The sequence below is a fragment of the Halomonas sp. PAMB 3232 genome, from assembly GCF_031954225.1.
GTDB lineage: Bacteria > Pseudomonadota > Gammaproteobacteria > Pseudomonadales > Halomonadaceae > Vreelandella.
The window spans coordinates 1,371,567-1,486,909 of record NZ_CP134865.1; the positions used below are offsets into that span (position 1 = coordinate 1,371,567).

Consider the following 115,343-nt stretch of genomic DNA (forward strand, 5'->3'; position numbering starts at 1 on the left):
CGCCTGGGAAGCGCTTTGCAAAAGGCAGTGGGCGAGGTGTCGGCGCTGTCGCTGCCGCGCTGGCAGGGGCGCTACCATACGCTGAGCGGCAAGAGCGAACTGCGCCTGGCGCTGGCGCCGTTCGTCATTCAGCAAAGCGGGCGCGAGCTCGATGTGCGCGGCGCGCGCCTGCGCCTGGAGGGCGTATTCGGCGACTGGCGCCTTCGCGCGCTGTTCGACCAGCTCACGCTAAGCGATGGGCCGGCCTACCTGCGCTTTGGCCCGACGGTACTGGAAAGCCGCTACACCTATATCGAAGACGCCTACCACTTCGCCCAGCGCGACCATCTTACCGTCGAATCCACCACGCTCTTTTATCCAGGATACGAGATCACCGTTGCCCCGACGGAAGTGCAAAGCCAGATGGTCCTGGATGAAAGCGAGCTGCGTCTGAAAGGGCGGCTGGCGCTGGGGGATGTGCACGTACCCAGCGAAGCGCCGGATACGCCGCTTGTGAGCGGCGAGATCGAGGCGGAGCTTTCAAGGCTCAACGCCGACGCGGTGCGTCAGATCATTCGCCGCCTGCGCCAGGAAGCCGCCTGGGGCGACCCGGAGCGGCCGATGGCCGAAGGCGTCATGGCGCGCATCGAGCCGGAGGTGCTGCAGCTTTTAAGCGACTCTCCACGCCTTGACGTGACCCGCATCCAGCTCGAGAGCCCGCTGCTGGGTATCGATGTCGCCGCCGACGGCGCGCTTTTTTTCGACGGCCGCCGCCTCGATGCGCTCCGTCTCGAGGATCTGAACGACGCCAAAACGCGCTGGCGCTGGCGCGACCGGCTCGATGGGGACTTCGTCTGGTACGACGCGCCCACGGTCGCCGCGCTCTGGCTGGGCCTGCCGTTGGGCACCCAGGAGCTGCAGTTCGACGTCATTCGCGGCAGCTGGCGGGTCAACGGACGGCCGCTGCCCGAGCTATTGCCCCAGTAGCTCGCTGTTCGCTGACCGGTGCGGGGCACCCCTGGCGCGATACGGTTATCTGCCCAAGGGTTGAAGTTTCATCGCGCTGCCCACATTCCATTGAACATGCCAGACGGCGTGGCCGTCAGTCTCAGTCGATGGAGGGCGCATGAGCGACCAGGATCATGAACACGATAACGATTCACCCGTTTGGTTGACCGACGAAGACGTCGGCGATGACGATACCGCTCAGGACGACGAGCATCGCGCCGACGAGCATCGCTCCGATGGCGAGCGGGTTCACTCGCTCGTTTCGGCCAGCGATATGCTCCCGGAGCGCATCTACCTGCTCCCGATCCACAATCGCCCCTTCTTTCCCGCCCAGGTGCAGCCGCTGGTCATCAATAAGGATCGCTGGGAAGAGACCATGCGCCGGGTCGGCAATACCCCGCACCACACGTTGGGTGTCGCCTTCGTGGGCGAGCAGGGCATCGATTCACTTCATGAGGGCGACTTTCCCGCCATCGGCACTGCGGTCAAGGTCCATAAGCTCAAAAGCGAAGACCAGCAGATTCAGTTCATCGCCCAGGGCGTGCGCCGCTTCAAGATCCAGCGCTGGCTCTCGAAAGAGCCGCCGTATCTGGTCGAAGTGAGCTACCCCAAGGAGCCGGTCGACGCCGAGGACGAAGAGACCCGCGCGTATGCCATGGCGATCATCAACGGCATCAAGGAGCTGTTGCCGATCAACCCGCTTTACGGCGAGGAGCTCAAGCACTATCTCAACCGCTTTAGCCCCAATCAGCCCGGCCCGCTGACCGACTTCGCCGCAGCGATCACCTCGGCCAAGGGCCCGGAGCTACAGGACGCGTTGGCGACCCTGCCAGTGGCGGATCGCATGCACAAGGTGCTGCCGCTTTTGCGCAAGGAGATCGATGTCGCCAGGTTGCAAAGCGAGATCAGCGAGCAGGTCAACGCGCAGATGCAGGAGCGCCAGCGCGAGTTTTTCTTGCGTGAGCAGCTCAAGGTCATCCAGCGCGAGCTGGGGATTTCCAAGGGCGACCGGGAAAACGATGTCGACACCTTCCGCGAACGCTTGAAAGCGCTCAAGGTGCCCGAGCGCGTTCAGGGCCGCATCGATGACGAGCTCGAAAAGCTCAGCGTGCTGGAAACCGGCTCGCCGGAGTACGGCACCACCCGTAACTACCTCGACTGGCTGACGTCGCTGCCCTGGGGCATCACCAGTGAAGACAAGCTGGACTTGAACCACGCCCGCCAGGTGCTCGATCGCGACCACGACGGGCTTGGGGACGTGAAGGAGCGCATCGTCGAATTTCTCGCCGAAGGTACCTTCAAGGGCGATGTCGGTGGTTCGATCGTGCTGCTGGTCGGCCCGCCCGGGGTGGGCAAGACCTCCGTGGGCCGCTCGATCGCCGAGGCCTTGGGGCGCAAGTTCTACCGCTTCTCGGTGGGCGGCATGCGCGACGAGGCCGAGATCAAGGGCCACCGGCGCACCTACGTCGGCGCGATGCCGGGCAAGCTCGTCCAGGCCTTCAAGGAGGTCGAGGTCGAAAACCCGGTGATCATGCTCGACGAGATCGACAAGCTCGGCCAGTCCTTCCAGGGCGACCCGGCCTCGGCGCTTCTGGAAGTGCTCGACCCGGAGCAGAACGTCGATTTTCTCGATCATTACCTCGACGTGCGTATGGATCTCTCGAAAGTGCTGTTCGTCTGCACCGCCAATACGCTGGACTCGATTCCGGGGCCGCTGCTGGATCGCATGGAGCAGATTCGCCTGTCCGGCTATATCGCCGAAGAGAAGATGGACATTGCCAAGCATCACCTGTGGCCGAAGCTTCTCGAGCGCAACAAACTGCCGAAAAAGCGCATCAACCTGACCGACGCCGCGCTCAAGCAGGTCATCGAAGGTTACGCCCGCGAAGCCGGGGTGCGTCAGCTCGAAAAGCAGCTTCACCGCATCGTGCGTAAGTCGACGGTGAAGCTTCTGGAGTCGCCGGAAGAGACGGTGAAAATTTCGGTCAAAAACCTCGAGGAGTTCCTCGGCGCGCCGCTGTTCCGTAAGGAGAAGGTGCTCAAGGGCCAGGGCGTGGTGACGGGCCTTGCCTGGACCTCGATGGGCGGGGCGACGCTTCCGATCGAGGCGGGCAAGGTGCATTCGCTGGACCGCGGCTTCAAGCTGACCGGAAAGCTTGGCGATGTGATGCAAGAGTCTGCCAACATCGCTTACAGCTACACGCTGGGGCACTTGAAGGAGTACGGCGCCGACCCCGAGTTCTTCGACAAGGCGTTCGTGCACCTGCACGTACCGGAAGGTGCCACACCCAAGGATGGGCCTTCTGCCGGCGTGACCATGACCACGGCGCTGTTATCGCTGGCGATCAACAAGGCGATCGACCGGCCTTTGGCGATGACCGGCGAGCTCACGCTGACCGGTCAGGTGCTGCCGGTGGGCGGCATTCGCGAGAAGGTCATCGCCGCGCGGCGCAGTGATATCTTCGAGGTGATTTTGCCCGAGCCCAACCGGCGCGATTACGATGAGCTGCCGGATTACCTGAAAGAGGGCATGACCGTTCACTTCGCCAACCGCTACAAGGACGTGGCCAATATCGTGTTCAAGTAAATAGCGCTAAAACGTTAGACTGATAACTTTAATACGCCACTCTCATTAAAAAGAGTGGCTTTTTTTATGCCTATTCGGCGAATTAAACCTTGGGAGGATCAGGATAATGCCTCAAACCCAACTTTAATAATTGTTGACGGGAATCCAAGGTGCGAAACAATCAACCTGTGACTCAAAAAGAGTACGTGCTCGGCGACGAGACCGTTTTGATTTCCCGTTCGGATCTGGAGGGAAACGTCACCTACGCCAGTGCCGCGTTCGTCGAGGTCAGCGGCTATTCCCGTGACGAGCTGATGGGCTCGCCCCATAACATGATTCGTCACCCAGACATGCCCGAGGCGGCGTTCAAGGATTTCTGGCACACCATCAAGGCAGGCAACACCTGGCAGGGCCACGTCAAGAACCGGCGCAAGAATGGCGACCACTACTGGGTGAACGCCACGGTCGCCGCGCTTCGCGATGGCGACCGTATCGTTGGCTACACCTCGGTGCGGCGCAAGGCGCAGCCTGAGGCCATCGCGCTGGCGGAAAACGTCTATTCGGAGCTTCGCGAAAAGGGCGCCTCGAGACGCTACCGCGTGAGCGGGGGTGCCATTCAGCGCAAGGGCGTGATGGGCCTGCTTGGCCGCTTTCAGCTTGGAAGCCTTAGAGCGCGACTGACCGGCATGGTGGTCGTGGCGATGGTGCTGCTGGGGCTTGCCGGGGCGCTTGGGGTATACGGGCTGGTCAACGCCGGCGATCGTTTGGCACGGCTCGACGACGGCGGACTTCAGTCGATCGCTAATCTACAAAGCATCGAGCGGCGGGTGAGTGAAACCGTGCAGCAGGTGGAGCCTGCCGTGCGCAACCCCCGAGGAGCGGACATTGCGGCCATCACGGCGAGCGCCCAGCAGCAGCTGGTTGAAATCGACACCCGGTGGAGCGCGTACCTGGCCGCCGAGGACGCCGCGGACACGGTCATACAAGCCTTCGATGGCACGCTGAGACAGTGGAGCGCCGCGCTGAATCAGACGATGGCAGCACTTGGCGCCGGCAGCAATTTTGCCGCTTTTGAGGCGTTCAACGATACCGCCTTGCCGGCTACCGGCACGCTTCGAGAGCTTTCGGATCAGCTCGTCGAGCAGGAACGTGCCGACGCCCAGGCGCTGGTCCAGGAGGCGCACCGCGACCGTGAGCAGATGCTCGTTGCCCAGCTGGTACTGATCGTCGTGGGGCTTTTGGCCCTGGTGGGGCTCAGCATCGTGATTCTACGCTCGATCTTCAAGGGGCTGGAAGGCGCCCGCCACATGACCTTTCAGGTGGCGGCCGGCAACCTGGCCGCGCGCGCCCAAAAGCAGGGAAGCGACGAGCTTGGCAATCTGCTCTACTCGCTGGATACGATGCGCTTTAGCCTGGCGGCGGTGGTAGGCGAGGTCGAAAGCCGCGTTTCTGTAGTGACGCCGGCGGTCGAGCAGATCGCCGAAGAGAACGACGTGCTTTCCCAACGCACCGGCCAGCAGGCGAGTTCGCTGGCGGAGACTGCCTCCAGCATGGTGCAGATGACGGCGACCGTGGCGCAAAACACTGAAAACGCCCGTCAGGCAAGCGACCTTGCCGAGCAAAACGCCACCAGCACCCGCGACACGCGCAAACAGATGGAGCAGCTCGTCGAGCGCATGCAGCGTATCGCCGACAGCGCCGACAAGATGACCGAAATGATCGGCGTGATCGACGGTATTGCCTTCCAGACCAACATTCTCGCGCTCAACGCCTCCGTCGAGGCGGCGCGCGCCGGCGAACACGGTCGCGGCTTCGCGGTGGTGGCAAGCGAGGTGCGAAGTCTTGCCGGACGCTCCGCCGACGCCGCCCAGGAGATTCGCCGTATGATCGACAGCGCCACCGAGGAAGTCGACGGCGGGCGCACCGCGGTGCAGCAGGCGGAAAAATCGATCGAAAACGTCATGCGCCAGGTGAGTCAGGTCAGCGAGCTGATGGCGTCCATCACCAGCGCCTCCGATGAGCAGAGTAGCGGGATCAGCCAGATCAACGGCGCGATCGCCGAAATGGACAGCACGACCCAGCAAAACGCCCACAAGGTGCAGATGATCGCCGACTCCGCTGACAACCTCACCGTCGAAGTATTCGAGCTTGCCAACGTGGTCGATGCGTTCCGTTTGAAGGGCGCGCAGGAGGAGAACATCCAGGCCTCGCTCGAGAAGCTTGCGCGGGTCAACCAGTCGCTGAAAAGATCGAGCCCCGCGCTTCCCGCTTACTAGACGGGCGTGCCCGGTTTGAGCCGGGCAGTAAGGGTGTGTGCCCGGTTCGAGAGATCGCTAGCTGGCGCTTGCTCCTACCAGGTTCGTAACCCTGTGCTTTGGTACATTTTGAAGGCTTGCCGTCCCCTGCAGGAGCCCGCTTCAGCGGGCGAATGGCGCCAACAGGCGCCTTGGGTTAGGCAGGAAGCAAGCGCCTGGGTGCCCGATGCGAGAGGTCGCTAGCTGGCGCTTGCTCCTACCAGGTTCGTAACCCTGTGCTTTGGGACATTTGAAAGCTTGCCGTCCCCTGTAGGAGCCCGCTTCAGCGGGCGAATGGCGCCAACAGGCGCCTTGGGTTAGGCAGGAAGCAAGCGCCTGGGTGCCCGATGCGGAGGTCGCTAGCTGGCGCTTGCTCCTACCAGGTTCGTAACCCTGTGCTTTGGGACATTTTGAAGGCTTGCCGTCCCCTGTAGGAGCCCGCTTCAGCGGGCGAATGGCGCCAACAGGCGCCTTGGGTAAAGCGGGTGCCTAAGGGCGAATGCTCGGTTCGAGAGAGCGCGAACTGTGGCTGCTCCACCCATACTCACGTTCAAAACCCGCCTGCAAAAAATTGTAATGTGGGGTTTAAATCAGCTCTGTGCCATCGAAGCGCTTTTCGTCACGCAGTTTATCGCGGGCGATGTAGAGCGCGGCGATGGCGCGGGCTTCGTGGAAATCCTCGCGCAGCAAAAGCGCGGGCAGCTCTTCGAGGGCGTGCGTTTCCACAATCAGCGGCTCCGGCTCGTCGCCGGGCAGGCGCTTTTCATACAAATCGGTGGCCAGCACCACCTGGATACGGTGGCGCATGTAGTTCGGCGCTAAAGAGAGCTCGACCAGCGGCTCCAACTGGTGTGCCCCGACGCCACACTCTTCCATCAGCTCGCGGTTGGCGGCGGTGAGGATGTCCTCGCCCGGGTCGACCAGCCCCTTGGGCAGCGTCAGCACGTACTCCTCGAAACCGGCGGCGTATTCGCGAATCAGCAGCACGTGATCCGGGTCCGGCATCGCGACGATCATCACGGCAGGGCGGTCGCTGCCGCTCAGGCGCTCGAAGCGGCGCTGTTCACCGTTGGAGAAGCGTAAATCCAGCGCCTCGACGTGAAAGAGCTGGCTTTTTGCGACGCTTTCGCGGCCCAGAATGTGCGGTTTGATGGGATCTTGACGGGACATGAGGCCTCCATGGCTGGACAAAACGCCGTGCGCTACAATAGCACGCTTACCGTTTCGACTCTCTTTTCAACACCGGAGTGGCCATGATTGATTGGCGCGAGATCGACACCGTCCTGCTCGATATGGACGGCACGCTGCTGGACTTGCACTTTGACAGCCACTTCTGGCTCGAGCATCTGCCCAAGCGCTACGGCGAGCTACACAAGCTCGACCAGGCCACTCAAGACACGCTCAAGGCGCGCATCATCGGCGAGCAGGGCACGCTCAACTGGTACAGTCTCGCTTACTGGAGCCGGGAGCTCGATGTCGATGTCGTGGCGCTCAAGCGCGAGATTCAGCATCTGATCGGTTTTCGCAGCGACGCGCTGGATTTTTTGACCTGGCTCAAGAACGCGCACCCCAGGGTCGTGCTGGCCACCAATGCCGACCGGGCCAGTTTAAGCCTGAAACTGCCGCTGACGGGGTTGGAAAAGTACCTCGACGCCATCATCTCATCGGAAGACGTGGGCGCGGCCAAGGAGGAGCAGGCGTTCTGGTTCGCGCTTCAAGAGCGCGAGCCGTTCGACCCGCAGCGGACGCTGTTCATCGACGACAACCCGAGCGTGCTCGAAAGCGCCCGGGAGTTCGGTATCAAGTACCTGATGGGGATCAAACAGCCCGACAGCCAGCGCCCCGAAAAAGCGCTTCAGGAGTTCGTTGCCCTGGACCGATTCGCCCAACTGCTTCCCGATGACTTACCGGCACAGCAAGGAGAGCCTTAATGAGTGATAGCGTTCGCCTGGACAAGTGGCTGTGGGCCGCGCGGTTTTTCAAGACCCGGGCACTGGCCAAAAAAGCCATTGAAGGTGGCAAGGTGCACTATGACGGCGACCGCGTGAAGACCAGCAAGAACGTGGAAGTCGGCGCGGTGATTCGCGTACCCCAGGGGTGGGACATCTACGAGGTCGAGGTGGTGAAGCTTTCGGATCAGCGCCGGGGCGCGCCGGAGGCGCAAACGCTTTACGCCGAAACCGAGCAGAGCCAGGTCAGGCGCGCCAAGGAAACCGAAGCGCGCCGCCTCAATAACGAGGTCATGCAGCACCCCTTGAAGCGTCCGGACAAAAAGCAGCGCCGCGAGATCCAGCGTTTTCAGCGCAACCAGGGCGAGTAGGCTGAGTTCGCGCTTTTCCTCCCGCTCCACCTCCTTATTCTTTAACCCCATTCCCACTCGTTCGATGGCCTTATATGTCTGATCAGATCCAGCGTTTCATGTTCGACCAAACCAACGTGCGCGGCGAAATCGTGACCCTTGCCGATACCTACCACGAAGTGCTGAGCCGCCACGCCTACCCGGACGCGGTCAACGCGCTGCTCGGCGAGCTTCTGGCCGCCGTGGCGCTATTGACCGATACGGTCAAACTCGACGGTACGCTCAGTATCGAAGTGCGCGGCCAGGGCGATCTGTCGCTTTTGATGGCAGAATCCAACCCCGGCGGCGAGCTGCGCGCCATTGCGCGCTTGAACGAAGAGGGCGCGCTGCCCGATGACTCGGCCGGCTTTCGCGATCTGGTCGGCGAAGGCCAGATCGTCATCACGCTGGACCCGAAAGAGGGCAAGCGTTACCAGGGCATCGTGGCGCTGGAGTTCGACACGCTGGCAAAGTGCCTGGAAGCCTACTTCAGCCAGTCCGAGCAGCTGCCCACGAGGCTGTGGCTCGCCGCCGACGGCGAACGCGCGGGCGGGCTTTTGCTTCAGCGTCTGCCGGACGCTTCGCAGAATCAGGATATCGATGCCTGGGAGCGCAGCGTACATTTGGCCGACACGATCAAGCGAGAAGAGCTTCTAGGGCTCGAGCAGCGCGAGGTGCTCTACCGGCTCTATCACGAAGAGACGGTGCGTGTGTTCGACCCCAAGGCTCTGCGCTTTGGCTGCACCTGCTCACGTGAGCGCATGAGCCATGCGCTTTACTCCCTGGGTGAGGCGGAGCTCAAGGATATTCTAAAAGAGCAGGGCTCGATCGAGACCCAGTGCCACTTCTGCCACACGAAATATCACTACACTGCGGCAGAAATCGAGGCGTTGATCGACGATCCCGGAAGCTCGGCGCCGGTCATTCACTGATCGTGTAGTCACTTCATTTTAAGGGCGCCAGTGGAATGAATCGGCACCAGCCCAGTGGGCAAGCGGGGTCTACGACCAAGGACGAACGAGCGTTTGAAAAGTTACTGCAGCGCAGCACGAAAAATGCCCGAATTGTAGTAGTTTAACTACAAAAAAGGCGCGCCAGGCCCCCGTTTGACGGGGGCTTTCTTTTTGCCATAATGCGCCGGTCTTCAGCGCTCGGCCCGCTCGCTGAGCGGCGACGCGACCCCTTTTAGCGCAAGGTCCAGCCCTCGTTGGCTGTGTATCGAGCACTCGCGCCGAGCATTCATACCGAGAATCGGCCCCTGGCCCAGGAACTGACATGACCACGACTCAAGCCGCTCCCAACGCCCACATCAACCTTGGCAGCGCCGAACTGATCGAGCGCGCCGTGGCCCGGGGTGAAGGCCGCCTCTCGGCGGACGGCGCCCTGGTCGTCAACACCGGCGAACGTACCGGTCGCTCGCCCAAGGACCGCTTCATCGTCGATGAGCCGACCACCCGCGATGACATCGACTGGGGCAGCGTCAACCGTCCCTTCGATGCCGACAAGTTCGACGCGCTCTGGGCGCGGGTGGAAGAGTACCTGGGCGGTGACGAGCACTTCGTCGCCGAGCTTCACGTGGGCAGCGACACCACCCACTATCTGCCGGTACGCATCACTACCGAAACCGCCTGGCAGAACCTGTTTGGCCGCACCATGTTCGTTCGCCCCGCCGCCTACAACCCGGCGGGCAAGGAGGCCTGGACGATTCTCAACGCCGCAGGCTTCGAGTGCGACCCGAGCCGCGACGGTACCAACTCCGACGGCACCGTGATCATCAATTTCGCCCAGAAGAAGGTGCTGATCGCCGGCATGCGCTACGCCGGTGAAATGAAAAAGGCGATGTTCTCGGTGCAGAACTTCCTGCTGCCGGCCTCCGACGTGCTGCCGATGCACTGCTCGGCCAACGTGGGCGAGGATGGCGAGACGTGCCTGTTCTTCGGCCTTTCCGGTACCGGCAAGACCACGCTCTCCGCCGACCAGGGCCGCTACCTGATCGGCGACGACGAGCACGCCTGGGGCGACGACATCGTCTTCAACATGGAAGGCGGCTGCTACGCCAAGTGCATCGATCTCTCCGAGAAGAACGAGCCGGTGATCTGGAACGCCATCAAGTTCGGCACCGTGCTCGAAAACGTGGTGCTCGATGACCGCCGCACGCCTGACTATGCCGACGACAGCCTGACCCAGAACTCCCGCGCCGCCTACCCGCTGGAGCACGTCGAGAAGCGCGTACCGGAGAATCTGGCCGGTGAGCCGAGCGCCATCGTGTTTCTGACTTGCGACATGTCCGGGGTGCTGCCGCCGGTGTCGATCCTCTCCAAGGAAGCCGCGGCGTACCACTTCCTCTCCGGCTACACCGCCAAGGTCGGCTCGACCGAGATGGGCTCTTCTGAGGGCCTGGCCGCGACGTTCTCCACCTGCTTCGGCGCGCCGTTCTTCCCGCGCCCGGCACGTGAGTACGCCGATTTGCTGATCAAGCGCGTCGAGAAAAAGGACGCTCAGGTCTATCTGGTCAACACCGGCTGGACCGGCGGTGCCTATGGCGAGGGCGGTTCGCGCTTCTCGATCCCGACCACCCGCGCGATCATCAGCGCGATTCAGTCCGGCGTGCTGCGCGATATCGACACCCGCCACATCGACGGCTTGAACCTCGCCGTGCCTACCGCCGTTCCCGGCGTCGACTCGAGCCTTCTGAACCCGCGCGACACCTGGCAAGATCAGAGTGCCTTCGATCGCCACCAGCAGGAACTCGCCACCAAGTTCGTCGAAAACTTCAAGAAGTTCGAAGGCGTGGACGAGGCGATCATCCAGGCCGGCCCGCAGCTTATCTGATCGATGTGAGGTGGCGGTTTTGAGGTGGAAAAGGGGCAGCGCGCAGGCGCTGCCCCTTTTCGTTGGGCGCTTGAGAAGCCTTGCTCAGCGGCGCGACATTTCATGCCAGCGCCATGGCTTTGTGATACCGTGTCGGCATTTAAAAGCCGGCATGAGTTAGTGGCACGTATGGATGTGAATCAACGGATTATTTCGCGCCTGGCCGACGAGCTCGGCGTGAAAACGCAGCAGGTCAGCGCCACGGTGGCGCTGTTGGACGAAGGCGCGACGGTTCCCTTTATCGCCCGCTACCGCAAGGAAGTCACCGGGGCGCTGGACGACAGCCAGCTTCGAAACCTCGACGAGCGGCTTCGCTACCTGCGCGAGCTCGAGGAGCGCCGAGCCGCGGTGATCAGTGCCATCGATGAGCAGGGTAAGCTCGATGGCCCGCTGAAAGCGCGCATCGACGCCGCTGACACCAAGCAGCGCCTGGAAGACTTGTACCTGCCGTTCAAGAAAAAGCGGCGCACCAAGGCGCAGATCGCCCGCGAAGCCGGGCTCGAGCCGCTGGCAAACGCGCTGCTGGCCGACCCGACCCTCGACCCGGAAAGCGAGGCGCAGGGCTATCTGCGCGCCGCCGAGGGCGACACGCCGGCCATCGAAGACGCCAAGGCCGCACTCGACGGCGCCAAGCAGATTCTCATGGAGCGCTTCGCCGAGGACCCGGAGCTGATCGGCCGGCTGCGTGAGCGGCTCTGGGACGAGGGCGAGCTGAGCGCGCGAATGTTGGACGGCAAGGCCAACGAAGGTGCCAAGTTCTCGGATTACTTCGAACACGACGAAAAACTGGCAAAAGTGCCTTCACACCGGGCGCTGGCGATGTTTCGCGGGCGCAACGAAGGCGTGCTGAGCCTGGCCATTCGCCTGCCGGGTGAGGAGGAGGCGCCGGTGCACCCGGCCCAGGTCGCCATCGCCAGACAGGTCGGCGTTCGTGACGAAGGGCGCGCGGCGGACAAGTGGCTGATGGAAGTAGTCCGCTGGACCTGGCGGGTGAAGCTCTACACGGCGCTGGAGACCGAGCTTCTGGGCCGGCTTCGCGAGCAGGCCGAGCAGACCGCCATCGACGTGTTCGCCGCCAACCTCAAGGACTTGCTATTGGCCGCCCCGGCGGGCCAGAAGGTCACGCTGGCGCTGGATCCGGGCCTGCGCACCGGCTGCAAGGTCGCGGTGGTGGACGCCACGGGCCAGTTCGTCGACCAGGCCACCGTCTATCCTCATGCGCCGCAAAACCGCTGGGATGAGTCACTTTCCGAACTCACTAAACTGATCAAGCGCCATAGCGTCGAGCTGATCGCCGTGGGTAACGGCACCGCCAGCCGCGAAACCGACAAGCTCGCCGGCGAGCTGGTGAAAGCCCTGGCCCCGGAGCAGCGCCTGAGCAAGGTGATGGTGTCTGAAGCGGGCGCGTCGGTCTATTCGGCCTCCGAGTACGCCTCCCGCGAGCTTCCGGATCTCGACGTCACCGTGCGCGGCGCGGTCTCCATCGCCCGGCGCCTGCAGGACCCGCTCGCGGAGCTGGTGAAGATCGAGCCGAAGTCGATCGGCGTGGGCCAGTACCAGCACGACGTGTCTCAGGTTCAGCTTTCCAGAAGCCTGGAGGCCGTGATCGAGGACTGCGTGAACGCGGTCGGGGTGGATCTCAACACCGCCTCCAGCGCGCTTTTATCGCGCGTGGCGGGGCTCTCGGCGGTGATCGCCGAGAACATCGTCGCCCAGCGTAACCAGCACGGGGCGTTCAAGAGCCGCAAGGCGCTTCTGGACGTCAGCCGGCTGGGGCCGAAAACCTTCGAGCAGTGCGCCGGCTTTCTGCGTATTCACGACGCCGAGAACCCGCTGGATGCAAGCGGCGTTCACCCGGAAGCCTACCCGGTGGTCGAGCGCATCGCGCGCGAAAGCGGGCGAGAGGTGAGGGGCCTGATCGGCGATAGCCAGACGCTCAAGAGGCTGAACCCGGCGACGTTCGCCGACGAGCGCTTCGGCGTGCCGACGATCAGCGACATCTTCAAGGAGCTGGACAAGCCCGGCCGCGACCCGCGCCCGGAGTTCAAGGCCGCGGAGTTCCGTGAAGGCGTCGAGAAACTCAGCGACCTGCGCCTTGCCATGGTGCTCGAAGGCACGGTCACCAACGTCACCCACTTCGGCGCGTTCGTGGATATCGGCGTGCACCAGGATGGGCTGGTGCATATCTCGGCGCTGTCGGATAAGTACGTCGAAGACCCCAGAACCGTCGTGAAGGCCGGCGATATCGTCACGGTGAAAGTGATGAGCGTGGATATACCGCGCAAGCGCGTGGGCCTCTCCATGCGGCTAAGCGATGAAATCGAAAGCGAAGGGGGAGCGAGCGAGCCGCGCGATAAAAAAGCTTCGAGGGCGCCAAAAGGCGGGCGCAATCAACGCGATAAGCCCGCCGCTGAGAGCTCGATGGGCGCGCTGGGGGCGGCGCTTTTAAAAGCGAAGCAGGGCAAATAGTCGCGCGCCTTGAATAATTCGCGCATCGCGCCATATTCTTGGTGCTATTGAGGGCTAGCCTGATGGCAATACCCGTAGACTTTACCAGGGCCCGATCCAAGGCCCTTTCGACAAGGAGTGTTCGTTTTGGCTGAGCCACTCACTGTGCCTACCTCGCTGACCGCCCAGATCGAGCGCCTGCTGCCAAGCGCACGTTTGGGGCGGTTGGGGCGGCTGCGGCGTGGACTGGAAAAAGAAGGGCTGCGGGTCGATAAAGCGGGCCATATCGCTCAGACGCCGCACCCGGCCGGGCTTGGCTCGAAGCTGACCCACCCGCACATCACCACCGACTACTCCGAATCGCTTCTGGAGTACATCACGCCGGTTTATACAGAGCCGCGTGAGGCGCTGGCGTTTTTATCCGATCTGCATACCTTTACCTACCAGCATCTGGACGACGAATGGATCTGGCCGGGCAGCATGCCGTCCAGGCTCTCGGGTAACGACAGCGTTCCCATTGCCGATTACGGCACCTCGAACGTCGGCACGATGAAGCATGTCTATCGCAAGGGGCTGGACGTGCGCTACGGGCGTATCATGCAGGCCATTGCCGGCGTGCACTACAACGTGTCGCTGCCCGAGGACATGTGGCACGCGCTGCGCGAGCTCGAGAAAGCGACGAACATTCCGTTCAACGACTACCGCTCGACGCGCTACTTCGGCATGATCCGCCACTTCCGCCGCCATAGCTGGCTGCTCTTGTACCTGTTCGGCGCGTCACCTGCGATCGACAAGAGCTTTTTGCCGGAGGGCAAGGTGCCGGAGAAGCTGGCCCCGCTCGGTGACGATACCTATTTCGCCGAGTACGCCACGACGCTTCGAATGTCGGATCTCGGCTACCAGAACAAGGTGCAGGAGCAGCTCAAGATCTGCTTCAACTCGCTGTCGAACTACGTCAATACGCTGCGCCACGCGATCTCCTCGCCCTGGCCGGACTACGAAAAGCTCGGCGTAAACGTCGACGGCGACTGGCGCCAGCTCAATGCCAATATCCTGCAGATCGAGAACGAGTACTACAGCGATATCCGCCCCAAGCGGGTGGCCAAACACAACGAAACGCCGAGCCAGGCGCTCGAGGCGCGCGGTGTCGAGTACATCGAGGTGCGCTGTCTGGATTTGAACCCCTTCGATGCTCTCGGCGTGACCGAAGACCAGATGCGCTTCGTTGACGTGTTCCTGCTGTGGTGTCTGCTCAGCGACAGCCCCTGGATTTCTGACGAGGAGTGCGATCGCCTTGACGATAACCGTCGGCTGGTGGTCGAGCGCGGCCGTGATCCGGCGCTAACCCTTACGCGCGACGGTGAAGCGATTTCGCTACCCGCTTGGGGCGAGCAGATTTTCGCCGAGATGGGCGAGGTCGCCCGCCTGCTCGACGCGGTGGAGGAGAACGCCCCGCATCAGGCTGCGCTGGATGCGCTGGCACCCCGGCTGCAAAACCCCGAGCTCACGCCGTCGGGCCAGCTTTTGGCGCGCTTGAAGGAGGGCAGCGGCTCTCTCAGTGACACACTGCTGGCACTCGCCAAGGAGCAGAAACAGGCGCTGAATTCGAGCCGCATGCTGCGCTCGCGCGAAGCGCTGCTGGATCAGCTGATCGAAACCTCGCACCAGCAGCAGCGCGATATCGAAGCTGCCGACACCGAGCCGTTTAGCGACTTCATCGATCACTACTTCACCAAAGCCCGTGAAATGCGAAGCTTTTCGTCCATCACCTCCGAGGAACTGGAATGACCCCCACCTTCATTCGGCCTACAGCCTGGGCCGGTGTGGCTTTTTGCGTACTCATGATGACCGTGGCGCTGATGCTGGAGCACGTGGCGGGGCTCGAGCCCTGCCCACTGTGCATTTTTCAGCGGGTGGCGGTGATCGCCGCGGGGCTAGTGCTGCTGCTGGCGGCGCTACACAACCCGAAAGGCGCGGTAGGCAAAAGCGTGTACGGCGTGCTGGGGCTTGCCGCAGTGGGTACCGGGGCGTTCATCGCCGGGCGCCACGTTTGGCTTCAAACGCTTCCGCCCAGTGAAGTGCCTTCCTGCGGGCCGGGGCTCGACTACATGATGGACATTCTGCCAATGCGGGAGGTCGTCTCCATGGTGCTCACCGGCTCCGGCGAGTGTGCCAATATCGACTTCACCTTTTTGGGGCTATCGCTACCTGCCTGGACGCTCATCGGCTTTCTGATCCTCGCCATCGCGCCGCTGCGCATGCTGTGGCTGGCCTATAAGCGTTAAAATGGCTTTTGAGCACCATTTTATTGATGGGTGCTGGGGGATGAAATTACTACGCAGCGTGATTGACTTGCCTTGTAGGAAAGGTGAGTCTCTAGATCTGACTCAATGGCTACGGGCAAGGAGAACGCCATGCTGGAGAATTGCAAGAATGCCCAGGAGCGATGGGGCGGAGTGCACAGCCTGATCGATCGTTGGCTGGAGCAGCGCAGAACCTTTTTGATCAGTTTCATCGAGCTAAAGGAAGCGTGCGACTCGGAACTCGAGGCGGTCAGCAAGCCGCGCATCGACACGTTCAGCGAGCTATTGATGGATTACATCAGTGCCGGTCATTTTGAGATTTACCCGGAGCTTGCCCGCGAAGCCAAGGCTTTCGAGGACGATAGCGCCCTGGAAATTGCCAGCAAGCTGCTGGAGCGTCTGGAAATGTCGACTGCCATGGTGCTGGAATTCGATGAAGACTTCACCACCGTCGAGCACTGCCAGACGAATCTCAACCGGTTACCCGCCTGGCTCGACCGCCTGGCCAAGGGGCTTACAGAGCGTTTTGCACTGGAAGATCAGCTCATTGCGCGCATGCACGCCGCCCACAGCCCGCAAAATGCCTGAGGGCCGTTAACGGCCCGACCCTTCTGTTTACAGGCGCTGCCCCGTAGTGCCTGCTCTCTCTAGTCTTTGTCCAAGCGCATCACACTGACCGCTTACGCCCTTTGATCCCGCTTGCGCAGCCGGCCGCCGATGACCAGCATGCAGGGGGTCAAGAGCAGGGTGAGCAGGGTGGCGAAGGTGAGCCCGCCGGCGATCGCGCTCGACATCTGTGTCCACCACTGAGCCGAGGGCGCGTTGAACCCAAGCGCCGGGGCGAAAAGGTTGACGTTGATGCCCAGCACCATCGGTAAAAGCCCGAGTACCGTGGTGATGGCCGTGAGCAGTACCGGGCGCAGGCGCAAGCAGCCCGCCTCCAGCGCCGCCTCACCGGGGGCCATGCCCTGGCCGCGCAGCTCATTGTAGGTATCGATCAACACGATATTGTTGTTCACCACGATGCCGGCGAGGGCGATCACGCCCATGCCGACCATGACGATGCCGAAGGCCTGGCCGGTGATCAGAAGCCCCATCAGTACGCCCGCGGTGGAGAAGACGATCGCGGAGAGCACCAGCGCGGCCTGGTAGTAGCTGTTGAACTGGGTGACCATGATCAGCGCCATCAGGCCGATGGCCACGAGAAACGCGCTCACGAGAAACTGCATCGACTCCTGCTGGTCTTCCTGCTCCCCGGCCACATTGACCATCAAGCCTTCCGGCAGCTCATTCTGGGCCTCGTTCATCAGCGCGCCCAGGCGCTCGTCGGCGAGGTAGCCCGGCGCCAGATCCGCCTCCAGCGTGATGGCGCGGCGGCCGTCGATCCGGTTGAGCGTGCCTACCTTCGGCGCCGGAGAAATCGTCACGAAATTCGAGATGGGCACCTGACCGCGCTGGGTGTTGATACTCAGGCGACCGAGCTGGTCCAGCGTGCGGTAGCGCTCCGGCATGCGCAGGCGAATGTCCACCTCGTCGCTGACCGTCGGTGGGCGGTAGCTTGCGACCTGAAGGCCGGTCGTCAGCAGCTGTACGGCGCTGCCGATGGTGGTGATGTCGGTGCCCATACGCGCGGCGGCTTCGCGGTCCACGTCGATCTGCCACTCCACGCCTGGCAGGCTGCGGTTATCCTGAATATCGGTGAAGCCGCCCAGGCGCTGCATCAGCTCACGTAGCTGGTCCACCCCCGCATCGGCGATATCCGGGTCGGCGGCGCTGATCTCGAGCACGATAGGCTTGCCGCCGCCGGGGCCCTGTTCCTGCTCCTGGAACTCCAGCGTAATGCCGGGGAGGTCGCGGGTGCGCTCGGCCATTTCGTTCAAAATGGTGCGCGCCGGGCGGCGCGCGTACCAGTCGATGAACTGGAACTGCAGCACGCCGACCACGTCGTCGCCCATCTGATCATCGGCCACGAACGAGCGCGCGTAGAGCGCTTCGACTTCGCTCATGGTGCCAAGGCGCGCTTCCACGCGCTGAAGAATCGCATCCGCTTCATGCACCGAGAAGTCGCCCCGCGCGTGCACCAGTACCTGAGCGCTGTCCGGCTCGACGTTGGGGAAGAAGTCGACGCCATGATTGAAGCGAGCATAGCCGGTGTATAAAAGCGCGATGACGAGTAGCGCCAGCGCCAGCACCCAGCCCGGGCGCGCGAGAAGCCTCGACAGCACGCGCCGGTAGCCGCGGCCAAGCGCGGTCGTTTGCCCAAGCGCGGCGGTTTGGCTGGCCGGGTCGCTCACCTGCCGGGTAAAAAGGTGGCCAAGCGTGGGGAGAAAGATGAGCGCCATGGCAAGCGATGCCAGCAGGCAAAGGATCACCGTGGCGGGCAAGTATTTCATGAACTGGCCCACTACGCCTGGCCAGAACAGCAGCGGCAGAAAGACCGCAAGCGTGGTGGCCGTCGAGGCGATGACCGGCCAGCTCATTCTGGAGGCGGCATCGAGCCAGGCATCGAACGGCGCCTTGCCCTCGCGCAGGTAACGATCCGCCAACTCGCTGACCACGATGGCACCATCCACCAGCATGCCCGCCACCAGAATCAGCGCAAACAGCACCACGATGTTGAGCGTGAACCCGAACGCCCACACCAGCATGATGCCGGTCAAAAACGCCCCGGGAATGGTTAGCCCCACCAGCAGCGCCATGCGCAGCCCCATGACGGCGACCACCACGATCAGCACCAGCACCACGGCGGTCAGGACGTTGTTCAAAAGCTCCGAGAGCATGTCGGCGACGGTGGCCGACTCGTCCAGAATGGTGGTCACGTGGAGCTGCTCGGGTAAGAACTCACTCGCCTGGTCGAAGCGTTCGCGCACCGCATCGATGGTTTCGATGATGTTGGCGCCGGCGCGCTTGGAAATTTCCAGCACCACCGCGGGCTCGCCGTCGATGCGTGCAAAGCCCGTCGGGTCCTTGAACGTGGGGTGAATCCAGGACACGTCGCCAAAGGTCACGACCCGGTCGCCGTCGATCTTGACGGGCATGTTCATGACGTCTTCGAGCGAGGTGATCACGCCGGGCACCTTGAGCGCCAGCCGTCCGGCGCCGGTATCGAGGCTGCCCGCCGCCACCAGCCGGTTATTGCGCGAGACCTGGTTGAACAGCGCGTCGAAATCGATGCCGTAGCTCTCCAGCACCAGCGGGTCGACCACGATCTCCAGTAGATCCTCCTGCTCGCCGGCGATCTCGACTTCGAGCACGTTGGCCACACCTTCGATCTCTTCTTTCAAACGCCTTGCAATGGCAATACGCTCACGGGTGTCGAGCTGACCGGAAAGCCCGATGCTGAGCACCGGAAACTCGGAAACGTTGACCTCCATGACGCGCGGCTCGTCAGCTTCCTCCGGTATTTCCGCCCGGGCGATATCGACCCGCTCGCGCACGTCCGAAAGCGCCGTATTCGGGTCGAAGCCCGGGTCGAACTCCAGCGTCACCGAGGCGTGGCCTTCGCTGGACTGCGCGGTGAACTTGCGCAGCCCTTCGATGCCTCGAAGTTCCTGCTCCATGGGGCGTACCAGCAGCCGCTCGCCGTCCTCGGGGCTGACGCCTTCCAGCGTCAGCGAGACGTAGATCAGCGGAATGGTAACGTCCGGGTTCGCTTCCTTGGGAATCACCTGCCAGGCCGTGACGCCCGCAAGGAGCAGCCCCATCAGCAGTAGCAGCGTGGTGCGGGTATGGGTGAGCGCGGCATGAATCAGCGTGCGCATTCAGGAACCCGCCGCGATGGTGCCGGTGGCCGGCGCGCGCTGGTCGGTATCCTCCACGCGCACTGGCGTGACCGTTTCGCCCGGCTCGACCAGTCCTGCGCCCAGCGTGATCAGCTCCAGCGTCTCGGGTAGCCCCGCCACAAAAGCGCTTTGTAGCGTGGCACTGAGCAGCGTCACCGGCGTCTGTACGACGGTGTCGTTTTCCCCCAGATGCTTGACCGAGAGTTCGCCGTTGTCGTCCAGGCTCAAAAGCGCCGGCGACAGTGCGTGGGCTTGGCGCGGCGGCAGGGTCAGGGTGAACTCGGCGCTGCTGCCGGCCAGCCGCTTGCGCTCGGGGTTGTCCAGCGTCACTTCCATGTAGAACGAACGGGTCTGCTCTTCGGCGCGGCTGCTGATAAAGGCAACCTCGCCCTCGAGCGACTCACCGCTCAATAGCCGCGCAGTGACCGGCAGCCCCACGCTTAGCCGATTGATCTGCTGCTGGGAGACCCAGGCCGTTCCGGTCAGCGTGCGGTCGTCGATCAGCCGGCCCCACTCTTCGCCCGGCTGGAGCAAATCGCCTAGTTCGACCTGTACGCGATCGAGTACGCCTGCAAAAGGTGCGGTGGGGCGGGTGTCGGCCAGTTCACGTTCGAGCTGGGCCACCTGCGCGGTACTGGCGCTGACCCCGCTTTGCAGGCGCAGAAGGTCTGGCTGGGAGATGAAGTTGCGCTGGCGCAGATCCTGGGCGCCGGCGTACTCGGCCTCGGCCACGGCGAGCTCGGCGCGGGCCTGGCGCAAGCGCTCCGGCAGGGCCTGGTTGTCCAACACTAAAAGCGTCTCACCCGATCTGACCGCGTCGCCCTGAGCGACGGGTTTCTCCACCACGTAGCCCGCGACGTTGGCGCGCAAAAGCGTTTCCTGGCGCGCTTCGAGCTGGCCCTGGAAGACTTCCTGCGGAACGTAAGGCGTGCTTTGCTGGCGGGTGACTTCCACCCGCGGCGCCTGTACGTCTTGCTCGGCGGCGGCGTCCGGCGGGGCACTTTGAAAGCGCTGAAAATCGCCAAACGCCAGCCAAACGGTCAGCGCCAGCACGAATAAAAGCGCCAGCGCGTAGGAGAAGGGAATTCGTCGCATGGGTAGGGTCGGTCTCGATATCAAACAGGCGTTGGAATTGGCTCTTACCATAGCGTACTCGCGGCGCGGCAGCGAGTGCTGGCAGGCGGAGAGGCGGGCGAGCGGCGCATGTCTAATTGAGTTTTTGTCTCGCTGGGCATACCATCTTGGCGTCTTGAGTTCTGTCGACCCACCCCAAGGCGAATCAACCAAGGAGCAGTGATGAAAGATCCCGTACGTATTGCGATTACCGGCGGTGCCGGCCAGATCAGCTACTCACTCATTTTCCGTATCGCCGCCGGCGACATGCTGGGACCGGATCAACCCGTCATTCTCCAGCTACTGGAAATTCCCCAGGCCATGGACGCGCTCAACGGCGTGGTGATGGAAGTCAACGACTGCGCTTTCCCGCTGGTGCAGGACATCGTCGCCTCTGACGATCCGAACGTGGCGTTCAAGGACGCGGACTTCGCCCTGCTCGTCGGCGCCCGCCCGCGCGGCCCGGGCATGGAGCGTAAGGACCTGCTCGAAGCCAACGCCGCGATCTTCTCGGTTCAGGGCAAGGCGCTGAATGACCACGCCAGCCGTAACGTGAAAGTGCTGGTCGTCGGCAACCCGGCCAACACCAACGCGCTGATCGCCTCCTGCAACGCGCCGGATCTCGACAAGGGTCAGTTCACTGCCATGACCCGTTTGGATCACAACCGCGCGCTGACGCAGCTGGCCCAGAAAACCGGTAAACACGTGACCGATATCGAAAACATGGTCATCTGGGGCAACCACAGCGCGACCCAGTACCCGGATATCGCCCAGTGCACCGTCGACGGCAAGGCCGCCAGTGATCTGGTCGAGCGCGACTGGTACGAAAACGACTTCATCCCGACCGTTCAACAGCGCGGCGCGGCGATCATCAAGGCGCGTGGTGCCTCTTCTGCGGCGTCTGCGGCGTCTTCCGCCATCGACCACATGCGCGACTGGGCGCTGGGTACTGACGGCATCGTCAGCATGGCGATTCCGTCTGACGGCAGCTACGGCATCGACGAAGGCATCATCTTCTCCTACCCGGTTCGCTGCAAGGGCGGCAACTACGAAATCGTTCAGGGCTTTGAACTCGACGAGTTCAGCAAGGAGAAAATCCAGGCGACCGAAAAAGAGCTGCGCGAAGAGCGCGCCGCCGTCGAGCACCTGCTCGGCTAATCGGACCGCCCGGCTTTAAGCAAAACCCCGCACATGGTTGCGGGGTTTTTTTTAGATTTCTCCGTAGGAGCCCACTCCAGTAGCGTTCTGATATTTCATTGAAGAGGGGTATGAGCCTTTCCGAGAGTGTGGTGCCAACGTTAAGAGATCGCTGGCTAGCGCCTGCTCCTACGGGATTGGTGGATACGTTTCGTAGGAGCCCAATTCATTGGGCGAAAGGAGGGCGTCAGCCCTTCCAAATTTCAGCAATACATTAAAAGTTACTAGCTGAAGCCTGCTTTTGCGGTGAGTGCCCTGCATTTGCTGCCGGCGTTAGTCTCGCAGGCTCATGATGCGCCACTGGCGCTCTCTAGCGACCCGGCGAAGCGTTGCGTCCGGGTCGACGGCGACCGGGTTGTCGACGCGTTCGAGCAGCGGCAGGTCGTTGTGGGAGTCGCTGTAGAACCAGCTGCCTTCCATGGTGTGATCCTGCGTCTCTAACCACTCTTCCAGGCGGGTGATCTTGCCTTCGCGGTAGCTTGGGGTGCCGGTCACCTTGCCGGTGTAGCGCCCGTCGATCTTCTCGGGCTCGACGGCGATCAGCGCATCCACGCCCAAACGCTCGGCGATTGGGCCGGTGATGAAGCGGTTGGTGGCGGTGATGATCAACAGCGTATCGCCCTGGGTGCGGTGGCGGGCCAGCAGCTCCTCGCCCTTGGCCAGAATGTGTGGTTCGATCTTGCTGGCCATGAACTGCTGGTGCCAGGTCGCTAGCTGCTCCGGGGAGTGTTCGGCTAAGGGCTTGAGCGCCACTTCCAGAAATGCCGCCATATCGAGTGTGCCCGCTTCGTAGTCGGCCATGAAGCGGTCGTTGGCCTCGCGGTACGCGACCGGGTCCACGGCGCCCTGTTCCAGCAGGAACTCGCCCCAGGCATGATCGCTGTCAATCGACAGTAATGTGTTGTCCAAATCGAAAATGGCCAGGCTCACCGCGTTCCCCTTGTGATTTATGTGGTGCTAATAGTGTTGGCTGGGTAAAGCGCGGCGAATTATGTCAGAGACCCTCTCCCTTGCCCACCGTCCCGGGCGGGATTGCAGGCGTTATTGGCAGCGAGCGTTATATTGTATTGATACGCTTGTCTGCCTTGTGGAAAAATGGGGACAACTGAAAATTCAAGAAGGTGAAGTCCGTGATCGACGCTGACGGCTTTCGCCCCAACGTTGGCATCATCATTGTCAACGGCCAGGGGCAGCTGCTTTGGGCGCGTCGGGTAGGACAAAATGCGTGGCAGTTCCCTCAGGGAGGCATTAAAGCAAGCGAAACTCCACAACAAGCGCTCTATCGTGAACTGTTTGAGGAGATCGGCCTGACCGCCGACGATGTTGACATTGTCGCCTGCACCCGGGGGTGGCTGCGCTACCGCCTGCCACGACGCATGATTCGTACCCACTCGCGACCGGTCTGTATCGGTCAAAAGCAGAAGTGGTTTTTGCTCAGGATTCGGTGTCAGGAGAACCGGATCTGTATGACGGCAACGCCAAAACCCGAATTCGACGGCTGGCGCTGGGTCAGCTACTGGTACCCCTTGGGGCAGGTAGTGCCGTTCAAGCGCGAAGTCTACCGGCGAGCGCTGCGCGAGCTTTCCCCACGCGTTCAGCGCCTGGCCCTGGGCGACGATTAGCGAGAGGTGGGGCGCCATTGATCGCGCCCCGCTTTAAAATCTGAGCCGCCGTGTTGCCCACTTCTCAGCGAGGATAACAACAGTGAACTCTAAAGCATCCATGCTGGAGGTATTGAGGCGCGTCATTCAGGAGGTGAATGGCGCGCGAACGCTGGATGCGGCCCTGTCTACCATGGTGCGCCGTATTCGCAAGGCGATGCAGACCGATGTCTGCTCGTTCTATCTTTTCGATCGTGATCTTGAGTCTCTCGTGTTGATGGAAACCATCGGCCTGCGCACCCAGGCAGTGGGGCGGGTCGTGCTGCCGCTGGGCGAGGGGCTGGTGGGGCTGGTGGCTAAACGCAGCGAGCCGCTGAACCTGGAAGACGCTCGCGCCCACGCCCAGTTTCGCTATTTCGAGGCCACCGGCGAGGAGCGCTACTCGAGCTTTTTGGGGGTGCCCATCATCCATCAGCGCTTGATGCTGGGCGTGCTGGTGGTGCAGCAGGCGGAAAAGCGCCGTTACGACGACGAAGACGAAGCCTTTTTGGTCACCATGGCCGCGCAGTTGGCGGGGGTGCTGGCGCACGCGTTGGCCACCGGCAACCTGACGCGCCCGGCGCTGCCCGGCGGGCAGGCGATGTTCAAGGGCGTGGCGGCATCGCCCGGCATTTCCATGGGCGAGGCAGTGGTCATTAGTCCGCCGGCGGACTTGAACAGCGTGCCGGATCTGATCCCCAGCGACCAGGATTTCGAGGTGGCCCGGTTAAAGGAGGCGATCGCCCAAACCCGCCGTGAGATTCGCGCCGCCGCCGAGCGTTTGGCGAGCCGCATTTCCGCCCAGGAGCTGGCGCTCTTTGACGTTTATCAGCAAATGCTGGGCGAAACGGCACTTTCCGAAGAGGTCGAGAAGCGCATACGCGAAGGCCAGTGGGCCCCCGGGGCACTGGCGGATGTCGTGCGCCGCCACGTGCAGTATCTCGAGCGCGTCGACGATGATTATCTGCGCGAGCGGGCTGCTGACATTCGCGATTTGGGGCGCCGGGTGCTTTCTCACCTGCAGCAGGATACGCCTTCGACCCCGGAAACCTACCCGGACAACGCCATTCTGGTCGGTGACGAAATCAGCGTGGCGATGCTCGGCGAGGTGCCCCGGGGCAAGCTCAAGGGGCTGGTATCGGTGCGCGGTTCGAGCACGTCGCACGTGGCGATCGTGGCCCGTGCCATGGGAATTCCCACGGTGCTGGGCATGGTCGATTTACCGCTGCCACGGCTCAACGGCGCGCCGGTGGTGCTGGACGGTCATCGTGGGCGGATGTTCGTGCGCCCATCTGCGGAGCTCAAGACGCGCTACGCGAATTTGATCGCCGAAGAGCAAGCGCTAAGTGAGCTGCTCGAGCACGAGCAGGATTTGCCCAGCGAAACACCGGACGGTCATCACGTGCCGCTGATGGTAAATACGGGGCTGGCGGTGGACGCAAGCGGGCTGCTCAAAAGCCGGATCGGCGGGGTCGGGCTTTACCGCACCGAGGTGCCGTTCATGATCGCCGAGCGCTTTCCCGGCGAGAAAGAGCAGATGCGCATGTACCGCGAGCAGCTCGAAGGCTTCGCGCCGCTGCCGGTGGTCATGCGTACCCTCGATATCGGTGGCGACAAGGATCTTCCCTATTTCCCTATCGACGAAGCCAACCCATTTCTGGGCTGGCGCGGCATGCGGGTGACGCTGGACCACCCGGAAGTGCTGATGGTGCAGCTTCGCGCCATGCTCAAGGCTTCACAGGGCATCGATAACCTGTACGTGCTGTTCCCGATGATCACCAATGTCGACGAAGTCGATGAGGCGCTGAAGATTCTTGACCGCGCCATCCTCGAGCTCGGTGAAGAGGATATCGCGGTGACTCGGCCCAAGGTGGGCGTAATGATCGAAGTACCCGCGACCATCTATCAGATGGATGCGCTGGCCAAGCGGGTTGATTTCTTTTCGGTAGGCAGTAACGACCTGACCCAGTACCTGTTGGCGGTGGATCGCAACAATCCGCGGGTATCGAGCCTTTACGATGCGCTGCACCCGGCGCTATTGGGGGCGCTTCAGGAGATCTCCCAGGACGCGAAGCGCTTGAACAAGCCGATTTCGCTGTGTGGAGAGCTTGCAGGCGACCCGGCCGGCGCGCTTTTGCTCATGGCCATGGGGTTTTCGAGTCTATCCATGAACGCCCCGAGCCTGCCGAAAGTGCGCGCGGCGATCCGCCGGGTGCCGTTTAGCGATGCGCAAACGCTGCTCGGCGAAATCATGGCGCTGGACACGCCCTCTCAGGTGCATCAGCACCTGAACCTGCGTATGGACGAGTGGCAGTTGAGTCATCTGCTGCCGCCCCGGGATTGAGCGAAACGTCAGGCTAGCGCGCGAGGCTGAGCGAGCGTGGTTTCGCCTTCAAAGCGACCCATCGGGCCAAAGCGCTGCTCGGTGATCTGAACGCGCCCGGAAGCCTCCAGGCTTAGCCAGCTCGTGGCGCGCGTGCCGTACTCTTGGCCGACGATGAACGCCGCCGAAAGCCGGCGCTCCAGTTCAAGCGCAATGCCGGTATCCGGCAGGGCGCTGTCCGGGGCAAGCGTTGGGTCGTGCAGCGCCCGTTTCGTAGCGCCCTGCCAATCGTCATTTGCCTCTTTTAGCGCCTTGCGCGCCGCACAAAGCTTGGGCCAGGGGGTATCGAGGCTTGCGTTGGAGAGACCGTGTACGCCCGGGGCCACGCGCTCGAGGTAAACCCTTGATGCGCTTCGGTGCAGATGCCAAAGCGAGTGGTTTTGGGCGACCAGCAGGTTGAAGCCGGCAAAGCGGGTGGCCTCTTTCTTGACCAGGCGTTCAAGCCAGGCCTCGATATCATCTTCACGTAACGCGCGCGCGATAAGCTCGCCGCGGCTGGGGGCTGGTGCAGGCAGGGGTGCTCCGGGTTCGCGCACGTTGGTCAGGGCGGCCACCACGCCCCGATCATTGGCCGCAAGCCACGTGCCGCCGGCTTCCAGGTCGCGCCCGCCCAGCAGACCGGGTGTATCTTCCCAGTAATGAAGCGGTGCCGTGGGGCGGGCGTGGAACTCGTCGCGGTTGCCGGCCAGTTTCAACGGCGTGGCGCTGTCCGGCGACCAGGCGAAGGTGAGTAGGCACATGGGGTCGATACCTTGTGTGAATCAGAAACGACGCGTTCGTCAACTGGCCCATCGCCTGACCGCGCCCGCGCAAAACGATCCTTGATGTTACCATTAGGCGGGCATGGGCGACGCGCCGTGACGCTTCAAGGCTGCCGCGCTAATAGACTCGTCTTTTACTCATGCATTTTTGCACGCTTATCCATCGCTGAGAACGCTTCACATGACTATCGCGACCACGCTACTGGGGTATCTTTTTCTCGGCGCCGCCGCCGGCACCATGGCCGGGCTTTTCGGCGTAGGCGGAGGCATCATCATCGTTCCCGTGCTGGTGTTTGCGTTCAACCTGCAGGGCGTCTCGCAGGAGATCGCCATGCACCTGGCCGTGGGGACATCGCTTGCCACGATCGTCGTGACCGGCGCTTCCTCGGCGCTGGGCCACTACCGCAAGGGCAGCATTCATCGGCCCTGGTTCATGGCGCTGCTGCCGGGGTTGATGCTTGGCGCTATCGGTGGCGTGTTCATTGCCGGCAATCTTTCCGGCACCGTGTTGGGCACGCTGTTCGGGGTGTTCGTGCTGATGCTGGCCGCCAAAATGACGCTTGGGCTTAAGCCCAAACCCGGATCGGTGGCGCCCGGTAAAGGCGCCATGGTCGTTGCGGGCGTCGTGGTTGGTGGAATATCGGCGCTGTTCGGGATCGGTGGTGGGGCGATGACCGTGCCCTGGCTTTCGCGCTGCGGCGCGACCATGACCCAGGCCGTGGGCACCTCGGCGGCCTGCGGGCTGCCGATTGCGCTGGTGGGAGCGCTCACGTTCATCGTGGTGGGGTGGGGCAACCCGCTGCTGCCGGCCTGGTCCACCGGCTTTGTGCTGTGGCCGGCCTTTTTCGGGATTATCGTGGCCAGCGTTCCTTTTGCCCGCGTAGGCGTTAAGCTGGCGCACGTCTTGTCAGCGCGCGTATTACGGTTATCCTTTGCGCTGCTGTTGGCCGTGGTGGGGCTTCGTTTCGTGTTGACGTAACGAACCAGACGATACCTCGGTGATTCCGGTTTGCTTACTTAGAGACGTTTGATGATCAACTATCCCACGATTGACCCGGTAGCGATTTCACTTGGGCCCTTGCAGGTTCACTGGTACGGCTTGATGTACGTGGTGGGCTTTGTCGCAGCCTGGTGGCTGGGCTGCAAACGCGCCGCGCGTATTGGTTTGACCAACGATGATATCAGCGATCTGCTGTTTTACTGCGCCGTGGGTGTGGTGGCCGGCGGGCGCTTGGGTTATGCGCTTTTCTACGGCCTCGATCAGTGGCTCGCCGATCCGCTCTGGGTGTTTCGCGTCTGGGATGGCGGGATGAGTTTCCACGGTGGGCTGATCGGCGTACTGCTGGCGGCGTGGCTGTTCGCCCGTCGCAAGCAGTTGGCTTTTTTCACCCTGACCGATTTTATCGCCCCCCTCGTGCCGATCGGGCTGGGTGCCGGGCGCATCGGTAACTTCATCAACCACGAGCTGCCCGGTCGGCTGACCTCGCTGCCCTGGGGCATGCCGTTTCCCGGCATGGGGCCCGAGCCACGCCACCCGTCGGCGCTTTACGAGGCGTTGCTGGAAGGGTTGGTGCTGTTCGTGATTCTCTGGTGGGTGTCGGCTAAGCCGCGCGCTCGCGGGTTCGTGTCGGGGCTTTTTCTGCTGGGCTACGGGGTGTTCCGCTTTCTGGTCGAGTTCGTACGCATGCCGGACGCCCACATCGGCTTCATTGCCTTTGGCTGGGTGACCATGGGCATGCTCTTGACGCTACCGATGATTGCGCTGGGCCTGGCGTTCATGGCGTGGTCGCGTACCCAGCCGGTAGATACCAAAGCAGCGTGACTTTTGCACCGCGTAAAGCCGAGAGCGGCACCTTCCCCCTGGTAGGAGCCCATTTCAGTGGGCGATGAACCAAACTCGGCGACGCTGACTACGTGCTTCTATCGATAGGTCGCTAGCTAACGCTTGCTCCTACAATTTGCATTCTGAACTCCATGCAGTATTAGGGCAGCATATTACCCCTCGTAGGAGCCCACTTCAGTGGGCGAAGGCGCCTGGCAAGGCGCCCGGATAGAGCCACCTCAGGCAAGCTCGGCAACGCTGACTACGTGCCTCTATCGTCAGATCGCCAGCTAACGCTTGCTCCTACGGTTTTGAATACCGAATGCCGTGCATAACGAGGGCAGTGTGTCGCCCCCGTAGGAGCCCACTTCAGTGGGCGATGGCGCCTGACAAGGCGCCCGGCTTAAGCCACCACAAGCGAGTTTGAATCAAAACCGGCCGGCCCCTCTTTGGCCAGTAGCGGGTTAAAACGTGTTGCAAAAGTAACGGCGTTGCCAGGTGCACGCTGCAGCCCTAGAATACAGCCTTTACTGACCTGCACTTTTAATCCGCAACTCTGGATGCGCCGTGACCGTTTCAACGCCTGCAACGACCGACCCGAAAGCCACTTCTAGCGCGCTGGAACAGCCCTATCTGGAATTGATGCGTACCGTGCTGGAGCAGGGAGTCGATCGAAGCGATCGCACCGGCGTGGGCACCCGTTCGCTGTTCGGTCATCAAATGCGCTTCGATCTGGCGCGGGGATTTCCGCTGCTTACCACCAAGAAGCTGCATTTGCGCTCCATCGTTCATGAGCTTTTATGGTTTCTCAAGGGCGATACCAACATCGGCTATTTGAAAGAGCACGGTGTACGCATCTGGGACGAGTGGGCCGACGAAAACGGCGATCTGGGGCCGGTATACGGCTACCAGTGGCGAAGCTGGCCCGACCCCAAGGGCGGGGAAAGTGTCGATCAAATCGCCAATGTGCTCGAGCAGATTCGCACTAACCCGCAGTCTCGCCGGCTGGTGGTGTCGGCCTGGAATCCGGCTCAGGTGGATGAGATGAAGCTTCCGCCATGCCACTGCCTGTTTCAGTTCTACGTGGCAAACGGACGGCTATCGTGTCAGCTTTACCAGCGCAGCGCCGATATCTTCTTGGGCGTGCCGTTCAATATCGCAAGCTACGCGCTGCTGACCTGTATGGTCGCGCAGGTAACGGGGTTGGTGCCGGGGGAGTTCATTCACACCCTGGGCGATGCCCACCTTTACAGTAATCACTTCGAGCAGGCGCAGGAGCAGTTGGCGCGCGCGCCTTACGCGCCGCCCGCACTTTGGCTGAACCCAAGCGTCACCGACCTTTTTGATTTCACCTTCGACGATATCCGTATCGACGATTACACCAGCCATCCTCACATCAAGGCGAAGGTAGCCGTATGAGCCAGTCGACCGACGTTGAACCTTTGGTACCCGTCGCCATGATCGTCGCCATGGCCAAAAACCGCGTCATTGGCGTTGAAGGCAATTTACCCTGGTACTTGCCTGAAGATCTGAAATTCTTTAAACGTAAGACCCAGGCAAAGCCATTGGTCATGGGGCGCAAGACGTTCGCCTCGATTGGAAAGCCATTGCCCAATCGGCTCAATATCGTGGTGACCCGGGACGAAAGTTTCGAGGCCGAAGGCGTACGCGTTTGTCATGATCTTGAAAGCGCGCTGGCGCTGGCCGACCAGCATGCCACGATCGAGGCGGCAGAAGAGATCATGGTGATGGGCGGCGGCGAGATCTATCGTCAGGCCATGGCTTACGCCCAAAGGCTTTATATTACCGAGGTGGATATAGAGGTGGAAGGTGACACCTGTTTTCCGGAGCTGCCGCCCAATACGTTCGAAGAGGTACAGCGTGTCGCGGGGACGCCTCACGAGGGGCAGCCCCACTACGATTTCGTCGTGTTTGATCGCACCGCCGACTGATTAGCTCCAGGGAGGGCGCCATGGCCGCCAGCGTACAAGAACTCATCGAATCACTGGAAGCGCATTTGGCGCGTACCCAACACGAACTCCAGCAGCTGCGCGAGGAGAACGATCGGCTGAGACAAACGATTAGTGAACAGCGCTTGTCACTCGAAAGCTCTCAAAGTGAGCCATTAGCGCAAAACGCTGAAGACCCGCCGGTCGAGGCTCAAGCGCCACGTCCTTCGACGGCACTGGGCGCTGATTCAAGTGAAGAAGGTGTTCAATCTTCGGTAGCTAAGGCTCAGGCACAGACCAGTCCGGCCAACCTCGGAGATCAAAAGAGCGAAGAGGTTGCCGCAGCACCTACGCCTCCCTCTCCACATGCGCTCTTGAAACAGTGGTACGAGCGCTACCCCAACGCTTTCTTCACCGGTCACACAAAACCGCTCAAGGTAGGTATTCATCACGATTTGGCCGAGCGCGAGCGCTGGTCAGGCAAGCTGATTCGCCGGGCGCTGGCCAACTACGTCAACCTACCGCGCTATGTGAAGTCCATGCGCGAAGGCGCCGAGCGGGTCGATCTGGATGGCCGGCCGGCCGGCCTGGTGGACAAGAAAGCCTCGCAACACGCAAGTGAGCGGCGCCGGGAGCCCGTCAGTGAAAAGCCCTTCAAAAGGGAAGCCCGTGAGGAACGTGATAAAGCCGTCAGTAGGCCGAATCAGACACAACGAAAGCCGGTAAAGCGCGCGGAAGAACCTCACAAAGAGACACCTTCTTCAAACAATGCGCCTCAAAAACATGAAGATATGAAACCGCTCAGCATGGAAGAGAAGATAAAAGGGTTGCTGCAGAAATTCGAAGGCCGCTGAGACCTGCTTACGCTGCATGGGTTCCATAAAAAAGCGTAAATAGTAAAAGAACACTGTTTTTTTCTATTGCGTTCCCTCGAATCCCGGTATAGAGTTTGATTTGCGAGCATTGGACTATAACAAGGCCCAAGTGAGGACATGCCGCATACCACCGAATTACACGGTGTATGAGAAAAGAGCATGACCCATCGGCCAACCTGCAGGCTTATAAAAGCCCGGCAGATACGATCGAAACAGTAAGCTAGTAAAGGAACCTACCTCATGAAAAAGACACTTTTAGCGACTGCTGTCATCGGTGCTCTGAGCGCCTCTGCTGCCGCTCAAGCCGCTACCGTGTACGACGAAGACGGCACCAAAGTTGATCTGTACGGCCGTATCGCGCTTGGCGTTGCAGGCGGCGGCCCTGAGTACAACGGTGCTGGTCTGAAAATCGACAACGATCCTGAATTCGTTGACGTATTCTCACGTCTTGGTTTCCGTCTGAGCCAGGAAATTACTCGTGACTTGACTGCTTTCGGTCGCCTCGAGTGGCGTTTCCGTGCCGACGAGTCCGGTACACGTAACGGCAACGACTTCGACGCGTTCTCTGAAACCCGTCAAGCTTACCTGGGTGTGACCAGCAACCAGTACGGTACGTTCCAAGCTGGTAACTTCGACAGCTTCTATAACCAGTTCGTTTCACTGCCGTTCGATGTTTATATCGACCGCGGTTTCCGCTTCGCTGGTCACCCGAAGCAGTCGCGTGGCGACTCCATTGGTTACTACACGCCTGATCTCGAAGGCTTCACTGCTTTCTTGCAAGCCAAGCATTACAGCGAGCGCGGCCTGATCGACGAAGATTACTTCTTTGACCCGATCACCGGCGCACCGGCTGGCCGTGAAACCAGCAGTGATAGCAGTGAATTCGCCACTCAAGGTGGTGTTCGCTACGCTCAGGGCCCGGTCACTATCGGTCTTGGTTTTGTTGATGACGTCGTAGAAGGCGACGGCGGCAACGACGAAATGCTTTACGGTCTGGTAGGTTCCTACGACTTTACCGACAACTTCTCTGCACGTCTTGGTTATGAAGGCCGTGAAAACGGTGACGAAGATGTCAACGCGGCAATTGGCCGTGGCGGCTACGATAGCGTTGGTATCGGCGGTACTTTCACTACCGGTCCTTGGGCATTCAACGTCGATTACTACAACATCGATCGTGACGATGCTGAAACCAGCCGTTCCTGGGCGACTGGCGCTTACTACAACGTTTCCAGCAACTTCGACGTATTCCTTGAAGTGGCTAACGAAGACGCGCCGCGCGTTAACCGCAACAACTTCGTTGACGATCTGGGCGACCTGACCGACGACGTATACTGGCTGACAGGCGCACGTTACTTCTTCTAAGCTCGGGTTTAGATTCGATTTAGAACGTAATACTGCAGCAAATAGAACCGGCTCCTTTTGGAGCCGGTTTTTTTATGGGTTGTACTAATTTGTTTAGCAGAATTTATTAGTAATGGTTATCATTATCTTATTTACTTTTTTATTGTTATGTTGTAACATAACTTTTGGTAGCTATTTCATTATTTGAGCTTTATTAATTAAAAGAGCAAGGGCGGGCAATGAAGGTGAAAGCAGTATTTAGGGCGGCGCTTATGGGCGCAGGCGTTATGCTGGCAGGGGCGGCTAAGGCGACAACGACTATTTATGACGAAGAGGGCACTCAGCTAAGTGTTTATGGACGTATCTCTATCGGGGTAGCAGGCGGAGGGCCGGACCAGGACAGCCAAGGCCGTTTCATCGACAACGATCCCGAATTCGTGGATATTTATTCCCGCCTTGGTTTTCGCATGCGCCAACAGATTAATCCCGATCTGGCCGCATTTGGCCATCTGGAATGGCGCTTCGCCGGTGACGAGCGCATACGTGGGCAGGCTTTTAGAGAAACACGTCAAAGCTATATCGGACTGGAAAGCGAGCGTTTTGGCACGGTGCTGGCCGGTAATTTTAATAGCCTCTATTACCAGTTCGTTTCAGTGCCGTTCGATGTTTATCTCGACCGAGGTCTGTTGTTCAACTCATCGGGGCTTCAATCCCGCGGCGATTCAATTGGCTACTTCACGCCCGAAATCAACGGCTTTACCAGCTTCGTTCAGGTGAAACACTATGGTGACCGGGGTTTGACAGTTGCCGAGCAGAATCCTTCAGGTAGCGAAACTGCCTTTCAGGGAGGTATACGCTTTCGCCAAGGCCCGCTCTCTATTGGATTAGGCGCTGTTGAAAATGAAGTGCGTGGGGGGGGCAACGGTGAAACGCTTTACGGATTGATCGGCTCTTACGACGTGCGCGATAACTTCACCGCGCGTGCGGGCGTCGAAACGCAAAGCGATAGCAGTGAGTATGGAGGTGGCTTCGACTCCTATGGCCTTGGTGGTACTTTCACTACCGGTGCCTGGGCTTTCAACGCTGATGTCTACCGTGTCGAGCGCGATAATCAGGACGATAGTAACGCCTGGACTCTGGCAAGCTACTACACGTTATCGAGTAATTTCGATGTCTTCCTCGAGGTCTCTGAGGCGGACTCGCCGGCCATTCGAAGCTCGAGCGACAACGTGTACTGGATCACCGGTGCGCGCTACCTCTTTTAGATGACGGTTTAAACGCTTTTCGTCAGCTACGATTCAAGGCCGAATTGTGTTCGATTAAAGACGGCATGTGCCGTAGCTTTGAATGCTAACTTTCCGGACTTCCGTATCACTTGTCTTGAACGCTACCTCAATGAATTTTGTGTAGCGTTTGAAGAGCTACGCCTGTTTCTATAGTAATATCTTGAGCCATTTTATTTTCAGGGATGGACAAGTAAATGAACGGGAAGGCGCAGATAAACGTCATCGTCGAGGCATTTTATAACCACACTCCTGACGCGAAAGTGGCCGCCGAGCGCGTAGCGTTTGGCACCTCCGGCCATCGTGGTCGCGCTTTGGATCGCACCTTCAACGCTGCGCATATCTGGGCGATCACCCAGGCAGTGGTGGATTATCGGCGTGATGCCGGCTACCAGGGACCGCTTTTTTTGGGTCTCGACACTCACGCGCTATCGCGTCCGGCTTGGGAGTGTGTGCTACAGGTGTTGGCAGCCAATCAGGTCACTGTTTATATAGAAAAAGAGAAGGGCTACACGGCTACACCCTTGGTTAGCCATGCCATTTTGCACCATAACGCCGATACCAATGCGCCCCGGGCGGATGGATTGATCATCACGCCGTCGCACAACCCGCCGGAAGATGGCGGTATCAAGTACAACCCCTACCACGGTGGCCCAGCGGACACCGACGCGACCGGCTGGATCGAGGCGCGTGCCAACGACTATCTGACACGCCTTGACGATGTACCCCGTGTTTCGCTCGAAGAAGCGCTCGATCATGCTACGGAGTACGATTTCACAAAGCTTTACGTCGACAACCTGCCCCTGGTGATCGACATCGACGCGATCGAGCAGGCGGGGCTCAAGCTGGGTGCCGATCCCATGGGCGGCGCGGCCTTGCCGGTGTGGCAGGTCATTGCCGAGCGCTTCGCTATCGATCTCGAGATAGTGAATACCACCGTGGATGAAAGCTTTTCCTTCATGCCGCCGGACCATGATGGAAAGATCCGCATGGACTGTTCGAGCACGGCGGCCATGGCGAAGCTTTTGGAGATCAAGGACCGCTTCGATATCGCGTTTGGTAACGACCCGGACGCCGACCGTCACGGTATCGTCGATGCCAACGGGCTGATGAACCCCAACCACTTTTTGGCCGTCTGTGTGGACTATCTGCTGAGCTATCGTCCGCAGTGGCCGAGTCATGGGGAGGGCGCGCTCAAAATTGGCAAAACCCTGGTGTCGTCTTCGATGATTGACCGGGTCGTGGCGTCTCACGGGCGAGAGCTTTTTGAGGTGCCGGTGGGATTCAAATGGTTCGTCGATGGCCTACACAAGGGCTATCTGGGGTTTGGTGGCGAAGAGAGCGCGGGTGCGAGCCTGTTGACCCGAGAGGGGCGGCCCTGGTCGACGGACAAGGATGGCATCGCGCTTTGCCTGCTGGCTGCGGAAATCCTGGCGGTGACGGGTAAAACGCCGAGCGCTTATTATGCGGAACTTACCGAGCGTTTGGGCACCCCGCACTATAAGCGCCTCGATACCGCCTGTAGTGCGGAAGAGAAGGCCGCGTTCAAGCAGCTGACCAAGGGCAGCGTGACCGCCGACACCCTTGCCGGCGATGCGATTACGGCGGTGCTGTTCGAGGCGCCGGGTAATGGCGCTACCATCGGTGGTATCAAGGTGACCACGCAAAGCGGCTGGTTCGCCGCACGACCCAGCGGCACCGAGTCGCTTTACAAGATTTACGCTGAAAGCTTCAAAAGCGCAGCGCATCTGGATGAGTTGATTCAAAGCGCTCAGGCATTACTCTCAAGTGTACTGAAGGGTTGAGCCAGCAGGTCCATTGATGCCAATTGGTATTAAAAGCGCGTCCATGGTACAGGTTGGCAACTCAAAGAAGGTTTAACGTTTCGAAAACCGTATTCAAAAGGACGATTAGATGACTCAGGTGCGTAAGGCCATCATTCCAGTAGCAGGATTCGGGACGCGTCTATTGCCTATCAGTAAGGCGATTCCCAAGGAGATGGTACCGGTCGTCGACCGCCCGTTGATTCAGCATGTGGTCGAGGAGGCACTGGCGGCGGGCATCAATGAAATTATTCTGGTGACACGCACGGGAAAATCGGCCATCGAAGATCACTTCGATGCCCACTTCGAGCTCGAGTACTCGCTTTCCAGTAAAGGCAAGGACGCGATACTCGAAACGCTTTCGGCCATCGCGCCGCCCAAACTCAGAATTACCAGCGTACGCCAAGCCAATGCCAAGGGGCTGGGCCATGCCATTCACTGCGCTGCCCACTTGCTGGATGAAGGCGAGCCCTTCTCGGTGATTTTGCCCGACGTTCTAGTGAAGCCTCAGGTGGGCAGCCAGGAGTGCGATTTGGGTAGCATGATCGAGCGTTGGAACGCTCAGAGCGCCTCGCAAATCATGGTTGAAGCCGTGGCTCAGGAAGAGGTCTATCGCTACGGTATCGTCGATTGCGACGAGCCCAATGCGGGGGAGAGCGCCAACATGCGCGGTGTAGTCGAAAAGCCCAAGCCGGAGGAAGCGCCGTCACGGCTATCGGTCATTGGCCGCTACGTTCTGCCGTACCGTATCATGGAGCTTTTGGCCGACCAACCCCCAGGTGCCGGCAACGAGATTCAGCTCACCGACGCTATCGACCGGCTCATGCAGGAGGGCCAAACCGTTCAGGCATTTCGTATGCACGGACGTACGTTCGACTGCGGCCATATCGAAGGCTGGCTGCAAGCCAACACGACACTTGCTCGCGAAGCCGGCTTCGATATCTAAAGCGCTCAAAAACAGGCGTGCCGAGCGTTTTACAGGTATGGTCAGTTTTGAAAGCCGTCAATTTTCGCGAAGATGAAGGTCATCACATCTTCATGAATGATCTGCGTCGAGTATCTGAAAGGGCCGAGTGAGCGACTCGGCCCGGAAACTCACTCTTATTGACTGAGTATTGGGCGCGACCTCGCTGATTTTGTATCAGAAATAGCGACCGACTATCAGGAGAACGTGGCTCACTTTTTCATCTTTCAGGTTTGCGCGTCATCTCTATAGTTGTGCCATGAAATGGTACCAGCCGAATATGAAAAGCACCGGTAACGGTGTAATGTTGCGCAGTTTGGCTCTTTGAATGTCTGAAAATACATGAAAATGAGAGGACAATCCCTTGAGCGGTTGCTCGGATAGTGACCTTTCCTATGTAAGTGATTAAGGTAGACGTCAGGAAGGACTAGAGTCAGCCGTGCTGACGAATGTCGGTCGTGAGTGCCAATACGCCGTTTCATATGGGCAAAGCAACTCTCTCGGCGGCGTTCAAAAAATACATCAATGAGCAGGAATTCCCGGTGCTGCCAGCCCCGTTACGAACAAGAATGATCCGCTTTCGCTCACTAAAAAGCCGCCTGCTGCTGGGGCTTTCCATCTTACTGTTGGTACTGGCTGCCGTTATGCTGGGGCTTACCTGGCAGGTGGGCAAGAACATGCTTCAGGCGTCCAACGTGACTCACTTGCGCTACGAGGCCAACATTCTGGCCGATGAGCTGACCCAGCAGGTCGAAAACCGCATCGATGCGCTTCAGCGGTTCAGCAGTGCCATTGGTGCCGCTGATGATGCTGCTTGGGTTCAGTATGAATTGGCCAAAAATGACTCGCTGCTCTCCTGGTTCGATGGCGTCGTGGTCAGCAATGAAGCCGGCACGATCATCGCCGATTGGCCGAGCGTGATTGGCCGGGTGGGGCTCGAAACCGGCGACAGCGAAAACTTTAAAATGCTGCGGGGTACACGCACCCCTTACGTCAGCGAACCTTTTCTAGGGCGGGTCAGCAATGAACCGCTGGTGGTGATCGGTGTGCCGCGCCTGAACGGCGACGGTGAATTTCGCGGAACGGTCGGCGGTATCGTACGGCTGAATTCCGGCGGGCTGTTTAACCGGCTTGCCAAGATTCGATTGGGTGATGATGGCTATTCAGCCATTTTCACCGCTTCGGGGCGCATTCTTTTTCATCCGGATAAAACCCTTGTGAACACCGCCGTGAGTTCTCTGGACGATCACCCGTGGCTCGATTCGGCACTGGATGGCTGGGAGGGCGACGGTCTCGGTAATCTTCTCAATGGCCAGAGCGCTTATCAGTCCTATTCTCAGGTATGGCCCGCGAACTGGGTCGTAGGGCTCTATTTGCCGGTCGAGCAGGCGCAGGCGCCGCTTTCCGATTTCATCTATCGGCTGTGGTGGATCTGGTTGGCGCTGGCGCTTTTGTTGATGCCGCTGCTCTGGTGGCTGTTGGCGCGTATTTTATCGCCGTTGAATCGGCTGGAAGCGCAGATCGATGAAGTCGGGCGCGCCAAGCGCTCCCACGTGAATCTCGCCACGAGCATGCACGAGCTGCAGGAAGTGGCGAACACCTTTAATCGCGTCGAGGACGAACGCCAGCAGCTGTTGAACAACCTCCATGAGCGCGAGGCGTTTTTGGACTCGGTGCTCAACTCGAGCCCGGAAGGCATGTTCGTGGCCAATTTCGATGGCGTGATCACGTACATGAACCCCGCGCTCTTGATGATGCTCGACATTCCCAAAGAGACGCTCATGGAGGCGTGGCTCAAACAGATTCACCCGGACGATTATCAGGGCGCCGTCGATCTTTGGCAGCATAGCCTCAAAAGCGGCAAGGATTACATCCGCCAGCTACGGTTCATCAGAAGCGACCGCGAAATCCTTTGGCTCGATATTCATGCCCGGGTGGTCATGCTCTCGCAAAGCGGCCACTCGCTGGGGCTGGTTGGCGTGGTCAAGGACATCACCGAACGTCGCCAGCAGGAGGCGCTGCAGCGTTGGGAAGCAGAGCACGACCCGCTGACGGGCTTGCTCAACCGGCGCGGATTTTTACGCCGCCTGGATGAAGCCTATGCCGACTTCCAGAAAACCAGCACGCCCTCGGCGCTGCTGCTGTTCGACCTCGACCACTTCAAGCCGATCAACGATGAAGGCGGCCACGCGCTGGGCGATGAAATGCTTCGGCGAATCGCCCAAGTCATTGCCTGGGAGGTTCGCCGAAGCGACCACGTGGCGCGCCAGGGCGGAGACGAGTTCGGCGTCCTCTTGCCCAGCTGTACGCTGACGCAGGCTCAGCGCATTGCCGAGTCGCTACGTCAGGCAGTGAGCGAGGTCTCGGTCACCCACGCTGATAAGGTCTACACTGTGACGCTCAGCATGGGCGTGACACGCTTCAACGACGATGACGACTCCATCGAGGATGCGCTGAACCGTGCCGATGCCGCCAGTTATGAGGCCAAAAGCCGTGGGCGCAACGACGTGGTTGTCAGTAACCCAAGCGAATTCGACCCCATGACGCTTTTTTGATCGCCTTGGCGTGCTGGCCCGGCAGGCACCAAGGAAAATCGGGCCGCTACGCCATTGGATTAGAGTAAATCCGTGAACCTGATAGAGCTATTCGCACGTACGCTGGATATAACCCTGCCGGTTTTCGCCATGGTGTTTTTAGGCATCGTGCTGAAACGCCTCCGGTTGATCGACCGCGCCTTCGTGTCGACTGCGTCCACACTCGTGTTTCGCGCCACGCTCCCCACGCTGATTTTTTTAAGCCTCATAAAAGCGGATATGGGCGTGGCGCTGGATATACCGCTGCTGCTGTTCTTTGCTCTGGCCACGCTCGCCCAATTTTTCGCCAGCTGGCTGTGGGCATACTACCGCGTGCCCTATGAAGAGCGAGGCATCTACGTGCAGGGGGCGTTTAGAGGCAATGGCGGCGTAGTGGGGCTGGCATTGGCCGCCGGCATGTACGGTAACTACGGTCTCTCGGCGGGCAGCCTTTTACTGGGGCTGGTCATCGTGCTCTATAACGTACTGTCGGTGTGGGTACTCTCGGCCTATCAGTCCGGCCAAACCACACGTTGGTCCAGCCTGCTCAAAAAAATTGCCACCAATCCCTTGATCATCTCTGTGCTGCTGGCAATTCCATTTACAGCGCTGTCTGTCGAGCTTCCCCGCTGGGTCATGACCTCGGGCAACTACTTCGCCTCGTTGACACTGCCGCTGGCGCTGATCTGTATCGGTGCCACGCTGTCGGCGGCCAGCCTGCGCGACGGTCGGGCCGTTGCGCTGAGTTCGAGCGTAATGAAAATGATCGTACTGCCCGCGGTATCGACGTTCGCGGCCTGGCTGTGCGGGTTTACAGACGAGCAGCTGGGCCTTCTATTCCTGTTCTTTGCAAGCCCCACCGCCGCCGCCAGCTTCGTCATGGCCAAGGCCATGGGCGGCAATGTGACTTTGGCCGCGAACATCATCGCGCTCACCACCATCATGGCGAGCCTCACCATCACACTCGGCATCTTCGCCCTGCGTCTATTGGGCTGGATTTAAGCGGGCTGGTTGGCCTCACTTCACCGGCGCGCTATACTACGCGCCGCTTTACCCGCCCACGTCCCTGTAGCTCAGTAGGATAGAGCAGCCGCCTCCTAAGCGGCAGGTCGCAGGTTCGACTCCTGCCAGGGACGCCATATCCCGTAGACCTAGCTTTCTAAACAGCACTCGAAGCCACCGTCCTCTAAAACGCGCGGGCATTGTTTCCTCGCTGATGGCTATCAATCACTTTCCGTACACCGATGATAGCGTAACAACCCCGTCGATAATTCATCCATCCCTCTTACACCCAGCAGTGCCATATTCCGCTCTAGTTCACTTCCCAGTAGCGTAATAGCTTTCTCTACTCCGGCTTCACCAGCGATGCTGGCGGCGTAATTAAAAGGGCGGCCGAGGAATACGAAATGGGCACCTAATGACAGTGCCTTGAGTACCTGGCTGCCCCGCCGGAAACTACCGTCGATCATGACAGGCACGGCACCCTGAACTGCGTTCAGTACCTCGGGTAACATGGTGAGCGGTGCGACCGTACCATCGAGCTGGCGGCCGCCGTGGTTGGAAACAATCAAGCCATCGGCGCCGGCACTGACCGCCCGCCGTGCGTCTTCGGGGTGCAAAATCCCTTTGACCACAAGTGCTCCCTTCCAGCGCGAGCGAACCTGATCCAGAGTCGACCAATCCAGGTGTCGACGGCCCGAGAAATCCCGGTTAGCGTTTTTAGCCAGTACCGGCACGCCGCGCACGGCGGCGTTGTTTTCGAAGTGTGGTACGCCGTGATGCCACAAGGTTTTCAGAAACGTTCCGAATAGCCAGCGGGGGCGCATCAGCCCGTCCCAGGCAAGCCTGGGACCAGGACGTAATGGCGATGAAAAGCCAGCACGGCGGTGGTTCTCGGGATTGGGCGGCACGGCATAATCGACAGTGATCACCAGTTTGCTGAACCCGGCGTGCTCAACACGCGCAAGCAGCGCATCGATTTCCTCCAGCGTGCCGGGAAGATAGGCTTGAAACCAATCCGAGCCGTTCGGCCCCGCCAAATCTTCCATGGGTATCAGCGAGGTGCCGCTGACAACCATGGGAATGCTCGCTTTGGATGCCGCTCGGGCCAATACCTGATCGCCCCTATAAGCGGTGAGGGCGCTAATGCCCATGGGGGCTATACCGAACGGGTAGGCATAGCGATGGCCAAAAAGCTCTGTGTGCGTCGAAACGCCCGAGACGTTGACCAGCGACCGAGGTAGAAACGCGTAGGCATCGAAGGCTTCACGGCTCGCGCGGGCCGTATGACCGTCTTCGGCCACGCTTGCCACATAGCCAAAAAGGGGACGCGGTAAATGGCGCCGTGCTTCACGCTCGAAATCATCGAGGCTCAGGATGCGTTCCAGATGTCGGGGCATCATGTCTCCTTGGCAGCATTGGCAACGCGTTGGCAGGTATCTTCATTAACACCATTGCGTGAGCCGTGGCCGGTGAGCACGCTCAACAGGTTATCGACGGCCAATTGCGCCATAGCGGTACGCGTTTCATGGGTGGCAGAACCGATGTGGGGCGTTGCCACCACATTGTGCATGGTACTCAAGGGGGAGTCGGCGGATAGCGGCTCCTGGGCGAAAACATCGAGCCCCGCTGCACGAATTTTGCTGTAGCGAAGGGCATCGATCAGCGCCGATTCATCGACCACCTTGCCTCTCGCCACGTTGACGAGAGCGGCCGTTGGTTTCATGCGCGCCAAGGCGTCGGCGTCGATCAAATGATGTGTATCAGTGTTATAGGGCACGCAGAGGCAGACGATATCTGCCTCTGCCAGCAGTTCATCGAGGGTGCGCCGCTGTGCGCCCAGGCGCTGCTCGAGCTCAGGTTTGGATGATGCGGAGGTATAGAGAATGGGCATACCAAAACCCAGCGCCCCGCGCTTGGCAATCGCTGCACCAATGCGGCCTGCCCCCACAATGCCTAAGGTTTTACCATGCACATCAATGCCGAAATGCTCGATACCGATATGGGCACGCCAGCCACCCTCGCGAACCAGGTTCGCCAGTTCCACCAGCCGCCGCTGAACCGCCATAATGAGTGCAAACGCCGTGTCGGCGGTGGTTTCGGTCAATACATCGGGCGTATTGCATACTAAAATGCCGCGCTGGTTCAGTGCCTGGAGAGGCAGGTGGTCATAACCTACCGAAATGGTAGCAACTACTTGTAGCTGCGGCGCTTGCTCGAGCATGGCTTCATCGAGTTCGAGCTTGCCGCCAATCAAAGCGTGAGCCTTTGAAAGCGCCAATAAAAAATCGGCCTGGTTTGAGCTGTTCAAGTCTTCGAAATAGGCCACCTCGGCGACCTGGGAAAGCGCTGCAAGCTGGGCATCGCTAAGTCGCCGTAGGGCGACGACACGCCATTTTTGGGGTTTCTCAGCCATGTTTCGCCTCATCCAGCCCTTCCATTTTAAACCCTGCTTCATGAAGCAACGTGATGAGCTCAGAGGCTTTTTGATCATCGAGCTCCACTAAAGGGGGGCGCACGCGCTGCCAATCGGTAATGCCCGAGAAGTGCGCAGTCGCGGCTTTCATCGCTGGAATCAACGGATACTTTTCGAATAAATCGCGGATCACGTTTAGACGCCGCTGACGCTCGTCGGGATCGTCTTGTTGCCAGTGCTGGGCTACGTCGATGATGGCTGACGGGTTAACATTTGCCGTCGCGCTGATACAGCCAGCGCCACCTGCCCGTAGCGTATCCAACAGAAAACGTTCGCTGCCCGCATACACGGCAAAATCGTCGCTAGCAAAGCGCTCGACTAATGCCTGGGTATGGGCCCAATCGCCACCGCTATCCTTGATGCCGGCAATGATACCTGGGAACGCCTCACGCAAGCGCTCGATCAGGTCAAAAGAGAGCGGTACCTGGGTGACCGGGGGAATATGGTAAAGGTAGATACGAAGGCGTGAATCATCGATGCGATTGATGACCTGGCTAAAGTAGCGAAACAAGCCTTCGTCGCTGACGCCTTTATAGTAGAAGGGCGGTAACATCAGTACACCCGCACAGCCCAGGGTAACAGCATCCTGGGTGAGCGCCACACAGTCATCGATCGAACAGGCCCCCGTGCCCGGCATGACTCGGGCAGGGTCGACGCCGCCATCCACCAATGCTTTTAACAGCGCCTGTTTTTCAACGACGGACATGGAGTTGGCTTCGGAGTTGGTGCCGAAAATGGCCAGCCCAACACCATTCGAGTGAAGCCACTGGCAATGCGAGACAAAGCGCTTGGTGTGCGGTGCCAGGTCGGCGTTGAAAGGGGTGATGACCGGTGACCAAACGTCGCCATTTGCTTGGGGCATGATGTTTTCCTTGTTATTGGTAGAACGCTCGTTTTAATAGAACGCGATCTTTAATAAAAAACTTAGCGCCAGGGCTCAATGGCGTAGCGTTCAAGCGCCGATTGATCGAAGTCGAAGCCAAGACCTGGCGCCGTGGGTAGCAGTAACTGGCCGTCGGCGAATTCCAGCTGCGTATCCACTAAACGCCTGAAGTTAAGAACCTGGTCATCAGCAAAGAACTCGACCATTTTGACGTTAGGCGCTGAGGCAACCAAATGGACATGCAGGTCGTGGAACCAGTGGGGATAGACATCGACGCCGAAACTGGCGGCGGTGGCGGCAATGCGTCGAAACTCGGTAATGCCCCCACATACGGCTGCATCGGTTTGTAAAATCATGGCGGCTTCTTTTTCCAGCAACTCCTTGAAGCGCCAACGTCCCGCTTCGATTTCACCTGTGGCTACTGGTACGGGGGTACGCTCTGCCAAGCGGCGATGGTTGTCGGTGTCGTCCGGGCTGAACGGCTCCTCGATCCAGAAAGGGGTATAGGGTTCGGCCATGCGCATGAAGTTCAATGCTGAAGGTAGGTCCTGCCAGGCATTGTTGGCATCCATCATCACCTGTACATCCGGGCCTACTGCCTCGCGTACGGCCGCCAGTCTCGCTTCTTCTCCAGCCAAATCTTCTCGGCCTACTTTCATCTTCACGGCTTTAAAACCTTGTGCCACGTAACCGGCCATTTCCTGGCCGAGCATGTCGGGTGTCTTGCCCTCCAGGTAGTAGCCACCGCTGGCGTAGGCCGGCACGCCGACCGAGTCGCTTGCGCCCAAGTACTTATAGAGCGGAAGGTTCGCGGCGCGAGCGTTACGATCCCAAAGGGCGGTATCCAGAATACTAATGGCGCGCATGACCGAACCGCTGCGACCATGCAGCAGCGATTCCTGGTACATGGCTTGCCACAGGGCTTCGGTCGCATGGGCGTCCTTACCCAGGAGTACTGGCGCGAGCAGCTCTCTAACGGCATTGGCGACGAGAGAGCCCGCATTGTTACCGCCGTAGCAAAAGCCAATACCCTTATAGCCATCATCGCCCACCACTTCGACCAACACGTAGTCGCGCTTGAGGACCTGTCGATTGGAAAAACTGGTGGGGTTATCCAGCGGTATACTGACTGTTCGAGTACGCACGTCCGTTATCGTTGTCATAATGAAGCCTCGAATTTAAATTAGTTTTTTAAGCCTGAGCACGCTTGCGAAACGGTGCCCGTATCCAGCGAAAGAAAGGGGTGGCTTGGAGTATCGACAGCAGGGCAATACAGAGCAGCACCACGGCGATAGGGCTTGTCAAGAATATGCTAATGTTGCCTTGTCCTATCAGCATCGATTGCTGGTAGCTGGTTTCCATGACCGGGCCAAGAATTAGGCCGATGACCATGGGTGCGGGCGATACGCCGGCCTTATTCATCCAGTAACCAAATAGCCCGAAGCCCAGCATCAACCCCACTTCAAACAAGCTGTTATTGATGGCAAAGGCACCAATCACGCAAAGCGTAATGATGGAGCAGGCGACAAAACTATCGGGTACGCGCGTTACGCTGACGCAAAGCCGAGTGAACAACAGCCCCACCAGCAGCAGGCCGATATTGGCGAAAATCACTGCCCAAATTAGGGTGTAGGTAACATCCCCGTAATCGGTTAGCAGGTTCGGCCCGGGCAGAATGCCCTGTACCATTAGCGCGCCCAAAAGAATCGCGGTCGAGGAACTGCCGGGTATGCCCAGCGCAATGGTGGGTATCAAGGCGCCACCGACCACCGCATTGTTTGCGGCTTCAGGGGCCGCGACCCCTGCGATATCCCCTTTGCCGAAGCGGCTCTTGTCTTTAGCGAAGCGCTTGGCCTCGTTGTAGGCAAACCAGCTGGCGGTATCGCCCCCGGTGCCTGGAATGAGGCCCGTAACGATACCGATGCCGCTGGAGCGGAAGATATTGGGAAGTAAGCGACGAATTTCGGCGAGCGGCGGAATCAACCGGTCGGTGATCTTGCTGGCCGTCTTCTGGGTACCATGAGCATTCTCGATCAATATCAAGGCTTGGGGAATCGAGAAAAGTCCGATCAGCGCAACGGTGAACTCGATACCCGAGAACAGGTTGATCACATCGAACGTCATTCTTGGCGTACCGGTGATCAAGTCCATGCCGACCGTGCTCAACAAAAGCCCCAGCGCACCTGAAAGCAGGCCACTGATCACCGAACCTTGGGAGAGCGACCCAATAATGGTGATACCCAATACGGCGATGGCAAACAGCTCGATAGGGCCGAATTTGAGCACCAATACGCCGAGCAGCGGCGCTGCGGTGAGCAGGGCGATGCCGCTTAGCAGTCCTCCGATAAACGATGCAAATAACGAAACGCCCAACGCTTTACCGGCCTGGCCCTGTTGGGAAAGCGGAAAACCATCGAGTACCGTCGCGGCGGCAGAGGGGGTGCCGGGGGTCTTCAACAAAATGGCGGCGATAGAGCCACCATAGGAAGCACCCACATAGAGTGAGGCCAGCATGCTAAGACCTGATGCTGGATTCATACCAAAAGTTAGCGGTAACAGCAGCGCCAACGCCATGGTGGCTGAAAGCCCAGGCATGGCCCCGACGAATAACCCTAAAAGGGTACCGCCCAGTATGAGGCCAATATTGGCGAACGAGAGGACATTACTCAGGCCCACCAGAACGAGATTATCCATATGACTAGACTCCAAAAGCCTGCGTCAGACACTTGCCCCCGGCTCGCTGCAATGGGTTACCAGGCAGTAAGAGCGGGGATCAAAGTGATTTAATTGTCATGATGAGAAGCGTTGTAGTTATAAGGAGCTTCGTCGTTATGAGGAGAATGGGGGCGGCAGTAGCGATACGGGCAGGCCCAAAAAGCCGATGAACACCGCACACACCACCGCGACCAGCAGCACGATACCTATTGCTGCGAAACGCCAGGAGACATGGCCTATCATCGTTAATGCCAGGACCATGAAGCTCACTGTCGCGATCAGGTACCCCATAATCGAAATGCTGTAGAGGTAAACCGCGGCCAGCAGGAAAACCAACATCGCCTTCCATGGCTTGCGGTGTGTGACCTCGTCGCTGACTGCGTCCTCCGCAAAGGCATCGCTTCCGGGCGTTGCTGCCCCGTCAATGGGTGCCTGACGGCGGCGCAGAATACCCAGCACCTCCTGGCCTACCATCGCCGCGCCCAACAGGGCCACGACAACCGAATAAATAAGGGGCATGTTCGCCGCTTTAGCCGGATAGCCCAGCGCAGTGATGAAAAAGGCCGCGGCTACTCCAATGGCAAATACGCCCAAGACCAAACGACTTATGTTCATTTCACACCCCATTAACGATCGTCGAATACCCGTGCCCCTTTAACAGCTTACTGATTGACCTCATCCTTGACCTCTGCCCAGATCTCTTCAAACTCGGCTTCCATGTTCTGGATCATTTGGCCGTAGTCATCCCCGGTGCGGATATCGAGAACCATGGCACGTTCTTCAGCAGTTGCCTGGAACTCTTCATTATCGCGGAGGGCTTCGAAGGCAGCGATCAGCTCATCACGCGCCTCATCAGGAATGTCCGCCGGGGCACTATAGCCACGTGAAGAGCCCGCCACGACATCGATGTCTTTTTCCATCAACGTGGGCACATCCGGCAGGATATCCAAACGCTCCTCGGTGAATATGGCCAGCGGGCGTAAGCTACCCGACTGAATGTGGCCAAAAACGTTGCCCAGGTTGTTGAAGCTGGCGTCGACCTTGCTGCCCAGCGCCGCTGTGGCCGAGGGACCGTCACCCTGGAAAGGGACTTTCTGGAAAGAAAGCCCGGTCGCTTTTTCGATCATGATGGTGGAGAAAAAGTCATCGCCCCCCACCCCTGAGTTCGCCACGGTGATCTGCCCCGGGCGTTCTTCGGCCGCGGCGAATAAATCCTCGACTGTTTGATAAGGGCTATTTGCCGGCACCACAATAATGCCTGGGTCTGTGACGACGTTGGCGATGGGCGTCAACTGCTCGATCGAGTAGTTGATGGCGTCATTCATGATGTAGTTCGTCATTAGCATGGGCGTGTTGGTGATGCTGATAACGCTACCATCGTTGGGTGATTGGTGGGTCAGCCGGGTCCAGGCTATCGCACCCGTGGCGCCTGGCATGTACTCGTTAATGAACTCCACCCCCAGCGTTTCGCGTAAAAATGGCTGCGTCAGCTGAGCCAGGGTGTCGCTACCGCCACCTGCCTTAAACCCTTGCAGTACCTTGATTTCGTCGGCTGCTGAGTATTGTGCCTGTGCAGCGCCAGAAAGCATCAGCGCTGACAGAAGGGGAGCGGCGTACAGGTTACATATCTTCATTGCTAATTCCTCAAGTGCTGTTTGTCGTTGTGTTGCACAGGGTCATTAAATACCACACACGTTCAAACGTAGTTTCTGACCTCCATTATTGTCAATAATATTATCAATAATCTTGCCAAGCAGATTTATTCCACCTAGCCTGCGTTTAAGAACCCGGCGTTTCTGAGCTTTGTAGTGCTCAAATCGCCAAGACAGGCCTTGTGACAACGCTCGAATATCGGGTCGCGAATAACGAGCCATGAATAAATAAGTCGTCAATGAATAGAGGACATCTCGATGAGCCAAAACTTCAAAAACAACGGTAAAGCAAGCGAGCAAGAATCCGGCACGTCAGGCTCGCCTCGGGGAATGTCTAACCGTTTGACCAACTACGGCGATGCTGATTTTTCACTTTTTTTGCGCAAGGCGTTCATCAAGGGCATGGGTTACACCGATGATGCGCTTTCGCGTCCGGTGGTGGGTATTGCCAATACCTATAGCGGGTACAATGCCTGTCACGGCAATGTGCCGGGGCTAGTAGAGAGCGTAAAACGCGGAGTTATGCTGGCGGGGGGGCTGCCGGTGGATTTTCCCACCATTACCCTGCATGAATCCTTCGCCAACCCCACCAGCATGTACTTACGCAACCTCATGGCGCTGGATACCGAAGAGATGATTCGCGCTCAGCCGATGGATGCCGTGGTACTCATTGGCGGTTGTGACAAGACTGTTCCCGCCCAGCTAATGGCGGCCGCAAGCGCGGGTGTCCCCACGGTGCAAGTCGTTACCGGCCCGATGCTTGCGGGCTCGCACCGTGGTACCCGTGTTGGCGCCTGCACCGACTGTCGACGCTATTGGGCCGCATATCGCGGAAACGATATCGATGAAGCGGAGATTAACGAAGTCAATGACAAGCTCGTTCCCACCGTGGGGACCTGCTCGGTAATGGGCACCGCAAGCACCATGGCGTGTTTGGCTGAGACGCTTGGCATCATGCTGCCCAATAGCGCCACCGCGCCAGCCGTTTATGCTGACCGGCAGCGCATTGCTGAACAGTCCGGCGCTCAGGCCGTGGCACTTGCCCGCGCCGGCGTTACGCCAGAGCAAATTCTTACGCCTGACGCCTTCGAGAATGCGCTGCGCGTACTGCTCTCCTTGGGAGGCTCTACCAATGCCTTGATTCATTTGACCGCCATTGCAGGACGGCTTGGCATCGACATCGATCTCGAGCAGTTCGATCGCATGAGCCAGGAAACCCCAGTGCTGATGGATCTCAAGCCCTCCGGGGAAGGCTACATGGAAGATCTACACCGGGCGGGTGGCCTGCCCACGTTGCTGCGTGAACTAAAACCACTATTGCATCTCGATGCCATGACGATCAACGGCCACACCCTGGGCGAGAATATCGATGCCGCCGTCCATATCATTGATCAAAAGGTCGTTCGGCCCAAGGACAGCCCGGTTTATGCCCAAGGGGGGATAGCCGTGTTGCGCGGCAACCTGGCGCCCTCCGGCGCTATTATCAAGCAGTCCGCCGCCTCGGCGGACTTGATGACCCATCGCGGCCGCGCCGTCGTTTTTACCGGGTTAGAGGATTTGGCTAACCGCATTGATGACCCGGATCTGGATGTACAAGCAGATGACGTGCTCGTGCTGCAAAATATCGGACCCAAGGGCGCGCCGGGCATGCCTGAAGCGGGGTACATTCCAATTCCCAAAAAGCTTGCCGCTCAAGGCGTCAAAGATATGGTGCGTATATCCGATGGGCGTATGAGCGGCACCGCCGCAGGTACCATCGTGCTTCACGTCTCTCCGGAATCCGCCGAGGGTGGCCCATTGGGTCTGGTACGCGATGGCGATACGATCTCGCTGGATGTGGCTAATAATCAGTTGAGCCTGGAAGTAGATGCGGCTGAGCTCGATGCCCGTAAGCAGGCCTTCAACGCAAAAGAGAGCGAAACGCCGTTATTGGGCTATCGTCGCCTGTTCATGGAGCAGATTCTTCAAGCTGAAGAAGGCTGCGATTTCCGCGCTTGTCGACCCGAACCTACGTGTCGAATTCCAGGACGCCATGAAGGCTAAAGTCGATTTTGATATACTCGCTTCCCTGTGCACCTAAATGAATGCTGAGAAAGCGACCATGACGCGAACCGTTCAGCCCCTCACGTTTTGTGACGCCGATACATTGACCTCTACTCCCACAAACGCTGTCGATATCATCGTGGCCGCTATAGAAGAGGATATCGTGCTCGGTCGTTTGCACCCGCGCGAGAGGCTGGTCGAAGAAACCATGATGGAGCGTTTTGACTGCAAGCGGCACGTTGTTCGTCAGGCGCTTTTTCGGCTCGACAGCATCGGGTTAACCGAGCGCATCAAGAATAGAGGCGCCTTTGTCCGAAGCTTCCCTCCTCAGGAGGTCGAGGAGATTTACGCCATGCGTGAAATTCTCGAACTGGCTGCCGTAAACGCTCTGCCTCTACCTGGCTCATCTGAATGGCTTGCCGCATTAGAGGACGTTCATAAGCGTCATAGCGAAGCCGTTCAAGCTCACGATCTTCGCCAGGTTTTTCATCTGAATATCGCTTTTCACCGCACGCTATTTGGTGTCTGCGGAAATGCCTATCTTTACGCGACAATCAACGAGTTTGCTCAGAAGGCGCATGGTATTCGCTTTATTGCCATCACCGATCGCGATGCGCTAGCCCAAGCTCGCCAAGAGCATCAATTGATCATCGATGCCATTCGCGATGAAGATCGCGAACGTCTCGCTAATCTATGTCGTCAACATTTACTGCCTTCCAAAAAACGGTATCTGGAACTTTATGCCTGATCGTTGAGTAATATCGTACGCACGCATGAGACGATTTTGCTTATCCAGATTAACCGTCAGCCGTGAAACCCTAGGAGGTAGTCATGATTCGCTACAGCTTATTGCTCGCTTCCCTGATCGTGCTGTCTGGCTGCACTTCGCCAGGCTTGGAAGGAGACGATCAGTCACAGCAAATCGCCGTTGATTTCTGCGAACGCGAGGGCGGGGAAGTGGAAACCCGCCAGGAAAGCGACACCATGCGCCAGTACTGCCACTTGATGGAAGGGCGGGTGATCGAGGTGAACCGGCTTTACCGCGCCGAAGGGCTGACCATCGATTAATCGAATTACGTGTATAAACGACAACGCCAGCATTCGCTGGCGTTGTCGTTTTGAAGAAAGGTCGTAAAAAACAGGTATCAGCGCGAAGTGAATGTCCGCTTATTAGCCGAACTTCTCATTCTCGCCCATATCCGGCGTTTCATTCTTTTTGATGTTTGCCTTGGCGATTTCGTAAAGCTGATACACCTTACTTTCGTTGGCCTTCCAGTGCTCGCCCATGTGAATCTTGATTTCGAGTAACGCTACATCCGGGTCGTCCTTGCCTTCCGGGAACCAGGCGGCGATGAAGGGGCTCCAGTACTTGGCCATCAGGTCGCGGTCATCGGACAGAGTGGCCGTACCGGACAGGGATACGTAGGTGCCGTGCTCCTGGTCGGAAAAGCTCAAGCAGACGTCGTGATCCTTTTCCGCCTCGAAAACCTTTTCAGCACTGCGCCGCGTGAAGAACCACAGGGTGCCATCGTACTCTTCCTGTACCAGGTGCATGGGCCGTGCGCGTGGCATATCGTGGTCGATAGTGACCAGCATACCCACTTTGATATCCTTGATCATTGACCAGATTTTTTGCTTGTGCTCGGGGCTCGACATCGCTTCATACTCCTTATGAATGGCTCTCGATCCAGCGAAGGTCATATCACGCTTCGCTTCCAATGAGTGTAGAAGAGTCGTGCACGGTCGTCCTCTTAAAAGAGGTTAACCGGGTTACATTCATACACATAAAGCCATCGTTCGAAATATTCAGAAAGCTTATTAAACATAATTTTGTTTCTATCAGCTCTTAAATTGACGCTATAAATTGCCTCTAATAGTGTGATGAAAATAAGGTCAAAAACATTACGCTAGTCATAATAAATAGGCAGCTACTCATTTAAATCGCGTTTCTCTAATAAGTAGAGCAGTAAAGCAACGTGCTCGAGCGCGTTTGATTATCGGGCTTTGTATACAAGGCAGGTTTGTTGGATGCATTCAGGCCGGTGGTTAATCACTACAAGGATTCGTGCCGATTTACTACAAGCCGTTTGGCTTAAAATAAAAGGTGGGTTCCATGCCCTTTTTAGCAAAAGTTTCTCCATTGGATGGCAATGTACAGGCTTCGCAAGCGTTCGAGTTTGCCAACGATATGGCGTTGTCTGAGCCCAGCCGCGTACTTTTGCAGGTATCGCCGGATGAAGTTGCTTCCATGGTGCGAAGCGGCAACGATCTTGTCATCGAGTTGACCAACGGAGAAACTCTGCGCATTGCCGATTTCTATTCGAGCCTGGCCGAAGATGTGTCAAGCAAGCTCTATCTTACCGGCGAAGAAGATCAGTTCCTGCCGATCGACAAAACGGTGCTGTCCAATGGCGAGGTATCCTTCGCTCCGCAGTATCCGGCGGGGGAGTACTCGGGCTTCGAAACGGCGCGTGAAGGTTTTGCATTCTTTACAGGTAATAGCGCCGTTACTACCGCGGCCGGCGGCATTGGTTTGGGCGCGACCGGTTTAGCCGCCAGTTCAGCGCTGTCATCGTCCTCGGATTCTGGAGCAGGCAGCGATATCGACGAGCCTGCGATCCCCGGTGCCCCCGAAGAGCCGACCCTACCGGGTAATGACGAGGATCCTCAACCGGAGCCAGAGCCACAACCGACGCCCGAGCCCGGTCCGACGCCAGGGCCCACCCCTGCGCCTGAGCCAGATCCTGCGCCCGTACCCGAGCCACAACCGACGCCAGAACCTGTTCCAGAGCCAGAGCCAGAGCCAGAGCCAGAGCCAGAGCCGAGCCCTGCGCCCGAACCGGCGCCCCAGCCAGAGCCACCCATCAATCCCGGCGTGCCGGCGGTACCGCTGGCGCTGCGGTTGTTTCTCGTTAATGACACCAGCGAAGGGGCCATGACGACCAGCGACGGCAGCCTTCGGATCAGTAACGTGCAAGCGGGCGCTCGCTGGTCCTACTCTCTGGATGGCGGCACGACATGGCTCACCGGCCAGGGCACGCGTTTGGTCCTGCCCGAAGGCGAATACGCCGCCGGTCAGGTACTGGCACGCCAAACCAGCCCCGAGGGGATAACCGGCCCCGCGGGCCAAATGGCGGCTGTTGTGGTCGATATGACGCCACCGTCGGCGCCTGGTGCGATACTCGCCAATAACACCGGCGTCGTCGCTGGTGTCACGAGCGACGGCAACATTACCGTGGGCGATATCGAAACAGGCGCGACCTGGTGGTACAGCATCAACGGCGGTGCTACCTGGCAGCAGGGAGGCGATAGCGCCTCTTTCTCGCTGGATGAGGGTATTTATGCCACGCGTCAGGTGCTGGTTCGCCAAATCGATCTAGCGCGAAACGTCAGTGCCGAGGGCAACCTGGGCGCGGTCATCGTGGATCAGACTCCGCCGGAAAAACCCACCCTATCGATTGCCGGAAATATCGTCACCGGGGAGACGACCGATGGCACCATCACGGTGGGAAACCTCGAGGAGAACGCGTCCTGGCAATTCAGTCTGGATAGCGGGCGTACATGGCAGTCGGGGATAGGCCGCTTTTTTATCCTCGCAGAAGGCTCCTATTCGGCGGATCAAGTGCAGGTCCGTCAGATTGACCGGGCCGGTAATGTCGGCGAGTTAGAAGCCCTGAACGCGCTGAGCGTGGTGGGTAGCGAGCCCGAGTCGCCGGGCAATCCCGACCTGGCGCCACTTCTCACGCTTGTCAACGACACGGCAGAACTCGACGGCATTACGTTCGATGGGACGATCCAGGTCGACGGTCTCCTTGCGGGGGCGAGCTGGGAGTTCAGCTTGAATGGCGGGGTGACGTGGCAACAAGGAATCGGCGAGCGCTTCGTTCTGCCTGAAAATGATTACGCTGCCGGGCAAGTGCAGGTGCGTCAAACGACCGCCGATGGCGAGCTGGGCGCGGTGGGCACGATGGGCCGGGTGATCGTCGACGTCACCGCCCCGGATCAACCGACACTATCTTTGGCCAACGATACCGGAAGCCGTGATGGGATAACGGCCGACGGTACGGTGCTGATCGGCAATATAGCCGCCGATGCCGTCTGGCAGGTGAGCTTCGATGGCGGTCAACGCTGGCAGACGGGCAGCGGTGATCGGCTGATTCTGGCCGAGGGTGATTACACCTCGACTCTTTTTCAGGTGCGCTCGATCGATCAGGCCGGTAACACGAGCGAATCGGCAACGCTATCGATCGTGGTCGACCTGAGCGCCCCCACGATACCGACGCTGTCGCTGGCTCGTTCGAACGCCATCATCAATAACCCCACGGTCACGGTGGGGGGGCTCGAGGCCGGCGCGTTTTGGGAGTACAGCCTGGACAGCGGCGTGAATTGGACGACGGGTAGCGGAGCGCAGTTCGTGCTGCCCGACGGATATTTTGAGCTCGGCCAGGTACTGATTCGCCAAACCGACGGCGCCGGCAATCAAAGCGGTGAAGCGCCGCTTCGTGCGGTAACCATCGACACGACCCCGCCCCTGGCGCCAACGCTGACGCTGTCCGGTGGCGCCATTACCAACGTGGCTTTCGTGGAGGTCGCCGGCATCGAAGAGGGTGCCACCTGGGCGTACACCCTCAACGGCGGCGCCTCCTGGACGCTGGGCGTGGGCACACGTTTTACTCTGAACGAAGGCGAGTACGCCTTTGATCAGATACGGGTACGCCAAACCGACGCCGCCGGTAACCTGGGCGCCGAGGCAAGCCCGGGTGCGATAATCGTGGATACCACGCCGCCTTTGGCGCCGCTTTTGACACTGGCCAACGACACCGGCGAGCTCGATGGCGTGACGCTCGACGGTACCGTGCTGCTCGGCGGTCTCGAACCCCAGGCGCGGTGGCAGTACAGCCTTGATGGCGGCCAAAGTTGGCGTGATGGTAGCGGCGACCGCTTCGTGGTACCGGCGGGTAGCTATGCTCAAGAGCAAATCCTGGCGCGTCAGATCGATCGCGCTGGCAATACTAGCGACTCGACACCATTAGGACCGTTGACCGTCGAGCTATCTCAGCCGCCCTTACCGGGGGCGCCAGAGGCGCCAACGCTGACGCTGGTCAACGATACCGGTGCGGTCGATGGCATTACCCGTGATGGCACGCTGCGTATCGATAACCTGGCGGCGAACGCGACTTGGGAAATCACTCTGAATGGTGGCGCAAGTTGGCAGCCCGGCGGTGAGCAAACCTTCATTCTGGCAGAAGGGGTTTACGCGGCGGGAATGGTTGCGGTGCGCCAAACGAATCAGGAAGGGATCATCAGCCCCGTTTTTTCATTAGGCGCCGTGACCATCGATACGATCGCGCCGGTTCCACCCCGGGCGCTGCTCGACAACGATACCGGCGAGATCGACGGCATCACCTCAGACGGTACGGTACGCGTTCTGGATATCGAAGAGACGGCCACATGGGAATACTCGGTCGACGGCGGCGCTAGCTGGCAAAACGGCGCGGGGGACCGATTCATTCTGCCCGAAGGGGAATATGGCTTGGGGGCCGTACGCGTACGTCAAACCGACCCCGCCGGGAATGTCAGTGAAAGCGTCGAACTGGGCGCCGTTACGATTGTCACGGCGCTACTGGAAGCTCCCACCGTTAGCGTGGGCGGGGCGCTGACCAACAACCCAGTTGCAACGGTCGGTGGACTGGCCCCGAACGCTACGTGGGAATACTCGCTGAACGGTGGGGTTACCTGGCAAAGCGGTGAAAACGGTCGCTTCGAGATCCCCGAGGGTCGTTACGTCGCGGAGCAGATTCAGGTACGCCAGATCGATGGCGCGGGTAATATCGGTTCGCCGGCAAAACTCGATGCCCTCGAGATCGATCTGACGCCCCCCTCGACGCCAACGCTGACGCTCTCGGGTGATTCCTCGATTACCAGCGACGGCGAGGTCACGGTCACTGATCTCGAGCCCGGAGCGCGCTGGGAGGTTAGCTTCGATGGCGGGACACGTTGGGAGGAGGGTGAAGGCGGCGCTTTCACGCTCGAGCCGGGCGAATATAGCGCCGAGCAGGTGCAGGTGCGCCAGATCGATGCGGCAGGCAACGTAGGCGACCCGGCAGCGCTGGGTGCGCTGATCGTGGATACAGCGATTCCTCCCACCCCCACGCTCACGCTTGTCGAAACGCCGAACGCCGAAGGCGTTGTCGTGGACGGCACCGTCTTGGTGGGTAATCTCTCGCCCAACGCGCGTTGGGAAGTCAGCTTCGATGGCGGTGTCAACTGGCAACCCGGCGGCGGAGAGTCCTTCGTGCTGGGCAAGGGGGTTTACACCGAAGGCCAGGTTCAGGTACGTCAGCTAAGCGTCACCGGTACTCCAAGCCAGGCCGCAAGTCTTGCGCCGGTCACGGTGGATTTAACGCTTGAACCTTCCCCTGACCCGGACGCGCCTGCGGTGCCGACGCTGACGCTAATCGCCGATACCGGCGAGGTGGACGGTATTACCAGCAACGGCCAGGTACAGGTGCTTGGTCTGGTCGACGGCGGCACGTGGCAGTACAGCCTGAACGGCGGGGCGAGCTGGTTCCCGGGCAGTGGCGATACCTTTACGCTGCCTGAAGGCTTCTACCCCGCCGGGCAGGTGCTGGGGCGCCAAAGTAACGCCAGCGGTCAGACCAGCGCGGCCTCGACGCTTGGCACCGTCACCGTAGACACCACCGCCCCGGCCGCGCCGGGAGCGGCACTGCTCAACGATACCGGCGTCCTCGACGACATCACGGCCGATGGAACGCTGCAGATTACTGGCCTGGAAACCGGAGCCCGCTGGGAGATCAGTCTCGATGGCGGAATGAGCTGGATTCAGGGCGAGGGAGACCGCTTCATTCTGCCCGAGGGGCATTTCAACGCCGGTACTATTCACCTGCGCCAGATGGACGCCGCAGGCAATGTTAGCCAGCACGGCGTGTTAGGGGCGATCACGGTCGACTCATCGATCCCGCCGACACCCCAGGTCATGCTGGTGGGCGCCCCCCTGTCCGACAGTGGCGTGGTACGCGTTGGCGGCCTCGAGGCGTTTGCTCGGTGGGAGTACAGTCTCGACGGCGGCGTTAACTGGACGCCAGGCAAGGACGACAGCTTCATACTCGGTGAAGGGCGCTATCTTGAAGGCGAGGTTCAGGTGCGCCAGATCAACCGGGTAGGAACTACCAGCGCACCGGGCGTGCTCGGCGAGGTGGAGGTCGACCTGACGCTGCCTGCCGCGCCGATCGCGACGCTGGTCGATGATCGCCTCGTTACCAGCGATGGCACCGTCGAGGTGAGTGGTTTGGAAGAGGGCGCTACCTGGTCGTACAGCCTCGATGGTGGCGCGAGTTGGCTAGTGGGTAGCGGCGATGGCTTCGTGCTGGGCGAAGGTGCCTACAAACCCAACGACGTGCTGGTGCGCCAGACTGATGCGGCGGGCAATACCGGCCCGGTTGCGCGAATCGGTGCTGTCACCGTCGATACCACGCCGCCTGAAACCCCCACGCTTGCGCTTGATAACGGGGCCAGTGCGGGTTCGGTGACCGACGACGGCACGGTAAGGGTAGACGAGCTGGAATCGGGCGGGCGCTGGGAGTATAGCCTCGATGCTGGTAACAGCTGGCAGCCCGGTAGCGGTGCCACCTTCGTACTTCCAGAAGCTAAGTACGCCCAGGGCCAGGTGCTGGTACGCCAGTTCGATGCGGCGGGTAACGAAAGCGCTATTGGCGGCGGTGAGTTCGGCCCGGTCACGGTCGATCTAACGATCGAGCTGCCCAGTGATCCGGATGCGCCGCCAGCGCTCGTGCTGACACTTTTCGAGGACACCGGCAGGGTTCCTGGTATCACGCAAAACGGCACGGTCAACGTCGACAACATCGTCGAGGGTGCGGTTTGGGAGTACAGCGTGGACGCCGGCGCCAACTGGCAAACGGGCTCGGGAACGAGCTTCACGCTGTCTGAAGGCGTTTACACTGCAGGCCGGGTGCTGGCACGCCAAACGAGCGCTGACAATGTGCTCGGTGCCACGCGAGCCCTTGGCCCGGTAACCGTGGACACCATGGCACCCGTTGAGCCCAGCGTCGCGCTCGAAACCGACACCGGAAGCCAGCCGGGTGTGACCGCCAACGGCACGCTTTTGATCGCGGACCTCGAACCCGGCGCTTTTTGGGAAATTTCGCTTAACGGCGGAGCGGATTGGCAAACGGGTAGCGGAGACCGCTTCGTGCTACCGCCGGGAAGCTACGCGCAGGGCATCATTGAAGTGCGCCAGACCGATGGCGCCGGCAACGTCAGTCCTTCGGGCACTGTGAGCAACGTCGGCGCTGGCGATGGCACCCTTACCGTCGTTACCACGCGGCCCGAAGCGCCCAGCGTTACGCTGGAGGGCGCTCCAGTGACCAACGATGCTACGGCCACCGTCGGCAATCTTCAGCCAGGTGCGACGTGGGAATACAGTTTGGATGACGGCCAAACCTGGCAGCCGGGCACGGGCGATACATTCACGCTGCCAGAAGGCAGCTACGGCGCTGAGGTAGTGCAGGTGCGCCAAACCGACGGCGCGGGTAATGTCAGCCCCAACGCGTTGGTCGGCCCGGTAACGATCGACACCACGCCGCCAAAGGCGCCGACTCTCGAAGCGTTCGACCCCCGATCGATCACCAGCGATGCCACGATCAATGTGCGTGGGCTGGAAGCGGGCGCGACCTGGGAGTACAGCATCGATGGCGGTGAGAACTGGTTGCCGGGAGCGGGCGAAAGCTTCGAGCTGGAGGATGGCGTTTACGCACAAGACGACGTACGAGTACGCCAGTTTGATGCGGCGGGCAACCCAAGCCCGGAAGGAGCGCTTGCACCCATTACCATCGATACCCAGGCACCGGCCGCGCCCGCGCTCTCGCTCGTCCTTGACGGCGATGTGGTCAACGAGGGAGCGGTCAGCGTCGAGGGTCTGGAAGAAGGCGCCAAGTGGCAGTACAGCATCAACGGCGGAAGTACATGGCTCAACGGTACAGGCGCGAGCTTTGTGCTGCCGGACGGCGTCTACGTGGACGGCCAGGTGCTGGCCCGCCAGTTCGATGCGGCGGGTAACGAAAGTGCGGTAGGCGGTCTTGGTCCGGTCACCATCGATACGACGAGCCCCGGTGGCGAAAGCGGGCTCGAAGCGCCGTTCGTGGAGCTTCCGGCGCTGACCAATGGTTTTATCAATAAGGCCACCATCGAGGCGGGCAACGATGCTATCGATGTCGTTATCGTGCTCACCGAGGATACCCAGGTTGGCGATACTCTGACCGTGTCGCTGCGTGACGCTAACGGTACTCTATCGTTTGACTACCCCATTACCGCAGAGGATATACAGACCGGTTCGGTACTGATCGAGCTGCCCGTCACAGAAACACGAGGAGACGGCAGCTACGTCTTGACCGCCGCCATCAGCGATGAGGCCGGCAACACGTCGGCGCCTTCAAACGCCATCGGCTTCGTACTGGATACCACCGCTCCGAACGAAGACACGACCCAGTTTCGTATCGACCCGATCAACGGCAGCGGCATTGTCAATCAGGCGTCGGCCCAGGGCCTGGTCACGCTAAGTGGTAACGTGGTAGGCGAATTCACCCCGGGCGACGCTCTGGAGCTCTCGGTCAATGGCGGCGAGTATCGTACGTTCGTCGACGCCAACGGCGTGTTCAGCGTGGAAGTGCTGGGTAGTTTGCTGGCCAGCGCCGAGCCGCCGAGCGTCACGCTGCGCCTTTTCGCCACCGACCCCGCCGGAAATACGGGCACGGTGAGCAATAGTTACGATTTCACGGTCGACCTGGCCGCTCCGGTCGTGAGGATCGATGCCAGCGGCGTGCTCAATGGGCAAACCGTGGGGGATGGGCTGATCGTGACCGGCACGGCCGAGGGCGTACCCAACGGAACAACAGTGGCGTTGAGCCTGGCGGGTGCCACGTTTGATGGCCGAGTAGAAGAGGGCGCCTGGCGCGTGGTCGTGCCCGGCGGTTTCCTGCAGGAGATCGCCACTAATGATGCCGGCGGCACCTCTTTCGAGATGATCGCACGCACGGTAAGCGCCTCTGGCAATCCCGGCGCCTCAGAGCCGGCCACGGTGTCGATCGATATCGCCCCGCCGACGGCCAGCATCGCGATTTCTCAACCCCTGCTGGGCGTCGGCGACAGCGCGCAGGTGACGATCACCTTCAGCGAAGCAGTGGAGAATTTTGATCTCGGCGATCTTCAGGTGACCGGCGCCACGCTTGGCAATCTGCAAAGCGCCGATGGCGTCGTTTGGACCGCTGACCTCACGCCCGGCGCTACGTCCGGGGGCGCGAGCATCGTGCTGGCCCAGGGCGCGTACACCGACGCGGCGGGCAACCCTGGCGCCGCGGCGCGTCTTGATAACGTCATGGTCGATATCGATTCACCAACGCTTGAGTCGATCCAATTCGCCGCTGGCGAGGCGATCACCTCGGCGCAAACCACCGAGGTCATTTTCACCTTTAGCGAGGCGATTACCGGGCTTTCCATCGAGGACTTCAGTGTCATCGGCGGGCGGCTTTTGAATCTCTCTGCCAATGCCAACAGCGTCACCTGGACGGCGACCTTCCGTCCGGATGGCAGTGCCAGCCAGGCATCCATCGAGCTCTCTGACAGCACCTATACCGATCTGGCCGGCAACGCCGGAACGGGCGGCAAAAGTCCGGCGCTATCCATCGAGATCCTCCAGCCGGTGCTGACCATCGACGCGTCGGCGGACGGCTGGATCAACGAAGTCGAGTCCGGGCTCGAGACCCAGGGCGCCGAGGTCGAGGTCGGCTTTGGCGGACTGCCCGTGGCGGAAAACGACCTGGTCACGCTGACGCTAATCGCCCGTGAGGGCGGTGAGCTCACCGCGGGCGCGGCTATCGTTACCCAGAGCTATCGGCTAACGGCACAAGATGTGGCCAGAGGCTACGCGCTGTTTCCGCTCGCCGTTGGCCAGGCCTATGAGTTTCAGCCGGCGAGCGCCCGAGTGCAGATCGGTGGCAGCGCTATATCGCAAGACGTGGATTTTGTCATCGACACCGTACCGCCGGGCCGCGCGGTCGAAGAGGGTGTCGAGGTCGCGGGCAACGGTATTGTGCTTGATACGCTTTTGAATCAGGGCGAAGGGCTTTTACTGCGTATCGGCAACGGCCAGGAGACGCTGCGCGTGCTGGACGGGCGCGCCACGCCCGGACTTTTGGTGCAAAACGCCAGCGGCCAGTACGAAATCGATCTGTCCGTGCTGGCGCTCGATCTGCAGGAGCTGATTCGAAACGACCCTGGCGCGCTGCTCGATCTTCGCAGCCTGAACCTGGAGCTTGTCACGTATGACCCGGCCGGCAACGAAGGCGATGTCGTCACGCTAAGTGACTTCAACGTGTTGGGTCCGCTGGTCGCCATCGAATCGTTTGCCGGCGCGCTGGTGGGGACCACCGACCCCGGCGCCTCGATTGCGCTGAGCGTGCGTCTGGGCGGCGTCACCCAAACCGTAACGGTAAGCGCCGACGAGCGTGGCGCTTTCTCGCTGGATCTGCTCGCCGACCCGCGCTTCGACTTCAATCTGAGCGAGCTTTTTAACGCCTCGATCACGGCGGTGGCCACCGACGCCCGCGGTAACCAGAGCCTTGCACCGGCCACGGTAAGCCTGGCCGAGCTTCTACCCACGCCGATTTCGATTCTGGATCTCGCCCCGGTGACCGATCTCGTCACCGGAAGCCCCGGCGTGGTCAGCTCGCTGACCAACATCGTATTGCCCGAAGGCGGCAGGCTGACCGCGAAGCTCGACGCCGGTCGACTCGGCGATATAACGGTGGGGGTATCCACCAATAGCAGCGGCGCATTAACGCTCGATCTGGCAACGGCGCTTAATGATCTCGTAAGAAATTCCGGGCTTTTAAGCGGTGTCGGCAATCTTGCGGCGGGGGTAACGGCGCTTTTGAATGAAAGCGGCGTCACCCTGGCGCTGACCTACACCTCCGCCGATGGCGTGACCGGTGTGCTCGAGCGCGAGATCGGCACGGTCGACGTGGCGCTTAACGGCAGTACGCTGGTGGGACTCACCTTCGGCCCCGTGCAAAACAGCATTATCAAGGGCACCGATGAGGCAGACGTGCTGATCGTGGGGGCCAATCAGTCGGTTGAAGCCGGCGGCGGGGATGATCTGATCGTCCTGCGCTCGAACGCGTTCACCCGCATCGACGGTGGCGCGGGTACCAATACGCTGCTGCTGGATAGCCGTTTGACCCTGACGCCGGACGACTTTGCCCGAATGAGCAACGTCTCACGAGTCAACCTGGGGGATACCGGCAGTGCTATTACCCTGGATGCGCAAGCGGCGAGCGCGCTGGCCGGCGACGCTCAAACGCTTCAGATCGTGGGCGAGGGCGCAAGCCGCGTGACGATCAGCGGCGCGGTGGCGCGCGGTGATGTCGAGGTCATCGACGGGGTGAGCTATCAGGCGTTGACGCTTGGCGACACCACGCTTTTGATCAATCAGGGCGTGACGCTGGATTTCGTGCCCACCATCCATCAAAGCGCCGGCTACATCATCAGCGGCGGCGGCGAAGCCGGGGCGACGGTGGTCGTCACAGCGGGGGCGGCTACCTATAACACCCAGGTCAACGAGCAGGGCGAGTGGCGCGTGGTGCTCAATCAGCCTGCGCAAGCAGGCAGCCTGCTACGAGCGGTGGTGGGCGGTGATGCCACCGAGACGGTCGCTGTGCCCAATGCCGTTCTCGCGCCAACAGGGCTGCAGATTCGCACACCGCCGCTGGTCGGACTGTTGAAGTCTTATCTCGAGGGGAGCGCCCCGGGAGCCCAATCGGTGCGGCTGGATGTCTATCAGAATGATCTTTTCACCTCGCTTCGCAGCACGACCATCAACGTTAATACCAGCGGTGCATTCTCTGTCGGCACAACGGTTCTTAGCACTCTACTCAACGATGCTACTAGTCTGTTGGTAGGCAACCAGTGGGTTAACGTTGGGTTCACCTCTATAAGAGCCAACGGCACTCACAGCACGACGGAAATAGTCAATTTTGGTGCGGCGGAATCGGTTTTCGCAGATCCCATAGGCGCTATCACGAATACATTGGGGGGTGTGTTGGGAGGCACTTTTGGAAGTACCAACTCCTTGCCGGTGACCAACTCCATTTATGAAGGCGGTGAAGGTGCAGACATCGTTGAAGGCAGCAATCGTGATCAGACCTTTACCATGGGGGATGGCAACGATGTCGTTGTCACCGGCACCAGCGGTCGTGACACGATCGACCTCGGTTCCGGTGACGATGTCGTCATACTGCGCACTCCGCAGTTCGAAAGCATCAAAGGCGGTGAAGGCTTCGACATGATTTTGCTGGGAGACGGCATCAATCTGAATCTGACCGACCCCAACCAGGGAACGATCAGCAACATCGAGCGCATTTCGCTGGGCCGCAGTAACGGGGCCAACCGACTCACGCTGGATCGTGACGCGCTCTTCGAGCTGACCGACGATACGAACGTGCTGCAAATCACCGGTGACAGCCAGGATCAGGTGACACTGGCCGGCGGAGGCTGGAACCGTGTCGGTCCCGCTCAAACCCTCGATGGCGTGGTGTTCAACGAATACGTCACCCAGGACGCCGTTTTATACATCGAGCAGTTCATCAACGTGGTGGAGGTGACTTGATTCCCAACGTAGCGGCAAGTATCGGGTATGTTCGAGCGGGGGGCGTTGATCAGACGCTTTCGCATCCTTTCAATCACCGGCGCCGGTCCATGGGCGTCAGAGTCTTGAGCACCAACAGGCGGCGCGCGGGGTACGCCGTGAGCTGGCTTCTGTGCCTGGCGCCGCTACCGGCGGCGGGCATGACCCTGGAGCAGGCCGTGCGCCGCGGGCTCGAGATCAACCCGCAGGTGGCCCAGGTCGAGCAAGAGATTGGTGAGGCCGCCACGAACGTCGATATCGCCCGCGACGGTTACTGGCCCCAGGTCGGGCTCTCCGCCGGGCCGGAAGGCTTTTCCACGAGCAATTTCGGCTACGACCTGACCGCCAGCCAAACGCTTTATGATTGGGGCCGTGTGCACTACCAGATAGAGGGGGCCTCGGCCGGACTGCGTCAGGTCGAACAGGAGCGCGCGCTGGTGACCGAAGAGGCGGCGCTGGATATCGTTGAGGTATATCTGGACGTCATTGGCGCGCGCGAACGCCAGGCGGCGGTGGCCCGACATATCGAGGCGCTCGAGCGAGTAGCAGCGCTTGCCCGTTCGCGAAGCGAGGTGGGCTATACCGACCGCAGCGAATCCGAGCGTGCCGCGCTCGAACTGGCGCGGGCGCGCGAACAGGCCGCGCTGGAGGCGGGCGCCTTGAACGATGCCGTGCGCCAGTTTCGCCAACTGGTCGGCGAAAGCCCCGACCAGGTCACGCTGCCCGAGCCGCTGGCGCTAACTGAGCTTTTAAGCGAATCCCCGGCCATGCTGGACAGCGCCGTTGTCAGCGCGCCGCAGTTTCGCCAAAACGAGGAGCGCGTGGCCGAGGCACGCGCCGGCAGCGAAGAGGCCCGCGCCGCGCTCATGCCGCGCGTCAATCTGGAAGGGTCAGCGCTACGCCGTGAAATCGGCGGCACCATGGAGGACGACATCGTGGTGGCGCTGCGCCTGCGCATGGAGCCGTTTCAGGGGCTCTCCAATGTGCGTCGCACCACCTCCGCCGACCAGCGTCTGGAAGCGGCGCGCTGGGGTGTGGAAGTCGCCCGGCGCGATGTCGAGCGCACGGTCACATCGCTGATCGAGCACCACGAGGCGCTGACCTGGCGCCGCCAGGCGCTCGAAGCCCAGCTCGACAGCGCCCAGCGCGTCGCCGAGGCCTACGACGAGCAGTTTTCTGTGGGCTATCGTGACGTGTTCGAGCTTTTGAACCTGCAGCGCGACGCTTTCGAGGCCGAGCGGCAGCTGGTGGAGCTTGCCACCGAGCAGCGCCGGTTGCAGTACCGCGCCGCGGCACAGCTCGGCCTTTTGTCTCCCATGATGACTCACACCGAACGCGAGATGGCGCATCTCATAAGGACCCGTCATGCAGCGCCCTAGCGCCGATTCGAGAGCCAACGACGAGCGCCTCCAACGAAAGGCGCCGGATCGGGAAAACCTCGATCACGAGCAGCCCGATCACACGCAGCTTCATCAAACAGTGTCTCAACAGGCATCGTCTTACCAAGCGCATTCTCAACAAGTACCGCCTCGCCAAACACCGTCTCGTCAAACACAGTTCAACGAAGGGCTGGCGCTGTTATGCCGGCAGCTCGGCCGGCCAACCGTCGCCATCGAGCTGACCGACGGTTTTGCGCTCGCCGACGAGCGTTTGCCGCTGGCGCTGGTGCCTCGCGCCTTGAACCGGATCGGCGTGACCGGCCGGGTGGTGGAGCTTACGCTATCGCATCTGTGCGATGGCCTGCTGCCGGCGCTGATACTGCTCGATAACGACGCAGTGTGTGTGCTGGTCGAGTGTCAGGGGGACGAGGCCGTGATTCTCGTGCCGGAAAGCGGCGGCGGCCAGGAGCGGCTGGCGCTATCGACCCTGGCCAAGCGCTACGCCGGCGTGGCAGTGGTGGCGCGCCAAACGTACCGGGCGGACGACCGCGCCGGGCGCTTTGCGCGTAAGCGCCCCGAGCACTGGCTGAAAGGTCCGGTGCGCCGGCAGTGGAAAACCTACGTCGAAGTAGGCGTGGCCGCGCTGATGGCCAACCTGCTGGCGATCGCCACCGCCATTTTCGCCATGCAGGTGTACGACCGCGTGGTGCCCAATAACGCCCTCGATACACTCTGGATTCTGTCAAGCGGGGTGGCGCTGGCCGCCGCCTTCGAGTTTTTGCTGCGGGTGTTGCGCGCCCGACTCATCGACGCCACCGGCAAGCGGCTTGATCTGGGACTCTCTTCCCGGCTGTTCGAGCAGGTGATGCAGCTTCGTCTCTCGGCCAAGCCCGGCACCACCGGCGCCTTCAGCAGCCAGCTGCGCGAGTTCGAATCGGTGCGCGAGTTCTTTACCTCCTCGACGATCGGCGCCATTAGCGATCTGCCGTTCGTGGCGCTGTTCATCGGCGTGATCGCTTATATCGGTGGGCCGGTTGCCTGGGTGGTGCTGGCCGCGGTGGTGCTGATGCTGTTGCCGGGGCTGATCGCCCAGCCACGGCTCGCCTCGCTTGCGCGTCAGAACCTTAGGGAGGGCGCGGTGCGCCAGTGCGTGCTGTTGGAAACTCTCGAAAACCTGGAAACGGTCAAGACCACCCGCGCCGAAGGGCGCCACCTGCGCATGTGGGACTCATTATCGGCCAGTTTGGCCGATGCAGGCGTGCGCATGCGCTCGCTCGGCGCCACGCTCGGTTTTGCCGCAGCTTTCGTACAGCAGCTTTGCTATATCGGCGTGGTGATCGTGGGGGTCTATCAGATCAGCGCCGGGGCGCTGACCGTCGGGGCGCTGATCGCCTGTACCCTTCTGGCCTCGCGCACCGTGGCGCCCATGAGCCAGGTCGCCGGGCTGTTGACCCGCTGGCAGCACGTCAAGGTGGCGCTCGAAGGGCTCGACGACGTGATGAAAGCGCCGGTGGAGCGCCCGGAAGGGCGCAGCTTCATTCACAAATCAGCGCTTGCCGGTCACTTCGAGCTCGAAGGCGTCAAGCTGGCCTATCAGCCGGAGGGGCCGCCGGCACTGAACATCGAACGTCTGGAGATCGCCGCCGGTGAGCGGGTCGCGTTGCTGGGCGGCAACGGCTCGGGGAAATCGACCCTACTGCGCCTGTTGGCCGGGCTTGGCGATGCCAGCGACGGGCAGATGTTGCTCGACGGCGTGGCGATCAGCCAGCTGGAGCCGGCGGACAAGCGCCGCGCGATCGGCTATCTGCCCCAGGACATTGCGCTGTTTTACGGCACGCTGCGCGAAAATTTGCTGCTGGACGGCCAGGCCCACACCGACGAGACGCTGATGGAAGCACTTGCATCGGTAGGGCTTGGAAGCTTCGTGGGTCGTCACCCGCATGGGCTTGATATGCCGCTGCAGGGCAGTCGCGCACTTTCCGGCGGGCAGCGCCAGGCCGTGGGGCTGGCGCGGCTGCTGCTTCAGGACCCGCGTATCGTGCTGCTCGACGAACCTACGGCGGCGTTTGACCAGTCAAGCGAGCGCCACGTCATCCAAACGCTGAACGCCTGGCTTGAAAAGCGTACGCTGATTCTCGCCACCCACAAATCGGCGCTTCTCACCTTGACCGAGCGCGCGCTGGTGCTGCGTGAAGGGCGCCTTGTCATAGATGGGCCGGTCGAGAGCGTGGTCAGCGGCAACCAGGTCAACACTGCTCAAAAGCCTCAGGGAGTGCGCCGCCATGACGCCTAGTGAAGCCACGCGGCGCGAGCTCGACGACCCACGTCTGTCGCTGGCCCCGCGCCGCGCTCATGCCATCCTGTGGCTGAGCGTACTGATCATAGCCGCTTTTATCGGCTGGGCCAGCTGGGCGACGATCGACGAAGTCACCCGCGGTGAAGGCAAGGTCGTGCCCTTTACTCGCCTGCAGACCATTCAAAGCCTGGAAGGCGGTATCGTCTCCGAGCTGTTGGTCGGCCGCGGGGATCGGGTGGAGCTCGGCCAACCTCTGGTGCGCCTCGACGATACCCGCTTTCGCAGCGCGTTCATGGAGACCCGCAGCCAGATCGAAGTGCTGCAAGCGGCGATCGCCAGGCTCGAAGCCGAGGTGCTGGAACAGGAGCGTATCGAGTTTCCCGAGGCCCTCGACGAAGACGGGGAGCTGGCACGCGCGGAGCGGGCGCTGTTTTTGGCGCGGCGCGAGCGTCTCGAGGAAGCGCAGCGCTCGCTCAACGAAGAGGTCGCTCTGGCCCGGCGCCAGCTCGCCCTGATCGAGCCGCTGGTCCAGCGCCGCTCGGTGAGCGAAATGGAGGCACTCAAGCTCAATCAAAGCATCGCCGGGCTGGTGGGGCGGCTGGCGGAGCTTCGTAACACCTATGTGCAGGAAGCTTATACCGAGCTTGCCGCCAAAAAGGCCGAACTCGCCACGCTCGAGCAGGTCGTCACCCAGCGAAGCGACCAGCTTCAGCGCACCGAGATCCGCTCGCCGGTGCGCGGGCGCGTCAACGACCTTTTGGTGACGACGCTGGGCGGGGTAATTCAGCCCGGCGAGCCGATCATGGAGATCACGCCGATCGAGGATCGGCTGTTGATCGAGGCACGCATCAGCCCGCGCGATGTCGCCTTCATTGCCCCGGGCATGCCGGCCAGCGTCAAGATCACCGCCTACGACTACACGATTTATGGCGATCTAAAAGGCGAGGTGGAGCAGATCAGCGAGGACACCATCGAGGAGCAGACTCCGCGCGGCAACGAAGCCTTCTACAACGTACTGATCGTCACCGATGAAACGCACTTGACCCGCCACGGCGAGCAGCTGCCGATCCGCACCGGCATGCGCGCCGACGTCGACATTCAAACCGGCAAGCGCTCGGTGTTGAGCTATCTTTTGAAACCGCTGATCAAGGCGCGGCTTTATTAATACCGGCGTGTCCAGGCGCCGGCCGCCCGGACATCGAACCGGGGAGTCAAGACGCTACAAAGCGTCACGAATCGCTGACAGGCTGCGGCGGTAGCTCGCCTGCTCGGCGGCACTAATGAATCCCTGTTCGAAAGCGAGCGCCTGAGCGCTTCGTTCGACAGCGTAGATTTCCTCGAGATAGGCGCGGCGCGTATCCGGTGCAAGCGCCGTGTGCTGCTCGATACGTGCACGTAGATCAGCTGTTTGTTTCAGCACCCAACGCTGCTGGCGTTTTGAAACCTCGAGCCCCTCGTCGGTGGTGTAGCCCTCCCAGCCCGTTCCCTGCAAAAGCGCCCAGAGCGCTTCTTCAGGGCGGTAGGCACCGTTCACCGACGAAGCGCGCAGCCGAGCAAGCTCGCGCTTGCCTTCGATGGTACACCCCGTTTGCACGGCCAGCTGCTCGAGCGCTTCGTCGAGCGGCTGGGCGGGTAGATCGATTGCCTGCGGCTCGCGCGGGCACGCCGCATGAGCGGGCAGGTTCACGAGAGCACAAAGAACGAAAAGCGTTGATAGGCGACGCATCATGGCAGCGAGCATTCTCTGGATAGTGGACATCGCCATTGTTATACGCTGTCAGGCGCATAACAATGGGGTGGACCATCGATTGTCTTCAAAGACTTCTTGCCACCCTGCGCCACTCATTAAAGGCTTGTCTCTCATGATTACACCCCGCCCCCTATTGCACGCGCTTGCCATCGCTGTCTCGCTGTCGCCGCTGGCGCTTTGGGCCCAGGATGCCCATATCGGTAGCGTACGCACCGAGTTTCGAATGCTCGGGCCGAATAACACCATCGAGGTGGAGCGCTTCGATGACCCGGACGTGCAGGGCGTTGCCTGCTATCTCTCCTACTCAAAAATTGGCGGGCTCTCCGGCGCGGTGGGCCTGGCCGAAGAGGCGAGTGAGGCGAGCGTGGCGTGTCGTCAGATCGGCGAGATCGTCTTCGACCCGGCCGAGGTCGATGAGCAGGAAGTCGTCTTTTCCCAGCGCCGCTCGGCACTGTTCAAGAACATGCGCGTGGTGCGCATGCATGACGCCGAGGCGCAAACCTTCGTTTATCTCACCTACAGCACCAAACTCGTCGACGGTTCGCCGAAAAACGCCATTAGCGCCCTACACTACGGCGCGCTCACGCCGACCGAGTGATCCTTCACGCGTGCGGCCTCAGCGCGCGCTGCCAAAGGCCTGAGCCCAGTAGGTGAGATAGCGCGACTGGGTGTTGTCGACCTTGGCCATGCCCATTTCAGTAAACGCATCGAGCATGATGTTGCGACAGTGGCTGGGGCTTTCGAGCCAGGCAAGCACTACGCTCGAGGAGGTACGCTGACCGGCGGCGATGTTCTCGCCCAGCGCACGCCAACGGTAGCCGGTCGCTTCGGCGCGGTTTTGAATCTTCGAGCCGTCCAGGCCGGTATGGCTGAAGTATTCATACTCGGCCATGGTTTTGGCGTGGCCTTCGGCAGCGACTTCGAGCTGGCAGCTCCAGCTCAACGAGGCGGCCGGGGGGAAGTACTCGGTACCGCACTGACGTGCCTGGCTACGCGCTTCGTTGACCAGCCGCAGCATTTCCTGCTGCTGGCCGGTCAGCTCGCAGCGATTCTCGGCGCGGCTGTTCTGCAGAAAGTCCTCTGCGTTCGCGGCGCTGCCGGTAGTGAGGAGGGTGAGCGCGCAGGCGCTGGATAAAAGCCAATGGGGCAGGCCGAGCTTCTTGATCTTCACGTATCGACACCTTGAGTCAGTGGAAACAGGCAAGGTGTTCGTCCACGACCGAAGGGGATGCCCCTGTCTAATTCTTTTTAATTAGATCGTTTAAGGTCGATGGGTGAATAGCAAATGACTGACGAACGCCCCTGAATACCTGTTTAATCGGCGTTTCGAGGCGGAAGATTAATTTTTGAAAGCTTGATGCGTCAGTAGTCTTGTTGAAAGACTTTGTGTCAAACGGTAATGGCGTAAGTCGAATTAATGAGGCCTTGGGCGATTGGAAATGGCTCAAACCCATGCCATGACAGGGTTTTTAGTCACTCGAAGCAGTAGAGAAAGCGCCTGGAAGAGAGGCCGCGCTCGAAGGGCAGCACAGGTTAAAACGTACAAAAGGGCAGCGCTTGGGCCGCTTATTGGGAAATCGTTTGGCTTAAAGAAGGGGCGCTAGCGCCCCTGATAGTGTGAGTGGTATTAAAAGCGACGCTGTCGCAGGCAGGTCGCGTCGAGTGCGTCAAGGTGCGTATGCCCGAGAAGCCCAAGCGTCGATTCCATCTCCTTTTTGAGCAGCGAAAGCGCATGGGCGACGCCGGGCTGGCCGCCGGCGGCCAGCCCGTAAAGCGTAGCTCGGCCAAGCCACACGGCGTCGGCGCCGAGCGCACGGGCCTTGATGATATCGGTGCCGCGCCTGAAGCCGCTGTCGACGAACAGCTGACAGCGCTCGCCCACGCGCGCTTTCACCTCGGCCAGTGTATCCATCGGCGACAGCGAATGGTTGAGCTGGCGTCCGCCGTGATTGGACAGCACGAGGCCGTCGACGCCGTGATCCACGGCCATTTCAGCTTCATTGGGTGATAAAATCCCCTTGAGCATGAGCTTGCCGGGCCAGAGCTCTCGAAGCCAGGCGATGTCGTCCCAGTTGAGCGTCGGATCGAGCTGCGGGCCGATGATCTGCGAGGCGCCCTGGGCGTTACGCTTGTCCGGCGGCAGCAGGTCGTCCAGGTTCTTGAACGTGGGCAGCCCGTCAGGCCACAGCACGTCGCGCATCCAGCCGGGTTTGGTCAACAGGTGCAGCAGGTTGGCAAGCGTGGGCTTCATCGGGCGGCGAAAGTTGCGCACGTCCCACTCGCGGTTGCCGTAGATGGCGCTGTCGGTGGTCACTACGATGGCGTCGAAGCCGGCATCCGCACAGCGCCGGATCATCGATTTGACGAATTCGCGATCGCGATAGAAGTAGATCTGCATCCAGACCGTGAGGCCTTCGACGGCGGCGATCTCTTCAAGGCGCGTGGTGGAGACGCTGCTGAGTACGAAGGGAATGCCGGCGTCCCGCGCCGCCCGGGCGAGCTTCAGGTCGCCGTCGCGGGTAAGCATGCCGTTGAACCCGGTCGGGCCAATGGCCAGTGGCATAGGGTGGGTGCGTCCGAACAGGGGGGTGTCGAGTTTTCGCGGGCCGACGTTGGTCATCGTTTTGGGTTCGAACAGGTACTGGTCGAACACCGAGCGGTTGTGCCTGAGCGTATGCTCGTCGTCGCTTCCCCCGTAAACGTACTCGAACACGAAATTGGGCAGTCGCCGCTTGGCGATGCGCTCCAAGTCCTCGATATTCAAAGCTTTTTTATAGTTCTTACCGGTATAACGCGGGCGTTTCATGTGCTCTTACCTTAAACCAAAGTATAGGGTCCGGGGGCTTTTGTTTGTCTCGCCATACTACCATACTAGCGCCATTGGTTTTGGGTCGAGACCCTCTCTCAGGCGGTATCCATGGGCGACGTCAATCTTACACTACAGGCACTATGGCAGGAGACTTCGGAAACCGAGTCCGTGCGCCAACGCCTTTATCAGGTGCTTCGCCAATCCATCATCCAGATGGTGCTGGCACCGGGTAAAGCGCTGTCCGAAAAGGAAGTGGCGGATGCCTTCTCGGTGAGCCGCCAGCCGGTGCGCGAGGCGTTCATTCGCCTGTCAGAGTCGGGGCTCGTCGAAGTGCGCCCGCAGCGGGGCACGTTCGTCGTCAAGATTTCCCAGCGCGCGGTGCTCGAGGCGCGCTTCGTTCGCGAAGCCGTCGAGGTCGCTGTAGTGCGCCAGGCAAGCGCCAAGGGGCTTGCGGTTTCCGTGATCGACGAGCTCAACGAGCTGATCGCACGTCAGCGCCGCTGCATTCAGCCCCACGATGCCACGCGTTTTTACCAGCTCGACGAGCGCTTTCACAAAACGCTGTCGCTGGCCGTTGGTCAGAACGCGGCCTGGAAGGTGATCGAGGAGGTGCGCGTGCAGCTCGACCGAGTTCGCTATCTGAGCGTGCCGGATACCACGCCCATCGCGCGGCTGGTCGAGCAGCACGTCGACATCGTCTCCGCCATCGAAGAGCGCGATGTGACGCTTGCCGAGCAGGCCATGCGCCGCCACCTGCGCGAAATACTCGTTTCTCTACCCGACCTGGTTCATCGCTTTCCTGAGATGTTTGATGCTCAGGAAACGCAATCCCTCATTGAAGAGGCAGCTCCATGAAGATCGAACACGCCTATACCATCGTTACCTCCCCGGGGCGTAACTTCGTTACCCTGAAGATCGTCACCGACGAGGGCACCTACGGCATCGGCGACGCCACCCTCAACGGGCGCGAAATGGCCGTGGTCGCGTATCTGGACGAGCACGTCATTCCGGCGCTGATTGGCCGCGACCCGCAGCGTATCGAGGACATCTGGCACTATCTGTATCGCGGTGCCTACTGGCGGCGTGGGCCGGTCACCATGAGCGCGATCGCCGCGGTGGACATGGCGCTTTGGGACATCAAGGCGAAGCTCGCCGGCATGCCGCTTTACCAACTGCTCGGCGGCAAGAGCCGCGAGCGCGTGATGGTCTACGGCCACGCCACCGGCCGCGACATCGAGTCGTGCCTTGAAGAGGTTGCCCGCCACGTCGAGCAGGGCTACAAGGCAGTGCGCGTTCAGGCCGGCGTGCCGGGTATCGCCAGTATCTACGGCGTCGCCAAAAAAGAGGGCGAGCCCTACGAGCCGGCGGATGCGGACCTGCCCGCCGAGCACGTCTGGAGCACGTCCAAATATCTGAACCACGTGCCGAAGCTTTTTGCCGCCGTGCGCGAGCGCTTTGGCGACGACCTGCACGTGCTGCACGACGTCCATCACCGCCTGACGCCCATCGAAGCCGCACGCCTTGGCAAGGCGGTGGAGCCCTATAACCTTTTCTGGCTCGAGGACTGCGTGCCGGCGGAAAACCAGGAAGGCTTTGGGCTGATTCGCCAGCACACCACCACGCCGCTGGCGGTGGGCGAGGTGTTCAACAGCCTGTTCGACGCCAAGGCGTTGATCGAGAATCAGTGGATCGACTACATTCGCGCCACGCTCACCCACGCCGGCGGCATCACCCACGTGCGCCGCCTAGCGGATCTGGCCGGGCTCTACCACGTACGCACCGGTTTCCACGGACCGACGGATCTTTCACCGGTGTGCATGGGCGCGGCGATCCATTTCGATACCTGGGTGCCCAATTTCGGCATTCAGGAGTACATGCCGCACACCAGCGCCACCAACGAAGTATTCCCCCACGACTACCGCTTCGAGGATGGCCATTTCCTCGTCGGCGAGAACCCGGGGCACGGCGTCGATATCGACGAAGAGCTGGCCAAGCAGTACCCCTACAAGCGTGCGAGCCTGCCGGTCAACCGGTTGGAAGACGGCACTCTCTGGCACTGGTAAGGAGTTTTGTATCCATGAAAGCATTTCAGGTAAGCGCGCCCCACGACTACCGCGTCGCCGATGTCGATGCGCCGACCCCCGGGGCGGGTGAAGTGCTGGTGCGCGTGGCGTTCGCCGGGATCTGCGGCTCCGACATGCACATCATCCACGGCGACAATGCCTTCGTGCGCTTTCCGCGTATCACCGGCCACGAGTTTGCCGGCGTGATCGAAGCGGTGGGCGAAGGTGTCGACGGCGTGAGTGCCGGCGAGCGCGTCTGCGTCGATCCGGTCATCAGCTGCGGGCAGTGCTATCCGTGTCGCATTGGCCGCCCCAACGTGTGCAGCGCGCTGGAAGTGATCGGCGTGCATCGCCACGGCGGCTTCGAAGAGTTCGTCGCCGTCCCGGCCGCCAACGTGCATAAACTTCCCGAGCATATCGGCCTGGACGCCGCCGCGCTGGTCGAGCCCTATACCATCGCCGCCAACGTGTTGGATCGTATGCAGCCGCACCCGGGCGATCGCCTGCTGATTCTGGGCGCCGGTGTGATCGGCATGACCATTCTGCAGATGGCCAAAGCTCTGGGGCTCGAGGAGATCATCGTTACCGACGTGATCGACGAGCGCCTGGAGGCGGCCAAGAGCCTGGGTGCCACCCACGTCTTCAACAGCCGCACCCAGGATGTCGAGCAGGAAATCACGGCGCTGACCCAAGGCGAGGGCGTGCCGCTGATCGCCGACGCTGCATGCGTGCCGGCGCTGTTACCGCAGATGCTGCGCCTCGCCTCGCCGGCGGGTCGCATCGGACTTTTGGGCTTTAGCGTCCAGCCAAGCGATCTGGTGCAGCTCGAAGTGATCAAAAAGGAGCTGACGCTGGTCGGCTCGCGGCTCAACAACCGCAAGTTTCCGGAGGTGCTCGAACTCATGGCAAGCGGTAAGCTGGACCCGCTGGCGCTGGTCAGCCACCGGCTGCCGCTCGCCGAGATGCCCGATGCCATCGAGATGCTCGACCATCGCCCGGAAGAAGCCCGCAAGGTGCTGATCCAGATCGGTGCTTAAAGGATATGTCCACCCAACACGCTAACTCACCAACCCCACGCGCGATCAACAACCAATAACGCAACAGTGCAGGAGTGACGAAAATGATCAAGAAATTACTCACCAGCGCGGTTCTCACCACCATGGTTTTCAGCGCGCAGTCGGCGCTGGCGGCCGACTACACGCTGCGCTTTGGCCACCTGGCCAACGAACAGAACATCTGGCACCAGGCTGCCGAGAAGTTCAAGGAGGAGGTCGAAGCCAACTCCGACGGGCGCATCGAGGTTCGTCTCTACCCGAGCGAGCAGCTGGGTAACGAAATGGATGTGATCAACAGCATCCAGCTCGGCACTGCGGACATGACCATCACCGGTGAGAGCCTGCAGAACTGGGCGCCGAAGGCGGCCATGATGGCGGTACCCTACGCCTTCCGTGACTCCGAGCATCTGCACGCAGCGGTCGATGGTGAAATCGGCAGCGAAATCGAAGAGCAGATCATCGAGCGCACCAACCTGGTGCCGCTGGCCTGGTTCGAGCGCGGCCCGCGTGAGCTGACCTCCAACCGCCCGATTCGCACGCCGGACGATCTGGACGGTCTGCGCCTGCGCGTGCCCAACGTGCCGCTGTTCGTCGATGTCTGGCAGGCGCTCGGTGCTCGCCCGACCCCGATGGCGTTCAGCGAAGTGTTCACTGCGCTTCAGCAGAACACGCTGGAAGGCCAGGAGAACCCGCTGAGCTTGATCGAAAGCGCGAGCTTCAACGAGGTTCAGGACTACGTGAACATGACCGGCCACGTACGTAGCTGGATCTACGTGGTGATCGGCCGCAATCAGCTCGAAAGCATGCCCGACGAGCTGCAGACCGTCGTGCGTGAAGCGGCCCAGACCATGCAGAGTTTCGAGGCCGACCTGTTCGTCGAGGACCAGGCGCGTCTGGAGCAGGCACTCGCCGAGCGCGGCATGGAGTTCATCGAAGCCGACGTCGACGCCTTCGCCGAGCAGGCACGCCCGGCGGTGATCGAGGCGCTGACGCCGGAGCAGCGCGAGCTCTTCGAAGCCATTCAGGACCTGTAACGCCGTTAGGCAATCAAGGTGGGCTGGTCGCAAGGCCAGCCCACTTTTGTATAGGCCATGTTGAGAGCTGCAATCGTCTGAACCGCAAGATAGTTACTTGCAAACACATGCATTGCAAAAACCGAATTGCAAGAGTTTCAACTTCTAGAGCGGCTAGCCCCTCGAGGATACGTTTATGAGCTCGGATCAACACGCGCTCGAGCACGAAGCGCTACAGAGTCTGGATTCGATGTCGACGGTGCCCAAACTTCAGGGGCCGGTGGGTCGCCTGATCGGCTGGGTGGATACCTGCTTTTTGACACTCGCCGTGCTGGCGCTGGTCGCCATTGCGGGAACGGTCCTGCTGCAAATCTGTTCGCGGCTGTTTCTGCCGATCTCCATCTCCTGGACCGAAGAGCTTTCGCGCTATCTCTTCATCTACATGGTGTCGCTGTCCGCCGGCGTCGTGCTGCGCCAGAACCGCAACATCAGCGTCGAGCTTTTCCACCACATGCTGAGCCCGCGCCTGCGCGCGCTGTTTCAGGCGCTGATCTGTCTGGGCATCGGCGCGTTCGCGTTCATGATACTGCCCTACGCCTGGCAGTACGCTCAGAACGGTACCTGGCAGACCTCGCCGACGCTCAAGCTGCCCATGCTGTATATCTTCTTCTCGACGGTCGTCACCTACGCGCTGCTACTGGTTTATAGCGCCCTCGGTGCCCTCGAGGGGGTATTGGCGATGTGTCGCCCCGCCGTGCGTGAACAGGAGTCCTGAGCATGGAAGTCATCATTTTATTCAGTGTGTTTCTGGTGCTTCTGGTGGTGGGTATGCCCATCGCCTTCGCCCTCGGCATCTCGTCGATGTCCTATCTACTGATGGAGGGCATTTCGCTGACCATCGTGCCTCAGCGCATGTACGCGGGTATCGATACCTTCGTGCTGTTGTGCATCCCCGGCTTCGTACTGGCCGGTAACCTGATGAACGTGGGCAATATCACCGAGCATATCGTGCGTTTTTCCAACGCGCTGCTGGGTCACATTCGCGGCGGGCTCGGCCTGGCCAACGTGGGCGGGTCGATGATCTTTGGCGGTATCTCGGGCACCGCGGTGGCGGATTCGGCGAGCATCGGTTCGGTGATGATTCCCGGCATGGCGCGCTCGGGCTACGACAAGCCCTTCGCTGCCGCCGTCACCGCCGCCTCGTCCACCGTCGGCCCGATCATTCCGCCCAGTGTGCCGATGATCATCGCGGGCTCCTTGAGCGGTATTTCTGTAGGCCGCATGTTCCTGGCCGGCGCCGTGCCCGGGCTCTTGATGGGCGTGGCGATGATGATCACGGTGTACATCCTCGCCGTTCGCCGCGGCTATCCGAAAGAGCAGCGCGTGCCGTTTTTGCAGCTGCTGCGCGAAGCCAAAACCGCATTTTGGGCGCTGCTGATGACCGTGATCATCCTCTACGGCATCATCGGCGGCTTCTTCACGCCGACCGAGGCGTCGATCGTCGCCTGTGTCTACGCGCTCGCAGTGGGCATGTACGTCTACAAGGGACTGACCTGGCGCAAGCTTCCGGGCATTCTGGTCGACACCGTGCTGACCTCGTCATCGCTTTTGCTGATGGTCGGTCTTGCCAATCTGTTCGGCTGGATTCTGACCAGCGAGCAGATTCCGCAAATGATCGCCACGCTGATCCTGTCGATCAGCGAGAACCCGCTGATCGTGCTCTTGATTCTCAACCTGATTCTTTTGTTCGTCGGCGCGTTCATGGAAACCATCGCCGCGCTGATCATTCTGTTTCCTGCGCTTGTCGGCGTGGCGACCGGCGTTGGCGTCGACCCGGTGCACTTCGCCGTGATTGCGGTGCTCAACCTGATGATCGGCCTGACTACGCCACCGGTCGGCGTGTGTCTGTTCGTGGTCGCCGGCATCGGCAAGCTGCCGATGCTCTCGGTCGCCCGCGCCATCGTCCCGTTTCTGCTCTGCAACCTGGGCGTACTGCTGCTGGTTACCTACGTTCCGGCCATTTCACTGTGGCTGCCGAATCTGCTGATGGGGAGTAACTAACGGAAAGGGCCGCGACGAGGAGAGCTCTCAGCGTCACGGCTCGAATCCATGGTGTGAGAAATGGGGCATCAGGAGGGAGGCAGCGGTACGCGTCAGGCGTACCGCTGCTTTTTTATGGCCGGTGGCGTTATCTTCTTTTCGAATAGCGTGCTATTTCTGCCGAATGGGTTGCTCGACCAGCGGCGTTTAACCCGGTTTATGCGGGTCAAGCAATGCTGTCTTTTTCAAGGCCAGCTTGTTGGCAAACAGGTAATAGTCGGTTTCGTCCTCCTCTTCCAGCGTGCTGGCCTTGAAGAGCATTTCCCGGGTGTTTTCCAGGTGCTGCCACATGGCCTTTTGCGCGCCATCGCTGTCGCGGCGCATGAGCGCCTTGAGAATGACGTCATGATCGTCGCACCAGCTGTCGAGAGATTCGCGATTGCCGATTCGATCGTGAAGCTTTTGCCAAAGCGGGTTTTTGTCGCGCTGGTGCCAGAGTTTCTCGACCAGGTAGACCAGTACGGCGTTCTGGGTCGATTCGGCGATTTTCAGGTGGAAACGCTTGTCCCACTCGGAATCCTGGGAGCGGTCTTCGAGCCGCGCCTGCTGACTGATCTCCACCAGCCGCTGGATATCGTTTTTGGTGATTAGCGTCGCGGCAAAGGCGGCGATCTGGCTCTCGATGAGCTGGCGCGCCTGGAGCATCTCGAAGGGGCCGGCGGTCAGGGCGTCTTCTGCATCGTCATCTCGGGTGGCCTGAGGCTCGTCGGGCGGGGCGAGCACATAGATGCCTGAGCCCTTGCGTACTTCGACGAGCCCCTGCAGTTCCAGCATGATTAGTGCTTCGCGCACCACCGTGCGGCTGACGCCGAGCTCTTCGGCCAGCTCGCGCTCGGCGGGCAGGCGTTCACCCTCCTTGAAACGGCCGGACAGAATACGCTCTTTCAGCTGTCGCCCGGTTTTCTGATAGAGACGTTGCGGAGCGGGCAGTTGCATCGTGGTCATCCATGGGAAGGGCGCGACGCATCGGCCTTGGAAGCCGATGCGCCGGCGGATTTACAGCGCTACGGTAGCCGGTTGACCAGCGGCCTGCGCTTCGCCGTTGATGTAGAGCGTCCGGTCGTCGTCCGTGGCCAGTGTGAAGATGGCCGTCTCGAAGGGCAGCCGATAGCCGTTGTCGACCACCTCGGTGGTGACGTGGATCGCCTCGGCGCTGGTGCGCATGTGCAGCTCGACCAGCGCGTGGGCGCTTTGCCACTGGCTCGTTTCGCCGTCGTCCTCGAAGAGCGTGTAGCTGGAGACGCTATCGTCGCTGCGGGCCGGGAACAGCAGAAAGCCGCGCTGATCCTCGTCCTTGCGCTCAAAAGTACGCGGCGCTTCGTTGATCGGAATGATCGCGCCGGCCTTCACCAGCAAAGGCGTCTGGTGATAGGGCGCATCGAGTGTGGTGTGCGTGCCGCCTTCGACGAACCGGCCGGTGTAGAAATCGAACCAGCCGTCGGCGTGTAACGGGGCGTAGACGTCACGGGTCGAGACGCCCGGCTCGACGACGCTTGCCACCAAAAGCGATTCGCCCACCATGAAGTCGTCGTTCTCCTGCCAGGTACGCGCATCTTCCTCGAAATCGAAGAAGGTGGGCTTGATCAGCGGCTCGTGATGGACGTGGGCCTTGTAGAACGCGCTGTACCAGTAGGGCGTGAGCTTTGATCGCAGCTTGATCAGCTCACGAATGGGGGCCACCACGTCTTCGTACATCCAGGGCTCGTTGACCGTGGCATCCTCGTTCCAGGAGTGGATGGTGAACCGGGGGTGGAAAATGCCGTTTTGCACCCAGCGGATGAACAGTTCCTGGTCCGGTTTGGGGCCGGCGAAACCGCCCACGTCGTGACCGACGTTGAACACGCCGGACAGACTCAGGCCCAAGCCAGTCCTGTTGTTGAAGCGGATGGTCTTCCACTCGGTGCGGTTATCGCCGGTCCAGGTCTGCACGTAGCGGTGCATGCCCGGCGCGCCAGAGCGCGAAATGAGAAACGGGCGTTTCTCGGGGGCGTATTCCGTCTGCGCCTCGAAGGAGGCCTTCATCATCAAAAGCGGAAAGAGCGCACGAATGCTGGTGAAGGGAAGCGGCGTGCCGAAGCCAGCGGCCTGGGTGGCCTTGTTCCAGATCTCGTACTCGTTGTTGTCGTTCCAGGTCGTCTCGATGCCGTACTCGAGCAGTTGCCGGGTGACTTCGTTCTTCCACCAGCCGTAGGCACCTTCATGGGTGAAGTCGACGTGGGCGCCGCCGCCGTCCCAGAACTGGGCAAGCTCGGTGCCGCCGTTGGCATCCTTGAGGAAATAGCCCTGAGCCTCGAGCTTCTCGTACTGGGGGTGGTCGGTCAGCAGCGCCGGCTTGATGTTGGCCGCCAGGCGAATGCCTTTTTGCTTGAAATCCGCCGACAGCTTTTTGGCATCCGGGAATTTTTGCGTGTTCCAGTTGAACACGTAGCGCTTGTGGTCGATCGAGGTATAGCCCGAGGAGAGCTGGAACGAATCGCACAGGATGTCGTGCTTTTCGCACTGCTCGATGAACTCCCACACCTGCTCCTGGGCGTTGGGGGCGTCGGTGTAGCTCATGGTCGAGCCCGAATAGCCGATGCTCCACTTGGGCGGCAGGGCGGTCTTGCCGGTCATCCAGGTGTAGCTGGCCACCACGTCGCGCACCCGGGGGCCGGCAATCATGTAGTAGTCCAGATCGCCTGACTGCGCCTCGAAGTAGCGGTAAAGGCCGTGGTAGTTATCGAGCTCGCGGCCCAGGTCGAAGTAGCCAGGGGCCAGGTTGTCGTAGAAGAGCCCGTAGGAGAAGCTCTGTTCTGGCTTGCGCGTGATGTAGAACGGAATGTGCTTGTAGAGTGGATCCGAGTACTCGGCGTCGTAGCCCATCGCATCGATGGTGAGGTTGCGATAGCGGCCATGGTGATGGTCGAGCTGGCCGGTGCGCTCGCCAAGGCCGAAGTACTGCTCCTTGATGTCTCTTTTCAGGTAGTGCTTGATCTCGCTACCCAGCTCCCCGGCGAAGTTGTAGGCCTGGGTCTGACGATCCTGGGCGAAAAGCTGCCACTGTCCTTGAGTGGCCTGATACCAGGTGATCCGAAAGCCTTCCTTCTGAATGACGGCTTTCAATTGACGCGTCTGAATCGTGACGCTCTGCTCATCCTCGTCAAGCTCGAATGCCGGCAGGTTGAAGTGCTCGGTGCTGAAGCGGTCACGGCCCTCGGCGGGCAAGTCGTCCTGGCCCGGCGCGATGCTCCAGGTTTGGCCGACGTCGAGCCCCTCGCGTTTCTCAAAGAGAACGCGAAAGATGCCCTCCTCGAGAATAAAGACGTGGGCGGCCACGTCCTCGTCCGTTGATGCAAAGGTAAGGTGGTTTTGCTGGGTCTTCGCCAGGTGAAAGCGATAGCGCGCTTGAATATTCATCCAGGTCAATCCTTGAAAATTACATGAGGCCAGCCAGGCGCGGTAGCCACTCGCTGAGCATCGGCACCAATGTTATCAGCATGAGCACCGCGATGACCGCTGCGTAGAACGGCAGAAGAGGCTTGATTACTTCTTCCATTTTCAGCTTGGCAACCGTGCTACCCACGTACAGCGCGCTGCCGCCGGGCGGTGTGATATTGCCGATACACAAGTTGACGACCAGCAGGACACCGAAGTGCACCGGGCTCATGCCGAACTCGGAAACCACCGGCAGGAAAATGGGCGTGAAGATCAGGATGGCCGGCGTGACGTCCATGAAGGTACCGATCAACAGCAGGATGACGTTGATCAGAATGAGGATCAGGATAGGGTTGTCGGTCAGCGCAAGGATACCGGCACTAATCGCGGCCGGAATGCCGGTGAAGGCCATGACCAGTGCCAGCATGGCAGAGGTGCCGATGAGGAACATGATGACCACGGTCAGTTCCGCAGTTTCCTTCAATATGCCGGGTATCTGCTTGAGCGACAGGCTGCGATAGGCCAGGGAGAGCAGCAGAGCATAGACTACCGCGACCGCCGAGGCTTCGGTCGCGGTGAAAACGCCGCCGATGATGCCGCCAATGATGATGAAGATCAAAAACAGGCTGGGAATGGCGTCCCACAGCACCTTGAATACCGAGCGCAGCGGGACCTGATGCGGTGAGCGATAGCCCTTGCGCTTGGCGATGACGAAGGCCACCGCCATGGTCGCCAGGCCCCAGAGTAGACCGGGAATATAGCCTGCCAAAAACAGCGCGGCCACCGAGGTGCCGCCGCTCACCAGCGAATAGATGATGAAAAGCCCGGTGGGCGGAATGATCAGGCCCGTCGGCGCCGAGGCGATGTTGACCGCCGCGGAGAACTTGCGGTCATAGCCTTCCTCGTCCTGCAGCGGATGCATGACCTTGCCGATGGCCGCCGCCGAGGCCACCGACGAGCCCGCCAGAGAGCCGAACAGCATGTTGCCGACGATATTGGTGTGGGCAAGTGACCCCGGCAAGCGGCCGGTGAACAGGCGAGCCACGTTGACCAGGCGCATCGCGATGCCGCCCTGGTTCATGATGATACCGGTCAGTAGAAAGAAGGGGACGGCGAGCAGCGTGAAGCTATCGATACCGGTCACCATCTTCTGCGCCGAGGTGAACACGGCGACATCGAACGGCGCGATGAGCAGCATCGTCACGATGGACGCGCCGGCCATGCTGATGGCGATCGGTACACCGATGAACAAAAATATGAAAAACGAAATGAGTAGACTGAAGCCTGCGATGATCGTCATGGCGCGAATGCCTTATTGTTGATTAAACGTCCAGGGTCTGGTCGAAATCGTTGGGAGTGCCGGCAGCGGCATTGAACAGCTCGGCAATGCAGAACCAGAAAACCAGCACGCCCGAGACGGGCAGCGACAGATAGATATACCCCATCGGAATACCCAGCGAGACGGTCTGCTGCGACATGGTTAACGAGACGAGCCAGATGCCGCCGTAAATCATCACGAGGGCAGAAAAAAGGATCAGCAACACGAGCACCAGGTAGCGAACCATTTTCTGAGAGCGCGCGGAGAACCGGTTGACGAGCATCTCCACCGCGATGTGCTTTTTGGTATGAAACGCCAGCGCTCCGCCGATCATGGTGATCCAGATCAGCGAGTAGCGAAGAAACTCCTGGGAAAAAGTGCTGGGGTCATTGAGCACGTAGCGGCTTACTACCTGCCAAATGGCGACCAGCACCATAACGGCGAGCATGGCCGAAGTGAGTACCGTGATGAGTTTGCTGAGCAAACGATTGATCGTGTTTATCATGGCCTCAAGACTCCGTTTCTAGTGCCTGAATGCGCTCGTAAAGCGGCGCCAGGGTCGGGTTTTCGAGAACCCGTTCGTGCATGGGAGCGACCGCTTCCCGGAACGCATCGACGTCCACATCGCGGTGGAAGTGAACGCCCATCTCCTCGGCCTGGGTCACCGCTTTTTCGATCTCTTGCGCCCAGAGCTCCTTGTGGAACTCGGTCGATTCGACCGCCGCTTCTCTCAACCACTGCTGCTGCTGAGGCGTGAAGCTTTCCCAGCGGTGCTGGCTGAAGATCAGAAGGTCGGGAACGATGGCGTGGGCAGTGTAGGAGTACTCCTTGGCCACTTCGCCGTGATTCGATGAGGTCAGCGCGGTTTCGTTGTTCTCGGTGCCATCGATGACGCCCTGCTGCAGCGCCGTGTAGACCTCGCCGTAGGCCATCGGCGTCGGCGCGCCGCCCATCAGGCGAATCATTTCGAGGGCGGTCTGGCTGGGCTGTACGCGAAACTTGAGCCCGCGCATGTCGGCCGGGGTGCGTACCGGCGTATCGATGGTGTAGACGTTGCGAATGCCGGCATCATAGTACGTCAGTCCGAAGAAGCCGTTGTCGGAGGTTTGCTGGTAGATATCCGTGGCGACGTCGCTATCCATGACGCGATAGTAGTGATCGGGGTCGGCAAAGAGATAGGGCACGCTAAACAGGGAATAGACGTTAGAAAAGCTTTCGAGCGCGGTGGCGCTCACCTTTGTGACGTCCACCGCACCTGTCTGAACCAGCTCGATGACTTCCCGCTCGGAGCCCAGCTGACCGTTGGGATAAAGCTGGAAAACGAGCTCACCGCCGCTTATCTCGCGCACGCGCTCGGCGAAGTGGGCAAGCGACTTATGTACCGGGTGGCCTTCGTTCATGTTGTGAGCGAGCCTTAGAAGAGTCACGTCCGAGGACACTTCCGAGGGCATCGAGCAGCCCGAAAGCGCGATCAACGCGCCCGACAAGACTGATATAACGCCTTTATGCATGTTGCCCCATCTCCTGAAAAGCTGTCTTTGATGTAGTACTTGTACGATACGGTCGTTGGGCCAATAAAAATGACCGGCTAAATTGGACTAACCGGTCTGATTATTAAATAAGCCTTTGGTCGCATTGGGTTGATAAGAGGTTGACAATAAAGGCGGTCAAGTCGACTCTTTGGCCCAACCAATTTCATGAGCGCGCCTTTGCCTGCGCCAAGGCACGCACCGATCGCAATGGAGCCTCTGATGGCAGCATTTCTGGATGAGGATTTTCTTCTCGATAGCGAGATGGCCAAACGTCTATACCACGGCTACGCCAGCACTCAGCCCATCTTCGACTACCACTGCCACCTACCGCCTCGGGAAATTGCCCAGAATACGCGCTTTGACAACCTCACCTCGATTTGGCTGAAAGGCGATCACTACAAGTGGCGCGCCATGCGCTGGAACGGCGTGGACGAGCGGCTCTGTACCGGTGATGCGAGCGACTACGATAAATTTCAGGCGTGGGCGGCCACCGTGCCTCATACGCTGGGTAATCCGCTCTTTCACTGGGCTCATCTCGAGCTAAGACGCCCCTTCGGCATCACTGGCAAACTGCTTTCGCCCTCGACTGCAGATGCCATCTGGGACGAGGCCAACGCGATGCTGGCAACGCCCGAATTCTTTGCGCGGGGAATTCTCGAGCAGATGAACGTCCGTCTGGTCGGCACTACCGACGACCCGGCGGACGATCTGAGCCATCATGCCGAGATTGCCGCGGATCCGAGCTTCGCCGTAAAAGTGCTGCCGAGTTTTCGACCCGACCGCGCTTTTAAACCGGCCGCCGAAGATTTCCCGGCGTATCTCGAAAAGCTGGGTCGCGCCGCGGATGTCGAGATTCGCGATATCACCTCCCTCTACACCGCGCTCGAAAAACGCCTGAATCACTTCCACGCCCATGGCTGCCGGATTTCTGATCACGGCATCGAACGCGTCGCTTATGCCGAGGCGACCGATGCCGAGCTCGATGCCATTCTCGAGCGTCGTCTGAACGGCACGCTGCCCGACGAGCACGAGCAGGCGCAGTTCATGACCGCGGTGCTGATCTTTTTGGGCCGGGAATACCACCGTCGCGACTGGGCGCAGCAATACCACATGGGGCCGCTGCGCAATAACAGTGCCCGCGGCTGGCGCGAAATCGGCGCCGATGCCGGTTTCGACTCCATGGACGACCGGCCCATGGCCGCACCGCTCAACCAACTGCTCAATGCCCTTGATCGGGATGACCGGCTGCCGCGTACCATCCTTTATTGCGTCAACCCGGTCTTCAATGAAGTATTGGCGACCACGGCGGGCAATTTTCAGGGCAACGGCATTCCCGGCAAGGTGCAGCTTGGCTCCGGCTGGTGGTTCAACGACCAGCTCGACGGCATGGAGCGTCAGATGACCCAGCTTTCGCAGTTGGGGCTTTTAAGCCGCTTCGTGGGCATGCTGACGGATTCGCGCAGCTTTCTTTCCTACACCCGCCACGAGTATTTTCGTCGCCTGTTATGCCGCATGCTGGGGCGCTGGGTCGAGCAGGGCCAGCTCCCCAACGATGACGCCTGGCTTGGCAGCATGGTCAACGATATCTGCTTCCACAACGCGCGCCGTTATTTCGGTATCGATGTGTAGGAATCGGTTCAGGAGAGTAGAAAAGTGAGTGTACAAACCATCAAGGCCAGCCAACGCGCTGGTCACATCGGCATCGTCCATCTGGGCCTGGGCGCGTTTCATCGCGCCCACCAGGCGGTGTATCTCGAACGCTATCGATGCCGTACCGGCGACGATCAGTGGGGCGTGAGTTCGGCGAATCTGCGCCGCGGCGCCTCGCTGGTCGACTCCCTGATTGATGCGGGCTTCCTCTACCACGTGGCCGAGTACCGCGATAGCGACAACGTGACGGTTCGCGAAATAGGCGCTATCGAAGAGGCGCTGTTCACCGGCCAGGGCGCGGACGGGCAGTGGGGGCGCGACCTTGCGGCGCTGCTTGATCGCCTTGCGAATGTCGAGACGCGTATCGTCACGCTCACCGTCACCGAGAAAGGTTATTTTTTGAACCCGGCCAGCGGCGAGCTTTTGCAAAGCGACCCGATGATCCAGGCGGATATCGCCGCACCGCAAACGCCGCGTACCGCACCGGGTATTCTGGTCGAGGCGCTGCGCCGGCGCCGTGCAGCGGGCACGCCACCGTTCACCGTACTCTGCTGCGACAACATGCCGGACAACGGCGAGCGCACCCGCCAGGCGGTGGCCCAGCTTGCCCAGGTTCAGGAGGCGGCGCTCGCCGACTGGATCCTGGAGCACGTCGCGTTTCCCAGCAGCATGGTCGATCGCATCGTGCCTGCCATGACCGAGCAGGACTTCGCCGCCCTCAAAACGCTTGGCGTCGAGGATGCCAACGCCGTGGTGTGCGAGGCCTTCTCGCAGTGGGTCGTTGAAGACCACTTCCCCGAGGGCCGCCCGGTCTGGGATACGGAGGGCGTGACCATGGTCGCCGATGTCGCGCCGTTTGAGACCATGAAACTTCGTATGCTCAACGGCAGCCATTCGCTGCTCGCCTATCTCGGTTCGCTCGCCGAGATCGAGACCGTGTTCGACGCCGTCTCTCAAGCGCCGTTTCAGGCGCTTTTAAGCCGCTACATGAATGAGGAAGCCGCCCCGACGCTCGAGACGCCCGCCGAGATCGATCTGAACGCTTACGCGGATTCGTTGTTGGCACGCTTTGCCAACGACAGCCTGCGCCACAAGCTCCAGCAGATCGCCATGGACGGCAGCCAGAAGCTGCCTCAGCGGTGGCTGCAGGTGGCCGAAATCAACCTGGCCGCCGGCCGCGACACCGCCTGCGTGGCGCTGGGCCTGGCCGGCTGGATTCGCTACACCGCTGGCACGACGCTGGCCGGTCGCGCGTTTCGCGTCGACGACCCGATGGCCGAGCGGCTTACAGCGCTCCACCACCGGCACGGCGATGACGTGGCCGCGCTGGTCGACGCTTTCTTCGGTCTCGAGGCGGTGATGCCGGACACCGTGGCGCAAAGCGAGCGTTTCAAGCAGCAGGTGCTTGATGCTTACCGCGCACTGACCGAGCGCGGCGTCGGGCCGGCCATTGCCGAGCTTGCCACCCAAAGCGCTCGCTAAAAGGAGACTCCATGGAACATACCTGGCGCTGGTTCGGGCCCAACGACCCGATCCGACTCAGCGAGATTCGCCAGACCGGCGCAACCGGCATCGTCACCGCGCTGCACGATATTCCCAATGACCAGGTCTGGTCGGTGGAGGCGATTGGCGAGCGCAAGGCGATGATCGAAGCCGCGGGGCTTGGCTGGTCGGTGGTCGAAAGCGTGCCGGTGCCCGAGGCGGTCAAGAAGGGCCTGCCCGAGCGCGACGCGCTGATCGATACCTACTGTCAGACGCTGAGGAACCTGGCCGCCTGCGGGATCGACGTCGTTTGCTACAACTTCATGCCGATTCTCGATTGGACGCGCACCGACCTGACCTACGCGCTTGCCGACGGTGCCCGGGCACTGCGCTTCGACCAGACCGCTTTCGCCGCCTTCGATCTCTACCTGCTCGAGCGCCCAGGCGCACTCGACGAGTACTCCGAGGCCGACAAACTGGAGGCCAAGCGCTACCTCGAGACGCTCGATGACGCCGCACGTTCGAAACTTATCGACACGCTGATCGCCGGGCTTCCCGGCGCCGAGGAGCACTACACGCTGGCGCAGTTTCGTCAGGCGCTCGAAGGCTACGCGAAAATCGACGCCAAAACGCTGCGCGACAACCTCGGCTATTTCTTGCGTGCGATTATTCCCGTGGCGCAAGAGGTCGGCATTCGCATGGCGATCCACCCGGACGACCCGCCTCGCGGACTTCTGGGGCTTCCCCGGGTGGTATCGACCCGTGACGATGCCCAGTGGGTGATCGACTGCGCGCCGAGCCCGGCCAACGGCATCACCTTCTGCACCGGCTCGTTTGGGGTGCGCGAGGACAACGACCTGGTGGCCATGGCGCGCCACTTCGGCCCGCATATTCACTTCGCTCACCTGCGCTCGACAAGGCGCGAAATGGACCCGCGCTCGTTTCACGAGGCGCCACACCTGGCCGGCGATGTCGATATGGTCGGCGTCATACAGGCACTGGTCGAGGAGGAGCGCCGGCGCGAAATGGATGGCGGCGCGCGCCTGCCGATCCGCCCGGACCACGGCCACCATATGCTCGACGACCAGCAGCGCCAGACAGCGCCGGGCTATCCGCTTTATGGGCGGCTGCGGGGGTTGGCCGAGCTTCGCGGCGTGGAGGTCGCGGTGAAAGCGCTCACGTCACGCTAGGCTTCCCGGTACCATGGAAAAGCCCCGTCGGAACTCGCTCCGGCGGGGCTTTTATGTTTCTGCGCGCGGCTTTCAAGACGGCGTGCTAAACCGCGATGGCCTCGCGAAGTCGGTGAACGGCGTCGGCAAGCTCGCTGGCATGGCGAATCTCGACCGCGCCTTGCGGCGTTTTCTCCTCATCGGGAAAGTGGTTGAGGTGAATCACCTGCATGCCGGCGGCCAGGCCGGCCTCGACACCGACCGCTGCATCGTCGATCACGATGCAGTGCTGTGGGGCGAACCCCATGGCCGTGGCGGCCTGGCGGTAAAGCTCCGGGTCCGGCTTCCAGACGTTAAGGGTGTAGGCGCTGAAAAGTCGGCCTTCGAAGTGGTGCTCAAGGCCGGTGCTCTCCAGCGCGCAGCGGATCTTGCGCTCCGGACCGTTGGACACCACCGCCTTGGGGTAGCTTGCCAGCAAATCGAGCGCGGCCGGCATCCCGGCCACGGGCGCAAGCTCGGCGCGCATGCGCGCTTCCATGCGCGCGCGCATGTCCGCCTCGAGCGCCTCAAACCGGTCCGGGGTGAGCGGCGTAAAGCGCGTCTCCAGCTCGTTGACGATGGTCTGAAAGCGCACGCCGCGAAACTCCTCCATGTACTGGTTTGCGGAGAAGGGCAGGCCGAACTCGGGCAACAGCTCGCCCATGACCTCGGCCAGCAGAATCTCGCTATCCACCAGCGTGCCGTCGGAGTCGAACAGCAGGCAAAGGGCCGACTCGCTCATGTCAGCACCTCTTCGTTGACTGGGCTCAGCGGGCGCTCGCCGGTCAGCGCCAGGCGCATATTGTCCACGGCGCGCTGGGCCATGGCGGTGCGCGTTTCATGGGTGGCGGAGCCGATGTGGGGCAGGGCGACGACGTTGGCCATGCCGGGGAGCGGAGAGGTGTCGCCAAGCGGCTCGCTCTCGAACACGTCGAGCCCGGCACCTCTGATAACACCGCGCTCCAGCGCGTCGATCAGCGCGCCTTCATCGACCACCTTGCCGCGGGCGATGTTGACCAGAATGGCCGACGACTTCATCTGCTCGAGCTCTCTGGCGCCGATCAGCTTTTCGGTCTGATCGGTCAACGGCACGGTGAGGCAAACGAAGTCGGATTCGCTCAGAAGTTGATCGAGCTCGCGGCGCTCGGCGCCGAGCTCACGTTCGACCTCCGGCTTGGGCGAGGCGTTGGAGTAGAGCACCTTCATGTTGAAACCGAGCGCCCCGCGCCGGGCTACGGCCTGGCCGATACGCCCAAAGCCCACCATGCCGAGCGTTTTGCCGTTGACGTCGCTGCCGTAAAGATCGGGGCCGATGCTCGCCTCCCAGGCGCCGGCCTTGACCCAGGTCGCCAGCTCCACCACCCGGCGGGCGGTCGCCATCAGCAGCGTGAAGCCGGTATCGGCGGTGGTTTCGGTCAGCACGTCCGGCGTGTTGCACAAAAGAATGCCGCGCCGGGTCAGCTCATCGACGGGCACAGTATCGTAACCGACCGAGATCAGCGCGATGACCTCGAGATTGGGCGCGGCATCGAGCAGCTCGCTTGAAATCGGCAGCCCCGAGCCGATGATGCCGTGCGCCTGGCCCAGTGCGGTTTGCACATGCTCATCGGTAATGTCGAAAGATTTCAATGGGTCGAGCAGTTCGAAATGTTGCTCCAGCTCCGCGCGTTGGTCGGCGTTCAATCGGCCCTGTACGATGATGCGTTTTTTCATACTCTCTCTCCTGTCGTGCGTTCGTTATGGATTAGTTCTGCTCGAGGGTTTGCAGTCGCTCGCGAGAGGGTAGCCCCTCCATATCGCCGACCACCTGCACCGCTTGGGCGCCGACCAGGTTGCCGCGCGCCAGCGCCTTGGCCGGGGGCAAGCCCTCGAGCAGCGCGCTGATCAAACCCACGGCAAACCCATCCCCCGCGCCGACCGTATCGACCACGTGGGCTACCGGCTGGCTGGGCACGTCCAGGCTTTCGAGCGCCCCGCCCAGGCGGCCACGATAGTAGCTGCCCTGCGGCCCGAGCTTGATGACCACCGCGCTGGCGCCGCGCGCCAGGTAGAAATCCGCAATACCCTCCGGCGTCTGTTCACCGGTGAGGCGCTCGCCTTCGGCCAGGCCTGGCAGTATCCAGTCGGCCAGGCTCGCCAGCTCGTTGAGCGTATCACGCATCTGCGCCTCGCTTTGCCAAAGCGTTGGGCGCAAATTCGGGTCGAACGAGATGGTGGCGCCGTTGGCGCGAGCGCGCTCCATCAGCCGGCGGGTGAGTGACAGGGCGCTGTCCGAGAGCGCCGGGGTGATGCCGGTCACGTGTAGATGGTCGAGCTCTGCGAAATCCACCGCGTCGGCGTCGGCGGTGCTTAGATGACTTGCCGCACTGCCGCGGCGGAAGTACTCCACCCGCGGGTCGGCGCCGTGCTCGGCGCGCTCCTTGAACATCAGCCCGGTCGGGTGCTCCGGGTCGGTGACGATATAGCGATCGTCGATGCCCTCGGCGGTCAGCGTCTGGCGCACGAACTCGCCGACGCTGTCGCGGCCGACCCGGCTTAGCCAGCTGACCCGAAAGCCGAGCCGCGACAGGCCGATGGCGACGTTGTTATCGGCACCGGCCAGCCGGCGGTGAAACTGCTCGACACCGGCAAGCGGGCCGGGCGCGTCAGCCACGAGCATGCCCATGGCCTCGCCAAAGGTGAGAACACAGAGCGCAGAGGGTTGAGTCGACATGGGGGTTCTCCAAAGGATCAGATGAGAGGGAAATCGGGATGGATCGTGCTGCCTCGCGCGAGCAGATGCGGCGCGTGGCGGTCGGTAATGCGCGTGTCAGGCGGGTCGAGCAGGCGCGCGATCGCCGCCTCGCCGATGGCATCAAACGGCTGCGCCAGGGTCGTGACGCCTGGGCCGACCAGAGCGCACCAGTCGAGCTCGTCGATTCCCATCAGGCCCACGGCGCCCAGGGTGAGGCCTTGCGCCTGAAAGCCCTGCACTACGCTGAGCGTGGCGGTGCCGTTGGCGCAAAGCACCGCGACGGGCGCGTGGAATGAAGGCGTTTTGAGCGCCTCCAGTGCCGGGTAAAGGCTTGCGGGATCGAGACTCGACTGAACGTGCGCGGTCAGCTGGCGCGCAGCGCTTTGGTCGATGAAACGCTCCAAGCGCTCTCGGCGGGCGCTGGCGGTGGCCGGGTCGTTGGTGACGTAGAGCACCTGGCGGTAGCCTCGCGCGACCAGGTGATCCAGGGCAGTGTCGATGGCAAGCGCGTTGTCCAGCCCGACCACGGCGCGGCTGACGCTGGGGATTTCCCGGTCCAGCAGCACCACCGGCACGCCGGTATGGGTGAGCGAGTCGAGCGCCTGGTGAGGGGCGCCCACGGCGTTGACCACCAAGCCTTCGACCTGGTAGGCCGTTAAAAGCGCCAGGTGGCGCTGCTCCTGGCTCGGGTCGTTTCCGGTATTGCAGACGATGAGCGAGTAGCCACGAGCGCGCGCGGCCTGCTCGACGGCGTGCACGGCGGCCACGGAAAACGGGTTTCGAATGTCCGCGACGAGCATGCCCAAAAGCTGAGTGCCGCCACCTTTTAGCCCGCGCGCCATCAGGTTGGGCTGATAGCCAAGCGTTCGCGCGGCGGTGTCGATACGCGCCTTGAGCGCTGGGGAAAGCTTGTCGCGCTCCGGGCCGAAAAAACGCGAAACGCTGGTTTTCGAGGTGTTCGCCTCTCTGGCGACTTCAATGAGCGTCGCGCGGGAAATCGTCATTGCAGGGGCCACCATAAGGTGTTTGGGAACGTTCCCATTGGGAGCGCTAACGTTATCGCGTTCGGCCGCCCTGGGCAATATCGCCAATGGTGGTAGAGTAGGCTTTCGTGAGAGTGGGCCGGTTGGGGAGGCGTTCGATGAAGGTGGAGGAGTACCAGACATTCGATGCCACGGGGCTTTCCGAGCTCGTGCGCCGGGGCGAGGTGAGCCGTGACGCGCTTTGTGAGGTAGCCATCGAGGCGATCGAGCGGCGCAACCCGGCGCTTCACGCGGTGGTGCGTACCCGCTTCGAGCAGGCGCGCCGCGAAAGCCGCGTCGTGGATCAGAACGCTTGTTTTGCGGGCGTGCCGACGCTTGCCAAGGATCTGTTGATGGCGATCGCCGGCGAGCCGCTGGCGGCGGGGAGCGCTTCACTCGCCGAGTGGCGCCCCCTTGAGGATTCGCCGCTCATCACCCGAGCGCGGCAGGCGGGGCTCGTGGTGTTGGGTCAAACCGCGACGCCGGAGTTTGGCTTGATGGCCATTACCGAGCCGAAAGCGTTTCCCCATCCGCACAATCCCTGGCGCTTGGGTCATTCGCCGGGCGGCTCCAGCGGTGGCGCTGCGGCGGCGGTAGCTGGCGGGCTGGTGCCGCTGGCGCTGGCCGCCGATGGCGGCGGCTCGATCCGCATTCCGGCAAGCTACTGCGGTCTGTTCGGTTTCAAACCCACCCGCGGGCGCACGCCGCTCCCACCCGCTCAGGCCGAGGTGTGGCAGGGTGCGGTGGTCGAGCACGCTATCACCAAAAGCGTGCGCGATAGTGCCGCGCTGTTGGAGCACATCAACGGTGCCGGCCCCAGCGGCCCGTATCCGGTTGCTCGGGAAACCGGCTATCTGAGCGCGCTGTCATCACCAGGCCCAAAACGGCGCATCGCGGTATCGCTTGGCGAGCCGCTAAGCCAAAGCCTGGGCACGACGCTCGATCCAGAAACGCGCAAGGCCGTCGAACACGCCGCGAAAACATTGGCCGATATGGGCCACGAGGTGAGCTGGTGCGACCCGCCGGTCGACGGTGCCCACCTGGCCAGCAGCTACCTGACGCTCTATCTCGGCCAGGTCGCCGCGGACCTTTCGTGGGTAAGCCGGGAAACCGGCATCTCTCGTCGCCGTCTCGATATCGAACCGGCCACGCGGGCCATCGGTCGACTCGGCGCCAGGCTTTCGGCCAGGGAGTACGAGCTGGGGCGGCGCGAGTGGTTCGCGGCGGCGGAACAAATGAGCGTATTTCATCAGCGGTTTGACGCGCTGGTGATGCCGGTGACGGCGTCAAGCGCCCCGCGTATTGGTGAGCTATACCCTTGCCGTACCAGAGAGCGGCTTTTGTCGCTGCTGGCGGTGCCCGGGCTTTCCCGACTGGCGCTGCGGGCCGGGGCGTTGAAGCACCTGGCGATGGAGGCGCTCGCGCGCACACCCTTTACTCAGCTGGCGAATTTGACCGGCCAGCCCGCCATGTCGCTGCCGCTTCATCGCGATGCCGCGGGCCTGCCGATCGGCGTGCAAATCGTCGGGCGCTTTGGTGAGGACAGAGCACTTTTACAGCTCGCCCATGAGCTGGAGCAGCGCGACAACTGGCAGCATCATCTGCCATTGCAGGCGTTTTCGGCGCAACACGCGTAAACTACACCGCTTTGATTCGGCTTGTCGGACGTATGCACGCACACCATGCACTCACATTATGAATTGACCGGGGCGGGCGATCGCTACTTCGACGGCATGACCGAGAAGTTCTCCCGCGCGCTTTACCACGCCCCCCGCGGCGAGCTGCGCTTGAAAATGCTCGATTACCTGCTGCCGCAAATGCTCGCCCTCGAAGCCCAGCCGGTGCTCGATGTCGGCGGCGGCCTGGGCCAGCAGGCGGCCTGGTTCGCCGAGCGCGGCCATGCGGTGACGCTGGCCGAGCCTTCCGGCGACATGCTCGACTACGCCCGGCGCTGGCACGCCGAGCGCGATGCGATTCCGGACGACGCCATCGCGTACCTTCAGGCTCCGCTTCAGGCGCTGGCTTGTGAGGCCCCCGGCCCCTGGCCGCTGATTACCTGCCACGCCGTGCTCGAGTGGCTGGGCGAGCCGCGTGGCGCGGTCAAGACGCTGGCCGGGCTGCTTGCTCCGGGCGGCCAGCTGAGTCTCATGGTGTTCAACCGCGATGCGCTGCGCTTTTCCAACGCCGTAAAGGGGAACCTGGAAAAGGCGCTCAGCGACCGGCTCGAAGGCCAGGGCAGGCGCCAGCGGCTGACGCCGATCTCGCCGGTGACGCACGATCAGATCAGTGCCTGGGCCGAGGAGAACGGCCTTGCGCTCTCTCAGGCGGCGGGCATCCGCATTTTTCAGGACTACCTGCGCAAGCCCCCGGCGAGCGAGGCCGAAGAAGCCACACTCCTGGCGCTGGAAAAAGCCTACTGCCGCGCTGAGCCGCACTGGCGGCTGGGGCGCTACCTTCTGTACACCTTGACCAAACCATTGACCCAACCCGAGACTGATTCATGAGTGCCCAACTTCCCGCCTGCCAGCTGTTACAACGCTACTACGGCGATCACACCGCGCTGTGCCCGGTTGCCCCCGGGCGCGACGAGTGGCTCGTTCACCAAAGCGCTAGCATGGTCAGCGACAGCGTCGCTCTGCGCGATGTTTGGCAGACCCACCAGAAGGCGGCGTTCAGCCCGTTCGAGCCGACCATCGAACTCGAAGGCCAGGTGGTGCTGTTCTGGCCCAAGGCGCATCAGCTCGGCCTCTGGTGGCTCGACTGGCTCTGCCAGGTGCTGCCCGAAGGCACGAGTGTCGATATCGTCGGCGAGCATCAGGGCGGCATCAAGCGCGTGCCCAAGTGGCTCGACGAGCGCGGCCTTAAGTGGGACAAGCTCGACAACGCCCGGCGCTGCACGCTTTATTCTACGCGCACCCGGGCGCTTGGTGATCCGGACGCCGCCTGGACGACCTTCACTGCCGGTGAGCTGACGCTTGCCAGCCACCCGGGCGTATTCGGCCACGGCAAGGTGGACGAGGGCACCACGCTGCTGCTCGAAGCCCTCGATTCGCGCGGTCTCAAAACGCCGCTGCGCGTGCTCGATATGGGCTGCGGTGACGGCATCATCAGCGCTTGGCTTGCCAAGCGCGGCCATGAGGTGAGTGCCGTCGATGTCAGCGCCTTCGCCGTCCAGGCGACCGAGCGGACGCTGGCGGCCAACGCGCTCTCGGCGCGGGTTCTCGAAAGCGACGTCTACTCGAAACTCGACGGCGAGCGTTTCGATCTGATCGTCAGCAACCCGCCATTTCACCAGGAGCGTGATATCAGTTTTGGGCCGAGCGCGCGGCTGATCGAAAAGGCCCGCGAGCATCTGACCCCACGCGGTGAGCTCGTGCTGGTGGCCAACGGCTTTCTGCCCTACCCGGAGCTTTTAAAGCGCGCGATGGGCGAGTTCGAGACGCTGGCGGATAACCGTCGCTTCAGAGTCTACCGCGCGGGGGCGTGATTGTTTTAGCGCCTGCGCGGCGCTTTTGGATCGCGCCGCGGTCCAAAAGCGATCAAGACGTGTTGAATCCTGTGAGGAGAGACGTATGGCCGTGAAAACGCGCGGTATCGGGGCGCTGGCAAGCGCGGTGGCGCTGGGCGGGCTCGTGGCCCTGGGGCTTGGCTGGGGTGGAAGCTACCTGAAAAGCGCCGCCGAGGTGTGGCAGCACTCGTCGCGCAGCGTCACCGTGCGCGGGCTCGCCGAGCGGGAGGTGGCCGCCGACCTGGTGCTCTGGCCGCTCAACTATACGGTCACCGCCGACACGTTGGCCGAGCTTGAGCGGCATCTTTCCGACGACGAAGCGCGAGTGCGCGATTTTCTCGCCGAGCGCGGCTTCGAGGCCAGCGAGATCAGCATGACGCCGGCACGCATCACCGACCAGTACGCCAACACCTACGGCGGCGAGCGCCCGGACGAGCGCTTTCGCGCCGAGGCGACGCTTTTGCTGCGCACCGAGCGGGTAGAAGAGGTCATCGAGGCGGTACCTCAGGCTACGCGGCTGGTGCGCGACGGCGTGCTGCTCTCGCCAAGCTACGAGTACCGCACCGAGTTCCTGTTTACCGGGCTCGATGCGATCAAGCCGGAGATGATCGCCGCGGCCACGGCGGATGCCAGAAGCGCCGCCCAGCAGTTTGCCGAGGACTCTCAAAGCGCGGTGGGCGGGATCACCAGCGCCACCCAGGGCTACTTTTCGATCGAGGATCTCGACAGCTACACGCCGCAGATCAAGCGTGTGCGGGTAGTCACCACCGTCGACTACGCTCTCGAGTAGGCGCTACGGCGATACCCGCGGTAGCCAAAAGACCAGCGCTAAAAGCGTCGCCAGCAAGACCGGTGGGGTGATCAGAAGCCCCACCTTCATGTACTGCCCCCAGCCGATGCGAACCCCCTTTCGTGCCAGCACGTGCAGCCAGAGAAGTGTGGCCAGACTGCCGATGGGCGTGAATTTCGGCCCCAGGTCGTTGCCGATGACGCTGGCGTAGATCATCAGCTCCCGGGTCAGCTCTGGAAGCTGGGCCTGGTCGATGGCCAGCGCCGCCACCAGCGTCGACGGCATGTTGTTCATGATCGAGGCGACCGCCGCAACGAGAAAGCCGGTGCCGACGGTGGCAACCACGCTCCCCTGGCCCGCAAGCCACTCAAGCGCCCGCGCCGCGTAGTCGGTGAGCCCGGCGTTGCCCAGCCCATACACCACCAGGTACATGCCCAGCGAGAACAGCACGATCTGCCAGGGCGCGCCGTGTAGCGCTTGAGAGACTGACACTTTGCTTTCGCGACCGCCGCGCCACCACCGCCCGGCGAGTGCCATCAGCGAAAGCGCGGCGGCGCCGGTGACCAGCGCGATGGGAACGCCCAGCGGAGCGGTCACGAAATAAGCCACCATCAGCAGCGCCAGAAGCGGAAAGGCGGCGCGAAATACCAGCGGGTCCTTTATCGCCGAACGCGGCGCTTCGAGCTTTTCAATCGGATAGCGGGCGGGGATGCGACGCCCGAACGCGAGCCAGAGCACGCCGAGCGTAGCGGCAAGCGATACCAGGTTGACCGGCACCATGACCTGGGCATAGCGGTCGAAACCGATGCCAAAGTAGTTGGCGGTGACGATATTGACCAGGTTGGAGATCACCAGCGGGAGGCTCGTGGTATCTGCAACGAACCCGGTGGCGATGATGAAGGCCAGCGCCGCTGGCGGCGTGAACTCCAGGCGCAGCAGAATGGCGAGCACGATCGGCGTGAGCAGAAGCGCGGCGCCGTCGTTGGCAAAAAAGGCGGCGATCACCGCGCCCAGCAAAACGACCAGCGGAAACAGCAGATGCCCGCGGCCGCCGCCCCAGCGTGCCACGTGCAGCGCCGCCCAGGCGAAGAAGCCCGCTTCATCCAGAATCAGCGAAATGACGATCAGCGCCACGAAGGTGAAGGTGGCGTCCCAAACGATATGCCACACCACCGCCACGTCCGCCAGCGCAACGACCCCAGTGACGAGCGCGACCAGTGCGCCGCCCAGCGCGCTCCAGCCAATGCCAAGCCCCCTGGGCTGCCAGATCACCAGCACCAGGGTAGCGATGAAAATCGACAGTGCCAGCATGGTGTCAGTTATTCGCCTGGGAGGCGGGCGCCACGCGTTCGCCATCCTCCTTGGTGAACGACGCCACCGGGTTGTCCAGCAGCTCGAACACCTGCTCCGAGGGCCGGCAAAGCCGCGCGCCCTTGTCGGTCACAACGATTGGGCGGTTGATCAGAATCGGGTGATCGAGCATGGCATCGATAATGGCCTGGTCATCCACGGTGGGGTCTTCAAGGCCGAGCTCGCGATAGGGCGCTTCCTTCTGGCGCAGCAGCTCCCGCGGCGTAATTTTCATCAGTTTGATCAATTCGATCAGCCGCTCCCGGCTCGGCGGGGTCTCCAGGTACTCGATCACCTCCGGCTCTTCACCCGAGGCGCGCAGGATGGCCAGCGTATTGCGCGAGGTGCCGCAGCGTGGGTTGTGATAGATCAATGGGGTCATGAGGAAGGCTCCTGCGGGGAAGATGAGTGGCAAGGGGAAAGCGTGTCGATCAGCGGCGCGCAGAGCGCGGGGTCGCCGTTACAACAGTCGCTGATCAAATAGGCAATGACCTGTTGCATGTGCCCGGGGCTTGCGCGATAGATGATCGAGCGGCTCTCGCGGTGCGAACTTACCCAGCCTGCTCGACCAAGTACCGCGAGGTGGGCCGATAGCGTGTTGTGAGGCACGTTCAGCCGCCGGGCCAGTTCTCCCGCCGCCAGCCCCTCGGGCTCGTGGCGTAGCAGCAGGCGTAAAGCCTCCAGGCGAGTGGGCTGGGCGAGCGCGCTAAAACTTGAGGTGGCATCGTTTATTTCCATATGTCTAGTATTATGGACATATTATTCGTTGGCAAGTGTTTCATTGAATGTTCATGAACTGGCGGCGGTGCGGATCGCGTTGTGCGGTCAGGGGTTGGCGTAGCGAACGTCAGCCACGGTATAGAAGGCCTCGCCGGTCGGCGTTTGTACAGTGATCTCGTCGTCCACTTCCTTACCCAGCAGCGCTTTCGCCATGGGCGCGTCGACGCTGATCCAGCGCTTGTCGGTGTCGATCTCGTCGTGGCCGACGATACGAATGTCGAGCGCTTCGCCGTCGTCGTCCTCGAGGCTTACGAACGCACCAAAAAAGATCTTGTCGGTATCCGCCGGCAGGCGGTCGACCACCTGCAGCTCGTCGAGCCGCTTGGTCAGGTAGCGGATGCGCGCGATCACCCGGTTGAGCTCTTTCTTGTTGTAGGTGTAGTCGGCGTTCTCCGAGCGGTCGCCAAGCGCGGCGGCTTCGCCCACTTTGGTCGAAAGCGCCGGGCGCTTTACCCGTGAAAGGTGGTCGAGAATGCCGCGCAGCCGCTCGGCGCCCTGGGCGGTGATCAGGTTGCTTTTGGGCTCCTGGCGCGGGTCCTTGGCCGGGTCGCGCCAGCGGGTCATATTGCGGCCTTTCATGCGGTTTCACTCCTTGCGTTCGAGTGCCCAAGCTTAATCGAAAGCGCCGGCGCGCCCAATGGCATTATTCTGGCCAAAGCGCTGGCGAGTCATTCAAACGTTCGTTACATTATTTGGCAGGGCACCCGTTGGGCCGCCCGATGGCTGCCTCGATCGGGCAATAAAAACATTCACAAAAACAACCAAGGAGCTTTTCATGCGCACGCACACTTCTCGCTGGCTGTTGGCAGTGACCCTCGGCGGGGCGCTCGCGCTTTCGCCGCTCGCCGCTAGCGCCTACCAGGACGAACTCTTTTCGCTCAAAAACCGCTGGGAACATACGGTGACGGAGCTTCCGGCCAATCAGCGTCAGGGGACGCTTGAGGCGCTGAGTGATGAGGCCGAAGCGCTTGCAAGTCAAAACCCAAACGAGGCGGACGTGCTGGTGTGGCAGGGCATCATTTTAGCGTCTTACGCGCGCGAGCGCGGCGGGCTGGGGGCGCTGGCCAGCGCGAAAGAGGCGCGTGCCGTGCTCGAGCGCGCCATCGAGCTCGACCCGCAGGGCAGCAACGCCTCGGCCTACGTGACGCTGGGCGCGCTCTATGACCGCGCACCGGGCAGACCGCTCGGTTTCGGCAACAGCGATACCGCCGAGCGCATGTTTCAGCGCGCGCTCGAGATCCGCCCGAACGGGATCGACGTCAATTTCTACTACGCAGCGTTTCTGAAGGAGGAGGGCGATATTCAGGGCGCCCGCGAGTACGCCACCCGCGCCGTCGAGGGCACTGCGCGCGAAAACCGTCAGCTGTCAGACGAGGCGCTGCGCCGCGAAGCCCAGGCCTTTCTTCAGGCGCTCTAAGCCCGCGCTCAAGCGCTCAAATTGGCATTCCCGGCACCGAGCATTGATAATAGAGCGATTGTGCCAACCGGGAGTGCCTTATGGCGTCCAGCCTTACGTCGCCGCAGGCGAGCAAGCTTGCGGCCCCCGAACTCACGCGTGCCGATGTCGAACTCGAGACACGGGAAACGCTCTATCAGGGCTTTTTCCGGCTCGAGGCGCTGACGCTACGCCACCGTCTTTTCGAGGGCGGCTACAGCAGCTCCATGCGCCGCGAGATTCATAGCCGTTTCGACGCGGTGGGCGTGCTGCTTTATGACCCGCATCGCGATGCGCTGGTGCTGGTCGAGCAGTTTCGCGCCGGCGCCATCGATGACCCGCGCTCGCCCTGGAAGCTCGAACTGGTGGCGGGGCTGGTCGAGGAGAACGAATCCCTCGAGGACGTGGCCCGGCGTGAATCCCGGGAGGAGGCGGGTTGCAAAGTGGGCGCGCTGACCAAACTTCACACCTACTACCCGAGCCCCGGTGCCTGCAACGAGCGGGTAACGCTTTTTTGCGGGCTGGTCGACACCGCCGGCATGGGCGGTATTCATGGCCTCGATGAAGAGCACGAGGATATTCGCGTTCACGTGGTCAGCTTTACCGATGCCTTTGCGCTTTTGGAGCAGGGGCGCCTCGATAACGCCATGTGCTTGATCGGGCTTCACTGGTTGAACGGCCAGCGCGCCTCACTGCGCGCCACCGCCAGGGCCCCTGTTTCCCCATTCGAAAGGAGCGAAGATGGCTAGAGCCGCCTACGTCACCGACCTGAAATCCCTGCAAGGGGAGTGCAGCGCCAACTACGCGCGCCTGCTGCGGCTGGTGAGCGATATGGACGCCGGTCAGCAGCGCGATATCACCCTACACAGCAAAGGGCGGGAGCTTGGCGCGCTTCACCTGGCCGTGCTGGAGCAGGCGCCCTACACCACCATGGTCGAGGTCACCCAAAGCGGGCCGCTGGACGGCGTGCTGGAAGGACCCAAAATGCGCGTGCACCTGTATCACGATGTGCGCATGGCAGAGGTGACCGACTTTCAGCGCCAGCGCCACTTCAATGGCCGCTACCGCTATCCCAACGCCAAAATGCACCAGCCCGATGAAAAGCTGCAGCTCAATCGCTTTCTGGGCGAGTGGCTGGCTCATGGGTTGACCCACGGTCACGCCTACGATATTCCCGAGTATCCTTGATGCGCCTGATTCAGATCACCGACGCCCACCTCTACGCCGATAAACACGCGCGCTCGCGCACCGGCGTCCCCTGGCGTCAGTTCGAGCGCGTGCTGGAGGCGGTCATCCAGGAGCGCCCGGACGTGGTGCTGCTGAGTGGCGACGTTAGCCAGGACGAAACCCTGGTCTCCTATCAGCACGCCTGTCAGGCACTGGCGCGCCTGCCGTGCCCCTGGTTCTGGATTCCCGGCAACCACGATCAAGTCGAGTTTATGGCCGAGTGCCACCCGCTTTTGAGCGAAGTCGATCTCGGCGAGTGGCGCCTGCTCCTGCTCGATACCCGAGTCGAGGGCAAACCGCACGGGGAGTTGGGCGCTGAGCAGCTCGAAGCGCTCGTCGAGCGGCTCGAATCGAGCGAGCAGCCTACCGTCGTTGGCCTGCACCACCCGCCGGTCGACGTGGGCGCCGCGTGGATGGACGCTATTGGCCTGCTCGATCGCGACGCCTTTTGGCAGGTGCTCGAGCGCTTTCCCCTGGCTTGCGTCGTGCTGTTTGGCCATGCTCACCAGGCCTTCGCGCAGACGCTTGCTCTCGGCGATCATGAGGTGTCGGTATATGGCTGCCCGGCGCTGGCGGATCAGTTCATGCCCGGCGCCCTCGAGTTCGCCGTCGATCAAGCCTCGAGACCCGGGTATCGGGTAGTGGAGCTTCGCAGCGGCGGCGAGTGGCAGACCTGGATCGAGCGGGTCGGCATGTAGATCGCCTTTTTCGCGCTCCTCATCGCGTGCGCTCTGGTTCTTATAGAAGAACTTCTATAGTTTTTTAAAGAATAAAAAGATAGTTATTAATTCTTTCAGGTTATTACTTTTCGGCGTTACCCTACTTGCAGTGACGATCATCAGGCAAACACCGTTTGCAGGCACCGTTAGTCAGCACCCCGGTGCTTTGAGAGGGAGTAGGCAATGACCCAGATTACCGCTGCGCCGGTCGATGAACGGCGCGAGCCCACCGTGGCGATCGACGGTGCGCGCCAGACGCACCTCAAACAGCTCGAAGCCGAATCGATTCATATCATCCGTGAAGTCGCCGCCGAGTTCAGCAATCCGGTGATGATGTACTCCATCGGCAAGGACTCCTCGGTCATGCTGCACCTGGCGCGCAAGGCCTTCTACCCGGGGCCGCCGCCGTTCCCGCTTTTGCACGTCGATACTACCTGGAAGTTTCGCGAGATGATCGAGTTTCGCAACCGCATGGCGAGTGAAGCGGGCATGGAGCTTCTGGTGCACACCAACGAAGAGGGGCGCGCGGCGAACATCAACCCCTTCGATCACGGCAGCGCCAAGTACACCGACATCATGAAGACCCAGGCGCTCAAGCAGGCGCTGGACAAGTACGGCTTCGATGCCGCCTTCGGCGGGGCGCGCCGCGATGAAGAAGCGTCGCGCGCAAAAGAGCGAGTTTACTCCTTTCGCGACAAGTACCACCGCTGGGACCCCAAGAGCCAGCGCCCGGAGCTTTGGAACACCTATAACGCCAAGGTCAACAAGGGCGAGTCGATTCGCGTATTTCCGCTCTCCAACTGGACCGAACTCGATATCTGGCAGTACATCTATCTGGAGTCGATCCCGATCGTGCCGCTTTACTACTCCGCCCCGCGCCCGATCGTCGAGCGCGACGGCATGCAGGTAATGGTCGATGACGAGCGCCTGCCGCTGGCGCCCGGTGAGGTCCCGGAGCAAAAATCCGTGCGTTTCAGAACGCTTGGCTGTTACCCGCTAACGGGGGCTGTCGAGTCTACGGCGGCCACGCTCCCCGAGATCATCCAGGAGATGCTGCTGACGCGCACCAGTGAGCGTAGTGGGCGTGCCATCGACCGCGACCAGGTCGGGTCGATGGAGAAGAAAAAGCGCGAGGGGTACTTCTAACATGGCACACCAGTCGAATTTGATCGCCGACAACATCGAGCAGTACCTGCAGGAGCACGAAAACAAGGATCTTTTGCGCTTCATCACCTGCGGCAGCGTCGATGACGGCAAGTCCACGCTGATCGGGCGAATGCTTCACGACTCGAAGATGATTTTCGAGGACCAGCTCGCTGCGATCACCCAAGCGTCCAAAACCAGCGGCACCACCGGGGACACGGTTGATTTGGCGCTTCTGGTCGACGGGCTGCAGTCCGAGCGCGAGCAGGGCATTACCATCGACGTCGCGTACCGCTTTTTCTCCACCGACAAGCGCAAGTTCATCATCGCCGACACGCCGGGTCATGAGCAGTACACCCGCAACATGGCCACCGGCGCCTCCACGGCGAGCCTGGCGGTGATTTTGATCGACGCCCGCTATGGCGTGCAGACCCAGACCAAACGCCACAGCTTCATCGCCGACCTGCTCGGTATTCAGCATTTGGTGATCGCGGTCAACAAGATGGATCTGGTCGAGTTTTCAGAGGCGCGCTTCAACGAGATCAAGCGCGAGTACCAGCAGTTTGCCACCAATCTGAACGCGCCGGACATTCGTTTCGTGCCGCTGTCGGCGTTGACCGGCGACAACGTGGTCAATAAAAGCGAGCGTACGCCCTGGTATTTCGGCCCCGGCTATGAATCCCGCACGCTGATCGAGCTTCTTGAAAGCGTCGAGCTGACCCAGGACCAGAACCTCACCGATCTGCGCCTGCCGGTGCAGTACGTCAATCGGCCGAACCTCGATTTTCGCGGCTATTGCGGCACGCTCGCTGCGGGCATTCTGCGCCCGGGCCACCGCGTGAAGGTGCTGCCCTCGGGCAAGACCTCGACGGTCGAGCGCATCGTCACCTTCGATGGCGACCTGAGCGCCGCCTACCCGGGCCAGGCGATCACCGTGACGCTCGATGACGAGATCGATATCTCCCGCGGCGACTGGCTGGTCGATGCGCACGCCGATATCGCGCTTTCCAACGCCTTCAAGGCGGACATCGTGTGGATGCACGAAGACGCGCTCATGCCGGGCAAGCTTTATGACTTCAAGCTCGCCACCCGCGATCTTTCGGGCCAGGTGCGCGCCATCGATTACCAGGTCGATGTGAACACGCTGGCGCAGTATCCGGCCGAGCAGCTCGAGCTCAACGCGATCGCCCGCTGCGAGGTCGAGCTTACCGCAAGCATCCCGCTTGACGACTACCGTTCAAGCCCGGGGACGGGGAGCTTCATCATCATCGACCGGCTGACCAACGTCACCGTGGGGGCCGGCATGATTCGCGGCGTCGCCGCTCAAGGCGAGCAGGAGCAGGGCACCGACTGGGCTGCCTTCGAGCGCGATTTGAACGCGCTGGTGCGTAAGCACTTCCCGCACTGGGACGCCCGCGACATCAGCAAGCTGTTCTAAAGCAAGCCTGCGCTCGTTTCAGGCGCTCGAGCCGGCCCCGTTTTTGAACGAGGCCGGCTTTTTTGTACAACTTGTAGCGAAGTGGTGACGCGGTTTAACTGGTTAGATCGCTTGACGATTGTACAGGATGAGCCACACTTGTTAGGCGTTGTAGGAGATGACGCAACGTATGTTTAAAGCACATGTTCATCACGAAAAGGAGAGCACGATGAGTCAAGCACTGAATGGTAAACGCGTTGCGATTCTGGCTGCGGACGGTTTCGAAGAGTCCGAGCTCAGCGTGCCGCGCGCGTCGCTGCAAAAAAATGGCGTCGAGGTTCACATCGTAACGCCTGATGGGAAGGGGATTCGTGCCTGGGCCGAAACCGAGTGGGGCGATACCTACGACGCCGACAAGGCTTTATCAGACGTATCCGAGTCCGACTACCATGCGCTAATGCTGCCGGGCGGTCTGTTCAACCCGGATGAGCTTCGTACCAACGACGACGCGCTGAGCTTCGTCAAGGCGTTCTTTCAGGCCGGTAAACCGGTTGGCGCAATCTGCCACGCGCCCTGGATTCTGATCAACGCAGGCGTGGTCGACGGTCGCAAGATGACCTCGGTACACAGCATCGCGCAGGATCTGAAAAACGCCGGCGTGAACTGGGTCGACGAAGCCGTGGTCTGCGACGAAGCGCTGGTCACCAGCCGTACGCCGAAAGACCTCGATGCTTTCTGCTCCAAGCTTCTTGAAGAAATTCAGGAAGGCAAGCACTCAGGTCAGCACGCCTGATGCCATGGTATAGCCCGTGGGCAAGCTTCGTTAAGCGGCTTGTCCACGTTGTCGCCAAGCCCATGAAGCGCGACAGCGGCCGCGGAGGGATGGTGGTGCATCCCTACCGCGGCTACGGGTCGCAAAAGGAAGTTTTCGTCATGGGCCGCGTCTTTCGACAGGCGGCACTCGGCCGCGCCATTCCCCGGCGCGGCATTTTACGTGATACCGCGGACGTGGCTCGACGCATCTTTCGCCGCGGCTTCAAGGAGGCGCAGGTCGAAATTCGTATCGGTGAAAACAAATTGTCGCTGATTACCGACCGTGACGGCTACTTCGACGCCCATATTCCCATCGAGCGCGACTTACCCATTGATGTGTCCTGGCATCGCGCCGATATTCTCGTGCGCGCCGACGGGCACCCGCCCATGCGTACCAACGCGGAGGTGTACGTGCCGCCGCCGGAGGCGGATCTGTTGGTGATCAGCGATATCGACGATACCGTCATGTTCACCGGCGTGGCGGAAAAGCTGAAAATGCTCTATCGGCTGTTCGTGCGCAAACCTCATCGTCGTACCGCGTTTCCAGGCGTCGCCTCGCTTTATCAGTCGCTTTACCGCGGCAAAAGCGACAAGGCCGAGCGGCCCATCCTGTACGTTTCCCGCGGGCCCTGGGCGATTTACGAAATGCTCGAAACCTTTTTCCAGCTCAACCGCATTCCGGTCGGGCCGATTCTTTTTTTGCGTGAGTGGGGTATCTCCTGGCGCAAACCCTGGCCGCGCAAGGCCGAGGATCACAAGCGCGACTTGATCGACCGGATGCTGACACTCTACGACGACATGCCCTGTGTGCTGATCGGCGACAGCGGCCAGCACGACCCGGAGGTCTACACCGAGGTGGTCAAGGCTTATCCCGGGCGCATCAAGGCGGTCTATATTCGTCGGGTGGACAAGGACCCCAAGCGTCAGGAGGCCATTCAGCGTTTGCGCGACGAGCTCAAGGGCAGCGACTGCGACCTGATTCTCGCCGCCGATAGCGTCCTGATGGCCGAACACGCTTACGAGCAGGGCCGCATTTCCGCCCGCGGGCTCGAAGCGGTCAAGCGCGACGTGCAAGAGCACCACAAGGAAGAGGCGCAAGAGGCGAGTCTCTAACCCTCATCAGTCACCCCGCCAGTGCACGCAAGGTGCGATCGTGGTACAACGGTCAGTCATCCGGCGACTGCCCTGGACACTTGATCATGATCGTACTGCTGATCGCGCTGGCGCTGGCTATTTTTCTTCTGCCCAATCTCTGGGCGCAGTGGGTATTGAAGCGCCACACCAAAGGGCGTGACGACTACCCCGGCACCGGGGCCGAGCTGGCAAGCCACTTGCTGCGCCGCTTCGATTTGAAAAATGTAGGTGTGGAAGTGAGCGAGCAGGGCGACCACTACGATCCGATCGACCGCATGGTGCGACTCTCGCCGGATCATTTCAACGGCCGCTCGCTCACCGCCGTAACGGTGGCCGCGCACGAAGTGGGACACGCTCTCCAGCACGCTGAAGGCTACGCGCCGCTGATTGCCCGAAGCCGTATGGTGGGCGTGGCGCAAAAAGCCGAGAAACTCGGCGCACTGTTGATGATGGCCGCGCCGTTTCTGTTCCTCCTTACCCGCCTACCCGGTGGCCTGGCCGCGGTGATCGCCGTGGCGGTGATCAGCTTTGGCACCGCCGCGGTGGTGCATCTGGTCACGCTGCCGGTGGAGTTCGACGCCAGCTTCAACCGGGCCCTGCCGCTTTTAAAGGAGTACGTGCCGCCTTCTGACATGACCGGCGCCCGCCACGTGCTCACCGCATGCGCGTTCACCTATGTAGCGGCCTCGCTTGCCAGCATTCTGAATCTGGGCCGTTGGCTAATGATTCTGCGCCGCTGAGCGTTAACCCGGTTTGTTCGCTATCACCACCGCGCGGCGCGGCGCCGGGTAGCCTTCGATGGTGCGCGACCTGTCCTCGGGGTCGAGAAAATCCGCAAGCGACTGATAGGTCATCCACTCGGTGGAGCGCTGCTCATCGAGCGTCGTTGGGGCTTCATCGACCACACGTACGCTTTCGAACCCGCAGCGTTCCAGCCAGTGGCAAAGCGCTTTCGAGGAGGGCAGAAAATAGACGTTGGGCATTGCCGCGTAGCGCTCGCCGGGGACGAACACCGTTTGCTCGTCGCCTTCGACCACCAGCGTTTCCAGCACCAGCTCGCCGCCGGGGGCCAGCGCGGCTTTTAGCTGATTAAAGTGCTCGAAAGGCGAGGCGCGGTGATACAGCACGCCCATGGAAAACACGGTGTCGAAAAACCCCAGGTTCTCCGGCACGTCCTCGATGCCCACCGGTAGAAAGTGGGTGCGGTTGCCATCGGCGTCGCCGACGAAGTGGCGCACCGCCTGAAACTGCCAGTAAAACCGAGGCGACGGGTCGATCACCAGCACAAACGCCGCCCCCGCGCCGGCCATGCGCCAGGCGTGGTAGCCGCTGCCGCCGCCCACATCGAGTACCTTGCGATATTTCAAATCGGACAGGTGCGGCGCCACGCGCTTCCACTTCCAGTCCGAGCGCCACTCGGTATCGATCTCGATGCCGCCCAGGTTGAATGGACCCTTGCGCCAGGGCGCGAGTTTTTTGAGCAGGTTAAAACACTGGCGGCGCTGGCTCTCATCGAGTGCGACGTCCACGCGAACGGTGTCACTTTCAAGCTCGACCGTTCGTGACTGGGGCAGAGTCGGCAGCTTTCTCGCCGCTTTTTCCCAGGCGGAGAGGTCGCCGTGGCGTTTTTTATCCAGGCCCTGATTTAGCTGCTCGGGCAGGCGCGCAAGCCAGGCAAGCAGGGCGTCGTTGTGTGCGGCCTGATCGAGAAACGCACGGTAGAGCGCCTGATGGTCGTCGGGTAGCGGGGTCGCCACGTTAGCCCTCCTTGAACGCGATCAAGGAGGCGAAGTTCAGGTACTGAAACCAGGTCATCGCGCGGGGAAAGCCGGCACCGCTCAGCCGCTCGTGCAGGCCGTCGAGGCTGTCGGGAATCAGCACGTTTTCGAGTGCGGTGCGCTTTTGACTGATTTCCAGATCCGAGTAGCCGTTGGCGCGCTTGAAGTCATGATAGCGCTCGACCCGCCAGGCGTTGTCGCGCTCGTCCGGGTCCACGGTTTTTTCGGACAGTATGAGCACGCCGCCGGGTTCGAGCGCCGAATAGAGGCGCGCCAGCAGCGCGTCGCGATCCCTGGGCGGCAGAAACTGCAGCGTGAAGTTCAGGATGATCATGCCTGAGCCTGTATACTCGAGGGTTCGAATATCCGCTTCAATCACCGACATGGCGTGCTCGGGGCATTCGGTAGTGAGTGTTTGGCGCGCTTGTTCCACCATCGCCGGCGATACGTCGACGCCGGTATAGCGAAACGCATCGGCGGGCAGGGCGCCGGCGAGCGCCAGGCCCGAGGCGCCCAGCGAGCAGCCCAGATCATATACGTGGGCGCCGTGACGCAGGTGGCGCTTTGCAATCACGCCCATCATTCCCAGAATCTGGCCGTACCCCGGCACTGACCGGCGAATCATGTCGGGAAAACAGGCCACTACCTGTTCGTCGAAAGAGAAGCGCGCCACGCGGTCAAGGGGTGTCGAAAAGATGGCGTCACGGTAAGATGCGGTACTCATGGGCAAGCCAGGATCAAAAGTGGAAGGGGCGTAGTTTACGCCCCCGCGCTTTGAGGCGACAGTCCTGGGCTTTCGGATACCCGCCAAAAAGAGGGAAACGGCTTTGGCACAACACGACACACCCGATACGCTGCCCGCCTGGCAAACGCTCCAGCAGCACGCGCAAACGCTGAAAACGATGCACCTGAAGGACCTTTTCGGCGACCCGGACCGCTTCGAGACGTTTAGCCACGAGGTGCACGGGCTCACGCTCGATCTCTCGAAACAGCGCTTTGACGACGATACGCTGGTGCACCTGCTGGCGTTGGCCGAGGAGGCGGGCGTACCCGGTGCCATCGAGGCGCTGTTGAGCGGCAAGCGGGTCAACATCAGCGAAAATCGCCCGGCGCTTCATACCGCGCTGCGCCTGCCGGTGGAGGCCACGCTCGACGTCGAGGGCGAAGACGTCGTGGCCTGTGTTCATGAAAGCCTGAATCAGATGGAGCGACTGGTAGAGCGTCTGCACGCCGGCCAGTGGCGCGGGGCAACCGGCAAGCCGATTCGCCACGTGGTGAACCTGGGCGTGGGCGGCTCGGATCTCGGCCCTTTGATGGTCACCCACGCGCTGGCGGATTACCGGCCCGCGGACATCCATCCGGTGGACGTACACTTCGCCTCGACCATGGACGGCTCGCAGCTTGCCGACTACCTGGCGCGCTTCAATCCGGAAACCACGCTGTTCATTCTGTCGTCGAAATCGTTCACCACCATCGATACGCTTTCCAACGCCAATACGGCGAAGGATTGGCTACTGGGGCGGCTCTCCGAGCACGATGACATGGCCGGTGCCAAACCGGTGAGCGCAAAGCTCATCGTTCGCCAGCACTTCATCGGCGTGTCGGCGAGCCCGGAGAAGATGTGCGAGTGGGGGATCGCCCCGGATCATCAGCTGATGTTCTGGGAGTGGGTGGGTGGGCGCTATTCCCTTTGGGGCACCATTGGCCTGCCGATCGCGCTGATCGTCGGCATGAAGCACTTTCGCGCGCTGCTGGCCGGGGCGCATGCGATGGACAACCACTTTCGCCAGGCGCCGCTCGAGCAGAACCTGCCGGTGCTGCTGGGTCTGGCCGGCATCTGGAACGTCAATTTTCTCGACATTCGCGCCCACTCGATTCTGCCCTACGACGGGCGCCTTGAATACTTCGCCGCGTATCTCGAGCAGCTCGAAATGGAGTCCAACGGCAAGTCGGTCACCGGGCGGGGCGAGCGCGTGAACTACTCGACCTGCCCGGTGCTTTGGGGGCAGCTCGGACCTAACGCTCAGCACGCGTTTTATCAGCTTCTCCATCAGGGCACTCAGCCGGTGGTGTGCGACTTTATCGCCCCGCTCAAACGCTACGACGATGTCGAGGACCCGGACACCCGGCGCCATCTCAAGGCGCAGCACCGGCTGTCGCTGGCCAACTGCTTTGCCCAGTCGCGGGTGCTTATGCTTGGCGATGACGCCGTCGACGAAGAGGGCGCGCCGCCGGCACACAAGCGCTATCGCGGTAACCAGCCTTCGACCACGGTGCTGATGGACGAACTCGCTCCGCATACCCTCGGTGCGCTGATCGCGCTATACGAGCACAAGGTGTTCGTGCAGGCGGTGATCTGGGACATCAACCCGTTCGATCAGTGGGGGGTGGAGCTTGGCAAGGAGATCGCCAAGGAGACCCGCGCGCTGATGGAAGGCAAGGGGGACGTGAGCCGTCTGGACGCCTCGAGCCAGGGGCTGATTCGCGCGTTCTGGGCCGCCGAGCAGAGCGAACCCTGATCCATTTTATCGCGAACGTGGCCGGCGAGGTGTCGGTCACTCATGGCTGGATATACAGTAGTTTGAATTTGCGCTATCCTGTGCCTTTTTCGCCGCGCCGTTCACCCTTGCGCGGCCCAAGTACCGTTTTCCAGGAATTGATGCACCATGACCCAGTTTGACGGCTCCCAGTACGGCGCGAGTTCGATCGAGGTTCTCTCCGGACTCGAGCCGGTACGCAAGCGCCCCGGTATGTACACCGATACCTCGCGACCCAACCACCTGGCCCAGGAAGTCATCGACAATAGCGTCGACGAGGCGCTGGCGGGTCACGCCACGGCCATCGAAGTGGTGCTTTCAGGCGACGGCGCCATCGAGGTCAAGGATAACGGCCGCGGTATGCCCATCGACATCCACCCGGAGCACGGCGTCTCCGGGGTCGAGCTGATCCTCACCAAGCTCCACGCCGGCGGCAAATTCTCGGCGTCGAGCTACCGCTTTTCCGGCGGTTTGCACGGCGTTGGGGTGTCGGTGGTCAACGCGCTATCGCGTCGTTTGGAGGTCGAGGTCACCCGCGACGGCGCCCGCCACGCCATCGCTTTCGAACACGGCGAAAAGGCCGAAGAGCTTCATGAGATCGGCAAGGCTGCCAAGCGCGCCACCGGCACGCTCGTGCGCTTTTGGCCCGACGAGAGCTACTTCGATAGCCCCAAGCTCGCGCTTGGCCGCTTGAAACATCTTTTACGTGCCAAGGCGGTGCTCTGCCCGGGGCTTGCAGTGACGCTGGTCGAGCCCGACGGTACCAAAACCGAGTGGGCCTACGCCGACGGGCTGCGTGATTATCTGGCTCAGGCCACCGACGGCTACGAGGTGCTGCCGTCCGAGCCCTTCGTCGGCCACTTCAGCGATGACGAGCACGGCGTCGACTGGGCGATCCAGTGGCTGCCGGAAGGCGGCGAGGCGCTGCTGGAAAGCTACGTCAACCTGATTCCCACGCCCCAGGGTGGCACCCACGTCAACGGCTTTCGTTCCGGACTTCTGGACGCGCTGCGCGAGTTCTGCGAGTACCGAAGCCTCTTGCCTCGCGGCATCAAGCTCACCGCCGACGATCTCTGGGAGCGCGCCTCGTTCGTGCTGTCGGTCAAGATGCTCGACCCGCAGTTCGCCGGGCAGACCAAGGAGCGGCTCTCCTCGCGCACCATCGCAGCCTTCGTCTCCAACGTGGTCAAGGACGCCTTCTCGCTGTGGCTCAACCACCACGTCGACCAAGCCGAGCAACTCGCGGAACTCGTCATCAGCGCGGCGCAAAGCCGCCAGAAAAAGGCCAAGAAGGTCGCGCGCAAGAAGGTCACCTCGGGCCCGGCGCTGCCCGGCAAGCTCGCCGACTGCTCCGGCCAGGACCCCTCTCAAAGCGAGCTGTTTCTGGTCGAGGGTGACTCCGCCGGCGGCAGCGCCAAGCAGGCGCGCAACCGCGAAACCCAAGCGATCCTACCGCTGCGCGGCAAAATCCTGAACACCTGGGAGGTCGAAACCCACGACATCTACGGCTCCCAGGAGGTGCACGACATTGCGGTCGCGATCGGCGCCGACCCGGGCAGCGCCGATCTCGAGAAGCTGCGCTACCACAAGATCTGCATTCTCGCCGACGCCGACTCCGACGGCCTGCATATCGCCACGCTCCTGTGCGCGCTGTTCGTCAAGCACTTTCCGTCTCTGGTGGACGCCGGTCACGTCTTCGTTGCCATGCCGCCGCTTTACCGTATCGACCTGGGCAAGGAGGTACACTACGCCCTGGACGAAAGCGAGAAGGCGGCCATTCTCAAAAGCCTCGCCAAAAAGCGCGGCACCCCCAACGTTCAGCGCTTCAAGGGCTTGGGCGAGATGAGTCCGCTGCAGCTTCGCGAAACCACCATGGCGGTGGAGACGCGCCGGCTAGTGCAGCTCACCTTGAATGATGGCGACGGCACCATGGAGATGATGGACATGCTGCTGGCCAAGAAACGCGCCGGCGACCGTAAGAAGTGGCTGGAAGATTACGGCAACCTCGCAGACATTGAGGTATAACCCCCGATGACCATGGATATTCAGGTAGCGGAAGGCGACGTCGAGCGCCTCTCCCTTCGCGACTACACCGAAAAGGCGTACCTCGACTACTCGATGTACGTCATTCTTGACCGCGCGCTGCCCAACATCGGCGACGGCATGAAGCCCGTGCAGCGGCGCATCATCTATGCCATGCGCGAGCTATCTCTCAACGCCAATGCCAAGTACAAGAAGTCCGCGCGCACCGTCGGCGACGTACTGGGCAAGTTCCACCCCCACGGCGACAGCGCCTGTTACGAGGCCATGGTGCTCATGGCGCAGTCGTTCAGCTACCGCTACCCGCTGGTGGACGGCCAGGGTAACTGGGGTAGCCCCGATGACCCCAAATCCTTCGCCGCGATGCGCTACACCGAGGCGAAACTCTCGAAATTCGCCGACGTACTGCTGTCAGAGCTTGGCCAGGGCACCGTCGAGTGGGCGCCGAACTTCGATGGCACCATGCAGGAGCCGGTAGTGCTCCCGGCGCGCCTGCCCCACGTGCTGTTGAATGGCGGCACCGGCATCGCCGTGGGCATGGCCACCGACATTCCGCCGCATAACGTTAGTGAAGTGGTCGAGGCGACCTGCCATCTGCTGCGCAATCCGAAAGCCACCACCACGGATTTGATGGAATTCATCCCCGCGCCGGATTTTCCCACCGACGCCGAGATCATCACCCCGGCGGCGGATTTGCGAAAGCTTTATGAGGCCGGCCGGGGCTCGGTGAAGCTGCGCGCCCGTTACGTGCGTGAAGAGGCCAATATCGTCATCACCGCGGTGCCGTATCAGGTCAGCGGCGCCAAGGTGCTCGAGCAGATTGCCGCCCAGATGCAGGCCAAAAAACTGCCCATGGTGGCGGATCTGCGCGATGAGTCGACCCACGAGGAACCCACGCGTCTGGTGATCGAGCCGCGCTCGAGCCGGGTCGACGTCGAATCCTTGATGGCGCACCTGTTCGCCACCACGGATCTCGAGAAGAACGTGCGGGTGAACATGAACGTGATCGGCCTGGATGGCCGCCCGCGGGTGATGCCGCTGCCGGACATGCTTGGCGAGTGGCTGACCTTTCGCCGCGCCACCGTGAGACGGCGCCTCGAGCACCGTCTGGGCAAGGTGGAAGAGCGCCTGCACATTCTCGAAGGGCTTTTGACCGCGTATCTGAACCTGGACGAAGTGATTCGCATCATCCGTGAGGAGGACGAGCCCAAGGCCGCGCTGATCGAGGCGTTCGCGCTTTCTGAGCGCCAGGCCGAGGCGATTCTGGAGCTTCGCCTGCGCCATCTGGCCAAGCTCGAGGAGATGAAGATTCGCGGCGAGCAGGACGCGCTTGAAAAAGAGCGCAAGACGCTCACCGGCGTTCTGGGTAGCGATGCCAAAATGACCACGCTGATCGAAAAGGAGATTCGCGCCGCTGGCAAGGAGCACGGCGACGCCCGCCGATCAAAGCTGGTCGAGCGAGCCGAGGCGAAAGCGCTTTCGGAAGTAGAGCTTTTGGGCGCTGACCCGATCACCGTGGTGGTGTCCGAGAAGGGCTGGATTCGCGCCGCCAAGGGCCACGACATCGACCCCGCCGGGCTCTCGTTCAAGGCCGGCGACCGCTACCAACTGGCAAGCCGCGGTAAGACCAACCAGCCGCTGGTGCTGCTCGACGATACCGGGCGCGCCTACACGCTCTCTGCCCACAACCTGCCAAGCGCCCGCGGTCAGGGCGAGCCGATCACCGGGCGCGCCAACGTCGCTGCCGGCGCGCAAATGGCCGGCATGATGCTCGCCCCGCCAAGCCAGCGCTACGTGCTCGCAAGCGACGGCGGCTATGGCTTCGTGGCGACGCTTGGTGATCTCACCGGCAAGAACAAGGCCGGTAAGGCGGTGCTCAGCCTGCCCAAGGGCTGCGCCGTCACGCCGCCGGTCGCGGTGCCGGAAGGCGAGGCGCTGTGGGTGGCGCTGGTGTCCAACGAAGGGCGGCTGCTGCTGTTTCCGCTGGAGCAGCTGCCGCAGATGAGCAAGGGCAAGGGCAACAAACTGCTTGATATTCCCGGCGCTCGC

The 115,343-nt window shown here is 61.2% G+C and carries 89 protein-coding genes and 1 tRNA gene (2 of these 90 cut by a window edge); 59 read left to right on the forward strand and 31 right to left on the reverse strand.

The features are described 5' to 3' along the window. The 3 genes from RN346_RS06270 to RN346_RS06280 all read left to right on the forward strand — a co-directional run. Positions 1-966, forward strand: the 3' portion of a protein-coding gene (locus RN346_RS06270; RefSeq protein ID WP_263584478.1) for a YdgA family protein. 291 nt of this gene lie to the left of the window's left edge; 966 of the gene's 1,257 nt are visible here — the last part of the coding sequence; its start codon lies beyond the left edge, outside the window; the stop codon is at positions 964-966. A gap of 139 nt (positions 967-1,105) precedes the next feature. Beyond that, complete coding sequence (lon, locus tag RN346_RS06275) at positions 1,106-3,574, forward strand: endopeptidase La (RefSeq protein WP_263584477.1); 2,469 nt, start codon at positions 1,106-1,108, stop codon at positions 3,572-3,574. A 149-nt stretch (positions 3,575-3,723) separates the two neighbouring features. Then, positions 3,724-5,829 (forward strand): methyl-accepting chemotaxis protein, encoded by a 2,106-nt coding sequence (locus RN346_RS06280; RefSeq protein WP_311960551.1) that lies wholly within the window; start codon positions 3,724-3,726, stop codon positions 5,827-5,829. A gap of 603 nt (positions 5,830-6,432) precedes the next feature. Here RN346_RS06280 and nudE read toward each other — a convergent pair. Next, positions 6,433-7,017, reverse strand: a complete 585-nt coding sequence (gene nudE, locus RN346_RS06285; protein ID WP_311962482.1) for an ADP compounds hydrolase NudE — start codon at positions 7,015-7,017, stop codon at positions 6,433-6,435. Positions 7,018-7,100: 83 nt separating this feature from the next. Between nudE and yrfG the strand changes: the two genes are divergently transcribed. From yrfG to rsd, 8 genes are all read left to right on the forward strand, one after another. Further along, a complete protein-coding gene (gene yrfG, locus RN346_RS06290; protein ID WP_263584474.1) occupies positions 7,101-7,778 on the forward strand; it encodes a GMP/IMP nucleotidase in 678 nt (225 codons plus the stop codon). After that, positions 7,778-8,167 (forward strand): S4 domain-containing protein, encoded by a 390-nt coding sequence (locus tag RN346_RS06295; RefSeq protein ID WP_311962483.1) that lies wholly within the window; start codon positions 7,778-7,780, stop codon positions 8,165-8,167. The genes yrfG and RN346_RS06295 overlap by 1 nt, the downstream gene beginning before the upstream one ends. Before the next feature lie 74 nt (positions 8,168-8,241). After that, the gene (gene hslO, locus RN346_RS06300; RefSeq protein ID WP_311960554.1) at positions 8,242-9,117 is read left to right on the forward strand and encodes an Hsp33 family molecular chaperone HslO; all 876 of its coding nucleotides are present in this window, start codon (positions 8,242-8,244) and stop codon (positions 9,115-9,117) included. 343 nt (positions 9,118-9,460) lie between these two features. Continuing rightward, complete coding sequence (locus RN346_RS06305; RefSeq protein ID WP_311962484.1) at positions 9,461-11,017, forward strand: phosphoenolpyruvate carboxykinase; 1,557 nt, start codon at positions 9,461-9,463, stop codon at positions 11,015-11,017. A 168-nt stretch (positions 11,018-11,185) separates the two neighbouring features. Beyond that, positions 11,186-13,525, forward strand: a complete 2,340-nt coding sequence (locus RN346_RS06310) for a Tex family protein (protein WP_311962486.1) — start codon at positions 11,186-11,188, stop codon at positions 13,523-13,525. Between the two features lie 126 nt (positions 13,526-13,651). Further along, positions 13,652-15,292 carry a glutamate--cysteine ligase gene (gene gshA, locus RN346_RS06315; protein WP_311962487.1) on the forward strand — a complete coding sequence of 547 codons (1,641 nt, stop codon included), beginning with the start codon at positions 13,652-13,654 and terminating at the stop codon, positions 15,290-15,292. Then, the gene (locus tag RN346_RS06320; protein WP_311962488.1) at positions 15,289-15,789 is read left to right on the forward strand and encodes a disulfide bond formation protein B; all 501 of its coding nucleotides are present in this window, start codon (positions 15,289-15,291) and stop codon (positions 15,787-15,789) included. Before gshA ends, RN346_RS06320 begins: the two co-directional genes overlap by 4 nt. A gap of 129 nt (positions 15,790-15,918) precedes the next feature. Continuing rightward, positions 15,919-16,395, forward strand: a complete 477-nt coding sequence (rsd, locus tag RN346_RS06325; RefSeq protein ID WP_311960559.1) for a sigma D regulator — start codon at positions 15,919-15,921, stop codon at positions 16,393-16,395. 92 nt (positions 16,396-16,487) lie between these two features. Here the strand turns inward: rsd and RN346_RS06330 are convergent, their stop codons facing one another. Then, positions 16,488-19,568, reverse strand: a complete 3,081-nt coding sequence (locus RN346_RS06330) for an efflux RND transporter permease subunit (RefSeq protein WP_311962490.1) — start codon at positions 19,566-19,568, stop codon at positions 16,488-16,490. After that, a complete protein-coding gene (locus tag RN346_RS06335) occupies positions 19,569-20,684 on the reverse strand; it encodes an efflux RND transporter periplasmic adaptor subunit (protein WP_311962491.1) in 1,116 nt (371 codons plus the stop codon). A 201-nt stretch (positions 20,685-20,885) separates the two neighbouring features. Between RN346_RS06335 and RN346_RS06340 the strand changes: the two genes are divergently transcribed. Then, positions 20,886-21,860 carry a malate dehydrogenase gene (locus RN346_RS06340; RefSeq protein WP_311960562.1) on the forward strand — a complete coding sequence of 325 codons (975 nt, stop codon included), beginning with the start codon at positions 20,886-20,888 and terminating at the stop codon, positions 21,858-21,860. A 312-nt stretch (positions 21,861-22,172) separates the two neighbouring features. Here RN346_RS06340 and RN346_RS06345 read toward each other — a convergent pair whose 3' ends face one another. Further along, positions 22,173-22,829 carry an HAD family phosphatase gene (locus RN346_RS06345; protein WP_263584463.1) on the reverse strand — a complete coding sequence of 219 codons (657 nt, stop codon included), beginning with the start codon at positions 22,827-22,829 and terminating at the stop codon, positions 22,173-22,175. Positions 22,830-23,029: 200 nt separating this feature from the next. On the opposite strand from RN346_RS06345, the gene RN346_RS06350 reads away from it, so the two are divergent. Together RN346_RS06350 and ptsP are read left to right on the forward strand one after the other, a co-directional pair. Continuing rightward, positions 23,030-23,521: an RNA pyrophosphohydrolase gene (locus RN346_RS06350; protein WP_263584462.1), complete on the forward strand. Its 492-nt coding sequence runs from the start codon at positions 23,030-23,032 to the stop codon at positions 23,519-23,521. A 100-nt stretch (positions 23,522-23,621) separates the two neighbouring features. Next, positions 23,622-25,883 carry a phosphoenolpyruvate--protein phosphotransferase gene (gene ptsP / locus RN346_RS06355; protein WP_263587330.1) on the forward strand — a complete coding sequence of 754 codons (2,262 nt, stop codon included), beginning with the start codon at positions 23,622-23,624 and terminating at the stop codon, positions 25,881-25,883. An 8-nt stretch (positions 25,884-25,891) separates the two neighbouring features. On the opposite strand, the gene RN346_RS06360 is transcribed toward ptsP, so the two are convergent. Then, a complete protein-coding gene (locus RN346_RS06360; protein WP_311962492.1) occupies positions 25,892-26,662 on the reverse strand; it encodes an NRDE family protein in 771 nt (256 codons plus the stop codon). A 202-nt stretch (positions 26,663-26,864) separates the two neighbouring features. Here RN346_RS06360 and RN346_RS06365 point away from each other — a divergent pair, with 202 nt between their 5' ends. The 12 genes from RN346_RS06365 to RN346_RS06420 all read left to right on the forward strand — a co-directional run bounded on the left by RN346_RS06365 (position 26,865) and on the right by RN346_RS06420 (position 40,452). Continuing rightward, positions 26,865-27,662, forward strand: coding sequence for a sulfite exporter TauE/SafE family protein (locus RN346_RS06365; RefSeq protein ID WP_311962493.1), 798 nt, complete (start codon positions 26,865-26,867; stop codon positions 27,660-27,662). A gap of 51 nt (positions 27,663-27,713) precedes the next feature. Beyond that, the gene (lgt, locus tag RN346_RS06370; RefSeq protein ID WP_263584459.1) at positions 27,714-28,505 is read left to right on the forward strand and encodes a prolipoprotein diacylglyceryl transferase; all 792 of its coding nucleotides are present in this window, start codon (positions 27,714-27,716) and stop codon (positions 28,503-28,505) included. 642 nt (positions 28,506-29,147) lie between these two features. Further along, positions 29,148-29,924, forward strand: coding sequence for a thymidylate synthase (locus RN346_RS06375; RefSeq protein WP_311960824.1), 777 nt, complete (start codon positions 29,148-29,150; stop codon positions 29,922-29,924). After that, positions 29,921-30,457: a dihydrofolate reductase gene (locus tag RN346_RS06380; protein WP_311962494.1), complete on the forward strand. Its 537-nt coding sequence runs from the start codon at positions 29,921-29,923 to the stop codon at positions 30,455-30,457. The genes RN346_RS06375 and RN346_RS06380 overlap by 4 nt, the downstream gene beginning before the upstream one ends. Before the next feature lie 20 nt (positions 30,458-30,477). Continuing rightward, positions 30,478-31,308, forward strand: a complete 831-nt coding sequence (locus RN346_RS06385; RefSeq protein ID WP_311962495.1) for a ProQ/FINO family protein — start codon at positions 30,478-30,480, stop codon at positions 31,306-31,308. A 261-nt stretch (positions 31,309-31,569) separates the two neighbouring features. Continuing rightward, on the forward strand, positions 31,570-32,691 hold the full coding sequence (locus RN346_RS06390) for a porin (protein WP_263584456.1): 1,122 nt from the start codon (positions 31,570-31,572) through the stop codon (positions 32,689-32,691). A gap of 218 nt (positions 32,692-32,909) precedes the next feature. Further along, a complete protein-coding gene (locus tag RN346_RS06395; protein ID WP_311962496.1) occupies positions 32,910-33,935 on the forward strand; it encodes a porin in 1,026 nt (341 codons plus the stop codon). A gap of 215 nt (positions 33,936-34,150) precedes the next feature. After that, positions 34,151-35,758 (forward strand): phosphoglucomutase (alpha-D-glucose-1,6-bisphosphate-dependent), encoded by a 1,608-nt coding sequence (pgm, locus tag RN346_RS06400; protein WP_409335787.1) that lies wholly within the window; start codon positions 34,151-34,153, stop codon positions 35,756-35,758. A gap of 109 nt (positions 35,759-35,867) precedes the next feature. Next, positions 35,868-36,722, forward strand: coding sequence for a UTP--glucose-1-phosphate uridylyltransferase (locus RN346_RS06405; protein ID WP_263584454.1), 855 nt, complete (start codon positions 35,868-35,870; stop codon positions 36,720-36,722). Positions 36,723-37,309: 587 nt separating this feature from the next. Continuing rightward, a complete protein-coding gene (locus RN346_RS06410; protein ID WP_311962695.1) occupies positions 37,310-39,295 on the forward strand; it encodes a diguanylate cyclase domain-containing protein in 1,986 nt (661 codons plus the stop codon). A gap of 72 nt (positions 39,296-39,367) precedes the next feature. Further along, a complete protein-coding gene (locus RN346_RS06415; protein ID WP_263584453.1) occupies positions 39,368-40,315 on the forward strand; it encodes an AEC family transporter in 948 nt (315 codons plus the stop codon). A gap of 60 nt (positions 40,316-40,375) precedes the next feature. Continuing rightward, positions 40,376-40,452 (forward strand) — tRNA-Arg (locus RN346_RS06420). 84 nt (positions 40,453-40,536) lie between these two features. Here RN346_RS06420 and RN346_RS06425 read toward each other — a convergent pair. From RN346_RS06425 to RN346_RS06455, 7 genes are all read right to left on the reverse strand, one after another. Next, the gene (locus RN346_RS06425; RefSeq protein ID WP_311962497.1) at positions 40,537-41,712 is read right to left on the reverse strand and encodes an alpha-hydroxy acid oxidase; all 1,176 of its coding nucleotides are present in this window, start codon (positions 41,710-41,712) and stop codon (positions 40,537-40,539) included. Continuing rightward, positions 41,712-42,728, reverse strand: a complete 1,017-nt coding sequence (locus RN346_RS06430) for a D-glycerate dehydrogenase (protein WP_311962498.1) — start codon at positions 42,726-42,728, stop codon at positions 41,712-41,714. Before RN346_RS06430 ends, RN346_RS06425 begins: the two co-directional genes overlap by 1 nt. Then, on the reverse strand, positions 42,721-43,650 hold the full coding sequence (locus RN346_RS06435) for a dihydrodipicolinate synthase family protein (RefSeq protein WP_311962499.1): 930 nt from the start codon (positions 43,648-43,650) through the stop codon (positions 42,721-42,723). The genes RN346_RS06430 and RN346_RS06435 overlap by 8 nt, the downstream gene beginning before the upstream one ends. A gap of 62 nt (positions 43,651-43,712) precedes the next feature. Next, positions 43,713-44,834 carry a mandelate racemase/muconate lactonizing enzyme family protein gene (locus RN346_RS06440; protein ID WP_311962500.1) on the reverse strand — a complete coding sequence of 374 codons (1,122 nt, stop codon included), beginning with the start codon at positions 44,832-44,834 and terminating at the stop codon, positions 43,713-43,715. Between the two features lie 28 nt (positions 44,835-44,862). Next, complete coding sequence (locus RN346_RS06445; protein ID WP_311962501.1) at positions 44,863-46,365, reverse strand: tripartite tricarboxylate transporter permease; 1,503 nt, start codon at positions 46,363-46,365, stop codon at positions 44,863-44,865. Positions 46,366-46,500: 135 nt separating this feature from the next. Then, complete coding sequence (locus RN346_RS06450) at positions 46,501-47,001, reverse strand: tripartite tricarboxylate transporter TctB family protein (RefSeq protein ID WP_311962502.1); 501 nt, start codon at positions 46,999-47,001, stop codon at positions 46,501-46,503. 47 nt (positions 47,002-47,048) lie between these two features. Then, positions 47,049-48,020: a tripartite tricarboxylate transporter substrate binding protein gene (locus RN346_RS06455; RefSeq protein ID WP_263584446.1), complete on the reverse strand. Its 972-nt coding sequence runs from the start codon at positions 48,018-48,020 to the stop codon at positions 47,049-47,051. A gap of 276 nt (positions 48,021-48,296) precedes the next feature. Between RN346_RS06455 and RN346_RS06460 the strand changes: the two genes are divergently transcribed. The 3 genes from RN346_RS06460 to RN346_RS06470 all read left to right on the forward strand — a co-directional run bounded on the left by RN346_RS06460 (position 48,297) and on the right by RN346_RS06470 (position 51,149). Continuing rightward, on the forward strand, positions 48,297-50,081 hold the full coding sequence (locus tag RN346_RS06460) for an IlvD/Edd family dehydratase (protein WP_263584445.1): 1,785 nt from the start codon (positions 48,297-48,299) through the stop codon (positions 50,079-50,081). A gap of 58 nt (positions 50,082-50,139) precedes the next feature. Then, complete coding sequence (locus tag RN346_RS06465; RefSeq protein ID WP_263584444.1) at positions 50,140-50,829, forward strand: GntR family transcriptional regulator; 690 nt, start codon at positions 50,140-50,142, stop codon at positions 50,827-50,829. Between the two features lie 83 nt (positions 50,830-50,912). Further along, on the forward strand, positions 50,913-51,149 hold the full coding sequence (locus RN346_RS06470) for a DUF333 domain-containing protein (RefSeq protein WP_311962504.1): 237 nt from the start codon (positions 50,913-50,915) through the stop codon (positions 51,147-51,149). A 102-nt stretch (positions 51,150-51,251) separates the two neighbouring features. Here the strand turns inward: RN346_RS06470 and RN346_RS06475 are convergent, their stop codons facing one another. Next, complete coding sequence (locus tag RN346_RS06475) at positions 51,252-51,737, reverse strand: pyridoxamine 5'-phosphate oxidase family protein (protein ID WP_263584442.1); 486 nt, start codon at positions 51,735-51,737, stop codon at positions 51,252-51,254. A gap of 457 nt (positions 51,738-52,194) precedes the next feature. Here RN346_RS06475 and RN346_RS06480 point away from each other — a divergent pair, with 457 nt between their 5' ends. The 4 genes from RN346_RS06480 (at position 52,195) to RN346_RS06495 (ending at position 68,638) form a co-directional block, all read left to right on the forward strand. Beyond that, positions 52,195-63,780, forward strand: a complete 11,586-nt coding sequence (locus RN346_RS06480) for an Ig-like domain-containing protein (RefSeq protein ID WP_311962505.1) — start codon at positions 52,195-52,197, stop codon at positions 63,778-63,780. A gap of 137 nt (positions 63,781-63,917) precedes the next feature. Next, positions 63,918-65,177, forward strand: coding sequence for a TolC family protein (locus RN346_RS06485; protein ID WP_311962507.1), 1,260 nt, complete (start codon positions 63,918-63,920; stop codon positions 65,175-65,177). Beyond that, positions 65,164-67,470: a type I secretion system permease/ATPase gene (locus RN346_RS06490; RefSeq protein WP_311962508.1), complete on the forward strand. Its 2,307-nt coding sequence runs from the start codon at positions 65,164-65,166 to the stop codon at positions 67,468-67,470. Before RN346_RS06485 ends, RN346_RS06490 begins: the two co-directional genes overlap by 14 nt. After that, entirely contained in the window at positions 67,460-68,638 is a 1,179-nt protein-coding gene (locus RN346_RS06495) for an HlyD family type I secretion periplasmic adaptor subunit (protein ID WP_263584438.1), read from the forward strand. The genes RN346_RS06490 and RN346_RS06495 overlap by 11 nt, the downstream gene beginning before the upstream one ends. A gap of 54 nt (positions 68,639-68,692) precedes the next feature. Here the strand turns inward: RN346_RS06495 and RN346_RS06500 are convergent, their stop codons facing one another. Continuing rightward, on the reverse strand, positions 68,693-69,202 hold the full coding sequence (locus RN346_RS06500) for a hypothetical protein (RefSeq protein ID WP_311962509.1): 510 nt from the start codon (positions 69,200-69,202) through the stop codon (positions 68,693-68,695). A gap of 133 nt (positions 69,203-69,335) precedes the next feature. Here RN346_RS06500 and RN346_RS06505 point away from each other — a divergent pair, with 133 nt between their 5' ends. Next, positions 69,336-69,821 carry a CreA family protein gene (locus RN346_RS06505; protein WP_409335788.1) on the forward strand — a complete coding sequence of 162 codons (486 nt, stop codon included), beginning with the start codon at positions 69,336-69,338 and terminating at the stop codon, positions 69,819-69,821. An 18-nt stretch (positions 69,822-69,839) separates the two neighbouring features. Here the strand turns inward: RN346_RS06505 and RN346_RS06510 are convergent, their stop codons facing one another. Both RN346_RS06510 and RN346_RS06515 read right to left on the reverse strand, forming a co-directional pair. Beyond that, positions 69,840-70,394, reverse strand: coding sequence for a CAP domain-containing protein (locus RN346_RS06510; protein ID WP_311962510.1), 555 nt, complete (start codon positions 70,392-70,394; stop codon positions 69,840-69,842). Between the two features lie 456 nt (positions 70,395-70,850). Further along, on the reverse strand, positions 70,851-72,029 hold the full coding sequence (locus RN346_RS06515) for an alpha-hydroxy acid oxidase (protein WP_311962511.1): 1,179 nt from the start codon (positions 72,027-72,029) through the stop codon (positions 70,851-70,853). A 111-nt stretch (positions 72,030-72,140) separates the two neighbouring features. Between RN346_RS06515 and RN346_RS06520 the strand changes: the two genes are divergently transcribed. The 6 genes from RN346_RS06520 (at position 72,141) to RN346_RS06545 (ending at position 78,224) form a co-directional block, all read left to right on the forward strand. Further along, positions 72,141-72,887, forward strand: coding sequence for a GntR family transcriptional regulator (locus RN346_RS06520; protein WP_311962512.1), 747 nt, complete (start codon positions 72,141-72,143; stop codon positions 72,885-72,887). Beyond that, positions 72,884-74,095 (forward strand): D-mannonate dehydratase ManD, encoded by a 1,212-nt coding sequence (gene manD / locus RN346_RS06525; protein ID WP_263584432.1) that lies wholly within the window; start codon positions 72,884-72,886, stop codon positions 74,093-74,095. Before RN346_RS06520 ends, manD begins: the two co-directional genes overlap by 4 nt. A 14-nt stretch (positions 74,096-74,109) precedes the next feature. Beyond that, entirely contained in the window at positions 74,110-75,132 is a 1,023-nt protein-coding gene (locus tag RN346_RS06530) for a Zn-dependent oxidoreductase (RefSeq protein WP_263584431.1), read from the forward strand. An 83-nt stretch (positions 75,133-75,215) separates the two neighbouring features. Next, positions 75,216-76,184 (forward strand): TRAP transporter substrate-binding protein, encoded by a 969-nt coding sequence (locus RN346_RS06535; protein WP_263584430.1) that lies wholly within the window; start codon positions 75,216-75,218, stop codon positions 76,182-76,184. Positions 76,185-76,359: 175 nt separating this feature from the next. Next, positions 76,360-76,938, forward strand: coding sequence for a TRAP transporter small permease (locus tag RN346_RS06540; RefSeq protein ID WP_263584429.1), 579 nt, complete (start codon positions 76,360-76,362; stop codon positions 76,936-76,938). A gap of 2 nt (positions 76,939-76,940) precedes the next feature. Further along, positions 76,941-78,224 (forward strand): TRAP transporter large permease, encoded by a 1,284-nt coding sequence (locus RN346_RS06545; RefSeq protein WP_311960606.1) that lies wholly within the window; start codon positions 76,941-76,943, stop codon positions 78,222-78,224. A 186-nt stretch (positions 78,225-78,410) separates the two neighbouring features. Here the strand turns inward: RN346_RS06545 and RN346_RS06550 are convergent, their stop codons facing one another. Genes RN346_RS06550 through RN346_RS06570 form a run of 5 tightly spaced genes read right to left on the reverse strand, consistent with a single transcriptional unit; the run spans position 78,411 to position 84,395 of the window. Continuing rightward, positions 78,411-79,199, reverse strand: coding sequence for a GntR family transcriptional regulator (locus RN346_RS06550; RefSeq protein WP_263584427.1), 789 nt, complete (start codon positions 79,197-79,199; stop codon positions 78,411-78,413). Positions 79,200-79,259: 60 nt separating this feature from the next. Then, on the reverse strand, positions 79,260-81,659 hold the full coding sequence (locus RN346_RS06555) for a glycoside hydrolase family 31 protein (protein WP_311962513.1): 2,400 nt from the start codon (positions 81,657-81,659) through the stop codon (positions 79,260-79,262). Positions 81,660-81,678: 19 nt separating this feature from the next. Continuing rightward, a complete protein-coding gene (locus tag RN346_RS06560; protein WP_263584425.1) occupies positions 81,679-82,977 on the reverse strand; it encodes a TRAP transporter large permease in 1,299 nt (432 codons plus the stop codon). A 22-nt stretch (positions 82,978-82,999) separates the two neighbouring features. After that, on the reverse strand, positions 83,000-83,500 hold the full coding sequence (locus RN346_RS06565; RefSeq protein WP_263584424.1) for a TRAP transporter small permease: 501 nt from the start codon (positions 83,498-83,500) through the stop codon (positions 83,000-83,002). A 4-nt stretch (positions 83,501-83,504) separates the two neighbouring features. Next, positions 83,505-84,395 (reverse strand): TRAP transporter substrate-binding protein, encoded by an 891-nt coding sequence (locus RN346_RS06570; RefSeq protein WP_311962514.1) that lies wholly within the window; start codon positions 84,393-84,395, stop codon positions 83,505-83,507. Between the two features lie 351 nt (positions 84,396-84,746). Here RN346_RS06570 and uxaC point away from each other — a divergent pair, with 351 nt between their 5' ends. From uxaC to uxuA, 3 genes are read left to right on the forward strand one after another with little or no spacing between them, the layout of a single operon-like run. Next, the gene (gene uxaC, locus RN346_RS06575) at positions 84,747-86,156 is read left to right on the forward strand and encodes a glucuronate isomerase (RefSeq protein ID WP_311962515.1); all 1,410 of its coding nucleotides are present in this window, start codon (positions 84,747-84,749) and stop codon (positions 86,154-86,156) included. 24 nt (positions 86,157-86,180) lie between these two features. Then, the gene (locus RN346_RS06580; protein ID WP_311962516.1) at positions 86,181-87,659 is read left to right on the forward strand and encodes a mannitol dehydrogenase family protein; all 1,479 of its coding nucleotides are present in this window, start codon (positions 86,181-86,183) and stop codon (positions 87,657-87,659) included. Positions 87,660-87,670: 11 nt separating this feature from the next. Then, the gene (gene uxuA / locus RN346_RS06585; protein WP_311962517.1) at positions 87,671-88,849 is read left to right on the forward strand and encodes a mannonate dehydratase; all 1,179 of its coding nucleotides are present in this window, start codon (positions 87,671-87,673) and stop codon (positions 88,847-88,849) included. 85 nt (positions 88,850-88,934) lie between these two features. Here uxuA and RN346_RS06590 read toward each other — a convergent pair whose 3' ends face one another. Genes RN346_RS06590 through RN346_RS06605 form a run of 4 tightly spaced genes read right to left on the reverse strand, consistent with a single transcriptional unit; the run spans position 88,935 to position 92,605 of the window. After that, positions 88,935-89,609 (reverse strand): HAD-IA family hydrolase, encoded by a 675-nt coding sequence (locus RN346_RS06590; protein WP_311960613.1) that lies wholly within the window; start codon positions 89,607-89,609, stop codon positions 88,935-88,937. Beyond that, on the reverse strand, positions 89,606-90,580 hold the full coding sequence (locus tag RN346_RS06595) for a D-glycerate dehydrogenase (RefSeq protein ID WP_311962518.1): 975 nt from the start codon (positions 90,578-90,580) through the stop codon (positions 89,606-89,608). The genes RN346_RS06590 and RN346_RS06595 overlap by 4 nt, the downstream gene beginning before the upstream one ends. Before the next feature lie 31 nt (positions 90,581-90,611). Continuing rightward, entirely contained in the window at positions 90,612-91,580 is a 969-nt protein-coding gene (locus RN346_RS06600) for a sugar kinase (protein ID WP_311960615.1), read from the reverse strand. Between the two features lie 17 nt (positions 91,581-91,597). After that, positions 91,598-92,605 carry a substrate-binding domain-containing protein gene (locus tag RN346_RS06605; protein ID WP_311962520.1) on the reverse strand — a complete coding sequence of 336 codons (1,008 nt, stop codon included), beginning with the start codon at positions 92,603-92,605 and terminating at the stop codon, positions 91,598-91,600. A gap of 137 nt (positions 92,606-92,742) precedes the next feature. Here RN346_RS06605 and RN346_RS06610 point away from each other — a divergent pair, with 137 nt between their 5' ends. The 4 genes from RN346_RS06610 to RN346_RS06625 all read left to right on the forward strand — a co-directional run bounded on the left by RN346_RS06610 (position 92,743) and on the right by RN346_RS06625 (position 96,921). Beyond that, the gene (locus RN346_RS06610; RefSeq protein WP_311962521.1) at positions 92,743-94,260 is read left to right on the forward strand and encodes an amidase family protein; all 1,518 of its coding nucleotides are present in this window, start codon (positions 92,743-92,745) and stop codon (positions 94,258-94,260) included. Positions 94,261-94,305: 45 nt separating this feature from the next. Beyond that, positions 94,306-95,127 (forward strand): methyltransferase domain-containing protein, encoded by an 822-nt coding sequence (locus tag RN346_RS06615; RefSeq protein WP_311962522.1) that lies wholly within the window; start codon positions 94,306-94,308, stop codon positions 95,125-95,127. Continuing rightward, positions 95,124-96,110 (forward strand): class I SAM-dependent methyltransferase, encoded by a 987-nt coding sequence (locus RN346_RS06620; RefSeq protein ID WP_311962523.1) that lies wholly within the window; start codon positions 95,124-95,126, stop codon positions 96,108-96,110. The genes RN346_RS06615 and RN346_RS06620 overlap by 4 nt, the downstream gene beginning before the upstream one ends. Before the next feature lie 85 nt (positions 96,111-96,195). Then, the gene (locus tag RN346_RS06625; RefSeq protein ID WP_263584412.1) at positions 96,196-96,921 is read left to right on the forward strand and encodes an SIMPL domain-containing protein; all 726 of its coding nucleotides are present in this window, start codon (positions 96,196-96,198) and stop codon (positions 96,919-96,921) included. A gap of 3 nt (positions 96,922-96,924) precedes the next feature. Here RN346_RS06625 and RN346_RS06630 read toward each other — a convergent pair whose 3' ends face one another. The 4 genes from RN346_RS06630 to greB form a co-directional block, all read right to left on the reverse strand. Beyond that, positions 96,925-98,232 carry an arsenic transporter gene (locus tag RN346_RS06630; RefSeq protein WP_311960621.1) on the reverse strand — a complete coding sequence of 436 codons (1,308 nt, stop codon included), beginning with the start codon at positions 98,230-98,232 and terminating at the stop codon, positions 96,925-96,927. A 4-nt stretch (positions 98,233-98,236) separates the two neighbouring features. Further along, positions 98,237-98,653, reverse strand: coding sequence for an arsenate reductase (glutaredoxin) (gene arsC / locus RN346_RS06635; RefSeq protein WP_311962524.1), 417 nt, complete (start codon positions 98,651-98,653; stop codon positions 98,237-98,239). After that, positions 98,650-99,009 carry a helix-turn-helix transcriptional regulator gene (locus tag RN346_RS06640; protein WP_311962525.1) on the reverse strand — a complete coding sequence of 120 codons (360 nt, stop codon included), beginning with the start codon at positions 99,007-99,009 and terminating at the stop codon, positions 98,650-98,652. Before RN346_RS06640 ends, arsC begins: the two co-directional genes overlap by 4 nt. Positions 99,010-99,096: 87 nt before the next feature. Continuing rightward, complete coding sequence (greB, locus tag RN346_RS06645; protein WP_311962526.1) at positions 99,097-99,630, reverse strand: transcription elongation factor GreB; 534 nt, start codon at positions 99,628-99,630, stop codon at positions 99,097-99,099. A gap of 196 nt (positions 99,631-99,826) precedes the next feature. Between greB and RN346_RS06650 the strand changes: the two genes are divergently transcribed. From RN346_RS06650 to RN346_RS06690, 9 genes are all read left to right on the forward strand, one after another. Continuing rightward, a complete protein-coding gene (locus RN346_RS06650) occupies positions 99,827-100,468 on the forward strand; it encodes a TRAP transporter TatT component family protein (protein ID WP_263584407.1) in 642 nt (213 codons plus the stop codon). A gap of 80 nt (positions 100,469-100,548) precedes the next feature. Further along, entirely contained in the window at positions 100,549-101,235 is a 687-nt protein-coding gene (locus RN346_RS06655) for an NUDIX domain-containing protein (protein WP_263584406.1), read from the forward strand. Continuing rightward, on the forward strand, positions 101,228-101,674 hold the full coding sequence (locus RN346_RS06660; protein ID WP_263584405.1) for a DUF1249 domain-containing protein: 447 nt from the start codon (positions 101,228-101,230) through the stop codon (positions 101,672-101,674). Before RN346_RS06655 ends, RN346_RS06660 begins: the two co-directional genes overlap by 8 nt. Next, the gene (locus RN346_RS06665) at positions 101,674-102,411 is read left to right on the forward strand and encodes a metallophosphoesterase (protein WP_311960625.1); all 738 of its coding nucleotides are present in this window, start codon (positions 101,674-101,676) and stop codon (positions 102,409-102,411) included. The genes RN346_RS06660 and RN346_RS06665 overlap by 1 nt, the downstream gene beginning before the upstream one ends. Positions 102,412-102,615: 204 nt before the next feature. Continuing rightward, positions 102,616-103,578, forward strand: a complete 963-nt coding sequence (gene cysD, locus RN346_RS06670; protein ID WP_263584403.1) for a sulfate adenylyltransferase subunit CysD — start codon at positions 102,616-102,618, stop codon at positions 103,576-103,578. Position 103,579: 1 nt separating this feature from the next. Further along, positions 103,580-105,013, forward strand: a complete 1,434-nt coding sequence (gene cysN / locus RN346_RS06675; RefSeq protein ID WP_311960626.1) for a sulfate adenylyltransferase subunit CysN — start codon at positions 103,580-103,582, stop codon at positions 105,011-105,013. Between the two features lie 208 nt (positions 105,014-105,221). After that, on the forward strand, positions 105,222-105,785 hold the full coding sequence (locus RN346_RS06680; RefSeq protein ID WP_263584401.1) for a type 1 glutamine amidotransferase domain-containing protein: 564 nt from the start codon (positions 105,222-105,224) through the stop codon (positions 105,783-105,785). Positions 105,786-105,847: 62 nt separating this feature from the next. Continuing rightward, the gene (locus tag RN346_RS06685) at positions 105,848-106,918 is read left to right on the forward strand and encodes a phosphatase domain-containing protein (RefSeq protein WP_311962527.1); all 1,071 of its coding nucleotides are present in this window, start codon (positions 105,848-105,850) and stop codon (positions 106,916-106,918) included. Between the two features lie 86 nt (positions 106,919-107,004). Next, complete coding sequence (locus tag RN346_RS06690; RefSeq protein ID WP_311962528.1) at positions 107,005-107,679, forward strand: zinc metallopeptidase; 675 nt, start codon at positions 107,005-107,007, stop codon at positions 107,677-107,679. 3 nt (positions 107,680-107,682) lie between these two features. Here RN346_RS06690 and cmoB read toward each other — a convergent pair whose 3' ends face one another. After that, positions 107,683-108,696 (reverse strand): tRNA 5-methoxyuridine(34)/uridine 5-oxyacetic acid(34) synthase CmoB, encoded by a 1,014-nt coding sequence (cmoB, locus tag RN346_RS06695; protein WP_311962529.1) that lies wholly within the window; start codon positions 108,694-108,696, stop codon positions 107,683-107,685. A 1-nt stretch (position 108,697) separates the two neighbouring features. Beyond that, positions 108,698-109,441 (reverse strand): carboxy-S-adenosyl-L-methionine synthase CmoA, encoded by a 744-nt coding sequence (cmoA, locus tag RN346_RS06700; protein ID WP_311962530.1) that lies wholly within the window; start codon positions 109,439-109,441, stop codon positions 108,698-108,700. Between the two features lie 103 nt (positions 109,442-109,544). Here cmoA and pgi point away from each other — a divergent pair, with 103 nt between their 5' ends. The 3 genes from pgi to parC all read left to right on the forward strand — a co-directional run. After that, positions 109,545-111,236, forward strand: coding sequence for a glucose-6-phosphate isomerase (pgi, locus tag RN346_RS06705; RefSeq protein WP_311962531.1), 1,692 nt, complete (start codon positions 109,545-109,547; stop codon positions 111,234-111,236). Between the two features lie 147 nt (positions 111,237-111,383). Beyond that, positions 111,384-113,279, forward strand: a complete 1,896-nt coding sequence (gene parE / locus RN346_RS06710; protein ID WP_311962532.1) for a DNA topoisomerase IV subunit B — start codon at positions 111,384-111,386, stop codon at positions 113,277-113,279. A gap of 6 nt (positions 113,280-113,285) precedes the next feature. Then, positions 113,286-115,343, forward strand: the 5' portion of a protein-coding gene (gene parC / locus RN346_RS06715) for a DNA topoisomerase IV subunit A (protein WP_311962533.1). 195 nt of this gene lie beyond the right edge of the window; only the first 2,058 of its 2,253 coding nucleotides appear in the window; it begins with the start codon at positions 113,286-113,288; the stop codon falls past the right edge of the window.

What these genes read in the sequence shown, in the direction of transcription:
- lon (WP_263584477.1), top strand. Translation starts at nt 1,106, where the DNA reads ATGAGCGACCAGGATCATGAACACGATAACGATTCACCCGTTTGGTTG.
- nudE (WP_311962482.1), bottom strand. Translation starts at nt 7,017, where the DNA reads ATGTCCCGTCAAGATCCCATCAAACCGCACATTCTGGGCCGCGAAAGC.
- yrfG (WP_263584474.1), top strand. Translation starts at nt 7,101, where the DNA reads ATGATTGATTGGCGCGAGATCGACACCGTCCTGCTCGATATGGACGGC.
- RN346_RS06295 (WP_311962483.1), top strand. Translation starts at nt 7,778, where the DNA reads ATGAGTGATAGCGTTCGCCTGGACAAGTGGCTGTGGGCCGCGCGGTTT.
- hslO (WP_311960554.1), top strand. Translation starts at nt 8,242, where the DNA reads ATGTCTGATCAGATCCAGCGTTTCATGTTCGACCAAACCAACGTGCGC.
- RN346_RS06305 (WP_311962484.1), top strand. Translation starts at nt 9,461, where the DNA reads ATGACCACGACTCAAGCCGCTCCCAACGCCCACATCAACCTTGGCAGC.
- RN346_RS06310 (WP_311962486.1), top strand. Translation starts at nt 11,186, where the DNA reads ATGGATGTGAATCAACGGATTATTTCGCGCCTGGCCGACGAGCTCGGC.
- RN346_RS06320 (WP_311962488.1), top strand. Translation starts at nt 15,289, where the DNA reads ATGACCCCCACCTTCATTCGGCCTACAGCCTGGGCCGGTGTGGCTTTT.
- rsd (WP_311960559.1), top strand. Translation starts at nt 15,919, where the DNA reads ATGCTGGAGAATTGCAAGAATGCCCAGGAGCGATGGGGCGGAGTGCAC.
- RN346_RS06330 (WP_311962490.1), bottom strand. Translation starts at nt 19,568, where the DNA reads ATGCGCACGCTGATTCATGCCGCGCTCACCCATACCCGCACCACGCTG.
- RN346_RS06335 (WP_311962491.1), bottom strand. Translation starts at nt 20,684, where the DNA reads ATGCGACGAATTCCCTTCTCCTACGCGCTGGCGCTTTTATTCGTGCTG.
- RN346_RS06340 (WP_311960562.1), top strand. Translation starts at nt 20,886, where the DNA reads ATGAAAGATCCCGTACGTATTGCGATTACCGGCGGTGCCGGCCAGATC.
- ptsP (WP_263587330.1), top strand. Translation starts at nt 23,622, where the DNA reads ATGCTGGAGGTATTGAGGCGCGTCATTCAGGAGGTGAATGGCGCGCGA.
- RN346_RS06360 (WP_311962492.1), bottom strand. Translation starts at nt 26,662, where the DNA reads ATGTGCCTACTCACCTTCGCCTGGTCGCCGGACAGCGCCACGCCGTTG.
- RN346_RS06365 (WP_311962493.1), top strand. Translation starts at nt 26,865, where the DNA reads ATGACTATCGCGACCACGCTACTGGGGTATCTTTTTCTCGGCGCCGCC.
- lgt (WP_263584459.1), top strand. Translation starts at nt 27,714, where the DNA reads ATGATCAACTATCCCACGATTGACCCGGTAGCGATTTCACTTGGGCCC.
- RN346_RS06375 (WP_311960824.1), top strand. Translation starts at nt 29,148, where the DNA reads ATGCGTACCGTGCTGGAGCAGGGAGTCGATCGAAGCGATCGCACCGGC.
- RN346_RS06380 (WP_311962494.1), top strand. Translation starts at nt 29,921, where the DNA reads ATGAGCCAGTCGACCGACGTTGAACCTTTGGTACCCGTCGCCATGATC.
- RN346_RS06385 (WP_311962495.1), top strand. Translation starts at nt 30,478, where the DNA reads ATGGCCGCCAGCGTACAAGAACTCATCGAATCACTGGAAGCGCATTTG.
- RN346_RS06390 (WP_263584456.1), top strand. Translation starts at nt 31,570, where the DNA reads ATGAAAAAGACACTTTTAGCGACTGCTGTCATCGGTGCTCTGAGCGCC.
- RN346_RS06395 (WP_311962496.1), top strand. Translation starts at nt 32,910, where the DNA reads ATGAAGGTGAAAGCAGTATTTAGGGCGGCGCTTATGGGCGCAGGCGTT.
- pgm (WP_409335787.1), top strand. Translation starts at nt 34,151, where the DNA reads ATGAACGGGAAGGCGCAGATAAACGTCATCGTCGAGGCATTTTATAAC.
- RN346_RS06405 (WP_263584454.1), top strand. Translation starts at nt 35,868, where the DNA reads ATGACTCAGGTGCGTAAGGCCATCATTCCAGTAGCAGGATTCGGGACG.
- RN346_RS06410 (WP_311962695.1), top strand. Translation starts at nt 37,310, where the DNA reads ATGATCCGCTTTCGCTCACTAAAAAGCCGCCTGCTGCTGGGGCTTTCC.
- RN346_RS06425 (WP_311962497.1), bottom strand. Translation starts at nt 41,712, where the DNA reads ATGCCCCGACATCTGGAACGCATCCTGAGCCTCGATGATTTCGAGCGT.
- RN346_RS06430 (WP_311962498.1), bottom strand. Translation starts at nt 42,728, where the DNA reads ATGGCTGAGAAACCCCAAAAATGGCGTGTCGTCGCCCTACGGCGACTT.
- RN346_RS06435 (WP_311962499.1), bottom strand. Translation starts at nt 43,650, where the DNA reads ATGCCCCAAGCAAATGGCGACGTTTGGTCACCGGTCATCACCCCTTTC.
- RN346_RS06440 (WP_311962500.1), bottom strand. Translation starts at nt 44,834, where the DNA reads ATGACAACGATAACGGACGTGCGTACTCGAACAGTCAGTATACCGCTG.
- RN346_RS06445 (WP_311962501.1), bottom strand. Translation starts at nt 46,365, where the DNA reads ATGGATAATCTCGTTCTGGTGGGCCTGAGTAATGTCCTCTCGTTCGCC.
- RN346_RS06450 (WP_311962502.1), bottom strand. Translation starts at nt 47,001, where the DNA reads ATGAACATAAGTCGTTTGGTCTTGGGCGTATTTGCCATTGGAGTAGCC.
- RN346_RS06455 (WP_263584446.1), bottom strand. Translation starts at nt 48,020, where the DNA reads ATGAAGATATGTAACCTGTACGCCGCTCCCCTTCTGTCAGCGCTGATG.
- RN346_RS06460 (WP_263584445.1), top strand. Translation starts at nt 48,297, where the DNA reads ATGAGCCAAAACTTCAAAAACAACGGTAAAGCAAGCGAGCAAGAATCC.
- RN346_RS06465 (WP_263584444.1), top strand. Translation starts at nt 50,140, where the DNA reads ATGACGCGAACCGTTCAGCCCCTCACGTTTTGTGACGCCGATACATTG.
- RN346_RS06470 (WP_311962504.1), top strand. Translation starts at nt 50,913, where the DNA reads ATGATTCGCTACAGCTTATTGCTCGCTTCCCTGATCGTGCTGTCTGGC.
- RN346_RS06475 (WP_263584442.1), bottom strand. Translation starts at nt 51,737, where the DNA reads ATGTCGAGCCCCGAGCACAAGCAAAAAATCTGGTCAATGATCAAGGAT.
- RN346_RS06480 (WP_311962505.1), top strand. Translation starts at nt 52,195, where the DNA reads ATGCCCTTTTTAGCAAAAGTTTCTCCATTGGATGGCAATGTACAGGCT.
- RN346_RS06490 (WP_311962508.1), top strand. Translation starts at nt 65,164, where the DNA reads ATGCAGCGCCCTAGCGCCGATTCGAGAGCCAACGACGAGCGCCTCCAA.
- RN346_RS06495 (WP_263584438.1), top strand. Translation starts at nt 67,460, where the DNA reads ATGACGCCTAGTGAAGCCACGCGGCGCGAGCTCGACGACCCACGTCTG.
- RN346_RS06500 (WP_311962509.1), bottom strand. Translation starts at nt 69,202, where the DNA reads ATGATGCGTCGCCTATCAACGCTTTTCGTTCTTTGTGCTCTCGTGAAC.
- RN346_RS06505 (WP_409335788.1), top strand. Translation starts at nt 69,336, where the DNA reads ATGATTACACCCCGCCCCCTATTGCACGCGCTTGCCATCGCTGTCTCG.
- RN346_RS06515 (WP_311962511.1), bottom strand. Translation starts at nt 72,029, where the DNA reads ATGAAACGCCCGCGTTATACCGGTAAGAACTATAAAAAAGCTTTGAAT.
- RN346_RS06520 (WP_311962512.1), top strand. Translation starts at nt 72,141, where the DNA reads ATGGGCGACGTCAATCTTACACTACAGGCACTATGGCAGGAGACTTCG.
- manD (WP_263584432.1), top strand. Translation starts at nt 72,884, where the DNA reads ATGAAGATCGAACACGCCTATACCATCGTTACCTCCCCGGGGCGTAAC.
- RN346_RS06530 (WP_263584431.1), top strand. Translation starts at nt 74,110, where the DNA reads ATGAAAGCATTTCAGGTAAGCGCGCCCCACGACTACCGCGTCGCCGAT.
- RN346_RS06535 (WP_263584430.1), top strand. Translation starts at nt 75,216, where the DNA reads ATGATCAAGAAATTACTCACCAGCGCGGTTCTCACCACCATGGTTTTC.
- RN346_RS06540 (WP_263584429.1), top strand. Translation starts at nt 76,360, where the DNA reads ATGAGCTCGGATCAACACGCGCTCGAGCACGAAGCGCTACAGAGTCTG.
- RN346_RS06545 (WP_311960606.1), top strand. Translation starts at nt 76,941, where the DNA reads ATGGAAGTCATCATTTTATTCAGTGTGTTTCTGGTGCTTCTGGTGGTG.
- RN346_RS06550 (WP_263584427.1), bottom strand. Translation starts at nt 79,199, where the DNA reads ATGCAACTGCCCGCTCCGCAACGTCTCTATCAGAAAACCGGGCGACAG.
- RN346_RS06555 (WP_311962513.1), bottom strand. Translation starts at nt 81,659, where the DNA reads ATGAATATTCAAGCGCGCTATCGCTTTCACCTGGCGAAGACCCAGCAA.
- RN346_RS06560 (WP_263584425.1), bottom strand. Translation starts at nt 82,977, where the DNA reads ATGACGATCATCGCAGGCTTCAGTCTACTCATTTCGTTTTTCATATTT.
- RN346_RS06565 (WP_263584424.1), bottom strand. Translation starts at nt 83,500, where the DNA reads ATGATAAACACGATCAATCGTTTGCTCAGCAAACTCATCACGGTACTC.
- RN346_RS06570 (WP_311962514.1), bottom strand. Translation starts at nt 84,395, where the DNA reads ATGAACGAAGGCCACCCGGTACATAAGTCGCTTGCCCACTTCGCCGAG.
- uxaC (WP_311962515.1), top strand. Translation starts at nt 84,747, where the DNA reads ATGGCAGCATTTCTGGATGAGGATTTTCTTCTCGATAGCGAGATGGCC.
- uxuA (WP_311962517.1), top strand. Translation starts at nt 87,671, where the DNA reads ATGGAACATACCTGGCGCTGGTTCGGGCCCAACGACCCGATCCGACTC.
- RN346_RS06590 (WP_311960613.1), bottom strand. Translation starts at nt 89,609, where the DNA reads ATGAGCGAGTCGGCCCTTTGCCTGCTGTTCGACTCCGACGGCACGCTG.
- RN346_RS06595 (WP_311962518.1), bottom strand. Translation starts at nt 90,580, where the DNA reads ATGAAAAAACGCATCATCGTACAGGGCCGATTGAACGCCGACCAACGC.
- RN346_RS06600 (WP_311960615.1), bottom strand. Translation starts at nt 91,580, where the DNA reads ATGTCGACTCAACCCTCTGCGCTCTGTGTTCTCACCTTTGGCGAGGCC.
- RN346_RS06605 (WP_311962520.1), bottom strand. Translation starts at nt 92,605, where the DNA reads ATGACGATTTCCCGCGCGACGCTCATTGAAGTCGCCAGAGAGGCGAAC.
- RN346_RS06610 (WP_311962521.1), top strand. Translation starts at nt 92,743, where the DNA reads ATGAAGGTGGAGGAGTACCAGACATTCGATGCCACGGGGCTTTCCGAG.
- RN346_RS06615 (WP_311962522.1), top strand. Translation starts at nt 94,306, where the DNA reads ATGCACTCACATTATGAATTGACCGGGGCGGGCGATCGCTACTTCGAC.
- RN346_RS06620 (WP_311962523.1), top strand. Translation starts at nt 95,124, where the DNA reads ATGAGTGCCCAACTTCCCGCCTGCCAGCTGTTACAACGCTACTACGGC.
- RN346_RS06625 (WP_263584412.1), top strand. Translation starts at nt 96,196, where the DNA reads ATGGCCGTGAAAACGCGCGGTATCGGGGCGCTGGCAAGCGCGGTGGCG.
- RN346_RS06630 (WP_311960621.1), bottom strand. Translation starts at nt 98,232, where the DNA reads ATGCTGGCACTGTCGATTTTCATCGCTACCCTGGTGCTGGTGATCTGG.
- arsC (WP_311962524.1), bottom strand. Translation starts at nt 98,653, where the DNA reads ATGACCCCATTGATCTATCACAACCCACGCTGCGGCACCTCGCGCAAT.
- RN346_RS06640 (WP_311962525.1), bottom strand. Translation starts at nt 99,009, where the DNA reads ATGGAAATAAACGATGCCACCTCAAGTTTTAGCGCGCTCGCCCAGCCC.
- greB (WP_311962526.1), bottom strand. Translation starts at nt 99,630, where the DNA reads ATGAAAGGCCGCAATATGACCCGCTGGCGCGACCCGGCCAAGGACCCG.
- RN346_RS06650 (WP_263584407.1), top strand. Translation starts at nt 99,827, where the DNA reads ATGCGCACGCACACTTCTCGCTGGCTGTTGGCAGTGACCCTCGGCGGG.
- RN346_RS06655 (WP_263584406.1), top strand. Translation starts at nt 100,549, where the DNA reads ATGGCGTCCAGCCTTACGTCGCCGCAGGCGAGCAAGCTTGCGGCCCCC.
- RN346_RS06660 (WP_263584405.1), top strand. Translation starts at nt 101,228, where the DNA reads ATGGCTAGAGCCGCCTACGTCACCGACCTGAAATCCCTGCAAGGGGAG.
- RN346_RS06665 (WP_311960625.1), top strand. Translation starts at nt 101,674, where the DNA reads ATGCGCCTGATTCAGATCACCGACGCCCACCTCTACGCCGATAAACAC.
- cysD (WP_263584403.1), top strand. Translation starts at nt 102,616, where the DNA reads ATGACCCAGATTACCGCTGCGCCGGTCGATGAACGGCGCGAGCCCACC.
- cysN (WP_311960626.1), top strand. Translation starts at nt 103,580, where the DNA reads ATGGCACACCAGTCGAATTTGATCGCCGACAACATCGAGCAGTACCTG.
- RN346_RS06680 (WP_263584401.1), top strand. Translation starts at nt 105,222, where the DNA reads ATGAGTCAAGCACTGAATGGTAAACGCGTTGCGATTCTGGCTGCGGAC.
- RN346_RS06685 (WP_311962527.1), top strand. Translation starts at nt 105,848, where the DNA reads ATGAAGCGCGACAGCGGCCGCGGAGGGATGGTGGTGCATCCCTACCGC.
- RN346_RS06690 (WP_311962528.1), top strand. Translation starts at nt 107,005, where the DNA reads ATGATCGTACTGCTGATCGCGCTGGCGCTGGCTATTTTTCTTCTGCCC.
- cmoA (WP_311962530.1), bottom strand. Translation starts at nt 109,441, where the DNA reads ATGAGTACCGCATCTTACCGTGACGCCATCTTTTCGACACCCCTTGAC.
- parE (WP_311962532.1), top strand. Translation starts at nt 111,384, where the DNA reads ATGACCCAGTTTGACGGCTCCCAGTACGGCGCGAGTTCGATCGAGGTT.